Below are 113,518 nucleotides of genomic sequence, written 5' to 3'. Positions count from 1 at the left end.
GAGGTCACCTCGGCACCGGGGAAGGCGGCCACCGCCGTCTCCACGGCGTTCACGGTGTACACCGGCCGCTCGTCCGCCGAGGCGACATCCGAGGCCGCCAGCCGTGCCCGGGTCACCACCGTGGCGGGCGATCCGCCGGCCGGGGCCGCCAGCCAGTACGTCTCCGGGTCGACGCGGTCGTCGGGATAGAGCACCGCGACCCCCGTACGGGCGGCGAAGGCCGCGGCCAGCTCCGCCTCCGTCTCGGGCGCGCCGTACGCGACGGTCGCGGGCTGCACCTGTACGTCCAGGCTCATCACCACATCGCCCCGCAACCGGTGGTGCGTACAGAGGACGAACGCCTCCCAGTCGCGTGCGTCCTGGCTGTCTTCCTCGGCGCACACGTCCACCTGGCCGGGCCGCACCCTCGTCGCGTCCGCCAGCGCGGCGACGAGCTCGGACGGTTCCAGCCGTTGGCTGATCAAGAAGTTGCAGAGCATGTGCACGTTCCCCCGTCGACGACTCCGGCGGCTCGCGCGTGGCCGTCCGGGTTCCGATGTCCTGGGTCCCGGACGTACGCGACTCCAGCGAAGGGGACGCTATGCGCTCCGGGGCACTGGGTCATGGGCCCTGGGGCCCCGTACACGCGTGGGTCCGGGCCCAAACCGGGGTGCGGACCCGCGCTCGCCGTGCCGGTCCCCGCTCATCGGCCCGGCACGAGCGTGGTCTCGATTCCGCAGGCACCGTCCCCGTACAACTCCACCCAGCACTTCTCCTGCGCCTCGTTGCCGAGCCGGATGCCGAACGTCCAGGTGGGATCGAGGAAGAGCGTGTGACCGCCCTCGAAGTCCAGAGCGAGGCATCTGCACTCCGCGCCGCCGCCCGGATAGACCCGGAGCCGCGTACAGCGCCACTCGCTCCTGGCGTCACCGAAGAGCTGTTCGCCGTACGAGGCGACGATCACCTCGTCCTCGGCGTCGGCCAGTATCCCGATGTCCGCCCAACTGACGGCCGGCACCAGGGCGGAGGCCAGCCGGTCGTACTGGCCGGCGGACTCGAAACGCAGCAGACCGTCGTCCAGCCGCAGCCAAACGGCCATCGGCTGGGGCCGGAACTCCGGTACGTCGCCGTCCCGGTCGATCCAGCCGGGGACGAGCACATCGCGGACATGGTGGGTGCGAAGCGCCTCTTCGACCGCCCGCCACTGGCTGCTCATCCCGGCCCCACCCCTTCTTCGCCTGCTTTTTCGGCTGCTCTTTCTTCGGCTGCCACTTCTTCGGCTGCTTCTCCTTCGACACCTTCTGGGTGATCTCGATCGAGGTGTCGAGTCCTTCGCCGTTCTCCCGCAGGACGACCGTCACGCCCTTGCCGCGATCCGATCAGCCCCTCCGGCTCGCCCTTCTTCAACGTACCCCTGATGGCTTCTCCGATGTCTGCACGGAACCGGGGCACCGTCCCCCTTCAGCTTCTTGTACTTCGTGAAGTCGCGGCTTCGGTAGTTTGGTCCGGCACAAATCGCAGTACAAGGGCACAGGGAGGGGCGAGCATGACAACCGAGGCATACTCGGAATCCTGGCGACAGCTGATCGACCTGGCCGGTCAGGGGAGAGAGCGTGCCGCGACCGGTCGCATGTCGTTGGCGTCGGCGGGCGGTTCGGGCAGCGCGGCTTCCAGCAGCGACCTGGAGCACAGCGACGGACCGTGGACGACCGCGGCCGGCGTCGCCGAAGCCTTACGGACGAGCACCACGACCGCGAAGGGCAGGCTGACGTCCGCTCATTCGGGTGTCACGGCGGCTACCGAGGGCCTGTCGAGTGCGGGCGTACTGAAGTCGGTCCTGACCTCCTGGGAGGACCGGCTGAGCTCCGTACGGGACGAGTGCGGAACCCTTGCCCCGAAACTGCGCCGGGTCGGCAAGGACTTGGGAGAGCGGGACGCGAAGGTGAAATCCTCGCTGCGGGGAGTCGACGCGCCGAGTGATCCGAAGGAGAAGTGATCGGTGTGCTGACGTGGCAGCGATTACGCGACCTGAAGTGGTCGGAACTCCAGGACGCGGCGGACGGCTGGGGCGAGGTCAGCAACCGGGCCGACGTGGCTCGCGACCGGGTGAGCAATGAGATGACGAACCGGCTCGCGAAGTCGCAGAAGGGCGAGGCGGCGACGGCCGCACTCGGGCGGCTGAAGCGGCTCGACCAGAACTTCGACCACATCTACACGGAGTGCGGGCTGGTCCGTACGACGCTGAACAGCCTCGCCTTCGAACTGAGCGGTGCGCAATGGCGGTTGAAGGACGCCCTGGAGGACGCGGCGAACCTGAGGTTCACCGTGCACGCGGACGGATCGGTCAGTTACCCGGCCGGTGGCGAGAACATCATCGACGGCAAGGAGCTCCCCGGCGGCAGCACGAGCGGATCGCCCCTGAGCACGCCGTACGGCCCCTCGCTGGGAGCCGCCTCGGGCGCACCACCGCTGGCCAGTCCCAACCCCAACCACACCAAGGCCCAGGCCATCGCCGACCGTATCCTGCGGGCGGTCAACGAGGCCCAGGACATCGACACCCGCTTCAGCGAAACGCTTGGCAGGCTCAAGGCCGCCCCCGGTCTCACCGTCGACAAGAGGACATGGACGGACGCCGCCGCGGACGCCGCGACTGTGCGGGGCGCGGCGGACGACTACTTGAAGAAGGACATCCCCGACGACAAGTCCCCGGCGGAGCGCAAGGCCTGGTGGACGTCCCTCACGCAGGAGCAGCGTGAGGAGTATCTAGCGGTGTACCCGAATGAGATCGGCAACTTGGACGGCATCCCCTCCGAGGTGCGCGACACGGCCAACAGGGACAACTTGCAGCTGCTGATCGGCAAGCTGGAGGGGCAGGACGGGGAGAAGGCGCAGGCCCAGCTGGCGGGGCTGAAGTCGATCGACAAGCAGTTACGGGCGGAGCCGGAACCAGGGGTGCCACGCATGTACCTACTGGGCATCGGCGACGAGGGACTAGGGCGCGCCATCGTTTCCTTCGGCAATCCGGATGCGTCGAGGAATGTGTCCGCCTATGTTCCGGGACTCGGGACGTCATTGAACGAGGCGTTCGCGCGCAACGATGTGCAGCGAGCTCGCGATACTGCCAAGGGCGCGATGCGATACGACAAGTCCAGCGCGGCAATCGTATGGCTCGGATATGACGCACCGCAGCTGCCCGCCGAGAGACTGATCGACAATGCGGGCGTGATGTTCGAACGAGATGGCAAGGTCGGGGCCGTCGCGTACAACGAGTTCATGGCTGGCATCTCGGCCACGAACCAGAACCCTGACCCGCATGTGACCGCCATCGGCCATTCGTACGGCTCGTTCACCGTGGGACAAGCAGCGCAGCGGGACGGTGGCATCCCGGGAGCCGATGACATCATCCTGGTCGGCAGCCCCGGCACCGGCGCGGATTCCGCCGAGGACCTTGGGGTCGGCAAGGGCCATGTGTACGTCGGCGCTGCTGACAACGACCCGGTGACCATGCTGCCGAGTGAGGACGAGGCGAGTGCTCTTGGCGCCGGTGTGGCGGGCGGCGCCTCCGTCGGAGCCTCGCTGGGGCTCGTAGGGGGCCCGATCGGCGGCGCAGTCGGTGGCGTGGCGGGCGGTGTCGTCGGTGGCATTGCCGGATACGTGTCGTCGGAGGACGAGAGTCAGCTCTGGTTCGGTACGGATCCGGCCCACGAGGATTTCGGCGCGAAGCGCTTCCAGGTGGCCGACGGCCCCCGTCCCCTCATGGACAGGGAAGGGCTCACGCCTGCCCACTCGGACTACTTCAACCCGGATAAAGACGCAGAGTCGGCTCGCAACATTGCCAAGATCGTCGCTGGCCGAGGCAACAATATTTCGACCGAGGAGCCCCGATGAAGCTGCTTCGTATTGTTCTCGTCGCGGCGCTCGCGATCGGTATGGCCGGATGCTCCAGTCCGGATACATCAGGAGCGCAGGGGAAGGAAAAAGACGTGGTCAGCAAGATCAGTCTGCAGGAAGCAGCCGAGAAAGCCGACGCGATCATGCTGGACACCATGACTTCGGTGCGTCCAACGTTGAACTGGGTGCACGACGCGTCCACGGCGAGTGGGTGTGGCGACTACACCATCGACGGCAAGGAGACGGGGGCTGTCACACGGCGTGCCGCAGTGATGACCATTGTTGCGGAGGCCAGACGCGGGAGTCTGCTCGGCGTGGTGGAACGGCACTGGAAGGAGCAGGGCTACACAATCACCAGCGTGGACAGCGACAAGGAGTTCCCGGCCATCGACGCCAGGACTGCGGAGAACTTCCAGGTGAGTGTCGCGGTGGGTGACAAGGGCCAGTTCTTCTTCGACGTCGTCACCCCATGCTTCATCGATTCAGAAGTCGCCTCGCCCAAGACGAAGGCCAACGGGACTCCTTTCGAAGGGGCGGATGTCCCTTATCCCTCCGTCCACTCCGACTTCTGGTCGGCGAATACTCCGCCCCCGTCCCCCTCCCCCTGAAGCAGCATGGACGGGCGATGCGCGCGGGCCCGGGACCCACAGCCAGGTCCCGGGCCCCAACCCGACGAAGGCCGGTTCAGAGGCGCGTCCCACGTCCGTCGAGGCGCCGACACGGCAGTACCGCCCACGACTTGACCCCTCGCTGCGGCGGCTCCGCCTCCGTCGTACCCCACTCGCCCCCGCAGTCGCCGACGCACGCGGCGAGCAACCAGAGCGCGTCCCGGCGGCGTGCCGCGCAGAGGCTCACGTCGTCGGGGTCGGTGTGGCGCGGATGCTCGTCCCAGAGGACGAGGCGGACGGCGCCCGCGCGGTGGCGGAGGGAGAGGTAGAGCTCCCGGCCCGGCGTCAGTTTGACCGCCGTGCCGATCAGTTCCGTGGCGGCGAGTACGGCCAGGTCCGCGTACGGCGCGAGCCCGTGCACGGAGAGGGCGGACCGGATCGTCGTACGCGCGGTGGCCGCGCAATGCGGTTCACCGGGAAGGGTGAAGCTGTAGGCCAGGCCCTCGGGGCGGGGCGGCCGGTTGCGGCGGCGGCCGGCGAGGCCCGCGTTGGCGAGGACGGGTTGGGCCAGCGGGCAGTGCGTGGCGCGCGTGAGCGGCATGGTTGTCTCCCTCGGACGGGTGAGTCGGGTGGTTCTCCGCGACGCGGCTGAGCGGTGGCTTGTCTCCCTGACGCGGGACCGCCCCTCCCAGGGAAGGAGCTGCGGGCAGGACCGCGTGATGCACTTCCAGCTCACCTGCGTGAGCGATGCGTTACTGACTGTAGGGCATTCGGGAGTACGTGTACTACTCTTCTGTGGATGTCGTCAGGCCGCGGTGGAACGGGTAAGCACCCCACCGGCAGACTGAGATCACTCAGGCAGGAATGACCAGGAGGGGCGGAATGCCGCCGAGGAGTTCACCTACGGAGCGTCAACGCCGGCTCGGCGCGGAGTTGCGGAAGATGCGCCTGGCGGCGGGTATGACCACGGAGTTCGCTGCCGGGCTGCTGGAGGTTCCTCGCACCAACGTGCCCAACATGGAGTCCGGCCGCTCCGGGCTCAGCGTCGAACGCGTACGTAGGCTCTCCGGCAACTACGGATGCGAGGACAAGGCCCTGGTGGACGCCCTCGCCTCGATGGCGATGGCCAGAGGCAAGGGGTGGTGGGAGGCGTACCGGGGCGCCCTGCCTCAAGGGCTCCTGGACATCGCCGAGTTGGAGTGGCATGCCACGCGCCTGAGCACGCTCCAGACAGTTCACCTGCCGGGGCTGCTGCACCTGAGCGACTACGCACGCGCCGTGTTCTCCGCCGTCCTCCCTCCGCTCCCCACGTCCGATATCGAGCTGCGCGTCGCCCACCGTCTTGAGCGCCGCCGGGTGCTCGACCGGACCGACCCGGTGCGGTACGTCGGCTACGTCCACGAAGCGGCGCTCCGTATGCAGTTCGGCGGGCGCCGGGCCACCCGCGAGCAGCTTCGGCATCTGTGCGCCATGTCCGAGCGCGAGAACATCGAACTACGCATACTGCCCGTTCAGGCCGGGGCCTTCCCGGGCGCCGGTCATGCTGTCCTCTACGCCGAGGGACCGGTGCCGCAATTGGACACCGTTCAGCTCGACTCGGCCCATGGCCCCGTATTCAGCCACGCCGAGGGCGAACTCGCGAAATACCGCGCGCATTTCGCTTGGATGGAGACGCACGCTCTGAGCACCGAACAGTCGCGTGACTTCATCCACGGGATCGCACACGAGCTCTGAGAGGTCGACATGTCGGAGATCCACTGGGAAGACGCCTTCTGTGGCGAAGGCAACAACTGCTTCCGCATAGGCACGGACGACGACGGCAACGGCTACATCTCCGTACGCGGCCAGGAGGACCACTACCTCACCGACAGCCGCGACGCCCTGCGCACTCTGATCCGCGAGATCAAGGCCGGCAAGGCCGACCACCTGCTCTGACTGCTCCGACTGCTCCGAGCGCGTACGCGCCGAGGGGGCGGGTCCGCGAACCGGTCGCGGACCCACCCCCTCGGTAAGTGAGCCGGAAGGCTACGAGCTCTCCCCGCGCGGGAAGGAGACCTCCACGCGACGGTTCTTCTTGCGGCCTTCTTCGGTGCTGTTGTCCGCGATCGGGTACTGCTCGCCGTAGCCGCGGATCTCGAAGGTGATCCCGGCGGAGGTCAGTTGCTGCTGAAGCACACCGTGCACGGCTTCGGCGCGCTGCTTGGAGAGCACGTCGCCGTGCGCGGCGGAGCCGAGGTTGTCCGTGAAGCCGAAGACCCGGACCTTCGTCGCGCTCTGCTTCTTGATCTCCTCGGCGATGGCGGCGATACGGGAGTTCGCGGCGGCCGACAGCTTGGCGCTGTCCTTGCCGAAGAGGACTTCGGCCTGGAGCGCGAACTTCACGTTCTCGTTCGTGTCCTCGCGGCGCTCCTCACCGCCCTCGGACTCGACGACCGAGATGATGTCGAGCACCTTGGCCGGCGCGAGGGTGGCACCTGCCCGGAGCTTGAGACCGGAGGACTTGCCGTCCACCTGGGGTGGTGGCGAGGTGGACTCCGTACCGGGCGGGGTACTCGGAGTCTCATCGGCACGCGCCCCCGCGGCCATGGTGAACTGCACACTGGTGAAGAGCACGGCAGCGGCGACAACCGTCACCGCCGGGCGCCTGGAGACCCTGCGCACGCGGGATGTCGTGGCACCCATCAGGAGATCTCAATCGTGGCGGTGGGCATCATCGGGAGCTGGAGGTCGACCTGTGTGGTGGAGTCAGGAGGAGCGGGGAACTGAGCGAAGATGGCGACCTTCTCATCGGGCTTGACGTTCACGACGCCCGTGGTGGTCAGTGGATAGCCGTCCGTGTCGCGCAGCACGTAGTAACGCTTCTTCTCCGCCTTGTCCACGACCGTGAAACCGGCGAAGGACCTTCCCGTGCGGGCTACTTGGGTTTCCCTGCCGTTCCAGCTGACCGGCGCGTACTCCTGCTTGGAGCCCGTGTTCGTGAGGGTGCCGTTCACGGTGAGGAAGCCGCCCTCGTCGCGCTCGGCGGAGTGGATGATGATTTCGAGCCCGTTGGCGGCGCGCATGGTCGCCAGGACCTGGCTGGTGTCCGGTGTCTCACCGCCGGCGCCGTCGTCCTTCGGAGTGCTCGTACTCGGGTTGGCGGACGCGGAGCCCTCGCCATCCTCCTTGGCACCGTCCCCCCCGCCACCGCCACAGGCCGTCAGAGAGACGGTCAGCGCGGTGGCCGCGAGGGCCACCGCCGCAGCCCTGCGCGCCTTCGCTCCGTGCCACATACTCATGAGTGCCATTCCTTTGCGTTCGCTCGCGGTCAGTCCTGGGCCAGTCGGACGGAGAATAGATCGGCCATGTCCGGGAGAAGGTCAAGATGCTCCGGATCGATGTCCCAGGGCGTGCTGCCGCCGCAGTCGAGCGTGCCCGGGGACGCCGGCTTGGCGTCGTCCGAGTCCTCCGACTCCTCCCCGTCCTCAGGCTGCTGCTCTTCCTCGGCGGGCTCGAAGCTGCACCGGGGTACGACAACCGCCGTGGCCACGGCCTCGGCGTGCTTGTCCTCGGTCTCCGAGAGGATGTTGGGGCCCATCGGCTCCTGGGTGCGGACACGGACCCGGAAACCCCACCGGCCATCGTCCAGTTGCCGGCATTCGCCCGGCAGCACATCGGCACCGTTCTGGTCGGCGAACCGGGTCGCGGCCTGGCAGCCGCCCTCTGTGCCGATCGGGTCGCCGTTGAAGACGTCATCCAGAAATTCGGGGTCCAGCAGTCCCGCCAGGAGACCGTCACGGAACAGATCACGTGACTCCTGGGCCGCCGCCAAGGCAGCGGCGTCCGCGGCTCCCTGAGCCTCATTGCGTGTCGCACCGGCCTGACCGACCGCGAAGAACGCGAGCGCGAGAAAGAGCAGGCCCGCCACCATCGTGATGTAGATGGGAGCGGCCTGCCCTGACTCGCTGGAAGTGCTACGTGTCACTCCCCGCCACCGAGGATCTCGCCGACCTTCTCGGTCAGCCCATCGGCGATGGTCGAAGCCACGTCCGTGCCGACGATGGCCGCGATGATCAGCGCCACCAGCACGATCACACCGACGTACTCGACAGCGCCCTGTCCCTTGTCGCGACGGGCCTTCATCGCCGTGACGGCCGTGTTCGCCCAGGTGCCGACGTAGACCTTGGTGGCGGTGGCGGCCTTCAGCGTGATGTTCGACATGGTGTTCTCCTCCGGTGTCGGCCGGCCGCGTACCGGCCGACTCGTACGAGTCTTTGTTGTCGTTCGCGCTGCCGGCTTCCTCCTGGCCGGTGTCGCTGGCGACATGAGAAAAGTACGCCGGGGAGGCAGCCTCCGACATGGGCCTCAGGGCCCAACCACGGACCCAATAAGGGGATTGGGCCCTGCCCTCCGCCGTCCCCTCCGCTGCCCCATCCACCGTCCGTGCGGCCCGGTGGGCGTCTGTGCGCTCAGCCATGGCCGGCCGGCCTTCCCTGGGCAATCCCATGCCAGAGGGCGATGGCCTCGCCGCGGCTGCCCGCGTTCAGCTTGGTGAAGATGCGGTTGATGTGGTTCTTGACGGTCTTCTGGCTGATGAAGCAGGCGGCGGCGATCTGCTGATTGGTCATGCCCGACGCGATCAGATCCATGATCTCCACCTCCCGCTGGCTCAGTTCGGAGTACGGCCCCTCGGGGTGCCCTGCCTGTGGCCCCCGAGAAGAATGTCCCACACCAGCTTGCGAAAGCAAAGACTCTGAAGGAGATTGTTGCGAGTTCAACTCTTGATCAACATGCCCTGGCTGGGCGTTCATTGAGGGAAAGGGCGGAACAGGGTTGGACGGTGTGCCGTATGCAGGTGCAGATGGTTGAAGCGCTGCCGCAGGGCGATACCCCGAGCCCGTGAACGCCGTGCCCAGGCCCTCCGGCAGTCCGGCCGGCCCACCGCTGGACCCGGGGCCGTTCCGTACCGTCGCCAGCAGCGCGCTGGAGGCGGAGTAGGTGAAGTGGGCCCGGCCCTGCTTGATGTCGCGTACGGCGTGGACCAGTTGGTCGGCCGTGAACTCGCCGTGGACCAGATAGCCGCCCGCGCCCAGTCTCAGCGCCTCGTGGACGATCTCGCTCTCGCGGCTGTACGTCATCATCAGAACCGGCGCCAGCCGCACCAGATGCGGCAGCGCGGAGATGCCGTCGACTCCTGGCATCCGTACGTCCAGCAGAATGACATCGGGGCGGTGCTGTACGGCCTGTTCGTACGCCTGGCGGCCGTCCGATGCCTCCGCGACGACCTCCAGGTCGTCACGTCCGGAGAGCAGGACGGTGAGTCCCGCCCGTACCACCGGGTTGTCGTCGGCGACCACGACGCGCAGGGGCGGCGCGGCCGGCATCGCATGGGGGAAGTCGGGGAGTTCTCCGGATGCCGCCGGCGGTGCGGATGTGGGGACTCCGGCTGTCTGTTCCGAGCTCAGCGGTGTGGCGTGCGAGGACGTGTGCTGCGATGCGTGGGCCTGCTGTGTCCAGTGCTGCCCGGAGCTTCTGGAGGTGTCGTCCGGCATGGCTGCGGCCTCCTCTCAAGGTGTGGGAACGGTGGCTGGTCGGTGCTGTGTGCGGGGCCTTCGCTGTCAGTTCAGTTGTGGAGCGGGGTGCGGTTGTGGGGCCGGCCGGCTGTCATGGGTGACTCGCAGTGCGGTGAGCGGCAGTTCCAGACGTACTTCCGTGCCCGTCGCGGCCCGGCCCTTGCCGATCCGGATACGGGCCCCGATGGAAGCCGCACGCTCGACCATGCCGACGAGGCCGAAGTGGCCGGCCCGCCGCAGGTCGTCGAGGGTGGTGCCCGGCGGCAGACCTTGTCCGTCGTCGTACACGCTGATGCGCAGGAGATCGCGGACGACCCCGGCCGAGACATTGACATAGGTCGGGTTCGCGTGGCGGTGCGCGTTCTCCATCGCCTCGCTCGCGATCGTCAGGGCGTGCCGGGCGACGGCGTGCGGAATGGGCGGCACGGTTACCTCACCGAGATGCCCGAAGGTCGCCTCGACGCCATGGCGGCGGGCGAAGTCCTCGGTGCGGGAGCGCAGTTCCGCCAGTACGTCGACCCCGCCGTCCAGCCCGGACTCACGCCGCAGATCGGAGAGCAGTTCCCGTGACTCGGCGGCGGCACGCCGGGCCGAGCGCGCCACCAGCTCCGCCTGATGCTTGACGGTGAGGGGGTCCATCCGGTCCGCCGAATGCGCCAGACCGTCCGCCGCCAGGGCCAGACCATGGAGCGTCTTGGCCACCGAGTCGTGCATCTCCCGGGCGAGCCGTGCCCGTTCCTCCTCGACGGCGCCGTGCACCGCGAGCCGGGCGCGGGCCTCGGTCAGGGCCTGGCTCGCGGTGCCGAAGCCCAGCATCAGACTGCGCAACGTACTGCCGATCGCCCCCGCGATCACACAGAGCCCCGGCAGGAGAAGGGCGCTGAACCCCGCCTCCGCCTCGCTGTTCACGGTGTACGCGACGGCCACGATCAGTGACTGGAGTACGGCGAACAGCGCCGCGCCGCGCCAGCCGTACACCAGCCCGGCGAGCAGCGGGGTGCACATGGTGACGTACGCGAGCGTCGAGTCCGGGGACGCCGTGATGAGCAGGAGCGCGCCGAAAAGCATGTCGGCCGCCAGCAGCACGGGATGGCGCAGCAGGAACGGCCCGAAGCGCTCCCAGTCGCGCAGCAGCACGTAGGAGAGCATGAAGGTCACGATCACGGCCGAGCCCACGAGCCAGGTGGCGAGGCCCGGCGCGGTACGGGCCAGGGCGAAGGGGGCGGCGAGCGCGATCATGGCGAGCCGGAAGCCGAACACCTGACGGCACAACGCCTGGAGAGCGTTGACCTGGATCGGGAGAGAGGGCACATGGCTCGGGGCCGCTGTGGCCGAACGCGGCACCTCATTGGTGTTTCCGCCGGTGAGCGTGAGCGTTTTCTGACCCATCGAGATCACCTCCCCTTCGGAGGAGTGCGGTCGGATGGTCGGACATGTGGATGGCGACGAGGTGACGTCCTGTCGAACTACCCGGAGAGAATGCTTCCGAAATCGACGTTGGAGCCGTAGTAGAAGCTCAGAACGATCAGGATCATGGTGGCCGGCAGCATCACCATGGTCACCACGAGCGTGCTCTTCGGTACCGCCTGAGCGGCGCTGCGCCGGGAGTTCTGGGCGTCCGCGCGGCGCATGTCATTGGCGATCTGTATCAGTGTGTCCACGATGGGAGCACCCAGTTCCTCGCCCTGCTGGAGCGCCGTGACGAACATCGACACCTGCTCCGAGGCATTGCGTTTGCGGAGTTGTTCGAAGGCTTCCCGGCGGCTGACGCCCATGTCCATCTGGCGCAGGGTGATGCTCAGTTCGTCGGCCCAGGGACCGGTGTACTTGTCGGCGACGCGCTCCAGCGCCTGGCGGAAACCGAGCCCCGCCGAGACGACCACGGCGAGGACGTCCAGGAAGTCGGGCAGCGTGCGCTCGATATCCGACTTACGCCTGCGGATGGCCGCCCAGATGATCACATCGGGCCAGGCCAGACCGTACGCCACCGCGACGAGCCCGACGACCGTCTGGCCCCGGGAGACCATCGCGAGTGCCGCCAGCACGCCCAGGGCTCCGTAGACGGCCCGGCGGGCGGCGAAGCGGTCGACGGTCATACCGCCCGGGTTGCCGGCCATGTCGAGCCGACGGCGCAGGGCTTCGACCCGCTTCGGGCCCATCATGCCGAGCACACTGGGGGCCCAGCGCATGCCGAGCCGGTCGATACCGGATCCCACGGCGGTCGTCCGCGTGGCGCCGACCTCCAGCGCGACCGCCAGGTCGCTCGGGAGCTTGGCGTCCGCACGGTACATACGGATGCCGTGGAAGACGCCGTACACGGCCAGCCCCACGGCGACCGAGAGCAGAAGTCCCATCATGTGTCCTCTCCCGCCTCAGACCTGGACCCGGGACAGTCGCCCGATCAGGAGATAGCCGACCGCGTACATGGCGAAGGCGACGCCGGTGCCGATCTGGCCCAGCGTCGAGCCGGTCATCTTGTCCAGCGCGCCCGGCGTCGTGGTGTTGATCATCAGCAGAAAGCCGAGGCCGAGCAGAGGGACCGCGAGAGCGGTGACCTTGACCTGGGACAGCATCGTCGTGACCTCACGGCGGGTCTCCTTGCGTTCCTCCAGGGTCTCGGTGAGGTTGCGCAGGGAGGTGACCACCTGGCCGCCGGCCCGGCTGGAGAGCACCAGTGTCGTGACGAGGACGACCAGTTCGCGGGACGGAAGGCGGTCGGCGAGTTCGCCGAGTGCGTCGTCCAGGCTCTGTCCGACGGCAAGCTGGTTGGCGACCCGGCGGAGTTCCTCGCCCGCCGGGTCGTCGAGTTCCTCCGCCGCCATCTCCAGGGCGGTACGCAGCGCCAGACCTGCCTGGGTCGCGTTGGCGAGCACGCGGGTCAGCTCGGGCAGCTGGCTGATGAAGGCTTCCGTGCGCTTGGTGCGCTGCCAGTTGAGGAAGGCGTTACCGCCCCAGACGCCGATCAGCGCCGCGAGCAGGCCGAAGAACGGCGCGAATATCGCGCCGATCACGAAATACAGGGCGAGCAGACCGGCGATCACATAGACGACGTACTCACCCGGCGTCAGATCGAGGCCGGTGGCGGCGATCTTGCGCTCGGTGCGCTTGCCCAGCTGGGTGCTTCGCAGTTGGCGGTCGACAGCGGCGAAACGACGGCGTCGGCCGGTCGCGTTCGCGATCTGCCCCGTATGGGACATACGTTCGACGAGCGCCTCCCGCTGGGCCTTGCCCGACGAGTAGACGTGCACGCCGATGACCGCGAGCACACAGGTGAGCAGTGTGACACCGATCGTCAGGAGCGGGAGATTATCCATGTCGTGCGGGGACCTTCTCGATGGACGGGGGAGGGCTCTGGGGCTCTGGGCTCTGGGGCTCTGGGTGGGGTCGGCGGGACGTGGGGGTGAAGCGGTGAGTGGTGTCAGGCCGCCGTCTTCCGTACGGCCAATTCCTTCTCCGACTCCGCGGTCCCGAAGGCCGGTGGTACGGATTCGCTTTTCAGATGCAGGCGTTCGGCGATCCGGCGCGGCAGCGGGTAGTACTCGAACTTCCCGTGCACCCGCCCGTCCGGCGCCATGGGCTGGGCGATGAAGCGGCAGACCGAGACGATCCGGTACTCCTCGCGGCCGTGCGAGTCCACGATGGCGATCTCGGTCACCCGGCGGGAGCCGTCGGCGTGCCGGGTGAGCTGCACGATGACATCGACGGCGCTGTTGATCTGGTCCTTGATCGCCACGAACGGGATCTCGACCTCCGACATCGATGCCAGGGTCTGGAGTCGCATCAGCGCGTCCTCCGCGCTGTTGGCGTGGACGGTGGCCAGGGAGCCGTCGTGGCCGGTCGACATGGCCTGGAGCATGTCGAGCGTCTCGCCGCCGCGGACCTCACCGACGATGATGCGGTCGGGGCGCATACGCAGGGAGTTGCGTACGAGGTCGCGGATGGTCACCTGGCCCTTGCCCTCCACGTTCGAGGGGCGGCTCTCCAGCGTGATCACATGGGACTGCTGGAGCTGGAGCTCGGCGGAGTCCTCGATGGTGACGATGCGCTCGCCGTCGGGGATGAGTCCGGAGAGGGAGTTGAGCAGCGTCGTCTTTCCCGTACCGGTGGCTCCGGAGACGATCACGTTGAACTTCGCGCGCACCAGTCCGGCCAGCAGGATCATCATCTGCTCGTCCAGCGAACCGAGGCTGATCATCTCGTGGAGGGTGAAGGCCCTCGGGAAGCGCCGGATGGTGAGGATCGGCCCGGTCAGCGAGAGCGGCGGAATGATCACGTTCACTCGCTCGCCGGACGGCAGTCGGGCGTCGACCATTGGATTCGCCTCGTCCACCCGGCGGTTGACGGTGGAGACGATGCGCTCGATGGTCTGCATCAGCTGCTCGTTGGAGGTGAACCGCATCGGCAGCTGCTCCAGCCGGCCGCCGCGCTCGACGAAGACCTGGTCCGCGCCGTTCACCATGATCTCGCTGATGGAGGCGTCTTCGAGCAGGGGCTCCAGGATGCCGAGGCCAAGGGCCTCGTCGACGACCCGGCGGATGAGCTGGGACCGCTCGACGGTCGAGAGGACCGGGCCCTCCCTGCTGATGATGTGGCTCAGGACCCGCTCAAGGCGGGCCCGGCGCTCGGCCGCGGCGAGCGCGGACATCTCGGCAAGGTCGATCTCCTCCAGGAGCTTGGCGCGGTAGACCCCGACGAGAAGACTCTCCTCGCTGTGCCCGTTCGTCGGCTCGGGGCTGTTGATGCGCGCCCGCAGGCTCATGTCCTCAACTCCCAGGTTCTGCTGGTGTGCTCGGGTGGTGCGGTGATGCGTGTGTGGGTTGGTGCGGCGGTACGTCCGTGACCGGCGTGCGGCCGGACGGCCGGGTCAGTCGAGAGGCATCGTGGCGCTCCTCCGGGCCTTGGGGAGGAGGTCTTTCATGATGGGCAGGATGACCGGGACCGTGATCTCCGCGGTCACCGTCACCTCGTCGCCGTTCACGCGCGGTTCGGGGATGTCGACCTCCAGCCACTCGCTCGTCGCGGCCTTGCCGGCCGCTTCGGCCGACATGGTGACATCGTTGTACGACTCCGCGCGGGCCGCCGCCCGTGCCGCCGTACTCGCCTGCTGTACGGCGTACCCGGCCAGCCCGAGCTGGATCGCGGCGAGGGCGACGATGAGCAGCAGCGTGATGACGCCGACGTATTCGAGGGCGACCTGTCCCCGTTCGCGCGCGTCGCGCGCTGTGCGCTTCACCATGGGTCAGCTCTCCCTCACGGCCGAGGCCCGGCCCGGAACGGTGACCGGGATGTTGAGGCCGGGGAAGAGCACCGGCACGTCGAGGTTGACCTCGGCCCTCACCAGATCCACGCCGTCGTCCTCGCAATGGATCTCCGCGGTCCAGGCCCCGGGAAGGTCCTCGGTCCCGGCTCGCTCGCAGTCCGCGTTGGCCGACTCCGGCTCCGCCACCGTGTACGCCCGCACCGCCTCGTCCGCCGCGTTGCCCGCGAGCGAGAAGGTGTAGCCGACCAGGGCGGCCTGCCAGAGCAGGATCACCGTGGCCAGGATGACCGGGACCATGCCGACGAACTCGACGGCGACCTGCCCCCGGTCGTCGCGAAGCCCCGGCCGCTCAGCGCGCGAGCGGCCGCCGCCCGGTCGGGTGGTCGGCCGCGTGGCCGGCAGGGTGGCCGGGTCCTCTTCGTATCTCTGTGATCGTCGTGCGTCTGTTCTTGGGACACTCATGCTTCAACGCTCCCCCTCCGGCTGGTGGGCTGGCCTCATCAGTCCTGCTGCCTCGATCGTCCGCGCAGGACCCCGACCGATCCGCGGTCTCCCTTGAACTTGGTGTTCTTCTCCCCGCCTTCGGACGTTTTCACCAGCCCCAGTTCCCCGGCCAGTCCCCACATCGCCTGCTTCACCGTGGACTTGGACTCCAGGTCCTGCATCCGGCCGGCGTCGACGGCGGCCTGCAGTTCCTTGAAGTTGGCCGGGATCGTGACCCGCGCGACGCGGGTGCTGGTGATCCGTTCGATCAGTGGCGGCTGGATCTCGGTATTGCGCGTGTGGCGGTTGACGACTATCACGGTCTCCTCCGCCTTGCGGATCTGGAGCCGGTCCCACAGCCGCACCATGCGCTTGGCCGCCCGGACCGACACCACATCGGGGGTCGTCAGCAGCAAGGTGGTGTCGGCCATCTCGATCGCGGCGGCGTTGGCGCTGTTCATCTGGGTGCCGCAGTCGACGACGACGACCTCGTAGCGGTTGCGGAGCGCGCTGACGATCTGCCGTACGGACCGTTCGTTGACCTCCTCGCCGCGCTCCCCCTCCCCCGGCGCCAGCAGCATCCCTATCCCGCTCGGGTGGATGTAGACGGCGTCCTGGAGCACCCGGGGAGATATGTCCTGGATGGAGGCGAGGTCCACGATCGACCGCCGGAACTGCACATCGAGGTACGAGGCGACGTCGCCTGCCTGGAGGTCGAGGTCCGCGAGCGCGGTGTTCATGCCGGACGCCCGCGCCGCCAGGGCCAGCTGGACGGCGACCGTGGTCGTACCGACGCCGCCCTTCGCGCCGCTGACCGTGATGACCGTACCGCCGGGGCCGGTGAACACGTCGGCGCCCTGGCCGAGATGGCGTCGTACCCCCACCGACCAGGCCGCCGCCGCCTGCACGCGCTGGGCCAGTTCCTCGTACGAGAGCGGCAGCCCGACCAGGCCGCGGGCGCCGGAGTCCATGGCGGCCGCGAAGAGGCCGGGGCCGGCGTCCGTGGTGACGAGGATGACCCCGACGGCCGGGAAGCGGAGGGCCACTTCCCGGATCAGTTCGAGCGCCGGTACCGGACCGATCCGTTCATGGACCAGGACCACTTCCGGCAGTTCCTCGATCGACTCGGCGGCCAGCCTGGCCAGGGTGTCGATCAGCGAGGTGGAGTCACCGACAGGTGCGGCCGGCTCGGCGTCGGGGAGCTGGCTGAGCAGCGTCGTGATGGACCGGGCGGCATCGGCGTCCCCGACGACCGGCAGGATTCTGGTGCTCATGCGTCCCTCACTTGTCCCCTTCGAGGGTGTAGGTGTTCTCGCCCGGGCGCAGCGTGGTGGGGCTGCCGTCGGCGAGGAGCGCGAGGCGTACGTGCTTTGCGAAGGACTCGGCGTACGCGACGCGCTGGGCGTCCTTCGTCTTCAGCGCGAAGGTGATCGGCACGGCCTTGGTGGCCGCGCTGCGGCTGCTGTTGCCCTCGTCGGGCTGTAGTGCGGTGAGCTTGCCGACGTCGAGGACCTTGGCGTTGGGGACGATGATCCGGGACTGGGCCTGGCCGTCCCGGTTGTCGGCGGCGAAGGTCGCGAAGATATTCACCAGGTCGCCGGGGAGGATCTTCCCGGCGACACCGGTCGACGCGTCGATCATGATGGCGATTTCCTGCTCGTCATTGGCGAGCGCGGGCCGATTGACGATCATGTCGTCCTGGAGCAGCGAGCCCTGCTTGAGCTGGGTGACGGCGATCTTTCCGTTGACGACGGCCAGATCGGTCACCGCGTTCTCGGAGAGCCAGCGCTTGGGCATGCTGATCTTCTCGAACTGGCCCTCGTTGAGCGGGGTGTACGGAGCGACGTCCGCCTTCAGCCGGTACGCGGCCACCTCGGGTCCGACCTTCGAATTCACGTCGCTTATCACGGAGAGGACACCGGCGAACGCGGCGAAGGCGCAGAGGACCGAGAGGAGAAGGAGTATGACGCCGCGGCGTTGCCGTGAATTCATGAGCGGGACAACCTCGTTCGGGTGACGTGAGTGTGAGGGCGGGATGTGTGACGGCGGGATGTGTGACGGCGGGATGTGTGACGGCGGGATGTGTGACGGCGGTATGTGTGACGGCGGTATGTATGAGGGCGAGCCGTGCGGGCGGGTTGCGAGAGCGATGTGTGAGATCTGTGCGTGAACCCGGAGCGGGGGAGTCTGCCGTGCGGATGGGGGTATCGGGAGTCGGGGGAGGACGGGGAGGAAGCAGGACCCAGGGGGCCGGAGGGACGCGAACGGAGCGCTCCCGTCGGCGCGCGGCGCCACGCCGCCGCGCTTCCGCCTAGGTGGATGTTCCGCGGTTCAGGACACCCGCGGCGCCCATTTGGTTCTCGGGCGGCGTGAGCGGCGCGGAACAGAATCCGCAGCGGTCACCTATGAGTTCGATACCGCACCAGGAACACACCTCTCTTCGTACGGAGGAGACCAACTGATAGAGAACGGAGATATCGGGCAGAAAGGCGGCGAACTCAACCATCTTGGAAGTCCCCCACCAGCGCCGTGAATCCGCCGGGAGGGCACAGTCCTGGATTCCCTGGACCTGCCACGCGGGCGCGAGGGTCTTGGTCACCCAGTCGGACTGCGACTGCCCCTTCGCGACGAGCAGTTGGGTCCCGAAGTCGGGACCCGCGAGTTCACCGGACCCGCCGATCTTGATCAGCTGGGGCGTCGGGTTGGCGAGCACCCCGAACTGGGAGCCAGGCACCCAGGACTTCGCGTGGGTCTTGAGGCTCACGGGCACCCGGTCGAGCCTGGTCACGGAGTTGAGCAGCGCTCCGGCGTAGATGTAGTGCGAGAGCAGCCGGGCCGCGGAGGCGACGATTCCGGCACTGAAGTCACAAATGGACAATTGCCGTAGCTGGCGCACGAGCACGGCCACGCCGAGCGGCGGCAGATCAAGTTTGAGAAGCGCGATCCGGTCGGTCTCCAGGACCGACCTGACGGTGTGCAGACGTCGTTCATGAGCCGCCGTGATCGACGCGGGATAGAGCGCCACGACATAGCCGTGCTGCTCCACGAGGACCTGCGTGTCGGCGAGCGCGGCGTCCAGTGGCTGGGCGTCGGGTGACTGGAGCAGCGCCGCGGTCGGCGTCTGCTGGTCCGTCGGTGGTAGCACCAGATCAGGACTGGTGACAGCAATCGCGGTCGGCACGCTGGTTCCCCGTTCGGCTCCGGCCGCCGGAGTCCCGACGGCCGCAGTTCTCTCCTGCTGGGTGCTTCTGCTTCAGCACTTTATCCACCTCGTACTGTGCAGAGAACACCTATCAGATGACGATGCCAAGGGTTCGGGCGGCAACCTCCGGCAAAGCCGGACGAAGCAGTCAGCTGTTCACTGCCGTTTCAACTAATATTTCATTTGGTCGAATTCCGCATCCAATCGCTCGGCTTTGGGCCCGAGTTGGGCCCAGGGACCCACGAACGGGCATGACTCGCGCCCGTACGCTCCCATTCCGATTCCGCGTGCGAAAGGCACTCGGTCACGGAGGGGGACGGGCCGGATGAAACGCCGGATGAGACGCCCGACGGAACGCCGGACGGGACGCCCGATGGAGCGCCGCACGGGACGCCCGACTGGACGCCGGGCGGGACAACCGACGGGCCGCCGCACGGGACGACAGCTGCCACCGGGGCACGGGCGTGACCGAGGGGCCACGGCCACCGAGTACGCGGGCGTGATCGTGGTCGTGGCGGCGGTCGTCGGGGCACTGGTCGGTACGGGAGTCGACCAGACCCTCGCCGACGGCCTGCGCTGTCTCATCACCTTCAGCGGCCCCTGCGACACGGGCGGCGGCGGGGAACGGGACCAGTCCGCGCCCAGGACCGACGCCGACTACGAGCCGCCGCTCTGCCAGATCTCCTCCGTCACCGACAAGGCGGGCGCGAAGGCGAAGGTCCTCTTCATCGAGTGGGGCGAGGAGTACGGCTTCCAGCAGACGACGTTCCGGTCCAACAAGGACCTCAACAAGGACGGCAAGGTCGACGCGAATGACCGGCAAGTCATGATGACCTTCACCGACGCCGCCTCCGTCGCCGCCAAGAAGGACTGGAAACCGGGCGCGAAAATAGGCAAGTTCGGCGCCGACAAGGTCGAACTCGGCGCCGGAATCAAGGTCACCAACGGCGACACCTGGGTCTTCGACAGCGAGGAGCAGGCCAAGTCGTTCCGTGACGACATCGAGGAACTCAAGACGTACGAGCTGGCCAACCGCAACACCAACGCGCGCGGCGGCGGCCTCGGCAACAGCATCCTCTACCTCTTCGGCAAGGGCCCGATGGCCAAGGAGGAGGAGCTGCGCGAGCGTATCGAGGAGAAGCTCGGCAACCGCCACATCAGTTACGGCAAGGTCGGCCTGGAGGCCAGTGCGGCGGGCGGGCTCAAGCTGACGGCGGGCGACGAGAAGAAGCTGAGCGCCACCCTCGGCGGCAACTTCAAGTTCTCGCCCGAGGCGACCTGGACCGACAACGACTTCAAGGGCACGAAGGCGTACACGTACAGCGCGGCCGTCGAGTACGGCGGCAAGGCCGGGTACGAGGCCGGGCCCCTCAGCGGGGACGCCTCCGCGTCCACCACGCGGACCGGCACGATCACCGTCACGCACGACAAGAAGACCGGCGAACTGCTGCGCATCGACATGACCCGCACGGTCGAGAAGGGCGCCACGAAGGACGGCGCGAAGATCGGCGGGGACAACGGCAAGGGCGGCGACGACAAGCGCGGCGGCAGCGGCGGGGCGAAGGGCACCGACGGGTCCACCGGTATCGAGGTCGTCACCAACTCGGTCGTCATCCCGCCGGGCTCGGCCGGCGACAAGCAGCGCGGGATCGCCCAGGAGTGGCTGGACGGCCACGGCGACAACGCCGCGCCCTTCACCTACATGTTCGACGACCACGCCCCGACGAAGCGCCCCGGCGCGGACGATCCGTTCGGGCGGCTGCTCTTCGACGAGGGGCTTTCCAGCCGGACGAACTACACCGGCGCGACGGAGGCCGCGGAGTACGGCTTCGAACTGAACCTGGGACTCAGCCTCGGCTTCTCGGTCTCCACCGAGAAGAAGGAGGAAACGCTCGACAAGGCGCAGTTCCTGGGGGCACCCCATGGGGACAGCCGCACCTATCTCCCGTACAGCTACTGTGCGAACTGACCCGGCCGGCGACAGGAGCACACCAGCCATGAGGACACCCGCCACAACCACCCCGACCGCCGCCCCGACCAGCCCGAACGGCCCGAGCACCGCGAACGGCCCCAGCGGCCCGAGCACCGCGACCAGTGGGAAATCGCCCCGGTGGCCGGCCGTGGCCGCCGCCTGCGCCGCCGTCGTCGCACTCGCGGCCGGGTGCGGTACGGACACGACGGCCGGCGTGGTGCCCGAGGGGTGGGGCACGCTCAAGACCTCGGCGGTCACGGTCGCACACCCACCCGCCTTCACACCGCAGAGCGCGGGTGAGCGGAGCGAGTACAACGCGGCGGCTGCGACCCTCGCGGAGGACGGCAAGGACGTCGGGATGATCACCGTCCAGCTGGACTTCACCAACGCCGACTCGGCGGAGGAAGCGGCGATCGGCGCCGAGGCGGGCATCGCCCTCGGCTCGACGCTGGGCAAGCAGCGGAAGATCGAGGTCGCCGGCCCCGAGGGCAGGACGGAGGCACGGCGCATCGACTTCGAGTTCACCGAGAAGGGCTCCCGGATCAAGGGCATGATCGTCGCGGGTCTGGACTCGGCGAAGAAGTCGTACGCGGTACGGGTCGACGCGGCCAAGGGGAGACTCGGTGACGGCGATCTCACGAAGATCATCGACTCGATCACCCTCAAGTAGGCGGCCGACATGGACATACCGGGCGGTGACTACGTCTTCTTCGGGGGCATGACCCTGCTGTTCGGCTGGCTGGCGGCCCACTACGCCCGGCGGCTGGCGGCGGTGACGCGCGCGCGCCGGGCGGGCGGCCGGGCGCCCGGCACCTGCGTACGGATCGAGAGCGAGCCGTACAACCGCTCGGACGCGCGCCGGTACGTCTTCACCTTCCGCACCACGGACGGGCGGAGCGTCGAGTTCGAGGATCTGGCGACGGGCGCGGTGCGGGTGGGTTCGCGGGTCACGGTGGCGTACGACCCGGCGGCCCCCGAGCGCACCGCGACGGTCGCCGGGCGCGGCAACTGGTCGCCGGTGGCGCAGTACGTACTGCTGGTGACAGGGTGCGGGCTCGCGGCGGCCTGCTTCGCGGCGGTGCTGGTGTTCACGGCGATCTGAAACACATCACGGCGATCACGACATGTCAGTGCGGTCCGAGACACGTTGTCGCGGTCCGAGACATGTTGTCGCGGTCGGAGACATGTTGTCGTGGTTTGGGACGCGCCGACCGGCCCGGGGCACCGCGGCTCCCGGGCCCTGGAAATCGACAGCGAAACGATCTGAGACACGGGGATTCGATGCACGGCGATCTGTTCACCCACCCGTTCGGAGGCGAGAGGCGATGACGCGGTACGACTACCCGAGGGCGCCCTCGCGCCGGGACGACGGCGGCGGAGCGCCGGTCCTCGCGATCGTGCGCGCGTGGGCGGCCGGCATCGTCATGCTGCTCATCACGGAGTACTTCCAGGCCACGCTGGTCTACGACTACCTGGCCTCGGACGAGAAGCTGGAGACGTTCCTCGGCCGCCTGCTGCTGATCCATCTGCCGAACGCCGTCTGCGTCGCCGTCGCCGCCTGGGCGGCGGGACGCGTCCATCATGAGCCGTTCCGCGACGCCACGGCGCAGCATCTGACGGCGGTCCTGACCGTGCCGGTGGCGGCGCAGGCCCTCAACCTGTCGCTCCAGTGGCGGGATCTGGCGGCCGAGGGGCTGCTGATGTCGAACGCGGTGCTGGTGGTCGGGTGTGTGACCGGTTACGCGGTGGAACGGCTTCAGGAGGACTGACGCCTGGGGCCGGCTCCGGAGGACTGACGGCTGGTGCGCCGCGCCGGAGTAATGGCACCTGGAGGGCCGGCTTCCGGGGCGCTGCCGCCACTCCTTCGTATACGAGCTGCTGCCACAGGTCTTGACAACTTGATTGGTCTGGACCAGTTTTACGCCCGACGGTGGCCACCGTTCCCCCTCTCACGTACCTCCATCCCCGAACACCAGCCGGAGGCAGCAAGTGGAACGCGCACCAGGCGGCAGAGGACGTATCAGAACGTGGTTCGGCGGGACGGTGGCCGTGCTGGCCGCCGGCGCGCTGAGCCTGACCGGGCTCACCGGCACCGCGCAGGCCGCCGACGTCAATGTGGCCAGGAACGCGGGCTTCGAGTCCGGGCTCACCAACTGGACCTGCTCCGCGGGCAGCGGGGCCACCGTCGGATCTCCCGTGCACGGAGGCGCCGCCGCGCTCCGGGCCGCCCCCGGCGGCCAGGACAACGCCAAGTGCGTCCAGGCCGTCGCCGTACAGCCCAACTCGACGTACACGCTGAGCGCCTGGGTCCAGGGCGGGTACGCGTATCTCGGGGCCGAGGGAACCGGCACCACCGATGTGTCGACCTGGACGCCTGACAGCTCCGGCTGGAAGCAGCTCACCACCACCTTCAGGACCGGCGCCTCGACCAGGTCCGTGAACGTCTACACCCACGGGTGGTACGGCCAGAGCGCCTACTACGCCGACGACGTGTCCGTCTTCGGCCCCGACGGCGGCGGGGGCGGCGACCCGGAGCCGCAGGTACCGGGCGCGCCCTCCGGGCTGGCGGTCGGGTCGGTGACCTCGTCGTCCGTGACCCTCAACTGGACCGCCGTGTCCGGCGCGACCGGCTACAACGTCTACCGCGCCGGTACGAAGGTCCAGTCGGCGAGCGGCACTTCCTCGACCGTAACGGGGCTGGCCGCGGACACCTCGTACGACTTCCAGGTGACCGCCACCAACGCGGCCGGTGAGTCCGCGAGGTCCGCGACCGTCACTGGCAGGACCGCCCAGAGCGGCGGCGGCAACCCGGGCAACCCGGCCGTACCGAAGCACGCGGTGACCGGCTACTGGCAGAACTTCAACAACGGCGCCGCCGTCCAGAAGCTCCGTGACGTGCAGTCGCAGTACGACATCATCGCCGTCTCGTTCGCCGACGCCACGACCACGCCCGGCCAGATCACCTTCAACCTCGACCCGGCCGTCGGCTACGCCTCGGTCGCCGACTTCAAGGCGGACATCGCCGCGAAGAAGGCCGCGGGCAAGTCCGTGATCATCTCGGTCGGCGGGGAGAAGGGCAGCATCTCCGTCAACAGCGACGCCTCCGCCACCGCCTTCGCCAACAGCGCCTACGCCCTGATGCAGGAGTACGGCTTCAACGGCGTCGACATCGATCTGGAGAACGGCCTCAACTCCACCTATATGACAAAGGCTCAGCGCCAGTTGTCCGCGAAGGCGGGCGCGGGCATGGTGCTGACGATGGCGCCGCAGACCATCGACATGCAGTCGACGGCCGGTGAGTACTTCAAGACCGCGCTGAACGTGAAGGACATCCTCACCGTCGTCAACATGCAGTACTACAACAGCGGTTCCATGCTCGGCTGCGACGGCAAGGTCTACTCACAGGGCTCCGTCGACTTCCTCACGGCCCTCGCCTGCATCCAGCTCGAAGGCGGACTCGACCCGTCCCAGGTCGGCATCGGCGTCCCCGCTTCCACCCGCGGTGCGGGCAGCGGTTACGTGGCGCCGTCCATCGTGAACAACGCGCTGGACTGCCTGGCCAAGGGCACCGGCTGCGGCTCGTTCAAGCCGTCCAGGACCTACCCCGGCATCCGTGGCGCCATGACCTGGTCCACCAACTGGGACGCGACGGCGGGCAACGCCTGGTCCAACGCGGTCGGCCCGCACGTCCACGGCCTCCCGTAGTCCGCCTCCCCCGTAATCCGCCTCCCGTAGTCCGTCTCCCCCGTAGTCCGTCTCCCGTAATCCGCCTCCCGCAGTCCGCAACACCACCCCGAGCCCCCCACAGGGCCGGCAGCGCCGTCGAACCCCACCCGACGGCGCTGCCGTGTGTCCGGGACCGGAGACCGACGGGGCGGCCGAGCACCCGTACACGCTCTCCGCGCGGAAGTGGCTCGACGCCATCAAGGCCGCCCGGGACAAGCCATAAGCCCCTACCAGGGAATGTCCCGCACCTGCTGCACGCACAGCACGATGAACAGCAGCCCCGCCGCCGTCAGCATCACATTGCTCAGCATGCCGTTCCGCCATTCCTTCGGCGTGCGGGACGAGTTGAGCAGCCACACCAGCGTCAGCGCCAGGAACGGCATGAAGAACGCGCCCAGCACGCCGTAGACGACCACCAGGCCGAACGGCTCGTCCAGGAAGAGGAGGGAGATCGGCGGGAAGGTCAGCCAGAGCAGATACGCGCGGAACGGTACGGAGCGTTCGCGCTCGCCGGAGGCGACCTCCTCCGTCGTCTTCCTGGCCTCGTCCGCCGCCGCCCCCACGCGGTCCTTGCGGATCCGCTCCACAAAGTCCGCGAACATCAGGCTGACTCCGTGCCAGACGCCGATGAGCGACGAGAACGACGTGGCGAAGAAGCCGATCAGGAACAGCTTGGCGGTGGTCGGGCCGAAGCGGTCCTCCAGGATCGTGCCGAGGTCGATCAGGCCGCGGTCGCCCTTGGTCAGGGCGATCTGGGAGGAGTGCAGCAGCTCGGCGCCGATGATCAGCATGGCGACGACGAAGAGGCCGGTGGTGATGTACGCGACCCGGTTGTCGAGACGCATCACCTTCATCCAGCCGGTGTTGGTCCAGCCCTTGGCGTTGACCCAGTAGCCGTACGCGGCCATGGTGATCGTGCCGCCCACCCCGCCGATCAGGCCGAGTGTGTAGAGCAGTGAGCCGTCCGGCAGGACCGGCAGCAGGCCCGCGAAGCTCGCGCCGACATCGGGGACGACGCGGATCGCGACGTACATGACGACCACGAACATCACGCCGATCAGGACCGTCATGACCCGTTCGAAGACGGCGTACTGGTTGAACCAGACGAAGACGAGCCCGATCAGGCCCGTGATGACCGCCCACGTCTTGAGCCCCGGCCCGTCGGGGAAGAGCGCGACGATCGGGAGCGCGCTGGAGGACATCGCCGTGGCGCCGTAGACGAAGCCCCAGACGACGACGTACACCGCGAAATACACGGTGGTCCAGCGGCCCAGGCTGCGCCAGCCCTCGAACAGGGTGCGGCCGGTGGCGAGATGCCAGCGGCCGGTGGCCTCGGCCAGGGAGATCTTGACGACGCAGCCGATGACCGCCGCCCACATCAGGGTGTAGCCGAACTTGCTGCCCGCGATGAGCGTGGCGACCAGATCGCCCGCGCCCACACCGGTCGCCGCGACGACGATGCCGGGGCCGATGTACGTCCAACTCGACTTGCGCGGACGGGAGACGGCCTCATTCGTGCCGGTGTCCGTGGTGTCTGCCATACGTGTCGTCGCCTCCCGCTTGTCTCCGTACGTGACCCGAGTCACCAAAGCGGGGTGACGATGATCGCGCAAGAGGGCCTGCGGTGAGGGTTCGGTGGCGGGAGTCCGGTCACGGAACACCTAGCCGCGGTAGGCCGCCGAGATCTGGCCCACCAGGACGGCGAACGGCATGTCCAGGGCGGCGTAGACGGCTCCGGCCTCGGGAGCGGCGTTGTCGGCGAGGGCTTCCACCATGAGCGTGGAGTAGTCGCTCAGGACGACGCCCGCCTGCTGCATGCGCAGCAGTCCGGCCTCGCGCTTGGTCGCGCTGAAGGTGCCGGAGGCGTCCACCGCGACGTACGCGTCGTACCCGGCCGCGAGGGCGGAGTACGCGGGCAGGGCCGCGCACACCTCCAGCGACACCCCGGCGAAGATCAGCTTCCGCCGTCCGGTCGCCTCGATGGCCCCGCGCACCCGTTCGTCGTCCCAGGCGTTCACCGTGCTCCGGTCGATGATCTCCTGTCCGGCGGGCAGCGCCTCGACCAGCTCCGGCGCGGTGGGTCCCCACATGCTGGCCGCCGCCGTGGTGGTGGTGACCAGCGGGATGTCCAGCGCGGCCGCCGCCTTCGCGAGGGCGGCCACGTTGTGCTTCAGCTCGCCGACAGGGATGTCACGTACGCCGGACAGAAGACCGACCTGGTGGTCCACCAGCACCACGGCCGCGTTCTCCCGCGTGATCGGGTCCAGGAACCTGCTGCGCTCGTTCATCTTCCGCTCCTTGAGTCAGCTCAGCCCATGAGTGAGCCCCCGAGTAATATGGTCACCAATATTGATAGTCAAAATCAGTGACTATTTCACGGTAGAGGACCCCGCCCCGAAGTGCAAGGCCGGCCGGGACGCGGTCGCCGAGGCGCGCCGGGCGACGACTAAAATCGCCGGTCAGTGGGGCGAGAAGAGGCGGATGACCGCCGGGACGGGAGAAGGCGGATGACGGAGGTCGCACAGCCGGACATCGGCGTGCTCGCCGCGCGCGTGCTGTTCTCCGTGCAGCGCGAGCTGTACGCCGGGCTCGCCGAGCAGGGCTTCGACGACATCCAGCCACGCTCCGGCGCCGTACTCGCCCACCTGAAGCGCGAAGGCATCCGCGCCAGCGAGCTGTCCCGGCTCTCCGGACAGCACAAGCAGGTCATCGGAACCCTCATCGACGACCTGGAACGCCTCGGGTACGTCGAGCGCAGGCCCGACCCCGCCGACCGGCGCGCCAAACTGATCTGCCCCGCGGCCCGCGGTCTGCTCCAGATGGAAGCCGCCTCATCCATCATGCGAGGCATCGAGGAGCGCCACGCGCGCGCACTGGGCGAGCCGGAGTACACCGCCTTCAAGAACGCGCTCGGTCAGGTCGCCGATCTCCAGCGCGACACCCACTGAGCTCACGCACGAAGCACACGCGCGGTGCTCACGCGAAGAAGCGGCCCGGCCGCGTGATGCGACCGGACCGCTACGGTCAACCAGGCCCTCGGGCCCTGGCCCGTAGGTGTTCTGTCCTGCCGACAGGACCTAGATGATCAGACTCAGCAGCGCCGCCACCACGAAGCCCGCCACCGACAGCACGGTCTCCAGGACCGTCCAGGACTTCAGCGTGTCGCGCTCCGATATGCCGAAGTACTTCGCGACCATCCAGAACCCGCCGTCGTTGACGTGCGAGGCGAAGATCGAGCCGGCCGAGATCGCCATGATGATCAGGGCGAGATAGGCCTGCGAGAGGCCCTGGCCCTCGACCAGCGGGACGACGATGCCGGCCGTGGTGACGATCGCGACCGTCGCCGAGCCCTGGGCGACCCGCAGGACGACCGAGATCAGCCAGGCCAGCAGGATGACCGGGAGGCCGACGTCGTTGAAGGTGTCGGCGAGGGCGTCCGCGATCCCGCTGCCCTTGAGGACCGCACCGAAGACACCGCCGGCGCCGACCACGAGCAGGATGTTGCCGACCGGCTTGAGCGAGGCGGTGGAGACCGTCTCCAGTGACTTGCGGGACCAGCCCCGCCTGATGCCCAGCAGGTAGTACGCGAGCAGCAGCGCGATCGTCAGCGCCACGAAGGGGTGGCCGAAGAACTCGATGACCGAGCGGCCCGTCGACGGGTCGAGGGCGATCGACGAGAAGGTCGCGAGCAGGATCAGGACCAGCGGGGTGCCGATGATCGCGAGGACCGTGCCGAGCGCGACCGGCGTCTCCCGGGGGGTGACACCCGAGGCGCGCTGCTCGGCGGCTACCGCGGCCTTGGCCTCCTCCGCCGCCTCGACCATGTCCTGCGGGACCTCGACGAAGATGCGCTTCCCGATCCAGGCGGCATAGGCCCACGCGGCGAGGACGGCCGGGACGCCGACGACGACGCCCATCAGAATGACCCAGCCGAGGTCCACCTCGAAGAGTCCGGCCGCGGCGACCGGGCCGGGGTGCGGGGGCAGGAAGGCGTGGGTCATCGATAGGCCGGCGAGCAGCGGCATCGCGTACAGCAGGATCGATTTGCCGGACCGCTTGGCGGCGGCGTACACGATCGGCGCGAGCACGAAGATGCCGACGTCGAAGAAGACCGGGATACCGAAGACGACACCGGTGACGCCCATGGCGAGCGGGGCGCGCTTCTCGCCGAAGAGATTCAGCAGCCGGGCGCTCAGCACCTCGGCGCCGCCGGACACTTCGAGGATCGCGCCGAGCATGGTGCCGAGTCCGATGATGATCGCGACATGGCCGAGGATGCCGCCCATCCCGCTTTCGATCATCGAGACGGCGGCGGACTTCTGGACCGTACCGAAGAGTTCGGTGACGGAGAGGCCCGCCGCGAGGCCGACGGCTATGGAGACGCCGAGCAGCGCCACGAAGGGCTGGAGCCTGACCTTGATGATCAGGAAGAGCAACAGGACGATGCCGAGGGCGGCGACGGTCAGCAGACCGGCGGTGCCGTCGATCAGGAGCAGCAGACCCCCTGTGTGGGGCGGGGTCTCCGGTGGTGCGTCAGCGGCGAGCAGCATGGGGAGCCTCTGGTCGTGGGCATGGGGGGATCACGGCACGACGCCCGGTCGGCGGGCGCCGTGCCGTACGGCGGCGTGGGAACGCGTAAGACGTTCAGCGGTGCGGGTTTCCGGTACGGGGACGAGGAGGACGGGCCGCGGCGACGGCTCAGCCGAGAACGGCCAGCGCGTCGATCTCGATCAACAGCCCCTTGGGCAGGCCCACATACACCGTCGTACGCGCGGCGGGCGCTTCCTTCAGACCCTGCTCACCGAAGTAGGCGTTGTAGATCTCGTTCATCTCGGCGAAGTGGTCGACGTCCGTGAGGTAGACGCGCATCATCATGACGTCGTCCCAGCTCGCGCCGCCCTCCTCCAGGATCGCCTTGACGTTGGCGAAGGTCTGGAGGGTCTGCTCGCGCAGGGTCGGGCCCGCGACGGTGGGCGGCTGACCCTCGACGGCCGGGAGGAAGCCGACCTGGCCCGCGACCTGGAGGATGTTGCCCTTGCGGACGCCGTGCGAGAACTTCGCCGGCGGGGTGGTGTGGGTCGCGGGGGTCAGCGCGGTCTTGTCGGTCATGAAGCGTCCTTGCTGGGATGGGTGTTGCCGGAATACTCCCTGCTGATCGCGTCGGCGGTACGACGCACCAGCGGGAGCAGGGTGAGAAGTTCCTCGGCGGTGACGACGACATTCGGCGCGGAGACCGACATGGCGGCGACGACCCGGCCGTCCGCACCGCGGATGGGTGCGCCGACACAGTTGATGGACTCCTCGTGGCCGCCGAGATCGGTGGCCCAGCCCTGTTCGCGTACGGTCGCCAGCTCCTTGAGGAAGGCGGCGGCGTTGGGGCTCGAACGGGGCGTGTACATGGGGTAGTCGAGGCGTTCGGCGAGCGCGCGGCGCTCGGCCTCGGGAAGGTCGGCGAGCAGCAGCTTGGCGACGGCGGCCACGGTGATCGCGACCGGTTTGCCGATCCGCGAGTACATCCGGACCGGGTAGCGGCTCTCGACCTTGTCGATGTAAAGGACCTCACCGTCCTCGTACACCGCGAGATGGACGGTGTGGCCGCACTGGCTGTTGAGCGCGACCAGATGGGAGTGGGCGATGTCGCGCATGTCGAGATTCTCGACGGCCTCCTGGGCGAGCGCGAAGAGGCGCGCGCCGAGGCGGTAGCGGTTGTCCTGCTGGCGGTAGACGAGCCCGTGTTCATGGAGCGTACGGAGCAGCCGGAGCGCGGTGGACTTGTGCACGCCGAGCCGGTCGGCGACCCGCCCGAGGTCGGCGGGGCCCTGGGCGAGCAGCGGCAGAATGCTCAGTGCCCGGTCGACGGTCTGGCTCATGGGGTACGTACCTCCTCCGTGGCCGCCGTCCAGCCGGGGCCGAGACGAAGTGTCCCCCAGGCGGCTTCGTCGAGGTCCACGAGCCGGTCGGCTTCCGCCCGTGAGGGTGGCGTGCCGAGGTCTCCGGGGACGGTGAGGGTCGCCGCGGCCATCAGATGGCCGTGCCGGAGCCGGGCGGCGGCGGGCAGACCGCGGAGGGTCGCGGAGAGGAAGCCGGCGGCGAAGGCGTCCCCGGCGCCGACGGGCGCGACGACATCGACGCGCAGGGCGGGCACGGACGTAACGGTGTCGGCGCCCCGCTCGGAGCCCGTGGCCAGACCCGTGCCTGTGCCCTGACCCGTCCCACCGGCCTCCTGGGCGGCCCCGCCCGCGACCCGTTCGTACACCGTCGCCCCCGCGCCGCCCCGCTTGACCACCAGCGTCGCCGGCTCCGGGAGCGCGGCCCGGATCGCGTCCCCGCCGTGCAGGTCCCACGCCTCGGCCGCCTCGTCCTCACCGACGAAGACCAGATCGGCGCCCCGGGCGAGGTCCAGCAGAACGCGGGCGCCCGAGCCGTCGCGCCAGAGCCCGGGCCGGTGGTTGACGTCGAAGGAGATCAGCGGGCGTCCCGGCGCGCGGCCGGTCAGCTCGCGCATCAGGGCACGGCAGTCGTCCGAGAGCGCGGCCGTGATGCCGGACACGTGCAGCACGCGCCCGGCCCACAGATCGTCGTAGGACAGCGTCCCCGGCGCCATCGCGGAGGCGGCGGAGCCCGCCCGGTAGTAGGCGACCTCGTGCGCGTCGGTGGCGCGGTCCGTCGCCGTACGGAAGTAGATGCCGGTGGGCCGGTCGGGATCGCGGCGTACGCCCGAGGTGTCGACCCCGTACGCGGCGATCGCGTCGACAAGGTGGTCGCCGAAGCCGTCGGCGCCGACCCGGCTGACCCACTTGACGGTGTGCCCGGCGGCGGCCAGCGCGCAGGCGACATTGGATTCGGCGCCGCCGATCGTACGGGCGAAGGAGGGAACGTCGGCGAGGCGGCCCGGGAGCGAGGGCAGGAAGGTGACCATGGATTCACCGAGGCAGACGACATCCACGCCGGGGTGGAGGTCCGTGTCTACGGTTCCGGTCACTCTGGGGCTCCTCGCCGCTCGACCGACCCTGGGCCGGTCACCATGACGGGTCACCATTGACCCGCTGTCGGCTCGGATGTTAGACAGCCCTCAGCGATATGCGCAATGGCCATTGCATGTAGTGCAACGAGATCGATATGGGGAGGCTCCATGGCCGCCGGCCGCCGAACGGACGAGCTGAACGGGCAGAACGAGCTGAACGAGCCCAAGGCGTCGAACGCCCTGCGCGAGTTGAGCGACGAGCGCGTCGACCACCGCTTCAAGGCCCTCCCCCCGGACGCCGACGGCCTCACCGTCGGCGCCCTCGCCGCCGAGCGCCGCTCCCTGTTCACCGGTGGCTTCACCACCCCGGTCCTCGCCCTCTCCGCCGAGTCGGTCGAGCACAACCTCGCGCTCCTGGAGACCTACTCCGAGCGCCACGGCCTCGCCTTCGCCCCGCACGGCAAGACCTCCATGGCGCCGCAGCTCTTCGCGCGCCAGCTGGAGCGCGGCGCCTGGGGCATCACCGCCGCCGTGCCCCACCAGGTCCGCGTCTACCGCGCGTTCGGCATCCAGCGGATCTTCCTCGCCAATGAAGTGGTCGACGCGGCGGCGCTGCGCTGGCTCGCCGCCGAGCTGGACCGCGACCCCGGCTTCCGCTTCGTCTGTTACGTCGACTCCGTGCGCGGCGTCGAGCTGATGGACGAGGCCCTGCGGGCCGCCGGCGCCGGCCGACCGGTGGAGGTCGTGGTCGAGCTGGGCGCCGGTGCGGGGGCGCGCACCGGCGCGCGTACGGAGGCGGAGTGCGCGGCGGTCGCGGACGCGGTGGCGGCCGTACCGACCCTGCGGCTGACCGGGGTCGCCGGTTACGAGGGCGAGGTGCCGGGGGCGGACGGCGAGAAGGTCCGCGCCTGGCTGCGCCGGCTGGTCGCGCTGGCGGCGGAGCTGGACGCGGCGGGGCGGTTCGACGGTACGGACGAGATCGTGCTCAGCGCGGGCGGCAGCGCCTGGTTCGACGCGGTCGCCGACGTCTTCGCGGAGATTCCCGCCCTCTCCCGGCCCGTGCTGAAACTGCTGCGCTCCGGCGCGTACGTCTCGCACGACGACGTCCATTACCGCCATCTCACCCCCTTCAACCGCGTCCCCGAGGAGGGCTCCCTCCAGCCCGCCTTCCGGCTCTGGGCGCAGGTCGTCTCCCGTCCGTCGGCCGGGCAGGCGTTCGTCAACGCCGGTAAGCGGGACGCGGCGTACGACCTCGATCTGCCGGTGGCGCAGGTGGTGCGGGACGGCCGCACCGGCGAGATCCGCCCGGCGACGGGGATCACGGTGACGGGCCTGTCGGACCAGCACGGCTGGCTGACCACGACACCGGAAGCCGCTCTGGAGGTCGGCGACTGGGTGGGGATGGGGCTGTCCCACCCCTGTACGTCGTTCGACAAGTGGCAGCTGATCCCGCTGGTGGAGGCGGACGGCACGGTCGTCGACCTCATCCGTACGTTCTTCTGACCTCCGACTTCCGACCTCTGAGGGGCCTTCGCACATGGATCTCGTCATTCGGGACGTACGGGTCGTCGACGGCACGGGCGGCCCTTCGTACCGCGCCGATGTCGGTATCGAGGGCGGCCGTATCGCGGCGATACGGCGCGAGGGCGAGCCGCGCCCGTCCGGTGCGCGCGTCCTCGACGCCGCCGGGCTCGCCCTCTCCCCCGGCTTCATCGACATGCACGCGCACAGCGATCTCGCGCTGCTGCGCGACCCCGACCACTCCGCGAAGGCCGCACAGGGGGTCACCCTTGAGGTGATCGGCCAGGACGGGCTGTCGTACGCGCCCGTGGACGACACGACCCTCACGCAGGTCCGGCAGGCGATCACCGGCTGGAACGGCGACGGTTCGGACATCGACTTCGACTGGCGCACGGTCGGCGGCTATCTCGACCGGCTCGACCGCGCCTTCGAGGGCCAGGGCTTCGACGGCGGGGGCATCGCCGTCAACGCCGCGTATCTGATCCCGCAGGGCACGGTCCGTATGTACGCGGTCGGCTGGGACGACCGGCCCGCGACGGACGTCGAACTCGCCCGTATGAAGCGGCTGGTGGCCGAGTCGATGGAGCAGGGCGCGGTGGGGATGTCCTCGGGGCTGACCTATACGCCCGGGATGTACGCGAACGACTCGGAACTGACCGAGCTGTGCCGGGTGGTGGCGCGGTACGACGGCTACTACTGCCCGCATCACCGCTCGTACGGCGCCGGGGCGCTCCAGGCGTACGAGGAGATGGTGGCGCTCACCCGGCGGGCGGGCTGCGCCCTCCATCTCGCCCACGCCACCATGAACTTCGGCGTGAACAAGGGCAGGGCGCCCGAACTGCTCACGCTGCTCGACGCGGCCCTGGACTCGGGCGCGGACATCTCGCTCGACACGTACCCGTACACCCCCGGGTGTACGACGCTCGTCGCGATGCTGCCCAGCTGGGCGAGCGAGGGCGGCCCCGACGCGATCCTGGAGCGGCTGCGCGACGAGGCGACCGCCGAGCGGATCCGCCACCACATGGAGGTCATCGGCGCGGACGGCTGTCATGGTGTGCCCATCGAGTGGGACACCATCGAGATCTCCGGGGTCTCCGCCGCCGGTCTCGCGGACCATGTCGGCAGGACGGTCGCGGACTCGGCGGCGCGGGCGGGCGAGACCCCGTGGACGACGGCCCGCCGGCTGCTGATCGAGGACCGGCTCGGGTCGACGATCCTCCAGCATGTGGGCCACGAGGAGAACGTCCGGCGGATCATGCGCCACCGCGTCCACACGGGCGGCAGCGACGGCATCCTCCAGGGCGCGAAGCCGCATCCGCGCGCCTACGGCACGTTCCCGCACTATCTGGGCCGGTACGCGCGGGAGTTGGGCGTCCTGACCCTGGAGGAGTGCGTGGCACACCTCACCGGGCGCCCGGCCGCCCGTCTCCGGCTCCCCGACCGAGGCCTGGTCCGCGAGGGCTACCGCGCGGACCTGGCTCTCTTCGACCCGGACACCGTCGCGGCGGGCTCCACCTTCGAGGAACCGCGCACGCCGCCGGTGGGCATCCCGTATGTGCTGATCGACGGCCGGTTCGTGATCGAGGACGGCCGCCGCACGAATGTCCTGGCGGGCCGAGCGGTACGCCGATCGGGACGGTGAGAGTCCAATTACCCTCAGGCCGAGGCCAGGCGCAGCACCAGCGCGGCGACGGCGAGCAGGAAGAGGACGGCGGCCGGCGCGATCGCGTAGTCCTTGGCCCGCAGATGCATGAGGACGGCGCCGATGAAGTAGAGGACCACGCCGATCGCGGCGGCGACGCCGAGCAGCGGCACCCAGAGCCCGACGACCAGGCCGACGGCGCCCGCCGCCTTCAGCGTGGCGAGGCGCGGCAGCCAGCTCTCGGGCACGCCGATCCCGGTCATCGAGCCGACGATCTTCTCCTGCCGGGTGAAGGTACCGACGGCGGAGCCGGTCAGGGCGACGGCGAGCAGGATGCCGACGACGGCATAGGCGATGAACACGATGACCTCTCGAAAACGTAGGCGGCGACGCCGTCCGCGAGGCGCGGACCCAGGAGGGACCGGCCGGGCGGGGCGGGCCGGGCAGGGCTGCCACCGGCCGGGATCCGACCGATTTCCTCAGTACCTTATTTTAAGTAAGCGAGTATGGCCAGACCCGTTTCGTCGTCACACCGAGTCGGAACGTGTCCTGTCCGGCGGGGGCCCGTCGGATCTCGATGGGGGGCGAAATGGTCCGGACGTGGCCAAAACCACCGAGCACCCCCGCGCGTGGCGCCGTAAGGTGGCCGCCATGCAGGTCATCCAGTCGACGAAGCTCGCCAACGTCTGTTACGAGATCCGGGGCCCGGTCCTCGATGAGGCGATGGCCCTGGAAGCAGCGGGCCACCGCATCCTCAAGCTCAACACCGGCAACCCCGCGGCCTTCGGGTTCGAGTGCCCGCCGGAGATCCTTGAGGACATGCTCCGCAACCTGTCCGGGGCACACGGCTACGGCGACGCGAAGGGGCTGCTGTCCGCGCGGCGCGCGGTGATGCAGCACTACCAGACCAAGAACATCGAGCTGGGCGTCGAGGACATCTATCTCGGCAACGGCGTCTCCGAGCTGATCCAGATGTCGATGCAGGCACTGCTGGACGACGGCGACGAAGTACTCGTACCCGCCCCGGACTATCCGCTGTGGACCGCGTCGGTCTCGCTCGCGGGCGGTACGGCCGTGCACTACCGCTGCGACGAGCAGGCCGACTGGATGCCGGACCTCGCCGACATCGAGCGGAAAATCACCGATCGGACCAAAGCGATCGTGATCATCAATCCGAACAATCCGACCGGCGCCGTGTACGGCGAGGAGATGCTCGGCGCGCTCACCGAGATCGCCCGCCGCCACAATCTGATCGTCTGCTCCGACGAGATCTACGACCGGATCCTCTACGACGGGGCCACGCACACCCCGACCGCCGCCGTCGCGCCCGATCTGCTCACCCTCACCTTCAACGGGCTCTCCAAGAACTACCGGGTGGCCGGGTTCCGCTCCGGCTGGCTGGCGGTCTGCGGGCCCAAGGCGCACGCCGCGTCGTATATCGAGGGCCTGACGATCCTGGCCAATATGCGGCTGTGCGCCAATATGCCGTCGCAGCACGCGGTGGCCACGGCGCTGAACGGCCGGCAGTCCATCCAGGATCTGGTGCTGCCGGGCGGCCGGATCCTGGAGCAGCGGAACACCGCGTACGAACTGCTCACCTCGATCCCGGGCGTGACCTGCGTGAAGCCCAAGGGCGCGCTCTATCTCTTCCCCCGGCTCGACCCCAAGGTCTACAAGATCAAGGACGACCGGCAGATGGTGCTCGATCTGCTGCGCGCCGAGAAGATCATGGTCGTGCACGGTACGGGGTTCAACTGGCCGGAGCCGGACCACTTCCGGATCGTGACGCTGCCGGCGGCGCAGGATCTGGCCGACGCGGTGACCAGGATCGGCACGTTCCTGGAGGGGTACTCCCAGCCATAGCCCGGCCGATCGTGGCACTGCCCCGGCCCGGCCGGGTCCCGGCCGATCGCGGCCCGGCCGGGGCAATGGGAAATCACCGCCCGTAGCCATAAGATCGCACTCAACTTTAGACTGAATCCAAGGTAGGATGGTCTCCTGAACACGCCAGGAGGCCTTCCTATGTACGAGCCGATCCGTACCAAGTCGGTCCACGCGCTGGCCGTCCCCGCCGACTTCCCCCGCCGCAGCCGCGAGGAAGAGCTGAACATCCAGCTCGCCGGGCATCTCTCCGCACTGCTCGCCGTCACGGACGAGCTCGGTCTCGACGAGGCCGCCGAGTCCATCGCCGGACAGATCGCCAGGCTGCGCGGGGCCCCGCCGGCCCGGCACGCGGGGCTCACCGGCGCCGGTCCGGCCGCGCTGCACCGCCGCGCGCTCGCCCACGCGGGCCGCGCCCTGGTCGTCGCCGCCTCGCGCGCCGACACCGCCGCGGCGATCCTCTCCGCCGAGCGGATGGACGCGCACACCGCCGCGCTGCATGAGCTGCACGAGCCGCTGCTCGTCGGCGCCCACTGACGGCCCCGGTCCTCGGGCCGCGGAGGCGCGCGGACCGGGCGCCACACATGACGCGGCTCGCGTCCCGATGAGCGGATGCTTCCGGTTCCGCACCGGGATGGGCCCTTCACCTCCCGTACACCCAACTCCCCCCAGAACATAGGCTTCTGGGAGCACGCTTCCCTCGTGAAACGCATCGTAGGAATCGTTCTGGCGGTGCTGCTGATCGGCGGCGTGGCAGCGGCTGTCGTGGCAGGCCGGGAATCCCAGGGAACGGGCGAGGGCACGGCAACGAAGACCGTGCGAGGTGTGATCGGTTCGGAGAAGAGCGAGTTCTTCGCCGATCCCGATGTGGTGAAGGCCCTGGCGGACAAGGGCTTCACCGTCAAGACGGAGACTTCGGGCTCCTGGGCCATGGAGGAGCTGCCCCTCACCGGCTATGACTTCGCCTTTCCGGCGTCCGAGGCCCCGGCCACGGAGCTGGACACGAAGTACAAGGTGTCCGGCAGCCCGCTGCGGCCCTTCTACTCACCGCTGGTCGTCGTCGCGCACCGCCCGGTCGCCCAGGTCCTGGCGCGCAACGGGCTGGCCGTCCTCGACGGGAAGCCGGGCGCGGAAGCGCGCGGCACGCTCAAGATGGACGCGTACCTCGACGCGGTCCGCGCGGACCGTACCTGGCAGCAGCTCAAGGGCGCCTCGGCGCACGCCGAGCTGAAGGGGACGGTCTTCATCAGCAGCACCGACCCCGAGACCTCCAACTCCGGCGCGCTCTATCTCGCCGCCGCGTCCTACGTCGCCAACGGCGGACTCGTCGCCGACGCCGCCGGAGTCGACCGTACGGCGCCGCTGCTCAAGAAGCTGATCGCGCCGCAGGGCGCCCAGCAGACCAGCTCCGACGCGCCGTTCCGTGACTTCATCAGCGGCGCGGGCAATCCGCTGGTGCTGGTGTACGAGTCGCAGGTGGCCTCGCTGCTGTTCCAGAAGCAGGACGTCGGAGACCTGGTCGTGCTCTATCCGGACACCACGGTCAACAGCGCCCACACCCTCGTCCCGCTCACCGATAACGGCCGCGCGCTCGGCGAACTGCTCACCACCGACAAGCGGCTGCGCGAGCTGGTGGTACGCCATGGCTTCCGCCCGCAGGGAGCGGCGCCCGAGTTCACCGCGGCGACCGCGGCCCACACGGCCTATCTCCAGCAGACGCTGACCGGCATCCACCAAGTGCAAGTGCCCGCCACCGAATGGCTCCAGGCGATGGCGCGACGGAGCCGGTCCTGATGCCGTCCCGGCAACAGCTCATATCCAGGGGGACCAGATGACCACAGAGAACACGGCGGGCGCGCCGAGCGAGCTGATCCTCACGCCGCCCGAGCCCGTCGCCCCGGTCCGTACGGAACAGGCGGCGGGGCTGGTACCGCTCGACGCCTCCGTACGCGACGAGATGACCCGGCGCGCCACGGACTATGTCGGCTCGCTCGCCGGACTTGACGCGCGCTCGCCCGAATTCACCACGCGCATCGGGGAGATCGCGGCCCTCGGCTCCGGTGAGATCCGCGGCGCCGCCCAGCAGTCCAACCGGATGCTGGACCGTACGATCCGCTCGCTCGCGTCCGGCGGCGGCGAGGATGCCCAGTCCCGGGTGTCGTCCTCGCTCGTCGAACTGCGCCGTACGGTCGAGGACCTGGACCCGCGCGACACCCCGGGCAAGGGCGCACGCCGGTTCCTCTCCAGGCTGCCCGGCGGCAACAAGCTGCGCGACCACGCCGCCAAGTACGCCTCCTCCCAGGCCACCTTGAACCGGATCGTCAGCTCGCTCAGGGGCGGCCAGGACGAGCTGCGGCGCGACAACGCCGCGCTGCACACCGAGCGCACCCGCCTGTGGGAGACCATGGGCAAGCTCCAGGAGTACGCGGTCCTCACCGACGCCCTCGACACCGCGATCGGGGAGCGCGTCACGGCGGTCGACGCGACCGATCCGACGCAGGCCGACGCGCTGCGCGCCGATGTCCTCTTCCCGGTCCGGCAGAAGCACCAGGACCTGCTGACCCAGCTCGCGGTGTGCGCGCAGGGGTATCTGGCGATGGATGTCGTACGGCGCAACAACGAGGAGCTGATCAAGGGCGTCGACCGGGCCGCGACCACCACGGTCTCGGCGCTGCGGATCGCCGTGATGCTGGCCTCGGCCCTGGACAACCAGCGCAAGGTGACCGAGCAGGTGAACGTCCTGCGCTCGACCACCGAGGACCTGATCCGGGGCAACGCCGAGATGCTGGCCACCCAGAGCGGTGAGATCCAGCGCATCGCGGCGGACCCGGCGGTCGGGGCGGAGACGCTGCGGTCGGCGTTCCAGCAGATCTACCGGACGCTGGACGCGATCGACACGTACAAGATCCAGGCGACGGAGTCGATGGCGTCGACCGTGGAGTCGCTGACGGCGGAGCTCCAGATCGCGAGCACGCATCTGGAGCGGACCCGTTCCGCGGGCGCCCTGGAAGGCGGCCTTCAGTGACGGGAAAGCGGCCTTCGGGCAGACGACGGCTGAGACTGACGGGCGCGCTGATCGCGGCGCTGCTCACCGCCACCGCCTGCTCGACGGGCAGCGGATCCGACGGCGGGTCGAAGGACCCCGAGAACGGCGCCGACACCGCCTACCACCCGGGCACCCTGCGGGTGCTCGCCTCCAGCGAACTCGCCGATATGCGGGGCGTGCTGGACGAGGCGGAGCGGAAGACCGGGGTGAAGGTACGCCCCACCTGGACCGGCACGCTGGACGCCGCCGAACTCATCGCGTCCGGCAGGGCCGACGGCAAGTACGACGCGGTGTGGCTGTCGTCCAACGACTATCTGCGGCTGCACCCGGACACGGCCGAGCGCCTGACCAACGAGACATCCATCATGTCCTCCCCCGTCGCCCTCGGTGTCAAGGCGGCCACCGTCGCCCGGCTCGGCTGGCAGCCGGCCGAGGTCACCTGGTCACAGGTGCACCAGGCGGTGCTGGCCGGGAAGCTGACGTACGGGATGACCGACCCCGTACGCTCCAACTCCGGTTTCTCCGCGCTGATCTCGGTCGCCTCCGGGCTGTCGGGCGCGCAGTCGGCGCTGACGGACGCGGATGTGCGCCGGGCGACGCCCAAGCTGAAGGAGTTCTTCACCGGGCAGAAGCTGACCTCCGGTTCCTCCGGCTGGCTGGCGACCGCGTACACCCGGAGCGGCAGTGTGGACGCGCTGGTCAACTACGAGTCGGTGCTGCTCTCCATGAACCGCGACAGCCACACCGGACTCACCGTGATCCGCCCGAAGGACGGGGTGGTGACCGCCGACTATCCGCTGACACTGCTGACTTCGGCGCCCGCCGAGGCGCGGGAGTCCGGCCAGGCGCTCACCTCGTATCTGCGCGGCCCTCAGGCGCAGCGGGCACTGACCGAGGAGACGTTCCGGCGCCCGGTCGTCCCGTCGGTGAAGCCCGCGGCGGGCCTTGACACCGAGAAGCGGCGGGAACTGCCCTTCCCCGGCTCGCGCTCGGTCGCGGACGGGCTGCTCGACTCGTACGAGAACCAGCTGCGCCGGCCCTCGCGCACCGTGTACGTACTGGACACCTCGGGCTCGATGAGGGGCGAGCGGCTGTCCCGGCTGAAGGCGGCGCTGGCCGGGCTCACGGGCACGGACGACTCCGCGACCGGGGAGCGCTTCCGGGACCGGGAGGAGGTGACGCTGATGCCGTTCGGCTCGTCGGTGAAGCGGGTCCGTACGCATACGGTGGACCCGCGCGACCCGGCCGCCGCGCTGAACGGGATCCGTACGGACGCCGGGGCGCTGACCGCGTCCGGCGAGACGGCCATCTACAGCAGCCTGCGGGAGGCGTACGCGCGGCTGGGCACGGGCCGGGCCGACGCCTTCACCTCGATCGTGCTGATGACGGACGGCGAGAACACCACCGGGAGCGGCCCCGGCGACTTCGACGCCTTCTACGCGAAGCTGCCGGCCGCCCAGCGGGCCACGCCCGTCTTCCCGATCCTCTTCGGCGACTCGGACCGCGCGGAGCTGACGCATATCGCCGAACTGACCGGCGGGCGGCTGTTCGACGCGACGAGCGGATCGCTCGACGGGGCCTTCGAGGAGATCCGTGGCTACCAATAGATTCCTCGGCTACCTGGAGTCCCGCAAGAACCTCACGGGCAGCGCGGCGGGGCTGGCGGGACTGGCCCTCACCTTCACCGGACTCGCGGGCGCGTACTGGCCGGTGGTGGTCGCGGGACTGTACGGCGCCGGCGCGCTGATCGCCCCGCCCGAGCGCCCGGAGGCACCGCCCTTCACCGATCCGTCGGAGCAACTGGACGAGCTGCGCGGTGACTTCGATCAGCTCATGACCTATCTGGGCGAGGTGGACCTGTCCCCGGCGGCGGCCGGCCGGCTGACCGAGCTGACCGAGACGCTGGGGGCCCTGCTGGAACCCGGCTGGGTCACGGACGCCCTGGCCCTGGACCCGGAGGCGGTCCACACCCTGTCGAGGGCGGTCCGCCAGGACATCCCGGAGTCGGTGGACACCTTCGTACGCACCCGCTGGTGGACCCGCCTCCAGCCGGGCACCGAGCCGCCGGAACGCCATCTGGAGCGCCAGTTGACGGTGCTGTACGACGAGGCGCACGCACTGGCGACGGCGCTGCGCGAGGCGGAGGCCCGCAGGCAGGAGACGCATACGCGGTACCTGGAGGAGCGGGGCAAGCACTGACCGGGGCAAGCACGTGCCCGCGGCACAACACCGCCACGAGGCCGCCAGTGGCTCGGCCAGGACTTGGATCGGCTCAGCCGCCGACATGAGTGACGGGGCGCTCCCCGGATCGGGAGCGCCCCGTCACTCATGACCTTTCAGGCGGACCGGTGGCGCGGTCTACGAGGACGCCTCGCGGCGGATCTCGTAGCCGTACCCCTCGTCGGCGTCCGTGTCGAAGTACGCCTTCGGGCGCTCCCCCGTCTCCTCGACCCGCAGAAGCGTGGACTCGGAGTCGTCCGAGAAGGAGCCCGCGGCGTCGAAGCGCAGCGCGATGGTGCCGCTGCGCTCGTCGCCGCCGTCGAGGTTCCACCGCCCCCGCCCGGAGAGCTTGCCGTTCCCGGGCGGGGGGTCGATGAAGCCGAACTCGATGGCGTTCCGAGGGATACCCGACATCGCGAAGCCGCCGTCGTCGCCGAACTCGACCCGGCCGCCATCGGCGCCCTTCCAGACTCCGGCGACCCGCGCCGCGTCCAGCTCCGCCGACGTGCCCCCGCCGCGGCTCTCCAGGATGAACAGGCCGCCGAGGAGCAGTACGAGGACAGCCGCGGCTGTCGCGCACCCACGAAGTACCTTCACGCCCTGCCTACTTGTAGATCGTTTCTCGCCACTTGATCTCAACCCGGCATCCGGCGACGGGTGCCGGTACGAGCGTACGGGCGCCGGCACGGATGCCGACGCCGGCGGCCGTCAGCCCAGGCGCTGGACCAGGGCGTGGTACTCGTCCCACAGCTCCTTGGGCGCGTGGTCGCCGAAGGTGTTGAGGTGCTCGGGGACGAGCGCCGCCTCCTCGCGCCAGACCTCCTTGTCGACCGAGAGCAGCAGGTCCAGCTCGGAGTCCGACAGCGCCAGGCCCTCGGTGTCCAGGGCCTCCTTGGTCGGCAGGATGCCGATCGGGGTCTCGACGCCCTCGGCCCTGCCTTCCAGACGCTCCACGATCCACTTCAGAACGCGGCTGTTCTCACCGAATCCGGGCCAGACGAACGTGCCCGCGTCGTCCTTGCGGAACCAGTTCACGTAGTAGATCTTCGGCAGCTTCGACTCGCGTCCTTCCCGGGCCGCGTCGCTGCCGACCTTGACCCAATGGCCCATGTAGTCCCCCATGTTGTAGCCGCAGAACGGCAGCATGGCGAACGGGTCGCGGCGCAGCTCGCCGACCTTGCCCTCGGCGGCCGCCGTCTTCTCGGAGGCGACGTTGGCTCCGAGGAAGACGCCGTGCTGCCAGTCGAAGGACTCGGTGACCAGCGGTACGGCGGAGGCGCGGCGGCCACCGAAGAGGATGGCCGAGATCGGGACCCCCTTGGGGTCCTCCCACTCGGGCGCGATGATCGGGCACTGCCCGGCCGGGACGGTGAAACGGGCGTTGGGGTGGGCGGCGGGCGTGGTGGACTCCGGTGTCCAGTCGTTGCCCTTCCAGTCGGTGAGATGGGCGGGCGGTTCCTCCGTCATGCCCTCCCACCAGATGTCGCCGTCGTCGGTGAGCGCCACGTTGGTGAAGACGGAGTTGCCCCACATGGTCTTCATGGCGTTGGCGTTGGTGTGCTCGCCGGTGCCTGGCGCGACTCCGAAGAAGCCCGCCTCGGGGTTGATCGCGTAGAGCCGGCCGTCCTCGCCGAACCGCATCCAGGCGATGTCGTCGCCGATGGTCTCCACGGTCCAGCCGGAGATGGTGGGCTCCAGCATGGCGAGGTTGGTCTTGCCGCACGCGGAGGGGAAGGCCGCGGCGACATACTTCGACTCGCCCTGCGGGGGCGTGAGCTTGAGGATCAGCATGTGCTCGGCGAGCCAGCCCTCGTCACGCGCCATGACGGAAGCGATACGCAGCGCGTAACACTTCTTGCCCAGCAGGGCGTTGCCGCCGTAGCCGGAGCCGTACGACCAGATCTCGCGGGACTCGGGGAAGTGCGAGATGTACTTGGTGGAGTTGCACGGCCACGGTACGTCGGCCTCGCCCTCGGCGAGCGGCGCGCCCAGCGTATGGACCGCCTTCACGAAGAAGCCGTCGGAGCCCAGTTCGTCGAGGACCGGCTGTCCCATGCGGGTCATGGTGCGCATGGAGGCCGCGACATACGCGGAGTCGGTGATCTCGACGCCGATCGCGGACAGCGGTGAGCCCAGGGGGCCCATGCAGAACGGCACGACGTACATCGTCCGGCCGCGCATAGAGCCGCGGAATACGCCCTCGTCCCCCGTGAAGATCTCCCGCATCTCCGCCGGCGCCTTCCAGTGGTTGGTCGGGCCCGCGTCCTCCTCCTTCTCGGAGCAGATGAAGGTGCGGTCCTCGACGCGCGCCACGTCGGAGGGGTCCGAGGCGGCGTAGTAGGAGTTCGGCCGCTTGATCGGGTCGAGTTTCGTGAAGGTGCCCTTGGCGACAAGCTCCCCGCACAGGCGCTCGTACTCGCTCTCGGACCCGTCGCACCAGACCACCCTGTCCGGCTGCGTGATTGCTGCTATCTCGTCGACCCAGGAGATCAGCTCCTGGTGGTTGGTGGGGACGGTGGTGGGAGCCGCGATGTCGCGCGCCACGATTGCTCCTTGGTGAGGGTTTTTGAGGTTGTGCCCCTTGGGGGCCGCGACCCGGACGCTTCGTAGCCGCTCATCCGGTGCCGACCGCACTCATTTGATCATCCGACTCATTCGCCCATATGTCCAGAGGGCCTCACACGTGAGCATCACCACTCGTGTGGCACGCTCACGTCATCTCGACGGCACATACATGGCACCCGGCATCTTCCGTACCAGGTCGTAACTTACGGCCCCGTAGGTAGCATGAAGTCATGACTAACGCCGCTCCCGATCCGCTCGACAACCTCTCGAACCTCTCGCGGACAGCCCCCCCGCGTTCGGAAGGGGGGCCGGTCGAGATCCAGCTGCCGAGCCCGGTCAAACCGAAGCTGCGCGGCTGGCTGCACGCGGGGATGTTCCCCGCCGTGCTGATCGCGGGGCCGGCCCTGATCGTCCTGACGGACTCGACCCGGGCGCGTATCGCGTGCGGAATCTACGTACTCACAGCGTGCCTGCTCTTCGGCGTGAGCGCGATATATCACCGGGGCGACTGGGGACCGCGCGGCGAGGCCGTCCTGCGCCGGCTCGATCACGCCAATATCTTCCTGATCATCGCGGGCACCTACACCCCGCTGACCGTGCTGCTGCTGCCCGACTCGACCGGCCGGACCCTGCTGTGGGCGGTGTGGGCCGCCGCCGCCGCGGGCATCGCCTTCCGGGTCTTCTGGGTCGGCGCGCCGCGCTGGCTCTACACCCCGTGCTACATCGCGATGGGCTGGGCCGCCGTCTTCTTCCTGCCCGACTTCATGCGGGCCGGCGGGATCGCCGTGCTCGTGCTCGTGGTCGTCGGCGGGCTGCTCTACAGCGCGGGCGGCGTGATCTACGGGCTCAAGCGCCCCAACCCGTCACCGCGGTGGTTCGGCTTCCACGAGGTGTTCCACTCCTTCACCCTCGCCGCGTTCGTCACGCACTTCGTCGGCATCTCGCTCGTGGCGTACCAGCACTCCTGACGCTCACGGCCCCCGGTCGTACAGGGACCCCGGTCCGCACGGGAGTCCCGGTCCGCACAGGGATCCCGGTCCGTACGGGAATCCCGGTCCGCACACGGACCCCGGTCCGCGCATGGTCCCGGCGCCGGGGGATGCCCGACAATGAGAAGCATGGCCGCCATCTCTCACACCCCCCTCACACCGCAGCAGCCCCAGCTCGGTCTGCGTGAACGCAAGAAGCTCAAGACCAGGACCGCGATCCGCAGGGCCGCCTACGGGCTGATCGCGGACCAGGGGTACGAGGCGACGACCATCGAGCAGATCGCGGAGGCGTCGGAGGTCTCCCCGTCCACCGTCTTCCGCTACTTCCCGACCAAGGAGGACATCGTCCTCACCGACGAGTACGACCCGGTCATGGCGTCCGTACTGCGCTCCCGGCCGGCCTGTGAACCCCCGCTCGAATCCATCCGCTTCCTCTTCGACCAGACTCTTCAGTCGATGCTGACCAGCGACTACGACGAGGCGATACAGCGCACGAAGCTGATGGTCGAAGTCCCGGCCGTCCGCGCCCGGATGACCGAGACCATGTCGGTGTCGGCGAAGCTGCTCGGCGACGTACTCGCGGAGCGCACCGGCCGCGCCCCCGACGACCTGGAGCTGCGGATCTTCATCGCGGCCATGCTGAGCGTGGTGCGCGAGGTCACTCTCTACTGGGGCGAGCGCGGCAACCAGGACGATCTGCGCGTCCTGGTCCACCGCGCTCTGGACACCGTCGCCGACGGTCTGCGCCTCTGAGCCCTCTTAACTCCTGAACTCCTGAACCCCTTGCGGCCCTGAACCCCTTGCGGCCCTGAGGCGTTGGCGATCGCGGGTTTGGCACGGCCTCGACCTCCCTCTTAGCCTGGCGTCATGCGGACAGACACGGGGGCGGTCGGCGGGACGAGTACGGAGGCAGGCGCGGGAGTGCCCCACGCGCGCGCTCCCCGGGACGCAGCCCGCCCCCGGGCGATGGTCCTGGACGAGGTGTGGCGCGAGCTGGACGGCGTCGGTCCGCTCAGCGGCCCCCAGGGCGGTCCGCTCAGCCGTACGGTGAAGCTCCTCCTCGATCCGCTGGTGATCCGCCCCGTCCTCCATCCGCAGTGCGCGGGCCCGTTGGTGACGGCCGAGGGCGCGGCGCTGCTCGCCGCGCTGATCCACGCCTCCGCCGACGCGCTGCGTGCCACGGCCGCCTGGTTCACCCTGCTCAAGCAGGTGCGCCGGGGACTGCGGATCACCGAGGGCAACCCTCAGGACCTGTACTTCCAGCTCTGTTTCGAACTGGCCGCCACCCAGGGCCCGCCCGCCCAGGCGACCGGCGGACGGACCGCCGAGAAGGCGCTGCGCGAGACGCACGGTTCGGCCCAGGGGCGTACGACGCGGGCGCTCAGGGAGTATCTGACCGACCCGGCGCACACCAGCGCGCTGACCGCCGCACTCGAAGCGGCGTGGGCGGCCGGGACCATGGAACCCGCGCCCGGCGTACGCCCCGACGAGGGCCGGGAGGGCGGCACCCCGGCGGAGATACGGACCGTACTCGACGCCTGCCCCGCCGGACGGGCGGCCGGTACGCGGGACCCCAGCGGGGGCCTGCCGGGCGCGGGCGGCGGGGCGGCGTTGGCGCGGCTGGTCACGAACCGCGCGGGTACGGCGGCGGGCCGGGCCCTGCGGGACGGCCGGGCTCTGCGGGACGGCCAGGCCCTGCGGGACGCGCTGCCGGAGCCCGCGCCCCGGGCCAGGGAACTGGGCCTGACCAGACACCCGGTGCCGGTCAGACCCGGGCTCGGCGGCGGCTCGGCCTCCACGTCGGCCCTGGGGCTGCCGTTCGACCGCACGGTCCATGAGCGGGTCTTCACCGTGCTCCAGACATCGCACGACCGCGCCGGGCTCGCGCCCGTACCCGAGTTGGTCCGCCGGGAGATCGTTCGCAGCTGCGCCCCCTGGGCACTGACCGACGAGTCGCTGCGTGTCGCCGCCACTGTGGGGGTCCAACTCGCCATGGAATTGCGCCCGTTGGGCGGGGAGCCGGGAGCGGGCGGCGGGACCCGCGCTCACCGGGTGATCAACAGCCGCTGGCGCCGCGAGGCATACGTCCTCCAGGCCCGCCGGCTCGCCGTGAACCTTGGCGACGACCCGGCCGACCCCGGCGACCCCGGCGACCCCGGCGAGGTCGGCGAGGTCGCCGAGGTCGCCGAGGTCGCCGAGCCGCTGGCGCGGATCGCGCGGGAGCTGCGTACTCCGTGGCGTGCGTATCTGCGGCGGCTGTGGGTACGGCTGCACGGACGCGATGCACGGGACGCCCCGATGACCGGCGTCGAGGAACTGTGGAACGTACTCGACGGGGTGGCCCGTTCGGTGATCCTGGACCACCGCGACCGGGTCAGACACGCACTCAGCGCCGCCGCCCCCGCCGCCGCCGAGGGGACAGCCCGATGACCGCCGTCGTACGGATCGGACACGCCGAGGACGGGCTGCTGCGCGTCATCACACCGCCGCCCGGTGCCGTGGGCGCCGCGCCGAGCGTGCTGGATCCCGCACCGGGGGTGGATGTGGCCGTGCTGGAGGTGGCGGGCGGGCTGCTGACCTGGAGCGTGCTCGCGCTGGATGCCCTGCCCGGAGCCGTACTCGACGATGTCGATCTGGCCCAGGAATGGGTCTGGGCCGTCTACGGCGAACAGGTCGCGCTGGCCCTGGCCGCCGGTACGGTCACGGAACCGGCACCCGAGCGGCCCGAGCCGGTCGAGATGCCCGAGCCGGTCGAGGTGCCGGCGCTGCCCGCGCTGCCCGCGCTCGTGGTGAGCGCCCGCCAACTGGCCTTCGCGCACTGGGCGGCGCGGTGGTGGCCCGCCTCGGTGATCGATGACATCCCGCCGCTGGACGAGCGGCTGCTCGACCGGGAGATCGGCGATCTGACCGAGGACTGCGATCCGCTCTTCGCCGGCGTGGAGACCGCCGACTCGCTCCTCCCACCGCACGCCCCGGACGCCGACTCCCCCGCAGCCGAGGTACCGCCGCGCGCGACCGACTACGCGCTCGCCGCCGGTTCTACGGCCGGGACGGCCGGGACAGCCGGGACAGCCGGGACAGCGGACGGTCTCACGCTGGTGCGCGGCACGGGCGGTTCCGACTGGCGCCGCTGTCCGCCGGGGCTGGTCGACGCCTCCGAACGAGCCGTCTCCTGGGAGGTCGTACGGGCCGCCGCGCGCACCACGGTCCACGTCTCCGTCGTGGCCGCGCCCGGACCGGTCACCGCTCCCCGCGAGTTGACGCCGCGCGCGACCGTCAGCGGCGCGGCCGTCAGCAGCGCGGCCGATCCCCTCGATCTGGCGCTGCGGCGGGTGGACGACACCTGGCTGGGGGACGCGCCGTTCGACACCGTGGGGACCGGAGGCCCGGCCCCGGGCGGCGCGGGTCTGGCCGTCGACATCTACCTCCCGGGGTTCGGTACGTCCCGGACGCGCGCCCACGACAACGACGGGGCCGAGGCGGCTGCCGAAGTCCGGGCCCGGGTGAGGGCGCTCGTCCGGTCACGGCTGGCCAGGGCCAGTGCCGCGGATGACGGCGGGGACGGGGACAGCGGCTCCGGGCCGCTGCTCCGCACGGAGATCGCGGCGGCGACCGCCGAGACAGACTTCTGATGACGACCACCGACCCCGGCTCCCTTTCCGACGAGCCCGATGACCCGGACGGCCCGGACGGCCCGGACGGCCCGGAAGCCGAGGAGCTTGCCCGGATCGCCACCCTCATCGACGCGGGCAACGACGCCTTCCTCCAAGGCGAGTTCCTTGCCGCGCACGCCTTGTTCGACCAGGCCGTCGACGCGGCGACGCCGTTCGACCGGGCCCTCTATGTCCGTACGAGCGCCCTGGTCAACCGGGCGAGCGCGGCCGACCGGCTGGGCGATCACCCGGCGGCGATCGACTCGTACCGCAAGGCGCTCGGCCTGGGCGACCGGCTGACGGAAGCTGTCACGGATGACCCGCAGGGCACGGCGGTCGTCCTGGTGCTCCGGGCCGGCGTACTGGTCAATCTGGCCCAGGCCCTCCAGAACACCGGGGACTTCGACGCGGCGCGGACCTCGCTGGAGCGGGCCCGCGCGCTGCTGAGCCCGGTCCGGCCGGAGGACGGAACCGCCGCGGACACCGCCGAGCTGCTTGTCGGCTGTCTGGTCTCGCTCACCGCCCTCACCATCCAGTCCGAGCGGTGGGCCAGGGCTCACGAGCTGGCGACCGAGTCCCTGGAGGTGGTGACGCGGCATCACCCCGAGCTCTCCGGGCGGCCGTTGCTGAATCTGGCCACCATCCACGAGGCCACCGGACGGCCGGACCTCGCCGAGGACTTCGCGCACCAGGCGGTCGCCGCGTTCCTGGCGTCGGACACCCCGGCCGGAGTCGCCGAGGCACGGCAGAGTCTCGCCCAGACGTATCTGCGCTCCGGCCGCCTCGACGAGGCGGAGGAACTGCTCACGGAGGGCCAGGAGTACTTCGAACGGACCGGCATGGGCGCCCAGTGCGCCCTCGGCCTCGATCTGCTCGGGCTGCTTGCCGTGCTGCGCGGGGACCCGGTCCTGGCGGACGAGCTGTACGTGCGGAGCGTGGCGCGGTTCGAGGAGTCCGGGGCGGTGGTCTCCGCCGCCGAGGTACGCGTACGGCTGGCGGCCGGACTGCACGCCGAGGGCCGCTACGAGGAGAGCGAGGCGCACATCCAGGCCGCTCAGTGCGTATTCGCCGCGGGTGGGCTCGGACTGCGCCGCGCCCAGGCGGACTTCTTCCACGCCACGCTCCTGGAGGACCGATGGGCCAACGGGTCGGGCACTCCCCCCGACTCCGCGCTGCTCGGCCGGGCCATCGGGCTGGCCGTACCGGCGGCGCTCGCCATCGACGCGGTGCGGTTCACCCTGGCGAGCGGGCAGCAGCGCGAGCGGTGGAATCGCGAGTTCGCGGCGCCCGCCATGCGACTGGCGTTCCGGCTCGCCGCCAGGGCCGGCGCCGCCGAGCTGGTGAACGAGCTGATCGAGTCGCAGTGCGCCGGGACTCCGCTGATGGACGGCTCACCTGACGCGGGCGCGGCCGACGACCGGGCGGGCGGCCTCCCGTATCCCCCGCTCGCGCCCCCGCGCTTCCTGGGCCCCTCGGCCTTCCCCGGCCCGCCGGCACCCGACGGGCAGCCCGACCTCCGGCAGCCCAGCCCCCGGCAGCCCGACCCCCGGCAGCCCGACCCCGGGCAACCCGACCCCGGGCAGCCCGGCCCCGGGCCGCCCGGCCCCGCGGACACCTTCCGGCTCGGCACCGCCCTCGCCGGGGTCGCCGCGAGCGCCGGTCTGCGGGCCTCACCGCCGCCCCGGCTGGCGCTGAACCCGACAGGGCCGGTGGCGCTCGATCCGTACATCAGCCATGCCGAGGCCCGCTACGGCGGCCGGATCCGTGACCCCCGGGTGGTGCCGACATGGTGACGACACCGCACGTCGGGGACCGCCTTCCCACGGACCGCCCGACGGCCCTCATACGAATGGCGGACGCCGGGGATCTCTATATCTCCTGGCGGTGGACCCACGATCTGTCCGCGACGGGCATCGGACTGGTGCCTGCCGCCCAACTCGCCTCGGCGCTCACGGCGTTGGCGGACGCCCTGCCGGGCAAGGCGCTGGGGCCCGCGCTGACGACCGGTGCCCTCGCCTCGTACGAGAGCGAACTCGCCCTCGCCGAGACGCTGTCGCGCACTCTCCTGCCGTACGGACTCGCCAAGCAGCTGTACGAGCTGTACCAGCGGGGGGTACGCCCCCATCTGCGCGTCCAGCCGTCGCCGCGCGTGGCACAGGTCCCGTGGGAGCTGCTGGCGCCCGACCCCGGGGTCCGGCTGGTGGAGATCGCGGACATCAGCCTGCTGGCGCCGGTGAGCATCGTGCACGCCCCCGCCCGCCCGGCCGGATCCTGGGCGGCCACCCGGCAGCTGCCGGTCGTGGGCGTCCTCGACCCGCGGGTGCCGGGGTTCCGCGCGGACTCCGCCCTGGGCTCGGTGCTTGGACGGATACGGGCGGACGCGCCGGTCGCGCGGATGGTCGGCCGGTACGCGGCCGAGGGCCGCTGGTGGCCCGCCGTGGATGATCCGGTCGAGGCGTTCCGCCGTACCGACCTGGACCGGGACCGGCTGGGCGCCGCGTTGCGCGCGGGCGCGTCACGGCTGCTGTACGTCGGCCATGTGACCGCGGCGCCGCCCGCCTCGGGGCAGAGCGAGACCGCCCAGCTGCATCTGGCCTGTACGGCGGAGACGGCCGGCTTCGCCGATCCCGTACGGGCCCATCGCCCGCTGTCCGCGAAGGACCTGCTGCTGGGAACCCATGGCCTCGCCGACGATCCGGAGGCGGGCGGGACACGCTGGCCGATCCCCGGCCGGGTCGCGCTCATCGCCTGCGAGAGCGGGGGCGATCTGCGCTTCGGTGAGGCGCTCGGCCTGGCCACCGCGATGATCCACGGCGGCGCCGAGACCGTCACCGCCGGCCGCTGGACGCTCCCCACCGATCTGGCCTTCCACCGCCTCGCGGACGCCGATCCGTCGGCGCGCCCCCTCCAGGACGCGGTCTGCGCGATCGACGCCGCGCACGAGCGGGAGGACGCGGTCCTCGCCCATGGCGACTGGCAGCGGGAGCGGCTGGCCGCCTGGCGGGAACTGCGTACGGTCGAGCACTCCCCCGTCCTGTGGGGCGCGTTCGCCACGATCAGCACCGTCTGACGGCCGGAGGTTCACGTCCCCCCGGACCCTCGGAGCCCCCTCCGCGCCCTGAGCCCCCTGAGCCCCCTCCGTACCCCGAGCCCCCTCCGCTCCCTGAGCCCGCTCAGCCTCCTCAGCGGAAGCGGGGCGTGAGCGTCAGACGCGCCGTGATCGTCTTCGGGCGCTGGTACTCGTGCAGAGCCAGAGTGCTGAGGTCCGTGCCGTGGCCCGACGAGCCCCGGCCGCCGTGCGGCAGCTCCGCCGTCTGGACGAGATGGCAGTTGAGCCACGCCTCGCCCGCGTTCAGCCGGCCGGCGAGATCGAGCCCCGCCGCCACGTCCCGGGTCCATACGCTGGCGGCAAGCGCCTGCGGCACCCCGTTCGCCAGCGCCACCGCCTCCTCCACGCTCTCCGCCGCCTGCACCGTCAGCAGCGGGCCGAACACCTCGTCCACCACCGCCGGATCGTCGTCCGGCAGATCCGCGAGCACACACGTGGGCCGCCAGAAGCCGTCCTCCTCGCCGGTGCCGGGCGCGCTCTCGCCCGTCGCCATCACCACCGCCGTCGAGGAGGCCATGAGCAGGTCGTAACGCCCCATCTGGTCCGGGTTGTTGAGCGGACCGAAGTCCCGGCCCGCCCGGCGTTCCCCCATCGCGTCGGCGAGCAGGGACACGGCCGACTCGTAGTTCTCGCGGAGCGTGATCACCCGCGCCGGGACGGCGCAGCTCTGGCCCGCGTTGTACGTGGTCGCGAGCGCCAGCTCCGTCCAGGTGTCCTCGGGGGCGTCCGGCAGGACGACGACCGGGCTGTTGCCACCCAGCTCCAGGCTGACGCGCCGGGTGCCCGCGCGCGCCGCCACATCGGCCCCGGCCTCCGCGCTCCCGGTGAAGGCGACCATGTCGACCGCGCTCGCCACGAGCAGCCGTCCGGTCTCCCGGTCGCCGGGCAGGGTCTGGAGGACCGCCTCGCCCAGTGCCTCCCCGGCGTGCTCGGCGAGCAGCAGCAGTGAGTCGGGGGTGGTCTCGGCGGGCTTGACGACGACGGTGTTCCCGGCGGCGAGCGCGGGCGCGCAGCGCCACGTGGCCATCATCAGCGGGTAGTTCCAGGGGACGACGACCCCGGCCACGCCGAGCGGTTCCCAGCGGACCCAGCTCTCGTGCCCGGCGACGAAGCCTCCGGCGGCCGGGGCGGGCTGGGTGCGCGCCGCCCAGGCGTAGAAGCGGAAGAGGTCCGCCGCGTTCGCCACCTCGCCGGCCGCCTCGTGCGCCGGTTTGCCGGTGCCCGCGCGCTCCCGGGCGGCGTACTCGTCGGCGTGTTCCTCGATCAGCCCGGCGAGCCGGTCGAGCGCCCGGGACCGCTCCCTCGGGGTGCGCGCCCGCCAGCCGTCGAAGGCGCGGCGGGCCGCGCGGACCGCGGCGGTGACCCGCGGGCCGCGCGCGACGGGCGAGCTGCCGCGTATCCGTCCGGTACGGGGGTCGATGAGCGGCACGGTGGCGTCCGGCGTCTCGGGCGGCGAGGTGTACGGCTCGGGATTCCGCCCGGCGTTCGGCTCGGTGTTCAAGGGGGCCTCCATCAGCTGACGTCGTAGGCGCGCAGCCATAGTTCGAGGGTGAGCACGAGCCATAGTTTGCCGCCCTGTCTGGGCAGCAGCGTGCCCTCCCGCCGCATCCACGAGCGCACCGTGTCCGGCCGGAACAGTCCTCGGGCGCGCGCCTCGCGGCCCAGCAGCAGATCGCCCGCCAGCTCCCGCAGGGGCCCGCCGAGCCACTGCTGCACCGGCACCCGCATACCGCTCTTCGGCCGGTCCACGACCGTGTCGGGCAGCAGGTCCCGTACGGCCTCCTTCAGCACCCACTTCTCGACCGCCCCGTTCAGCTTCCACCGGGGCGGCGTGGCGAAGGCGTGGTCCACCACCCGGCGGTCGAACAGCGGGGCGCGGCCCTGGGTCCCCTGGGAGGCGGTGAGCCGTTCGACCTTGGTGAGGATGTGGTGGGCGCCCTTGGTGCGCAGATTGCAGTGCAGCAGCTGGTTGAGCAGATGGTCCATCCTGCCGTCCCGGGCCGCGGGCCGCAGATACGGGGCGACGAACCGCTCCGGCCCCGGCATGCCGCCGAGGGCGTCCAGCGCGTCGGCGGTGAGCAGTTCGGGCAGGTCGGTGAAGCATTTGCGGTACGAGCGCAGATACGCCGTCTCGCGCGCGTCCTCGGCGTCGCCGCCCGCCACCTCGCCGCGGTGCATCTCGTACACCAGCATGGGCAGGTTCTTCGGCCCGCCGAACACCGGGTCGCCGCCCTCCCCGTTGAGCACGACCCGGAGCCCGTCGCCCGCCACGGCCTCGGCGAGCATCAGATTGGGCACGGTCAGCGGATCGCCCACCGGGCTGTCGAGCAGCGCGGCGGCCTCCGCGAGCCGCGCGGCCACCGCGTCGCCCGACACGGTGAGCACCCGGTGGCGGGTGTGGCAGTGCTGGGCGACCAGGCCCGAGTAGCCCAGCTCATTGGGGAGTTCGTCGCCGAAGCTGATGGAGTACGTGTGCACGGGATGGGCGTGCAGCTTGGCGGCGAGCGCGGTCACCAGCGAGCTGTCGACCCCGCCGGAGAGCAGCACGCCCACGGCTTCCGCCTCGGGCAGCCGCGTTGCCGTGGCCTCCTCCAGCAGCTCGCGCAGACGCAGCGCGTAGCTCTCGGGCGGCGCGCCGTCGTCCTCGATCAGCTCCCGGGGCTCCCAATAGTGCTCTTCGGTGACGGCCCCGTCGGCCGCGAGCCGCAGACAGCGCCCGGGGAGCACTTCGCGTACGCCGCGCAGCAGCGTCTCGTCGCCGGGGAGGTAGGCGAAGGTCAGGAAGGAGCGTACGGCGGCCAGTTCGAGACCGGTGCCGAGCGCGGGCCAGCGGCGCAGGGCGCGCAGCGAGGTGGACGCGGCCCAGCAGTCGTCGGCGCGTGCGTAGAACAGCGTGCGGGCGCCCATATGGTCGCGGATCAGGACCAGTTCCGCTTCCGCGTGGTCGTGCACGGCGAGCGCGAACATGCCTTCGGCCGCCCGTATCCCGGCCGCCCCGAGCCGTACCCAGCAGCGCAGCAGCAGTTCACCGTCCGGGCAGCCGGGCGGCGCGTGGTCGCCGGCGCCCGCGAGCGCGGCGAACAGTTCGGGCCGGTTGTGGAGGGTGACCTCACCGACGGCGGTACGGCCGTACGCGGTGAACGGGCCGGTGGCGTGGCCCGGTTCGTCCTGGATCAGCGCCGCGCCCGGCGCACCGGCGCCCACGGCGGCGCCCATCGCCGCGAGATGTCCCGCCGCCTGTCCGGGTGTCGCCGCCAGGCAGGCACAGAAGCGCGCCACGGTCGCCCCTCCTTTCGATTCCGCTCGATGTACGAACTCCCTCGGCCCGTCCGGGGACCGTCCGACCGGGCCCTCCGACCGGCCGGACTATCCGAAGTCGTCGTCGCTCCAGCCGCCGTCGTCGTCGGAGTTCCATCCGTCGCTGGAGTCCCAGTCACCGCCGTCACCGCCGCCGCCCGCGTCCGCGCCACCGGAGGAGTTCGGGGCAGCCGCCTGCTGTTGCTGCTGCTGCCGCAGTTCTTCCTCCTCTTCGGGGGTCAGCTCCTCCGGAGGGAGCTGGGCGGCCGTGATGGCGAGGCCGGCCAGCCCGAGCCCGCCAAGCAGCACGCCCATCCGCCCGCCGAACGAGGTCCTGTTGACGAGCACGGTCTCGCCGCCGTCCCAGATCGTCCGGCCGTAGCCGATGTCCCGGCCGTAGGTCACCCTGCCGTCGGAGTACCGGCGCTTGATGATGCGCCCGCCGAGCTGTTCGTCGGTGCCGGAAGCGCCCTGGTTGTCGTGCCAGCGCACGCGCGTGCCGCCTTCGCGCCGCCGCCACTCCTCACGTCCGTCCTCGTAGCGGCGGTGGACGCTGCTGTCGGCTAGCAGCTCATCCCTGTACGGGGTCTCGCGTGGCCGGTTTATCACCTTTAGTCCTCGTATCCCCTGGTCGGTTCGTCGGCCATGTCATGAATCCCGCCGTACGCAGCTCACGCAGCCCGGTCCAGACCGAGTGGCTGGGCGTCCTCGGTCCGCGTACGAGCCGCAGGACGGTACGCAGCAGCCGGGCCGGCGGGACGGACTCCACCTCGGCGAAGCGCCCTTCGGCGAGCCAGTCCCGCTCGCGGGGTTCGAGCGCGGCGGGCAGCGTCAGCGGGCCGGCTCCCGGCGCCGGGCCGCGCGGTGAGATCAGATGGAGCGCGGTGGCGTGCCGAGGCACGAGGCCCATCGAGGAGACCCGTACGCCGGGGAGCGCGTCGCGCACCCGCGCGGTGAGCGCGATGCCTTCCGTGCTCGCGTCGTGCAGTACATGCGCGGTGGCGCCGTCCACCCTGCCGAGCCCGGTCACCAGCCGGGGGTCCAGGGGCAGGTCCTCGGCGGCGAACACCGGGCAGGCGGCCTCCAGATGCACATCGTTGGCGAGGAGCATCCGGGCCACCTGGCGGCTCTGGCAGACGAGGAGTCGGGGCAGTCCGTAGTCGTAGAGATCGGGCTCGGCGGGCTCGGCGGGCTCGGAGGGCTCGCGCGGCGCACGGGCCGGGGCCGGGGCGGAGGCCGGCGCCAGCAGTCCCGGCACCGCGCCGTGCCGCCGTAGCGCCTCCTCGAACCGCTCGTACCGTACGGGCGGCGCGGGCGTCAGCGGGAGCCTGCGCGGGACCAGACGCGACGGGCGCAGGACGCGGCACATCTCGTAGTACAACTGGAGCTCCGTGAACCGGATCCGGCCCGGCGCGCCCGCGCGTTCGACGGCGGTGGCGAGGGCGCGGTCGAGCAGCCGGTCGCCGATGCCCACGGCGACGCGTGGGGTCACCGGCCGGCCTCGCCGGGCCAGGTGAGGAACCCGACGGCCTCCGCCTCGCGGCGCTCGGGCTCCGTACGGGTGGCGGCGGCGAGGCGTTCGACGGTCTTGCTGACGGCCGCGAGGAGCTTGGCGGGCCGTATCGCGACGAGGGAGACGGTCCAGCCCTTGGCCAGCCAGTCCAGCTCGGCCTTGGTGAGCGTCCCGCTCTCGCCCAGCCACTCGATGAGGTCCTTCGCCGGCTTGTAGCCGCGCCGCGCCGGCGCGCCCGGCGTCCGCATGACGGCGCGCGGCGGCAGCCCCGCGTCGATGACCGTGCGGCCGGGCAGCGCCTCACGCGTCCGTATGACCAGCCGGCAGCCGGGCGCGCTCGCGTCGTGCAGGACGACGACGGGCATCTCCTCCGGCAGCCGGTCGGCATGGGCGGTGACGGCGACTCCGTACCGCTCGGGTATCCCGTTGGCGACCAGGAAGGCGGCGATGGCCCCGTCCGGGCAGAGCAGCGCGATGCGCGCCCCCTCCGGCAGATAGACCTTGCGGTACGGGAAGTCGTCCACGACCCCGGGCGGGAGCGAACCGTACACGTTCTTCCAGTCGGTCGCCATCATGCCGCGGAAGCCGCTGAGCGGATGCCTCGCCTGCTCCCTCTTCTGTTCCTTCCCGCCGAATATCAGGGCGGCGGACAGGCCGAGGACGGCGATGAGGACAAGGACGGAGCCGGCGATGGCGAATCCGCCCATGTCCTCGGCGCTCAGTCCGACGATGATCATGACGATGCCCACCAGCAGCGGGACCCAGAGACATCCCAGGGCCTCCACGACCGGGCTCTCGCCCTTGACAGGCCCCGTCCTGGGCAGCGCGGGGGACCCGAGCTGGTCGACGGAGATCTTCAGCCGGCCGCCGTCGGTGAGCTTCACGAGCAGGCGGCGGACCCTTAGGTCGCTCATCCTCAGCGAATTGGTCTTGGGGTCCAGGGCGAAGCGCCGTTTGCAGTGGGAGCAGGTGCGGTTGGGCCGCTCCTTGAGGAGCAGGTTCTGGTCGCAGAACGGGCAGATCATCGCGGGCCCTCCAGTACGGACGCGGCGCGCCGGAGCCCGGCGGCAAGACGCTCCCGCACGGTGGTGGCGCCGATGCCCCTGACGCGCTGGATACGTTCGATGTCGCGCAGCGCGGCGGCCAGCAGCCCGTAGTCGGTGCCCACGCGGGTGACCGTACCGAGCGTGCCCCGGCCGTGCCGTACGCCGTCGTCGCTCGCGTCGTCCACGGCGCGGCGCTCGGCCTCGTCGGCGGTGATCGCGTAGTCCTCGTGGTCGATACCGAAACCGGTGTTGGCGGCGAGGATGTTCAACGGTGTCGAGCCGCGGTTGGCGAAGGAGTGGGGCATCATCTCGGGGATCCGGATCATGGCCCCGGGGAACAGCCGGATCTCGGTGACCCGGCCGCGCGGCGCGTCGTAGAGACCGCAGGCGGCGTGGCCGAGGCTGAGCACGATGTGCTCGCCGCCGTGCGCGTGCGGGGTGAACGCGCTGCGCGGGCCGACGACCCCGAGCTTGAACGTGGCGTTGGACGGGCGCTCGGGCGAGGTCCGCGCGTCACCGACGAGGTAGTGGGCGAACTGCCCGTCGTCGATGAAGCGCAGGAACTCCTCGCTCGGGCCCAGCTCGCGCGCCCCGTCGCGGTCGGCGAACAACACACTGCCCTCGGGCTTGAGATGGAACAGCTCCACGCCGTGCGGCAGGTCTCGCGACAGCCGTTCCATACCCCGCAGTCCGGGTGTGCCTGAACGGGATTCCACGTCGGACATCAACGCCCCCCTCGCGTTGTCGACCACGATCGCATCGTAGGACCGCGACCGGGAACACCTTGGACAAATGATATTGCTGAGCACTGACATCGCGATGAAGTGACGGCGATGAAGTGACGGGGGTCCGCGTCCGCGGTGGCGGCTGTCGTCGGGGGGCTCAGCGCCGTCTCACGTCCCCCTTCCCGCATGCCACTCCGTCCCCGTCCGGGTCCAGCCGGAGCGGGTCGTCCCCGCCGTTCACCTTCAGCCGCCCGTAGTCGTTGGCCGCGAGCCAGTCGCAGCGCGCCTTCGTCGTCGCCGCGTTCGTCGCTGCCGCCTCAGCCGCTGCCCCCTTAGTCGTTGCCTTCGCCGTCGCCGCCTTCGTCGCCGCCTTAGCGCTCTCCGTCACCGTCTCCGGGAAGACCGTCGGTACGCAGACGTTCGCCGAGCCGTAGTGCCGGTCGCACCCCGCGACCTGGGGGCTCACCGGCGCCGAGGTCCGCTTCTTCCGCGGCTTCTCGGGGCTCTTCGCGAGCTCCCCCGCGAAGTCGTGGACGTGCGCCGACTCCGCCGCCTTGTCGGCGAGTGCCGGCGGGCCGCCCAGACGCACCCACTCGGCCACCGAGGGAACGCCGTTGGCGTCGACCGCGAAGAGCATGTACCAGCCGGGAGGCGCCAGATTCGGGTTGCTCGTGACATTGAGGTCGACGTTGTTCCCGTCCACCGAGAGCGGCAGATCCACGAACCGCTGGTTGGGGTCGGAGGAGTGGGTGACCGCGGCCGGCCGGATCAGTTCCGCCTTGGCGATCGGCCGGTCGACCGTGATCCGCTGCGTGTCCCCGTACAGCCACTGGTTGTCGATCAGTGAGGTGATCCGCGGGCGCGGCCCCTTGAGCAGATACGGCGGGGTGTACAGCGACACCTGGTGGTTCCAGGAGCCATTGCCCGGGTTGTCGCCGGTCGTCATCACCCGGCCGTCCGGCAGCAGGAACGCCGAGGAGTGGTAGCCGCGCGCCTCCGGGTCCACCGCGACCGGGTCGAAGGTGTCCGTCACCGGGTCGAACAGCGAGGACTCGTAGACGGGGTTGGCGCGGTTGTGCAGCGCGCCGCCCGTCTCCAGGACCTTGCCGTCGGGCAGCAGCACGGCGGAGCCGTACATCTTGCCCTGCGCCCCGGTCTGCGGCTGGGGTCCGTTGCCGAGGTCGACGGTGCCCTGCGGCAGCAACGGGCCGGGGGTGTACCGGGGGTTGGGCTCCTTGAGGTCGATCAGATCCGTCAGCCGGTTCGCCTCCGGGTTGGAGTCGATATTGCCGCCGCCGATCGTCAGCACCCGCTGGTCCTGCGCGGGCGGCAGCAGCACGCTCGCCGACTGGTCGCGCTCGTCCTTGTTCTGGAGACCCGCGATCTCGGTCACCGTGTTGGCGTCGTAGTCGTAGACCGACGAGCCGGTGCCTGGCGTGCCGTTGCCGAAGACATGGCTGCCGGAGTAGAAGAGCCGTCCGTCCTGCATCAGGATCATCGACGGGTACAGGCCCCAGTACGACCAGGTCTGGTTGACCTGCCCCATCGGCAGCCACTTGTCCCGCGCCGCCGACCAGCGCTCGGCGGTCACCGAACCACTGGAGTCCTCGCGCAGCCCGCCGAAGGACATCACATCGCCATTGCCCATGATCGTGGCCGACGGGTACCAGTGCCCGTCGTTCATGTCGTTGGTCCTGGTGTACGTCTCGGTGGCGGGGTCGAAGACGTACGAGTCCTTGAAGCCCTGGTAGCCGACCGTGCCGTCGGCCGACGGATAGCCCTTGTTGCCGCTCATCACCAGCACCCGGCCGTCGGAGAGCTGGACATGACCGGAGCAGAACATGTCGTCGGGGGTGGGGACCGTACGGTACGAGCCGTCCGCCGGGTCGTACACCGCGGAGGTGAACGTACCGGCCTCGAACATCTCCGGGTCGTTGCCGGAGCCGGCGATCAGCAGCACCTTGCCGTTGTGCAGCACCACCGAGTGCATCGAACGGACCGGGTTCTGTGTCGGCAGGACCTGCCAGCGGCCGTTGGCGCACTCGTCGGCGGTCCCGGTGCACTCCGGTTCGACGGGCGGCGGGGCGACCTCCTCCATCACATAGTCATCGGTGGTCACACTGCCCGTGCCGTACACCGATACGCCCCAGGTGATCCGGTCGGTGCCGGGCGGAATGACGGGCGTACGGACCTCGGCCCGCTGGTAACCGGCGCTCAGGTCCAGGGTTTTGAGGTCGGTCCAGTACTGCCAGCCGGCCGTGGCGTCATGGCGGAAGAGCGTGATCGCGGCGTCGGGGGTCGTCGACTTGTACCAGAGGGACAGGTCGTACTGCCGCTCGGGCACCACCGCGGGCGCGCACTCCGGGGACTCCGTGATCAGCGCCTTGCGGTCGCCTTCGGTCCGGCGGGTCAGCGCGACCTTCAGCGCCGCCGCGCCGGAGTGGGCGTCGGTGACGGTGTCGAAGGAGAAGTCGTTGTCGCCCCAGCCGGACCGCTCCCAGCAGTACGGCATGACGTCCGCGCCCGGTGTGCCCGGTGCGCCCGGTGTGCCTGGTGTGCCCGGTATCTCGAACCCGGGGTTCTTGACGAGGTTCGCCCCCGCCGCCGCCGGCTGCTGGGTGGCGAACAGCAGGCCGCCGGTCAGCGCGAGGAGGGCGAGGAACGCGGTACGGCGCGACGTACGGAACCGGCGGGGCGAGCCGTACGGAAGGACCGGTCTCATCGGCGCACGCTCCCCTCGTGACCCTCGGCCACCGCCGCGCCACTCGTCGAACGGGCCTGAGCGTGCCGGCCCGACCGCTCCCGCTTCGGCAGATACACCAGTGCCTCCGTCCCCACGAACCGCACCACGAACGTCGCCAGCAGCGCGCACGCGGTCGCCGTCAGCACCCCCATCCCGAACTGCCCGACGAACAGCGCGATCAGCGGGATTCGGAGCAGCAGATCGGCGTTGGCGAGCAGCGCGAACCGGCCCACCCGGTCCGCCCAGTGCCGGTGCGCCCGCCGCTCGCGGAAGAGCAGCACCTCGATCAGGAGGAAGTTCCACAGCACACCGAACTGGTTGGCCACCACCTCGGCCGGCAGATAGTGCACCCCGGCCGCCGTCAGCCCGTGCAGCGCGAGCAGGTTCGGTACGAAGCCGGTGAGCCCGATCAGTCCGAAGGCGATCATCCGGGCGATCGGCGCGGCCGTCCGCAGCTCCACGAGATGGCGCAGGAAGCGCAGCCCCTCCTTCGCCGTCGACTTCGACTCGCCCGCGAACCGGTCGCGGAAGACGAACGGCACCTCGGCCGGCTGCTCGGGCCGGCAGCGTACGGCCAGCTCCAGCAGGATCTTGTAGCCGAGCGGACGCAGCGCCTCCGAGGTGACGGCGGAGCGCCGGATCGCGAAGAATCCGCTCATCGGGTCACTGATCCCGCGCAGCCTGGCCGGGAAGATCCCCTTGGTCAGCCAGGTCGCCGCGCGGGAGACGGCGACGCGGTAGCCACCGGCGAGACCGGCGCGGCTGCCGCCGTCGATATAGCGGCTGGCGACGACGAGATCGGCGGAGGTCCGTTCGCCGGCGGCGACCAGGTCGGGGACGAGCGCGGGCGGATGCTGGAGGTCGGCGTCCATGACGACGACCCAGTCGGACCCGGCGGCCCTGAGCCCTTCGACGACCGCCCCGCCGAGACCGCCCTCGGGCCTCTCGCGGTGGATCACGTTCACGGGGAACGGGCAGTCCTGCGCGGCCGACGCGATCACCGAGGGGGTGTCGTCGGTCGAGTCGTCGACGAAAAGCACCTCGCAGGGCAGCCTGGCAGGTACGGCGTCGGTGAGCTGCCGCAGCAACTCCCGTATGTTTCCCGACTCGTTGAAGGTCGGGATGATGACGGTGACGGCGCCGGGCTCGGCGACGACGGTCGCTTCCAGCTCCGGTTCACCGCGCTCTCCGGCACCGATGGGGGGAAGAATGCTCATCGCTCGTCGCCTCCCGCGATCCGGTCGCCATCCGCGGTCCCGGCGCCCGGCACGATCCGCCGGATCTCGATCCGGTCCTCACCGTCCCCGAAGACGGCGACGGCGGTCGAGTGCTCCAGCGCGTCCCGCACCTTGGGCAGATCGCGCGCGTCGCGCCGTACGGTCGGGGACGCGACCACATAGTCCAGATCACGCCAGCCGCCGGGCATGGTCTTCGTGACGGCCGGGTCGAGGTCGGCCTTGTAGAACCAGATCGCGCCGAGCCCCGGTTCGTACCCGGCGTGCACCAGGTCGAGCCAGAGCGCGTCATCGACGAGCACCCGGGCCCGGGAGGGGTCGGGCACCTCCGTCGCCATCCACGAAGCCGCCTGCCGGTAGGGGGCGTTGGCGTCGGCGGTCAGCGCGGTGCGATCGCCCTCGTACCACCGGGGTACGACGACGACGAGCGCGGTGGTGGCGAGTGCCGCCAGGGCGGTCCGGCGGACGGTCGTGAGCGCCCGGCCCTCGCGCGGGCCGCGCCGTCTGCGCAGGATCGCGTGGGTGACGGACGCGGCGCCGCCGGCCAGCACCAGCGCCAGGAACGGCAGCCCCTGGATCACATACATCGCGGGCAGATAGCCGGACGGGCGCAGGGCGACCAGGGTGAGGATCACCACGGCCAGCGCGGGCCCCGCGAGCGCCCGCGCGGTGACCGACCAGCGCAGGGTGACCATCAGCAGGACGGCGCCCGCGATCCCGCCGAGCGGCAGTACCCGGTCGTAGTACAGCCAGGACTGGAGCACCCCGTACGAACCGCTGCCCGGGTCGAGCACGAAGCCGGATCCGGGCCTGCTCATCTGGTACGTGATGCCGTCCCAGAGCGAGACATGGCCGTCGCCCGGCAGCAGCTCCCCCTTGAGCAGGGCCATCAGCGGATAGCAGAGCCCGACCAGCGCGCAGGCGGTGATCGCGCCGGTCACCGCGAACTTGCGGGTGTCGCGATGGCTGTGCCGCCACAGCGTCACCAGCAGCGCGGGCAGGATGACCAGCATGGTCTCCTTCGTGAGCACCCCGACGGCGGCGGCGAGTCCGGCCGCGAAGTGGTGCCAGAGATGCCGGCTGGGCGAGGCCGCGAGACAGAACGCGAGCAGCATCCACATCACGGCGATGTTGTCGAGGAAGATCTCCCGCTGGAGCACCACGGCGAGCGGGGAGAGCCCGAACAGGACCATCGCCAGCCCGGCGGCCCAGCGCGGCAGCCAGAGCCGCCGGGCCAGTACATAGAGGAAGACCGCGCTCGCCGCGCTGACCAGCAGCATCGCGAAGCGCATCGGGGCGACCGTCATCGTCTCGGGCGAGAAGAGCGAGGGCAGCCAGGTCAGAAAGGCGAGCTGCATCCAGCCGAGCGGCGGATGGTCGTACCAGTACGTGTAGTGGGCGAGGCCCTTGCCCTCCTGGACGGCCCAGGCCTGAGCGAGATAGGTGCCCTCGTCGTCGCTGAGCGTCGGATAGTGCTGGATGTTCCAGCCCTGGACCAGCAGGATCGCGACCAGGAGCCCCCCGCACAGGAGCAGATCGGCGCGGGAGCGCCGGAAGCGTATGACCGGGCGGACGGTGAGGTGCCGGTTGTCGCGGCGCCGCCGCCGGGGCTCGCGGGCACGCTCCGGCGGCGCGGGGACGGTGGTCTGCTGATCCGTCGTCACCGCGGGGAGGGTGGAGGTCACGCGTGGACGTCCTCTCGGATGAGATGCGCGCCGACATGACTGGTCAGCTCCCAGTCGCCGTGGCCCCGCTGCTCGCGCCAGACGGCGCGGATGGCCGCGCCCGCGAGGAGCACCTGGTAGAAGGGGCCGCCGACGATGAGCTTCAGATAGTGCGTGAGCCGGACCCGCAGTCCGTACTGCTTGCCGAAGTCATGGAGTCCGACGACCTCGAAGACGAAGGTCACCATGGCGGTGACCAGCGGCAGGAACGTCACGAACGCGACCGTCACCGGGACGTCGAGGAGGAGCGCGATCCCCACGTTGAGCGGGATGATCAGGCCGGTGAACGCCTGGAGGAACGGTGTCATCAGCGTGTAGCGGGCGAGCATCCGCTGTCCGCGCGTGGGCAGTTGGCGCCAGTCCTTCTTGCGGTACACCTGGAGGAAGCCCTGATTCCAGCGGGTGCGCTGTTTGAGCAGGGACATGAGCGAGCCCGGGGTCTCCTCGCGGGTCACCATGTCGGAGTCGTACGCGACGACGACCTTCTTGCCGACGCTGGAGAGCCGTACGCCCAGATCGCAGTCCTCGGCCAGGCAGTTCTGGTCCCAGCCGCCCGCCTCGCGCAGGACGTCGGTGCGTACGAAGACGGTGTTGCCGCCGAGCGGGATGAAGCCCTTCTGGGCGTGCAGATGGAGCCTGCTGCGGAACCAGAAGAAGTACTCCAGGCAGTTGCGCAGGCTGTACCAGCTGGAGTGGAAGTTGATCAGCTGGACGCCGCCCTGGACGACATCGGCGCCGGTGGTGCGGAAGGCGTGGTCGACATGGGTCAGCAGCTCCGGGTGGACCTGGTCCTCGGCGTCGAAGACCCCCACGACCTCGCCGGTGCAGTGCGGCAGCGCGGTGTTGAGCGCCTTGGGCTTGTTCTTCGCCTCATGGGTGTCGACGACGACCCTGACCCGGTGCGGGTCGCGGGCGGCGGCCCGCTCGGCGACCGCCGCGGTCTCCGGGTCGTCGTGCCCGACGATGACGATGATCTCGAACCTGGTGTGGCTGGACTCCAGCAGCCGCTCGACGGTGTGCTCCAGCACGGCCTGTTCGTGACGGGCCGGCAGGAGCAGCGAGAACGAGCCCTCGCGACCGCCGTCGGGCCGGTCGAATCTGGTCGCGGCCAGCGTTTCCGGCGTACGCCAGGCATGCATCTGCCACCAGAGCGTGAACGCGGCCATCCAGAACAGCGCCAGTGAAATGGCAGCGATGAATACGGACGTGAACACATGGCCCCCCTCGGCCAGGGCCGGCCGCGGCAGGCCCCCCTGGCCGTCGGCTGACCCGTACATCCCCCTCGTACGCACAGTCCCCCCGTGCATACCTGTTGTGACTCTTGTGGAGACAATAAGGGGGACCTGTGACAGTCGGAGGACCGATTGGGTGAATACTGCGTTTCAGGCCGATTCACCACGCGTCGGAAATCAGCCATACGTTACTCGAAAACGCCCAACTCTCCCTTTAGTGCGCTTACTTCCGTCACCGGCGCTGCGCAGACGAACCGCCGGCAGACATAGGCGGCGGCCTCCCCGCCGACCAGCGGACGGTCCGTCAGCAGCGGGAACTCATCACTTCCGGCCACTCCCGCCGCGACGACCGCGCCCGGCGCGGTGCCCAGCAGCGCCGTACGGTGCAGCGCGCTCAGCTCCGGCCCGGCCCCACGCGCCGCCCCGGCCACTCCCTCCGCCGCTTCCTCCGCCGCTTCCCCCGGCGTCTCCACGACCGCGACCTCGCGCGGACCGTCGAGCAGCGCCTCGGCCACCGCGAGCCCCCAGCCGATGAAGCGCGGCGCCCTCGGCCCCAGCGCCTTGACCACCCCCAACGCCCCCTCGGCGGCGGTGCGATGGGCCTCGGATCCGGTGTGCGCGGCATACGAGAGGAGCGCCCCGGCGGCGGCCGTCCAGCCGGACGGCGTGGCGTTGTCCGTGGGGTCCTGCGGGCGCCTGATCAACTGTTCGGCGTCGTTCGCCGTGTCGTACAGCGTGCCGCCCTCGGCCACGAACTGGTCGAGCACAATGTCCAGCAAGAACCCGGCGAATTCCAGCCAAGATCCCTCGCCGGTGACCCCGGCGAGCGTCAGGAAACCCTCGGCGACATCGCCGTAGTCCTCCAGAACCCCCGCGTTCGCGCCGGTACGGCCGTCCTTCGACGTACGGGCGAGCCGCGCCGCGTCGTCCAGATGCACCCGCACCAGCAGATCGGCGGCCTCGGTGGCGCGCTCCACCAGATCCGGCCGGTCGAAGTAGGCGCCGGTCTCGGCCAGGGCGGCGATCGCGAGCCCGTTCCAGGCGGCCACGACCTTGTCGTCCCGGCCCGGCCTCGGCCGCCCGTCGCGCGCCGCGAGCAGCCGCCGCCGTACGGAGGAGACCCGCTCGGCGTCCGCCACCCCGCCGTCCAGGGGCAGTTGCAGCACGGACGCGCCCTCCTCGAAGGTGCCCTCCTCGGTCACCCCGAAATACCGCGCGGCGAACGCGGCGTCGGACTCCCCCAGCACCTCGCGCAGCTGGTCCGGCGTCCACACATAGAAGGCGCCCTCGACATGCGCGCCGCTGCCGTCGTCGCTGTCCGCGTCCAGCGCGGACGCGAACCCGCCCTCGGCCGTGCGCAGTTCACGCACCATGAAGTCGGCCGTCTCCAGCGCCACCCGCCGGGCCAGATCGGAACCGGTGGCCCGCCACAGATGCGCGTACACCCGGCACAGCAGGGCGTTGTCATACAACATCTTCTCGAAGTGGGGCACCGTCCACTCCCGGTCCACCGAGTACCGGGCGAACCCGCCGCCCAGCTGGTCGTAGATCCCGCCCCTGGCCATCGCCTCACATGTGTCGGCCGCCATCTGGAGCGCCCCCTCCGCGCCGGTACGGGCGTAATGGCGCAGCAGGAACTCCACCGCCATCGACGCCGGGAACTTGGGCGCCCCGCCGAACCCGCCCCGCACCGCGTCGTACTCCCGCGTCAGCCCCAGCAGCGCCTGCGCCAGCTCCTCCTCACCGGGCACCCCGTCCCCCCGGTACGCGAGCGACCGCCCGGCCAGCTCCCCCACGATCCGCGCCGCCACCTCCGCGACCTCCCCGCGCCGGTCCTTCCACGCGGCACTGACCCCCTCCAGGACCTGCGGGAAGGACGCCATGCCGTGGCGGGGCGCGGGCGGGAAGTACGTACCGAAGTAGAACGGCTCCCCGTCCGCCGTCAGAAACACCGTCATGGGCCACCCGCCCTGCCCGGTGGCCGCCTGCACCGCCTCCATATACACGGCGTCCACATCAGGCCGCTCCTCGCGGTCGACCTTGACGCTGACGAAGTGGGCGTTCATGTACCGGGCGGTCGTCGGGTCCTCGAAGCTCTCGCCCGCCATCACATGGCACCAGTGACAGCTGCTGTACCCGACGCTCAGCAGCACCGGCACATCCCGCCGCCGCGCCTCCTCGAACGCCGCGGGCGACCAGGGCCACCAGTCGACCGGGTTGTCGGCGTGCTGGAGGAGGTAGGGGGAGGTCTCATGGGCCAGTCGGTTCGCCATGCGCCCCATCTTCGCGCACCCCATGGGCGGCGCGTTCAAGCGCGGCGGCGCTGCCCGTCCGATCACCCAGGGTGCCCCGCCGCCGACGAGGTCGTCGCGCGGGACGGTGGGGGCGGCCGAGTGCCGCGAGGTCGCGGGCGGAGATGGCACAGACGTGGGGCCCGGCTCCGCCATCGCGCACGGCTCAGGCGATCGCCGCGATATCCCCGTCGTCGAAATAAATAGCCTGATGCAGGCGCCCGCCCAAGGCGACAGCGAATCGGGCGAGGACGTCCTGGCCGGAAATGTTTCCCCGCTCGATCTGCGACACACGCCCCTTGGTGATGCCCATGCGGTCGGCTACTTCCTGCTGGGTCAGCCCTCGGGCCCGCCGCAGCTCCGCCAGACGGCGGCCCGTCATCTCCGCGAGAAGCTCCTCCTTTCCCGCTCGCACAGCCTCCTCACCTCCGGCACGGGCAACATGCTCAGCACGGATGTCCTGCCAGCGTGTGTAGCCGTTCACGATCGTCCTCCTTCCTGCTGGGCTCGTTCCTTCACATAGATCTCATAGCGCTCTTCGGCCAGCGGAATCGCTTCCTGGTACCACTCGTTCCATCGCCCTGCTTTGTCCCCTGCCACCAGCAGGATGCTGCAGCGCCACGGATCGAAGGCGAACAAGATACGCACCGTGCCGGGACGCAATTCCTTCAGGTTCGCCATCGACGAGCCATGAATGGTGTCGACCAGCGGGCGCCCAAGCCCCGGACCCCCCTCCGCCAAGGCATCCAGCGCCTGCACCACTCGGGCATGTGCCAGGCCATCGAGGCTTTCGATCCAGTCGCGTACCTCGTCGACCAGGAAGATCTCCCACTCGCCGTCCATACACCGAGTATAGCGAACGCTATACTTTCCGGTTGGCTCACCCTGGCCGGAACCACTGACTCCACCAATTCACAGGCACCAGCGGCAGCTGACGCACTCGGCGCTCAGCATGGGCCAGTCGGTTCGCCATGCGCCCCATCCTGCCCCAGCGGGGCCGATGCCCCTCCCGGCGGCGGTCGCGTGTCCGGGCCCGCCGCCCGGATCCGGGCCCGCCGCCGGGAAGCGGGGCGGGGAGCGGCGGGCGAGGGCGGCGAGCGGCGGAAGACACACGCGGCCGCGGACTCCCCTCGCGCTCGCGCCGCGCGCGCAGGACAATGTCGTTTCTCACCCATGCTCTCGGAGGGGGACGCAGATGCGGGAAAGCCACCGGGCCGAAGCCGAAGGGCTGTTGGTACGTGCCGTGGAGGAAGAGGTACGGCGCTCCGGCGGGCGGACCGAAGGGAACACCCTGCTGGCGCGCGGGCGCGGCGCCCTGGACGCCATCGCGGCGGGTGCGGACGAGGAGTACGCCGCGTATGTGCGCGCGCTGGACGCGGAGCGGGCCGAGCGGCCGGCGCTCTCGGAGCGCTTCAGCCGGCAGTCCCTCGGAACGCCCGTACTGGTCACGTCCGTCGCCGCGGTCGCCGCCGTCGGCGCGGATGTCGCGCTGGGCACCGCCACGGGCATCGCGCTCGGCGCCGGGGCCGTCGTCGCGGTCGCCGGAGCGGCGACCACCGTCGCCAAGGTGACCGCCTCGCACTGGCCGGCCGCGCACCGCAGGGCCGGGGCGGCGGGCCAGCCCGGCGGCACCGAACAGTTGCGGCTCCAGTGGCTGACGGCGCTGGAGGTACGGGGCATCCGCCCGTTCCTCGACCAGCAGCGGGTCCTGACCTCCGCGACCCGGCGCACCACCAAGAAGGCCACCGTCGTCCCGCAGTTGCGCGGCGGCGACCGCAGCGCCGCCGCCCGCCGGCGCAGTGTGCTTGAGCAGTCCTTCGGCCATCTGCCCCAGCCGGACGGGCCGTTCGCCGGCCGGCGCGCGGCGATGGCACAGATCGCGCAGTGGGTGCACGCGGCCCGCGTGTCGACGGAGACTAAGCCGACGGTCGTGGTGCTGTACGGCGCCCCCGGCTCCGGCCGTACGGAACTGGCCGTACGGGCCGCGTACCAGCTCAAGGACCAGTTCAGGGGCGCGTGCGTGGTCGACCTGCGCGGCGGCGGCTCCTTCGAGGCGCCCCTGTCGACCCGCGACGCGCTGCTGCATCTGCTCAACCGGCTCGGCGCGCCGCGCGAACAGCTGCTGTTCCGTGAGGGGTCCTCCCCGGAGCAGCAGGTACGGCGGCTGAGCGAGCTGTACCACCAGCATCTGACGGGCCTTCCGGTGACGGTCGTCCTGGACGACGCCTCCGATCCCGAACAGGTACGGACGCTCGTGCCCGAACGGTCCGACAGCCTGGTGCTGGTGACGGCGCGCGAACGGCTCGATCTGCCGGACGACGTACCGGCCTGGGTGCACCAGCTGCCCGTCGAGCCGCTGGACACGGCGGGCGCGGAAGAGCTGCTGCGGGCCGTGGCCGAACCGTCCGCCGCGTCGGCGGAGGGACCGTACGACGCTCAATCCACCGACCGGGTGGGCGAGTTGTGCGGCGGTCTGCCGCTCGCCCTGCGGATCGCCGGGTCCTCGCTCGGGGAGCGCACGGCCCATCAGCTGGCCACCGACCTCGACGCGTACGGCCCGGTCGAACCGGCCGAACGGGCCCTGTGGGTGCGCTACACCGACCAGAGCGACCAGGCCCGCCGGCTGCTGCGCCGCCTCGCGCTGGCCGGCCGCGCCTCTCTGGGCGCGGCAGCGGCGGCGGCGCTGCTGGCGACGGACGAGCAGGAGGCGGGCCGGCTGCTGGCCGAGCTGTCCCGGGCCGGTCTGATCGACCATGTGCGGGCCAGCCGCTACCGGCTGCACGATGTCGTCAGGATCTTCGCGCACTCACGGCTGCGGGACGAGGAGGGCGCCGAGGACCGTACGGCCGCCCAGGAGCGGCTGATCCGGAACTACGGCGAGCTGGCCGACTCCGTGATCCGGCTGGTCGACGGCAAGACCTCCACCCGCGCCGACCTCTTCAAGACCGCGGCGGGCGGGCACGGCTTCTCCTCGCTGGAGTCCGCGCTGCGCTGGCTGGACGACGAGTCCAGCTTCATCACGGCCGCGCTGCGGCACGCCGAGGGGGTCGACCAGCAGGCCGTACTGAACCTGCTGGGCGCGCTCTGCGACTACTGCCTGCTGCGTGGTGACCTCTACCGGCTGGGCGAGATCAACGAGCTGACCCAGGCGGTGGGCCAGGGGCTGCTGCTCCGCTCGGTCCAGTGGCGTACGGGCATCGCGGCCCGCCAGCTCGGCGAGCTCGACAAGGCGCGCACCACCCTGACCACCGTCGTCGGTCTCTACCGCGAGGCGGACCACGACGCGGGCGCCGCCCGCGCGCTGTGCTCACTGGGCATCACCCTGCACCACCAGGGCAATCTGACCGAGGCGTCGGCGAAGCTGCGCGAAGCGCTCGCGCTCCAGTCCTCGGAGCCGCTGGCCGGGGACCGGGGCTGGACGCTGCACGCCCTGGCGGCCGTCGAGCGCGACCGCGGCTCGCTGGCCGAGGCGCGCACGCTGCTCTCCCGCGCGCTCGTACTGCACCGCGAGAACGAGTCCCTGCACGGCGAGGCGTGGACACACTTCCAGCTGGGCCAGTTGTATCTGCGGCTGGGCGAGGTGGCGCGGGCGGAGGCTGAGCTGCGCGCCGCGCTCGATCTGTACGGCAGGACCCGCGACGGCCGCGGCGAGGCCTGGGCGATGACCCAGCTCGCCCGTACCCGTCTGATGGACGGCGACCCGGCCCCGGCGGTCGGCGACCTGCGCGAAGCCCTCGCCCGCCACCGCGACAACGAGGACGCGCGCGGCGAGGCGTGGACGCTCTACTACCTGGGCCAGGCGCTGGAGGAGACCGGCGACCGCGACCAGGCGGTACGGGAACTGGAGCGGGCGCGCACGATGTTCTCCCGGATGCGCGACGTGTACGGGCTGGCCTGCGCCCGGCACCACTCCGGCCGGGTCACCCGCGACCAGCGCGCCGCCCAGACCGGCAACCTCCGCAACTCCGGCTTCGCCCGCCAGCTGCTGACCGACGCCCGCGCGGACTTCCGCCGCATCGGCGTCGCCCACGGCGAGGCCTGGACCTGTCTGGAGCTGGCCATCATCGACGCCGGCAACAACCGCCCCGGTCAGGCGCTCCAGCTCTGCGACGAGGCGGCGGCGCTCTTCGCCTCGTACGACGACCACCGCGGCGCCGACTGGTCCCGCTTCCTGCGCTGCACGCTGCTGCCGTACGCCTCGGCGGGCGGTATCGAGGTGGGCTCGGTCGTCGCCGAACAGGAGCTCGCGGACCTGTCCACCGCCGGCCACGCGTTCCGCGACGGCAAGCTCGCGGAATCCGTGGCGACGCTCGGGGTCATGCTGGGCCGGGGCGTACGGCTGGAGGACGGCTGGCAGGCGTGGCAACTGGGGATGGTGCCGAACCGTCACGCGCGCGAGGTGATGGGCGTACCGGTGACGGCGGCCCCATAGCCGTCGCAACCGTGATCATCACGCCCCGTGATCATCACGCCCCGTGATCATCACGCCCCGGGCATCACACCCGGCCCCATGACACCGGTGGGTGTCATGGGGCGGGGCGCCACGCGGACCGTGGTGGCCGCGCTACTCGCCCTGCGAGGCGGCGGACGTCGGCTCGCTCTTCGCGGACTGCGCCGCGGACGCGGCGGGCGCCTGCGCCGGAGGCTCCTCGAAGTTGACCATGTCCATGTGGCGGTTCATCGACTTCATCAGCAGCCACACGCCTCCCGCCATCAACGCGAACACGATGAACCCGAGTACACCGGGCGTCACCTTGTTCTCGTCGAGCTCCTTGGCGAGAGGAGCCGCGAACGCCATTGCCTGAGTCGCATACATATCAGCCATTGTCGCGGATGCCCGCGAACAGGTCGCTCTCGGGGAGGGAGGTATCGACGAGCGACTTCGCGAGCTCGTACTCCTCCGTCGGCCAGACCTCCCGCTGGATGTCCATCGGGATACGGAACCAGCCGCCGTCGGGGTCGATCTGGGTGGCGTGCGCGATCAGCGCCTTGTCCCGGATCTCGAAGAAGTCGGCACACGGAACATGCGTGGTCAGCGTCCGCTCCTCGCGCTCGAACTCCTTCCAGCGCTCCAGCCACTCGCCGTACGGCGACTCAAGTCCCCGGGCGAGCAGCGCCTCGTGCAGCGCGACCGTACGCGGCCGGTTGAAGCCCTGGTTGTAGTAGAGCTTCTCCGGCTGCCAGACGGGACCGAAGTCGTCCTCCGGGTACTTCTCCTTGTCCGCCGCGGCCTCGAACGCCACCATCGAGATCTTGTGGGTCATGATGTGGTCCGGGTGCGGATACCCGCCGTTCTCGTCGTACGTGGTGATGACCTGCGGCCGGAACGACCGGATCAGGCGTACGAGACGGCCCGCCGCCTCGTCCACGTCCTCCAGCGCGAAGCAGCCCTCGGGCAGCGGCGGCAGCGGATCGCCCTCGGGCAGACCGGAGTCGACGTACCCCAGCCACTCCTGCTTGACGCCAAGGATCTCGCGCGCCTCGTCCATCTCCTTCTTGCGTACTTCGTGGATGTGCTCCTCGATATAGGCGTCACCCTGGAGCTTGGGGTTGAGGATGGAGCCGCGCTCGCCTCCCGTGCAGGTCACGACCAGCACGTCCACCCCCTCGGACACGTACTTGGCCATGGTGGCCGCGCCCTTGCTCGACTCGTCGTCGGGGTGGGCGTGAACGGCCATCAGTCGCAGCTGCTCAGTCAAGACTCGATCCTCAGTGATGTGTCGCTTGGGACGGCTTCTATAGTGACGGATATCGGGGGGCGGAAATTCCGGGTTGCCCGACTCCGAAGGGAACGATCATGGCCGTGGTGCGCGAGGAGCCTCTCCGGGACCGCTACGGCCGCTCGGCGGACCAGCGCGCGGACCGCGGACTGAAGATCGTCGGCGCCGTGCTCGGCGTCGCGCTGATCGGTCTGATCGGCTGGTTCGGCTATCACTACGTGGTCGACCGGAGTGTGTCCGGCGAGCTCATCAAGTTCAAGCGGGTTTCCACCACCGAGGTCGAGGCACATCTGGAGGTCCGCAAGGACCGGGACGCCACCGGCAGCTGTACGTTGCGCTCCCTCGCGGAGAGCGGCGCGGAGGTCGGCCGGCTGGACGTGCGCTTCGACGCGGGCGAGACGCGGATCGACCGGGTCGTCACGGTGCGTACGACGGGCAGCGCGACCAGTACCGAGCTGCTGGGCTGTACGTCGGACTAGGCCGTCGTTCGCACGCGGGTCCCGGCGGGTCCCGGCGGCACAAGCGCGGGGACCCGCCGCCATGGCCCCCAATGCCAGGCGCTGACCTGCGCTGATGTAATTCTGATGGCATTCGTCCTCCCCCTTGCGCCACGAAATTGTTAGGCTCGTGGTTTCGCCCACCCGAGAAGGCAACATCCTTCTGGGTAGGGCGTTGCTTTGTATTCCCGGTACCTACGAGGAGCACCTGTGACCCAGACCAGTGAGAACGTCACCTGGCTCACCCAGGAGGCGTACAACCAGCTGAAGGCCGAGCTGGAGTACCTGTCTGGTCCCGCGCGCACGGAGATCTCTACGAAGATCGCGGCGGCCCGTGAGGAGGGCGATCTGCGGGAGAACGGCGGGTACCACGCGGCCAAGGAGGAGCAGGGCAAGCAGGAGCTCCGAGTGCGCCAGCTGACCCAGCTCCTGCAGAACGCGAAGGTCGGCGAGGCCCCGGCGGACGACGGGATCGTCGAGCCCGGCATGGTCGTGACGATCGCCTTCGACGGAGATCCGGACGACACCCTGGACTTCCTGCTGGCCTCGCGTGAGTACGCCAGCTCGGACATCGAGACCTACTCGCCGCAGTCCCCGCTGGGCAGCGGTGTGAACGGCAAGAAGGTCGGCGAGAACGCGGAGTACGAACTGCCCAACGGCAGGACCGCCTCCGTGAAGATCCTCAACGCCAAGCCCTACCAGGGCTGAGCCCAACGAGGGCTGAGCCCGACCGCGGCTGAGCCGACCACGGCTGAGCCCACCCACGGCTGAGCGCCACGAGGCCGCCGCTTGCCGGACCACGCGGTCCGGCAAGCGGATCCGTCAGCCCAGGATCGTGTAGCCCGCCTCCCGCAGCGCCGCCGCCACCTCCGTGCAGTGCGCGGGTCCCTTGGTCTCCAGATGCACTTCCACGTCCGCCTCCGTCAGCCCGAGCCGCGGATCGGTCCGTACATGGCTCACATCGAGCACATTGGCGTCGGCCACGGACAGCACCCCGAGCATCGTCGCCAGCGCGCCCGGCCGGTCCGTCACCCGCAGCCGCAGGCTCAGATAGCGGCCGGCCGCCGCCATGCCGTGGCGCAGGATCCGCTGCATCAGTACGGGGTCGACGTTGCCGCCCGAGAGCACCGCGACCACCGGGCCGTGGAAGGCGCCGGGGTCGCTGAGGAGCGCGGCCACCGGGCTCGCCCCGGCCGGTTCCACCACCAGCTTCGCCCGCTCAAGGCAGAGCAGCAGGGCGCTGGACAGCTCGTCCTCGGAGACCGTACGCACCTCGTCGACCAGTTCCTGGATCAGCTGGAACGGGATGTCACCGGGGCGGCCCACCTTGATGCCGTCCGCCATGGTGTGCGGTGAGTCGACCACCATCGGGCGGCCGGCGGCGAGCGAGGGCGGATACGAGGCGGCGCCCGCCGCCTGGACGCCGATCACCCGGACGTCGGGGCGCAGTGATTTCACCGCCAGGGCGATGCCCGCGGCCAGCCCGCCGCCGCCGATCCCGACGATGATCGTCCGTACCTCGGGGCACTGCTCCAGGATCTCCAGGCCGACCGTGCCCTGTCCGGCGATGATGTCCGGGTGGTCGAAGGGGTGGATGAAGACCGCTCCGGTGGTTCTGGCGTACTCCTGGGCCGCGGCCAGTGTCTCGTCCACGACCTGTCCGTGCAGCCGTACCTCCGCTCCGTAGTCGCGGGTCGCCGCGACCTTCGGCAGGGGCGCTCCGACCGGCATGAACACCGTCGACCGGACGCCGAGGAGGGTGGAGGCGAGCGCGACGCCCTGGGCGTGGTTGCCCGCGCTGGCCGCGACGACGCCCGCCGCGCGTTCCTCCGGGGAGAGGCCGGCGATCCGTACGTACGCGCCGCGCAGCTTGAAGGAGCCGGTCCGCTGAAGGTTCTCGCACTTGAGGAGGACCGGTGCGCCGACGAGCTGCGTGAGGTACCTGCTCCCCTCCATCGCGGTCGTCCGCGCCACGCCGGACAGCATCTTCTGGGCCCCTCGGATGTCGTCGAGGATCAGGGGGTGCGAGGGGTGATGCGCGGGGCGAGGCACCGGGCGGGACGTACCGAAGCTCATGACTGCCAGTCTCGCAGCTCACGGGCCGGGGGGTCGTCGGCGTCCACTGGGCGGTCTTTGGACCGGGCTCCGGACCGGATACAGGTACGGCGTCGGGTTTACGCAGGGAAGGTACGGTCCGAGCCGTCGCCGCGTACTCTGTCCCCCACCAACCGACCCCCGCACAAGAGAGCCCCAGCCATGCCCCCCATTCAGGACATGACTTCCGCTGCGTCGGTCTCCAGGGAGACGGCCTCCGAACCCTCGGACGACGCCGGCCTCCTCGATGCCCTCCAGCACCAGGTGGCCGTCTTCGCCCGGCGGGCCGAACAGACCCGGCTCGGCGGTGTGGGCCAGGTCCGCAACTCGATGGACCGTGCCGCGTATCTGCTGCTCAACCGGCTCGACCGGGAGGGCCCGATGGGCGTCAAGGCGCTGGCCGCCGGGATGGGCATCGACTCCTCGACCGTCACCCGGCAGGTCGCGCCGCTGGTCGACACCGGGCTGGTCAAGCGGACCTCGCATCCGGAGGACGGCCGCGCGGTCGTGCTCGAACTGTCGGCGCGCGGACTGGCCCGACTCGAAGAGGTCCGCTCGTCGCGGCGCGAGCTGATGGCGCAGGTCACGGGCGGCTGGACGGAGGAGGAGCGGAACTCCTTCACGACCCTGCTCACCCGGTTCAACGGCGCGCTGTCCGCGCGGGCGGCGGGACTGCCCTCCGGCGAGGGCGGTACGGGTGGCGGCGCCGGTGCGGAAGGTACGGGTGCTGAGGGCTGTACGGATGAGCCGGCCGCGGTGACGCCCTCTTGACCCTGGGCGCCTGACTGGCCTCATATGAGGTCGTGCGAGAGCGGCGGGCTGCCCTGGATCGCCGCCGCGCCCGGGAGTTCGAGACGTTCGCGGCGGGCGCGGCCGGCCGGCTGCTGCATGGGGCCGTACTGCTCACCGGCGAGCCGTCCGACGCCGCCCCGCGGGCCCAGCGCCTGCTGATCGCCGCGCTGTCCCGTACGTACGCGGAGTGGGACCGGCTCAGCGGTGACGACGGCGAGGATCCGTACGACCGTGCCCGCCGGGAGCTGGTGCTGCGCTTCGCCCGCGAGGCCGCCTGGCGCGATCCGGCCCGGCGCGGCCGTCGGGCGGGCGGCGTGCTCGGGGGGCTCGGCCCGCAGGAACGTGTCGTACTGGTGCTGCGCCTGTACGAGGGGCTGGCCGAGGAGCAGACCGCAGCGCTGATCGGTCTCCCCGTGGAGCGGGTCCGCGTGGTCTGCGCACGGGCGGTCGCGGCGATGCGGGAGCCGGCGCGGCGGCGCCGTACGAGGTCGGGCCCGTCCGGGCTCCGGGAGGCGGGCCCATGAGGGGCGCCGACCGGAAGCGGGCCGAGGTGCTGCGGATGATGCTGGAGCCGGTACGTCCCGACGTACCCGCCGAACTCGTCCGCCGCGCCACCGAACGCGGCGCCCGGCTGCTGCGCAGGCGCCGGGCCGCGCGGCGGGTGCTCTGGACGCTGCTGATCGTGGCGCTGGTCGTGTTCGGCGTCTGGGCGTCGGCGGCGCATCCGTGGTCGGTGCCGCCGGCGGAGACGACACCGCCGCTGGAGGACTGGTGAAGCACCCCCAGCGGCGGTGAGCGGTGAGCTTGAGCGGTGAGCGTTTCGGACGCTTCGGCGGTCGGCTTGACCGCCGAACGGTGAAGTGAGCGCTCAGCCCAGCGCCTGCTGGAGATCGGCCAGCAGATCGTCGCCGGACTCGATCCCCACGGAGAGCCTGACCAGGTCGGAGGGCACCTCCAGCGCCGAGCCCGCCGCCGAGGCGTGCGTCATCCGGCCGGGGTGCTCGATCAGGGACTCGACGCCGCCAAGAGACTCGCCGAGCGTGAACAGCTTCGCGCGGTCGCAGACCGCGACCGCCGCCGCCTCGCCGTCCTTGACCTGGAAGGAGATCATCCCGCCGAACGCCTTCATCTGCTTGGCGGCGATCTCGTGCCCCGGGTGCTCGGGCAGCCCCGGGTAGAGGACCTTGGAGACGCGGGGGTGCGTGGTGAGCATCTCGGTGATGCGCGCGGCGTTCTCGCTGTGCCGGTCCATCCGTACGGCGAGGGTCTTGATGCCGCGCAGCACCAGCCAGGCGTCGAAGGGGCCGGCGACGGCTCCCATCGCGTTCTGGTGGAAGGCCAGTTCGTCGGCCAGCTCCGCGTCATCGACGATCAGAGCGCCGCCGACGACGTCGGAGTGCCCGCCCATGTACTTCGTCGTCGAGTGGACGACGACGTCGGCGCCCAGCGCCAGCGGCTGCTGGAGGTAGGGGCTGGCGAAGGTGTTGTCGACGACGAGCCTCACCCCGGCCGAGCGCGCGATTCCGGCGAGTTGGGCGATGTCGGTGATGTTGAGGAGCGGGTTCGAGGGCGTCTCGACCCAGATCGCCTTCGTACGCGGGGTGAGCGCGGCCTGTACCGCCGCCGGGTCCGAGGTGTCCACGACCGAGAAGTCCACGCCCCAGCGGGAGACGACCTTCGCGAAGAGCCGGAACGTGCCGCCGTAGGCGTCGTTGGGGATCACCACGTGGTCGCCGGGCGCCAGCAGCGTACGCAGCAGGCAGTCCTCGGCGGCGAGCCCGGACGCGAAGGCCAGCCCGCGCCGGCCGCCTTCCAGGGCCGCGAGGTTCTCCTCCAGCGCGGTACGGGTCGGGTTGGCGCTGCGGCTGTACTCGTAGCCGCCGCGCAGGCCGCCGACGCCGTCCTGCTTATAGGTGGACACCTGGTAGATCGGCGGGACGACGGCGCCGGTGAGGGGGTCCGCGGTGTTGCCCGCGTGGATGGCGCGGGTCTCGAAGTGGTGCTGCTCGCTGGTGTGCTGGTGGCTCATGGGTCCCGAGCGTAGCGCCGGACGGCCACGCCACGGGCACGGCGCGGAACGCGGCGCGGGGGCGACCGGGGGCACGCCGGGGGCGGGCGGGTTCGGTCGCCGCGGCATCCGGGACAATGGGGCCATGGAGATTCTCTGGTTCCTGATCGCGATGGGTCTGCTGGCCGCGGTCATCGTTCCGTTCCTGCGGCGCGGCAGGGGCGGTATCCGCCAGGTCGCCCCGGGATCGCCCGATGCCGCCGACCCGGCCGCGTACGGCTTCGTACGGCAGGAGGCGCTGGACGTCCGGCTGCCGGGTCCCGACCAGGACCTCCTCGACGTACTCGACGTCGTACAGCGCACCCAGGACTGGCGCGCAGCCGCGCAGCTGCTCGCGGGCACCCCCAAGGAGGGCGAGGTGCGCTGGCAGCGCGTGCAGGCGTTCGCCGGGGCGGCCTCGCTGGAGCTCCAGGCGGCGTCGGCGGGTGCGCCCGCGAAGGCGGGGCCACAGGCACAGGCGCCGGTACAGGCACCGGTACAAGAAGGACAGCGCCCGGCGGGCGGAGCGTGGCTGCGGGCCTGGCGTGCGGAGTCGCCGAAGGACGCGGGCGGGGCGGCGGTGCACGCGGAGTTCCTGGTGCAGCAGGCGTGGCGGTCCTCGGCCGCCGGGACCGATGAGTTCCGGATCATCCTGGAGGAGGCCCGTACGGTGTGCGGCGAGGCGGCCCTGCTGGCGCCGGGTGACCCCGTGCCGTACATCATCGAACTGGCCGTGGCCCGTGGACTCGGCTACCCACCCGAGCAGTTCGACCAGCTGTGGGCGAAGGTGATCGACCGCGCTCCCACGCACATGGGGGCGCATCTGGCGGCGCTGCACTACTGGTGCGAGAAGTGGCACGGCTCCCGGGAGGAGGCCGACCGGTTCTCGACCACGGCCGCGGCGCGCGCGCCGCGGGGCTCGCTGCTGGCGGCGCTGCCGCTGTTCGCGGTGTACGAGCACCTTCCCGAGGTCAATCTGGTGCAGGGCTTCTATCGGAGCGCGGTGGTCACGAAGGCTGTGGAGGGAGCGCTCTTCGCGGTCCACGCGGCCCGGCAGGACGACCCGATGCTCCCGCACGTACGGCATCTGCTGATCCTCTTCCTCGTACGGTCCGAGCGCTGGGCGGAGGCGATGAACCAGCTGGTCCGGGTGGACGGCCATGTCGGGGCGCTGCCCTGGACGCACGACGGCGACCCGGCGGCGGAGTACACGGTGTACCGGGCGCTGGCGGTGGCGGGATACGAGGCGAACGGCGGCAGCCCGGCGACGCTGCCGCACTGAGCCACGGGCTCCGGGCCGGTCACCGTCACCTTCACGGCCACGGCCACCTTCACGGCAACGGCCACCGTCACGGCAACGGCCACCGTCACGGCCACGGCCACCGTCACGGAATGTCCGGGCCCCCTCGTACGTTCCTCTGAACAGGACCCCACACTTGAGGAGAGCCATGTTCCTGCGCCGCACACCCGAGCTCCCCACCCCCGAGCAGGCCCTCCGCGGCCGCCCGGAGCCTACGTTCGCGGTCCCCTCCCGCCACACGGTCCTCGGCAATCCGCTGCTGGGCCCGTACCCGGAGGGCGTGGAGATCGCCGACTTCGGCCTGGGCTGTTTCTGGGGCGCGGAGCGCACGTTCTGGCAGAAGGAAGGCGTCTGGACCACCCTGGTCGGCTACCAGGGCGGCTCCACGCCGAACCCCACCTACGAAGAGGTCTGCTCCGGCCTGACGGGCCACACCGAAGCGGTCCGCGTCGTCTACGACCCCAAGGTCGTCTCGTACGCCGACCTGCTGAAGCTCTTCTGGGAGTCCCACAACCCGACCCAGGGCTTCCGCCAGGGCAATGACGTCGGCACGCAGTACCGCTCGGCGGTCTATACACACACCCCGGCCCAGGCCGAAGCGGCGGAATCCTCCCGCGCGGCCTACCAGAAGGTCCTGACGGGCAACGGCTACGGCACGATCACCACGGAAATCCTCCCGGCGGAAGGCCGCACCTTCTACCCGGCGGAGGCCGAACACCAGCAGTACCTGGACAAGAACCCGGCGGGCTACTGCGGCCTCGGCGGCACGGGCGTCTCCTGCCCGATCGGCGTGGCCTCCGCCTGACGACCCGCCCGGCCCTCAGCCCGGTCCTGTCGCCCGGCCCACCGGACCGGGCAACAGGGCCGGGCTGCGCTGTCGGTTGAACTGCCCGACCGGCATCGCGAAGGCCGGTGGCCGAGCCCGGGGGTACGCGCGCGCCGGGGGTACGCGCGCGCCACCGGGATCGCGATCCGGCCACAAAGTCCGCAACCTCACGGTGCCCCAACTCGCAAGCTGACTAAAATGATCAGCGGGCTCAAAAGATCCTCCCGGCACAGACCAGCCGGGGGGGCGCAGCCCCGCTGCCACGTGTGGAGGTTCCGGTCACCTCGCAGTCGGCGAGTGCCACCGGCGGAGCCGTCCCGGCAGCAACCAAACGGCCGACAAGGGGGAGCAATGTCGTTCGAGCAAGAATGGGCTCAGCTCAAGAGCGCCGCAACCGAGCGACATTCGACGCAAATGCGCCTCAATCAACTCCCCGCCGAGGGAGGAGCCTCCACGCCGGACCTGGCCACGAGTCCCGCGAAGAAGAAGGCCGCGGCCAACACGATCGAAAATCACCTTGAGCCGGGAACCAAGTCGGCGGCGAACGCGGCCGATGAGCCCATCAAGACCGCGGTCGGCGAATTCAAGGGCTGGGACACCGGAGCCGGCTTGAAGAAGGCTCACGAACACTGGGACAGTCAGGTCAAGCGATTGATGGGCCGGCTGAGCTCTGAGAAGACGGGACTGCGGAACGCATCGGCGACGCTCATCGGCAACGATATTTCAATAGAGCAGAGTTTCGGTTCACCGCAGTCCAAGATCGCGGATCTCTGAGGAGAGCGATGCCAAGCTATTACGAGATCATGCAGATCAACCTCTCCACCCTCATCGACGCGGCAGATGGGTGGAAGGCAATGGCGGATAAATTCAAAAAACTTGAGGACGTGTACGAGAAGGAAGTGCAGGGCGTCGCTTCCGGAAATTCATGGACCGGCGAGAGCGCACTGTCCGCTTCTGCGAAATTCCGCATGACGCGCAATGAGTTCGACTCGGCACAGAAGGAAGCGCGCGCGATGGAATCGCTGCTGCGCGACGCTCACGGCCAGTTCACTGAACTCAAGGGAAGAGTGAAATCCGCCGTCACGGAAGCAACCGGCGCCGGCATGAAGGTATCCGACCAAGGAATCGCGAGCTACGACTTCAGCAAGGTCGACGCGGCTACCGCGAACAGCGTGCGCCATGATCCGGACCTTCGCGATATCGAGAACTCCTACACCAAGAAAATCATGGACGCGGTAAAGTCCATCGCCGATTATGATCTCGATGTCAAAGCTGCCCTGCTGAACGCTTCCGGCGCCGACGGGACCTCACCCTTCGGCTTCAATTCCAAGCCCGTCAACGACGTCGAGGCAATCGAAGCCCTCGCACTCACAGACAAGATCAACTCAGGCAATGCCTCGGCGAAGGAACTGGAGCGCTACAACGATCTGCTGCGCCAGAATTCCGACGAAAAGCACTTCAGCGAGGCATATCTGAACAGCCTGGGCGCAAAAGATACTCTGCTGCTTGCGGACAGGATGAACCTGGCAGCAAATGAAAGAGACATCTCGGCAAGCGACAAGAAGCTCTTCAACTCGATCAACGCGGGTCTTGCCGATACTGTCGCTTCCGGCACCAAGGATCCCGGCAGCTACGCCTACAGGCCTTTCATGAACGGGCTGAAGGCCGCGGGCGACGACGATCTCGACGGCGGCGCCTCGCCGACGTCCGGGTATCGAGTACTGGTCACGTTGATGTCGAACGGCGAGGGATACGGGAAGGAATTCCTCAACGAAGTCGGCGACGACATGATAAAGGCCGAGAAGTCGCAGCCGAACGCGTCGGTGAACTTCTATGACCCGTCCCGGCCGAATCTTGTCGCCGATCCACTCGATGGCCTGCTGAACATCATGAGCAAGCAACCCGATGCGTCAACCTATTTCCTTGATCCTGAGGCGCAAGGAAATAAGAACGACCATCTGGAGTACTTGCTGACGAAGCGCGAGTGGCCGGACAGCGCCATATCGGCCCCCGGCACCGCCCCCATCGACATGGGAAATCCTTACCAGGCCGCGGGCCTGGGAGCCGCCATAGAGGCAGCGTCCACCGGCCACGAACCGGGCGGACCTCCCGGCGAACCCGGTCCGCACTCCGAGGGCCAGGCGCGGGTCATGCACAACGCCATCAGGCTCCTGGACGACGAGATGGGCGGAGACGAATTCCCCAAGGATCTGGAGAATCTGCGCCAGCCGATGGCCAGGGCTCTCACCGACTACGTCGCCGACACCCATATCATCCTCGGCGGGCAGGAATCCGCCTACGGCGGCAGCTCCGGCAATGACGGCATCAACGGATCGGGAGACAAGTCACACCTCGCCGTGGGACAGGGGAGCCTCATACGCATCATGCGAGGCATCGCGGATGATGCCCCTTCCTATTCTCTGCTGTACGAAACAGAGCGAGCTTACTCGGCACAACAGCTCGCTGAAGCGCCCGCCTTCCATGGCGATAAGAACCACGGATCGAGCGCTGACTGGGATCACCGTGGACGAGAAATTGGCGTGGCGATGGGCGCCTTCAATGGAATTGGCGCCGATGTGTACAAGGATAAAATGGACGATCGAGTGGAGTGGGCCGAAGACACCTCCACATATTCGTCCATCGGGGCAAACGGCCTCATTGGCGAGATCCCCTTCGTGGGTACCGCTGGAGGTGCACTGATCGACTCCGTTGCATACGACTGGACCAAGGATGTTGTCAATACAGCCGAGGATCAGGGAAAAAAGGATTCCAGTGGGAACTTCTCCAAGGGCGTGGACGGAACAAATGCACTATTCGACGGGTGGCGAGAAAAGGAAAAATTCCCGGAGAACCACGGTGCTTTCGTCTCAGCAAAAGACAACGCAGGCGACGGTTACGATGCCGGTCGAGGCGCAGCCCGGGCGCACCTGCAATTCCCCTAGAATCCGCAACTCCCTGAACGTGTCTGCCGCCATCGCCGCATTCGCACTGGCAGCAACCTCCTGCACCACGGAAGCCCCCGATCCTCCGGTCAGCCATTCATGCAGCGACCCCGCCGAAAAAAAGCTCGTACAGCAACTGCTCAAAACGAGCGAATACAAAACCACCATTCGCAACACAGACTCCGACGTGTCGGAGAAAATGATGGATGAGTTGCGGCAGTGGAAACCCGGCGGCACAGAGTACACGACTCAGGTTTGCTCATACTCCCCGAAAATTCGTAGGACCAGCGGAGGCAATACCCTGCGCGTTGAATTCTATTGGACCTCCCGCAGCAACCCAAGCAAGTGGGGCCGCACCTCCCGCAGCTACTATAATTTCAATGGCATAACTGGAGAGTCCAATGAAACTCTCGCCAAGCTCCGCGTACAGTGCTCCCTGAAAGGCGAACTGGACGGTCCGTCAAAGCAGACGCTGCTCGGCGCAAGGGTCTCGAACACCGCATACGCAGGACCCGAGGTGAATCAGCAAGCGAGGGACCAGCAGATCCTCTTCCTCTACCTGATGACCCGGAAGGCCACCGAAGCCCTCGGCTGCGAGAACAATCCGCTGAAAGCGGACCCGATCGTCAAGGCTTACACCACCCCCGAGGAAGCAGCACAAGCCGGCAGTTAAGAACTCAGCTGGTGCGCGCCGGGCCACTCCGTACGCCAAGACCGGCGCAGCGCACTTGAGCCCATGTGCGTCTCGATGGACCAGGCGGAGTTCTCAGGCACCACCCTGTACGCCGGGCGACTGCATCACGCGGCGCACGGGCTGATTCATGTCCTCGGCTATCAAAACACCGCGGCCAATCTCACCGTCGGGCCCAACGCCATGCTGCTGCATCTCCCCTCGCGGCGGATGTCCCGGGAAAACTTCATCACGGCGGGGCGCAGTCCGGATGTCCTCAGCCGGATGATTGACGCCGTACGGCCGGTTCCCGCCACTGAGTGGGGTGGGACCACGTGGATGGGGTGGGACTCCGGGCAACGGGTCGAGGTGAATGGACGATCGAGTGGAGTGGGCCGAAGACACCTCCACATATTCGTCCATCGGGGCTAACGGCCTCATTGGCGAGATCCGGTTCGTGGGTACCGCTGGAGGTGCACTGATCGACTCCGTTGCAAACGACTGGACCAAGGATGTTGTCAATACAGCCGAGGATCAGGGAAAAAAGGATTCCAGTAGGAACCTTTCCGAGGGCATGGACGGCACCAATAAGCTGTTCGACAAGTGGGGCGAAAAGAATGGCATTCTGGAAACTGGCGCTTGGGACACAGCGAAGGATCATGCAAGTGAAGGCCACGATACCGGGCGAAACGCAGCCCGGGGCCACCGATCACACCCCTAAAGCCCTCAACCCCCTGAAGGCATCTGCCGCAGTCGCCGCAATTGTACTGGCAGCAGCCTCCTGCACCACAGAAAGCCCCGCTCCAGCAGCCAGTAATTCATGCGAACACGCCCCAGCTTCGACCGAAGCCAAGCTCGTGAGTCAACTACTCGGCACAGATGAATACAAGACCGGATACAGGGACGACTCCGGGCTGTCGGAGAAATTGACGGATGAGCTGCGACAGTGGAAGCCCGGCGGAACGGAGTATACGACTGACGTATGCCGATTCTCCCCGAAAGTCCCTAGGACCAGCGGAGGCAATACCCTGCGCGTTGAATTCTATTGGACCTCCCGCAGCAACCCAAGCAAGTGGGGCCGCACCTCCGGCAGCTACTATAATTTCAATGGCATAACTGGAGAGTCCGATGAAACTCTCGGCAAGCTTCGCGTGCCGTGCTCCCTGCCGGGCGAATTGAACGGCCTGTCAAAGCAGACGCTGCTCGGAGCAGATGTCTCGAACACCGCATACGAAGGACCCGAGGTGAATCAGCAAGCGAGGGACCAGCAGATCCTCTTCCTCTACCTGATGACCCGGAAGGCCACCGAAGCCCTCGGCTGCGAGAACAATCCGCTGAAAGCGGACCCGATCGTCAAGGCTTACACCACCCCCGAGAAAGCAGCACAAGCCGGCAGTTGAGAACTCAGCCGGTGCGCGCCGGACCACTCCGCACGCCGAGACCGGCGCAGCGCACGAGGTGTCCCCGGCAGCGGTCATGCCCACTTCACTTCGGCTCACCGCTGCCGATAACTTGAGCCCATGTGCGTCTCGATGGACCAGGCGGAGTTCTCAGGCACCACCCTGTACGCCGGGCGGCTGCATCACGCGGCGCACGGGCTGATTCATGTCCTCGGGTATCAGAACACCGCGGCCAATCTCGCCGTCGGGCCCAACGCCATGCTGCTGCATCTCCCCTCGCGGCGGATGTCCCGGGAAAACTTCATCTCGGCGGGGCGCAGTCCGGATGTCCTCAGTCGGATGGTTGACGCCGTACGGCCGGTTCCCGCCGCTGAGCGGGGTGGGACCGCGTGGATGGGGTGGGACTCCGGGCAACGGGTCGAGGTGTTCGACCACGACATCTATACCGTGCTCCTCGCCAGCGACCCGACGCTCCTCGAATCCGCCCTGATACAGGTGCCGTTACGCAGACGGCCGCGCCTGAATCCGCTCCTGCTTGAGTTCTACGCCGCCCACTACCCCGGCCACTCCCTCGCCGTGTGCTGCTTCGACAACGCCGAGGCGGAGCGGGCGAAGCCGCTGCTGATGTGGTACCGGCCGACGGCCCCCGACCGGCTGACCCTGCCCGCGCTGGACTGCCATACCGGCGAGCCGCCCGACCTCAACGCCGATGTGCCCGTGGACCATTGGGTGCTGCTCGGCACCGATGAGGCGCCGGAGGGGTGGGGGGAAGCCGTCGACTATCCGCCCGGGATGCGCCACCAGCTGCGGCAGTATCTGCCGGACACCGTCATGGGGTCCTATTTCGGCGGCTGTTCCCTCCCCAACGGGGACTTCGCCATCACCCACGACGATCTGCTCGCGGGTGACCTGGACCGCATACACCGGGTCCGTCCCCGCGTCTGAGTCCCCGCAACTGAGACCCCGTATCTGAGTCCCCGAGGGGGCATCGCACGTGCCGGCCTGGGGAAGGGCTCAGGGCATGGTCCTCTCCGTCGCTCATCTCAGTGATCCGCACGTCACCACCGGAGTGCTCGGCGCGGAACCGGCCGCCGGGTTGCGGCAGGCGCTCAGCAGGGTGCTGGCGCTGGACCCTCGGCCGGACTGTGTCGTCGTCACCGGGGATCTGGTCGAGCGGGGGCTGCCGGAGGAGTACGCCGTCCTGCGCGAGGTCATCGACGGATTCCCCCTGCCGCTGCATCTGGTGACGGGTAATCACGACAACCCCGAGGTGATGGTGGCCTCCGTCGGACTCGGCAGCGGCAGCGGCAGCGGCGACGGTGGCGGCAGCGAGACCGGCGGTCGCGCGTACTACGTCGTGGAGCACCCCCGTCTCACCGTCGTCGCCCTCGACTCCCACATCGCCGGATCCCCGGCCGGCCGGCTCGGCGAGCAGCAGCTCGCCTGGCTGGACGGCGTACTGGCGCGGCGGCCCGAGGACGTACCCGCGTTCGTCTGTCTCCACCATCCTCCGGTCGATGTCGGCATCCCGTTCCTCGACGGGATGCGGCTGCTCGACGGTGCCGCGCTCGGCGAGGTGGTGGCACGGCATCCGCGCGTGGTGCGGGTGGCGGCCGGTCATGTGCACCGGGTGGTCTCCTCGGCGTTCGCCGGGACGACGGTGGCGGTCGCGCCGAGTACGTACCGGCAGAGCGAGTTGTGCATGCGCGCCGACCGCATGATCGGGTATCTGCCCGAGCCGACCGCGTTCCTGCTCCATCTGGAGACGGCGACGGGCTGGGTCACCCATACGGTCCCCGTCAGCCATGCCGCCGCGCTGATCGGCGGGTACTGACGGCCGGCGGTCACCCCTCATGAGGACCGGCGGTCACGCCTCATGAGGACCGGCGATCACCCCTCGTGAGGACCTGCGACCACCCCCCGCCGGAATGTGACGCAGGGCACACCGGATGGAAAACCTCACGCCGGACCCGTACGTCTAGCCGGTGTGGGATCCAGCGGGAAGACACCAGCGGAGCTTGACGAGGAGCGACTCGTCAGGCTCGTCGCCAAGGGCGACCGCGCCGCGTTCGAGGAGCTTTACCGGCGTACGGCGCCATGGCTGGCGGTGCGGTTGCGTCGGCGGTGCGCCGATGAGCAGATCGTCGCCGAGGTCATGCAGGAGACATATCTGGCGGTATGGCGCGCCGCGAGCGCGTTCGCGGGGGCCGCGGTCGGCGGCACCGCCGTCGGATGGCTGTGGACGATCGCCGCGCGCCGGCTCGTCGACGCCTTCCGTCGGCGCGCGCACCAGGCCCGGCTGCCCGCGGCCGTGACCGCCGACGCCACCAGGCCGGCCGTCGCGCCCGCCGCCGAGGACGAGGCGCTGGCGGCGGCGGTCGACGGGGAGGTCGGTGACGCGCTGCGACGGCTCGCGCCCGAACTGCGCGACGTACTGCGGGCCATGGTGCTCGACGGGATGTCCGTACGGGAGACCTCCGTACTGCTCGGGGTGCCGGAAGGAACCGTCAAGACCCGCGCCCGGCGGGCACGGAGAGCGATGCGGGAGGCGCTGTCATGAGCGTGGAGGACCAGGTGGAACACCCGTCGGACCGGCTCATCGGCCGGTACGCGCGAGGCGACACGGAGGATACGGAAGAGTCGGAAGATACGGACAGGGAAGCCGGACAGAGGGGCACCGGAAGCGGAAGCGGCATCGCGCACGACGAGGTGTGGGCGCTCGAAGCCCATCTGGAGTCCTGCGCGAGGTGCCGCGCGCGCCTCGCCGCGGCCACCCGCCGCGCCACCCCGGCCGTGACCGCTCTCGTCGACGGCGTCTGGGCCGAGCTGACGCCACAGCTCCCGGCGATCGCGCCGATGCCGCGGCGCCGCCGGTGGGCCCTGCCGCTCGTGTCCTGGGCCTCACCGGTGATGGTGCCGTGGCTGTGCATGACCGTCCTCGTCACGCTGATCGCCGTGCTCCTCGACAGTCTGAGCGGCCAGGGCGTCTCCTTCGTGCTGCTGCTCGCCCCCGTACTACCCGTGTTCGGTGTCGCCGCCTCATGGTCGCGCGGCCTCGATCCGGCGTACGAACTCATCGCGGGCACCCCGCGCGCCGGACTCCAACTGGTGCTCCGGCGCACGACATCCGTACTCGTCGTGGTGATCTCCGCGCTGCTGGTGGCCGGTTGGGTGACCGGCGCCGGTGTCGCGCCGTGGCTCCTGCCCTGTCTGGCATTCACCACCGGCGCGCTGGCGCTCGGCGGACTGATCGGGGTGAGACGGGCCGCGATCGGGCTGGTGGCGGTCTGGGCGGCGGTGATCGTGGCGCCGACGGCGGCCATGAGCCGTACGCCCGTCGCCCTCCAGGCCGACGCCCTGCCCGTATGGGGCGCTGTCTTCGCGCTCGGGGTGGTCGTCGTGATCGCCCGCAGAGGCGCGTACTCCCTCCTCGGCGTCCACCGCTGAGACCGCCGGCCACACACACGCTTTCTCTTTCACCTCTCTCTTTCATCCCTCTCTTCCACCTCTCTCCTTCACCTCCCTCTTTCACCTCTCCACCCACCCGAAAGGGCCTTTCTCATGACCGAAGTGGTGACGACATGACGCGCGGTGTGACCGCCGCCGAAGTGGCGCCAAGGACCTACGCCTGGGAGATCCGGGCCGAAGGACTGCGGGTACGGGCCGGCGGCCGCAAGATGGCCGTCAACGGTCTCGATCTGGACCTCGGTACCGGAGTCCACGGTCTGCTCGGGCCCAACGGCGCCGGCAAGACCACCCTCATCCGCGCTCTCGCCACCGTGCTGCGGCCCGCCGACGGCACCCTCGAACTGCTGGGCACCCCCGCCGAGGCGCAGGCCGGACGGCGCGAGCTGCGCCGCCGTATCGGTTATCTGCCGCAGGAGTTCGGGTACTACCGGCGCTTCACCGTCCGCGAGTTCGTCGAGTACATGGCGTGGCTGAAGGAGATGCCCCGCGAGGAGATCCCCGGCGCGGTCCAGCGTGCCGTCGAGCGCGTGGGCCTCGCGGACCGCGCCGACGACCGGATGAAGACCCTCTCGGGCGGCATGGTGCGACGCGCGGGGATCGCGCAGGCGATCGTCAACGACCCGCGGATCCTGCTGCTCGACGAGCCCACGGCCGGGCTCGACCCGGCGCAGCGGCTGCGCTTCCGCGAGCTGCTGCATCAACTCGGCACGGACAGCTGTGTGGTCGTCTCCACGCATCTGGTCGAGGATGTCGCGGCGGCCTGTACGGACGTCGTCCTCATCGCGGACGGCGCGCTGGTGTTCCGGGGCACCCCGGAACAGCTCGCAGACGCGGGCGGCACCGAGCACCCCGGCGACAGCCCCATCGAGCGTGGTTACGCGGCGCTGCTCATGCGCTCCGAGCCGGGAAGAGGCACGTGGTGAGCCCGGAAACCCCCGCGCGGCCGGTACGCGCACCTCGAAAGGGCCGGATCCTGCGCATCGAACTCCGGCGCTCGGCCGCCCCGTTGGCCGGCTTCCTGCTCCTGCTCGTCGCGTTCGCGTTCCTCCAGCTGGTCGGCGGACCGTGGTGGGAGGGCGCCGAGAACTGGACGGAGCAGTGGACCTCCACCGCTTGGTGGCAGCGGTTCACGATGGTGCTCCTGTGGCCCCTGGCGGTGACCGCCGGAGCGGTGCAGGGGATACGGGACCGGCGCTCCGGTACGTCCGAACTCCTCTCGACCACACCGCGCCCGGGGTGGCACCGCGCCACTACGATCGCGGGCGCGCTCGCGCTCACGCTGACCGCCGCCTATGTGCTGGTGTTCCTCTACGGCGGGGTGCGGGTGCTCGTCAACGACGGTTACGTCCACCTCGGCTGGCTGCCGGTCCTGGCGGTCGGGGCACTGGCGCTGGTCGCGGGCGCCCTGCTGGGCATGGGGGTCGCCAGGGCCGTACCGTCCGCGCTCACTCCACCGCTGCTCGCGCTGGGAACCCTGACGGCGGTGCTGGCCGTGCACGAGACGGTCACCCCCGGCATGGTGCCGAACCGGATCGTGCTCCTGTCCCCCGCGCTCTCCCAGGTCTACAGCACGTTCCTGACCGTCACCTGGCGCGTCCACGCCGGACAGACCGTCTGGCTGCTCGGACTGGCGGCGACCGGGTTCCTCCTGCTCGTGGCCGGGAGGCCGCGCGCCCGGCTGCTCGGGCTGCTGCCCGTAGTGCTGGGCGCGGCCGTCGCGGTGCCGCTCCTGCCGGCCGACTCCGCGCGCAACTACGCGCTCGACAAGGCGGCGACGGCGCTGGTGTGCGAGGGCCGCGTCTGTGTGACGAAGCTGCACGAACCCCGGCTGGCCGCGCTCAAGGGGCCCGGCGAGGAGGCCCTGCGACTGCTGGGACGGCTGCCCGACGCGCCGTCGGCGGTGCGCGAGAGCGTCGATCCGTGGCCCAGGGAGAAGGACGGGGGGACGAAGGCGCCCCGTCGCGGTGACGTCGTACCCGTCGACTTCGATGCCCAGGCCCTCGACGGCGCGACGAAGGACGCGTACACCCGCGCCCTGCTTGCGGGCGCCGGTACGGCGCCCTGTCTCGACACGGACATGAGCGACGCGACCGATGAGCAGGTGCGGGCGTACGACGAGACCAAGGCCGTACGCGAGGTGGCCGCGCGGACCGTGGCCGCCGCCTGGTTCACCGGTGATCTGAAGCCCTTGCGCGGTACCACCCAGCTGCTCGCCGACGCCGACGCCGATGCCGACGCACTGGCAGGGACCGCCTGGGACGCGCTGCGCGCCCTGCCCCCGGACGTACAGCGCGAGCGGATGACGGCCCTGCGGACGACCGCGCTCTCCTGCGACGGTGACCTGCTGGACGTACTGAAGGACGGCGGTCCACGGTGAGACGGCGGCAGCAGGAACGAAGGGCGGCGGCCCCCACCCGCCGTCCGTCCGCTCACCGTCCGTCCACCCACCGTCCGCACACCCACCGGCCCTCCACCCGCTGGCTGATGCTGTACGCGCGCTCCCGCCAAGTCCCCGCGTCGCTCGCCGCCGCGCTGCTCGCCACCGTCGCCACCTGGTCGCTCACCCGGGGCGCCGGGTCCGGCGATCCGAGGACTCAGGTCCTGCTGCTGACCTCCGTGGTGGCGGCGGCCACGGTCGGCCTGAGCGGGCAGGACCGCGCGCTCGACCGTACGGCGGCGATCCGCTGGGCACCCCGGCGCGCGGCACATGTGCTGCTCATCGGGGTGCTCGCCGGGGCGGTGCTGCTCGCCCTCCTGGCCGCCGGTGACGAGCCGGTGCGGGCCGGAACTCTCCTGCGGAACAGCGCCGGTTCGGCGGGGCTCGCCGCGATCGGGGCGGCGCTGTGGGGCGGCCGGTACGCCTGGGCCCTGCCCTTCGGCTGGTGCGCGGTGGCGCTGTTCCTGCCGCCCACGGGCGGGGTGGCGGCCCAGGTCGCGACCTGGCTGTTCCAGCCGTCGGGTACGACCGCCGCGGCCGGGACGGCGGTCGCTCTCGCCGCGGGCGGCGGGCTGCTCTACGCGCTGGCCGGGCCCCGGCGCTGACCGGCCCTATACCGCGGCGGCGCCCCACCGGACGTACAACTCTGCGAACCTGACAGCATCGTTCACCCGCCCGACACCTGCCCGATGATCCAATGCCACTGGGCGGTACCGGCAGAGGTGAGTGGATATGCCCGATCCACCGCGGGCGCCCGGAGGGACCGCGGGCCGGCGCGACACCATCTGGAGACCGTATGACCGACTCAGCCCGTACGCAGCACCGGCCTGACGGCCACCGTCCCGCACGGGCCGGCAGGCGCCCCGGCGGCGCGGCGCGCGGTCTCGCCGCCGGACTGGCGGCGGGCGCTCTCGCGTTGGGCGGTGTCGTCGCGACCGGTTCCCCCGTCGGCGCGGCCTCCGCGGGTACGACAGGCACAGCGGGAGCGGGAGCCAAGAGCGCCGCTCTCAAGGCCAAGGCCGGCGACCTCCTCGAAGTCTCGCTCGACCAACTGCGCCCCACCCAGCCCTCCGTGGGGTTCGACCAGATCTATTACAAGCTCGGCCGCTACAGCAGCCCCAAGGACGAGCGGAACGGCGACTTCAACAAGCGGTTCGACGACTGGTGCGAGACCAATGGCCAGGAGGAGGCGGCGACGGTGTCGCCCGGCGCCAAGCTCTCCGACCCGTCCAGCTTCACCTGCACCGTCCCGGTCGGCCAGGAGACGGACGAGACGCGCGCCGCGATGAAGACGGTCGTCATCGGCCCCGGCGGCGAGCTGTATCTCACCGACGGACACCACTCCCTGACGTCCTTCCTCGAAACGCCCGACGGCGGCCCGAAGACGCGTATCCGGCTGCGCGTCGCCGACAATCTGAGCGGCCTGTCGCCCGACGCCTTCTGGCGGACCATGCGGGAGAAGAAGTGGGTCTGGCTGCGCGACGCGAACAACAAACCCATCACCACTGACCAGCTCCCCCAGCGCCTCGGCCTGGCCCACTTCCAGGACGACCGCTACCGCAGCCTCGTCTACTTCACGCGCGACATCGGCTACCAGGCTCCCGCGGAGACGGCGGAGTACCTGGAGTTCCTGTGGGGCACCTGGCTGCGCGACCGCGTGGACCTCGACTCGTACGACGTCAACTCCCCCGCCTCCTATCTGACCGCCGTCCGCGCCGCCTCCGAGGCCATGTCCGGCACGGCCGGTGACACCGTCATCGCCGACGGCCGCACCGCCGACGAGCTGGGCCGGATGCCGGAGTGGAACGCCGGGAAGAAGCCGACCGGCGGTGAGTTCGGCAAGCTGAGCGCCCCGATCTCCGACGACAAGCCCGGCAAGCTCGCGTACGCGCTGGACTTCCGCGCCCTGGTTCCGGCCGCGCCCACCTGCACGAAGACGCTGACCGGCAAGCACACCGGCCCGCTGGTCGTCTCCTCGGGCGTCGTCTGCCTGAACGGCACGCGGCAGACCGGACCTGTCGTGGTCACCGGGGGCGCGAGCCTGGTCGCGAAGGGCGCGGACATCACCGGGCCCGTCCAGGCGGTCGGCGCCGACACCGTGCAGATCTGCGGCACCTCGCTGACCGGTCCCCTCTCCGTGGTCAACACCAAGCAGCGGCTGACCCTGTCGGGCCCCGGCTGCACCCCGAACACCCTGAACGGACCGGTCCAGCTGGTCGGCAACCGCTGACCGCACCCGAGGCGACGGGTGGGGCGGGCCGGCCCCACCCGTCGGTCAGAGCTTCGCCTGAAAGACCCCGGCGGGCCGCTCCCGCCGATAGCCGAGCGCCTCGTTCATCGCCAGCATCGACACGTTGTCGTCGGCGACGGTGGTACGGATCTCCCGTACGCCCGGGTGCAGTTCGCGCAGCCGCCCCAGCAGATGCCGCTTGACGGCGCGGCCCAGGCCCCGGCCCCGGTGGGTGGGGACGACCACCGTGTCGTACTGGAGCGCGCGGGTGTCCGACGGGTCGGTCAGGACGACCTCGGTGTAGGCGACGACGGCGTCGTCCCGCTCGGTGTCCAGGACGGCCGAGGTGAGGACGATCCCGCCGCGCCGCTCGATCAGCCGGGCCGCGGTCCGTACCCGTTCCACGTCCCAGCTCGGTGTGTGTTCGTCCAGCTGTCTGCTGGGCCCCGACACGTCGCGTCTCGCGCCGTGGGCGCGGGCGAACGCCTCGGCCGTCCCGTCGGGCACGACGCCCGACCAGCCCGCGAAGCGCAGCCCCTCGGGCAGGGCGGGCCGCGGAATCTCCTCAAGCGCCTGTGCGACGCGCTGCACGTACCAGCCGAGGCGCAGCACATTGGTGAAGCCGAGGCTGTCGACGAACGCCTCGCCCGCGCCGCCGAGTTCCAGAACGGTCGAGACCGAGGAGCGTCCCCGGGCGGCGAGTTCGGCGCGTATCGCCGTCCAGAGCGTCGCCCCGATGCCGCGCCGCCGGGCGTCGGGGCGTACCACCAGGGCGTCCAGGAAGGCTGTGTGCCGGTTGGCCTCGTCGGTGAACAGCAGCAGCGAGGCGACGCCCTCGTACGTGCCGTCCTCCCCCGCCACCACGAGGTGCACGTTCCGCCCGCTCACCGGCGGAATCCGCAGCTTTCCCTCCGTCTCGGTCCTGCTCGGCTCGGGCGCGGAGGCCGGCAGATCACGGACATGGGCCGCGCTGATCACCGCGTGCCAGGCGTCGGTCTCGGCGTCCGAGGGCGGGCTTCCCAGTGTGATCAGCATGGGTCGAACCTACGCGTACGTGGGTGGTGACGCCCCCGACTTTCGGAGACATCCGGGCGGAACCGGGCCGTACGTCAACGCTCGTACGGCGGCGGGACCGGGCCGTACGTCAACGCCCGTACGGCCCGGCGCGTGCGCCACTCGCGGTGTCAGGCCGCGGCGTTCTCGGTGATCGTGACCCGTCCCTTGCGGATCGTGGCGAGCCGTGGAGCGCGACGGGCGATCGAGCTGTCGTGAGTGACCATGATGAAGGTCAGGCCGTGCTCTTTCCAGAGGCCCTCCAGCAGTTCCATGATCTCGTCACGCATCGACTCGTCGAGATTTCCCGTGGGTTCATCGGCGAGCAGCACCTTCGGCCGCTTGACGAGCGCGCGGGCGATCGCGACGCGCTGCTGCTGGCCGCCGGAGAGCTCGCCGGGCACATGGCCGAGCCGTTCGCCGAGGCCGACGGAGCCCAGCGCCTCCGCCGCGCGTTCGCGCCGGGCCGCGCCCTTGAGGCCGAGCGGCACCAGCGCCGTCTCGACGTTCTCCTGCGCGGTCAGCGTGGGGATGAGGTTGAAGCTCTGGAAGACGAAGCCGATGCTCTCCGCCCGTACCTTGGTGAGCCTGGCCTCCGGCAGCTTGGCCAGATCCACCCCGTCGAATTCGACGCTGCCCTGCGTCGGCCGGTCGAGGCCGCCGAGCATCTGGAGGAGCGTGGACTTTCCCCCGCCGGTCGGGCCCTGGATGACGAGCCGGCCGCCGTCCTCGATGGTCAGATCGACGCCGGCGAGCGCGTCGACGGTCTTCTTGCCGCGCGAGTAGCGCTTGGTGACGCCTCTGAGCTGGTACACGGTTCAACTCCTGCTGTGCGAAATCCTGCTGTTCGAAATCCTGCTGTTCGAAATCCTGTGGACGGGGGGAACGGGACTACTCGACGCGGCGCAGGGCGTCCGCGGGCCGCAGCCGGGAGGCCCGCCAGCCGCCGAAGCCGCCGGCGATCAGACCGCCGGCGACGGCCAGCCCCACGGCGATGCCGATGGTGGAGACGGAGACGGGCGCGGTCAGGGCGATGTCGAGGGCCTTGGACGCGGTCTGGCGCCCGGGGCCGCCGCCGCCCATGGGACCGCCGCCGCCGAGGCCGCCGCCCCCGCCCGTGGAGCCGAGTTGCGCCGTGAGGGTCGGGCTGATGGCGGTGACGAGATAGGCGCCGCCGAGACCGAGGGCGATCCCGAGCACACCGCCGAGCAGCCCGTTGACCAGCGCCTCGCCGACCACCTGGCGAGTGACCCGGCCGCTCTTCCAGCCGAGCGCCTTGAGCGTGCCGAACTCCCGTACCCGGCGGCTGACGGCCGAGGAGGTGAGCAGACCCGCCACCAGGAAGGCCGCGATCAGCACGGCGATGGAGAGCCACTTTCCGACCGTCGTGGCGAGGTCGGAGGCGGTGGACAGGGAACCGGACACGGTGCCGGCGAGATCGGCGGAGGTGGTGACCGTCGTGTCCGGGATGTTCTTCTGGATGGCGGACTTGACGCTGTCGATCTGCTGCGAGTCGGCGGCCTTGACGTAGACCGTGGTGACCTTGTCCTTGGAGTCGGCCAGGGTCTGGGCCTTCTTCAGCGGGACGTAGAGGTTGGCGGCGGAGTCCCCGCTGTCGGCGGTGGCGACCCCGACGATGGAGAACTTCGTACCGGAGATGGTGACGGTCTTGCCGACCGCGAGACTCTTCTCCTTGGCGTACGCGCTGTCCACGACCGCGACCGCCGCGTCCGTCTCGGTGCTGTTGAACGTACGGCCCGTGGTGATCTTGGAGGAGGTCAGCGGGCCGAGCGCGGGCGCGGCCACATCGGTGCCGAACACGGAGTACGAGTTGACGTCGAACGCGGCGCCACCGCCCCGGACCTCACCGCCGCCCGTACCGCCCTGGCCGGTCCGGCCGCCGCCGCCCTGCGGCGGGGTGATCTCGCCGCGCTTGAACTCCCCGTCGACCTTGAGCACGGTCAGGCTGAGCCCGCCGACGGCCTCGGCGACCCCGCTCTGGCCGCCGACCTCGGTGACGGTCGAGGAGGCCAGGGTCTGGAGACCCTGCACCATCACCCGGTCACTGCTCTGCTGTTCGGTGTCGGTGTCGTCCTTGGCGTCGAACTCGAAGCGCCTGCGGTTGGTGTCGCCCTCGCCGGGCGGGGCCGCGGCCTTGGTGACGGTCATATCGGTGCCGAGGCCGTAGAGCGATTGCAGGACCTTGTCCTGGGCCTGGCTCATGCCCGAGGAGACGGAGCTGACGACGATCACCAGCGCGATGCCCAGGGCGAGCCCCGAGGCGACGACGAGCGCCGCCTTTCTGCGACGGCGCAGCTCGCGCCTGAGGTAGGTGAAGAACATGGGCGTGAAGCTAGGTGCCCGGTGTGATGGGGAGTTAAGGGCCGGGTGAGAGCGGGATGAGAACGTGAACGGCGGCGGCACCTGGAGGAGGTGCCGCCGCCGTTCACGTACGGACTCGGACCGGCCGGGCGAGTCGGGTCAATCGGACCAGGTCAGGCGGCCGAACCGGCCTGCCACTCGGCCCAGTTCATGTTCCAGCCGTTGAGGCCGTTGTCCGGCGCGATGACCTTGTCGGCGGAGTTCTTGACGACGACCACGTCACCGAGGAGCGAGTTGTCGTAGAACCAGGCGGCCGGCTGGTTGGGGTCGCCGGCGCCCTTCACGTCCTTCAGGCCCACACAGCCGTGGCTCGTGTTGACGTTGCCGAACGCGTTTCCGCCCCAGTAGCTGCCGTGGATGAAGGTCCCCGACGTGGAGAGCCGCATGGCGTGCGGGACGTCCTTGATGTCGTACTCGCCCTTGCCGTCGTCGTCCGTGAAGCCGACCGTGGCACCGTTCATCCGGGTCTCCTTGAACTTCTCGGAGATCACCATCTGGCCGTTGTAGGTCGTGTTCTCCGGCGAACCGGCGGAGATCGGGATGGTCTTGAGCGTCTTGCCGTCCCGTACGACGGTCATCGTCTTGCTCTTGACGTCGACCGTGCTGACCTGGCTGCGGCCGATCTGGAAGGTGACGGTCTTCTGCTGGACGCCGAAGACGCCGTCCGAGCCCTCGACCCCGTCCAGGTTCAGCTTGAGGGTGACCGTGGAGCCGCCCGTCCAGTACTGCTCGGGACGGAAGTCGAGGCGCTGCTGGTTGAACCAGTGGCCGACGACCTGCTGGCCGCTGCTCGATGTGACGGTGATGCCGTCCTGGACGGCCTTCTTGTCGGTGATCGCCTTGTCGAAGTTGATCGAGACCGGCATACCGACACCGACCGTGGAGCCGTCCTCGGGGGTGAAGTTCCCGATGAAGCTGTTGCTCGGCGAGACGGTGGTGAAGGAGGAGTTCTCATGGGCGTCGCGGCCCTTGGCGTCCTTCGCCGTCGCGGTGATCTTGTACGCGGTGGAGCGCTCCAGCTGCGCGTCGGGCTTCCAGCTCTTGGCATCGGCGGCCATGGTGCCCTTGACGGCGGTGCCGTCCGCGGTGGTCATGGTCACGCTGGTGAGGGTGCCCTTGGTGACGGTGACCTTGGCGTCGTTGTTGATACCCACATTCGTCGCGCCGTTCTTGGGCGCGATGGCTATCTGGGCCTGCGAGGTCTCCTTGGCGGCCACCTCGTCGGCCTTGGCCTGAGCCGACGCCGAGCTCTCGCCGGCAGGCTTGTCCGCTCCCTGGCTACAGGCCGAAAGCACCAGTACGCCGCCGAGCACCGCGGACGCGGCCACGATGACCTTGCGCCGCTTGCTGTCCCTCATCACACGCTTCTCCATCATCGCCGCTTACCCTGCCGATAACACTTAAGAACACCTGTACCGGTTCGTCCGGTTCCACATCGCCCGAAGATGTGGTGAACACCACTCGCCCCGCGGAAACACGGAAGCCCCGGCCCGTCGGCTGCGGCGGACCGGGGCTTACCAGAGTGACATGCCTCCGCGCTACATCCGACCAGCTCCGACCTCGCCCTCGACCCCGGCTCCTTCCGCGTCTTCCTCGTCGTCCTCGTCGTCCTCGTCGAGGCCCCACTCCACCGCGTCGGGGTCGTAGTCGATCAGTTCGCTGGTCCACGAGGCCTGGGCCAGCTCGATCCCCGGGACCTCCTTGACCAGGTCGAAGGGTTCGACCAGATACGCGAGGGCCTCCGCCTCGTCTTCCCGGACCGCGGACCGGGCATGCGCCCGCTCGTCGTCCGGCATGGACTCATCCGCGCCGATTCGGGCGAGGGCGGCGGCGCTCAGTCGCTCGGGGTCATCGACCTCCAGCACCAATTCCACCTGTACCCGAACATACCGTGATGTCTCAGAATCGCTCATACGACGGAGGGTAAGCTCCCGACCCCACGACTTTCCCGCGACCCGCTGCTGTCACTAACATCACCGCACCCAGCCAATTCGGCGTTGTCACAAGGGGGATCGATCACGTGTCCGTCGCGCGCCGACCGCTCCTGACCGCTACCGCCGCCGCAACCCTGCTCTGCGCCCTGTGGTTCGTGCCCTCGGCGAAGGCCACCGCGGAGCAGGGCGGTCCGCGGGAGCGGTCGGCGGTATCCGCCCGGAGCCTCACCACCGAGGCATCCGAGCACCTGACCCTCGCCGACACGGGAGGCGTGGACACCACGCCGTATCTGATCGGCGGAAGCCTCTGTCTCGGGATCGGCGCGGGGTTCGTCGCGTACTCCGCACGCAGAGGAGCCCGCGTGCCGCTCTGAGACGCGTACGTACGGAGGGGCCCGCCCGTCCGGGCAGCCCCTCCATCTCTCGGACCGTCTCAGGCCAGCGGCCCGGTCACCGGCTCCACCGCGGCGACCAGCCCGCCCCCACGCACGAACGCGTCGGCCCCGGCGAGATCGGGCGCGAGGAAGCGGTCGGGTCCGGGCCCCTGAACGCCCGCGGCGCGCAGGCCGTCGATGGCCGCCTGAGAGGCGGGCGCGGGCGTCAGGCCCGTACGCAGCTCGATCGCGCGCGTCGCCGCGTACAGCTCCACGGCGATCACACGGGCCAGGTTGTCGACGGCGGTACGGAGCTTGCGCGCGGCCGACCAGCCCATGGAGACATGGTCCTCCTGCATCGCGGACGAGGGGATCGAGTCGACCGAGGCCGGCACCGCGAGCCGCTTCATCTCACTGACCAGGGCGGCCTGGGTGTACTGGGCGATCATCAGCCCCGAGTCGACGCCCGCGTCGTCGGCGAGGAAGGGCGGCAGACCGTGCGAGCGGTTCTTGTCCAGCAGCCGGTCCGTACGGCGCTCGGCGATGGAACCGAGGTCGGCGGCGGCGATCGCCAGGAAGTCCAGTACATACGCCACCGGGGCGCCGTGGAAGTTGCCGTTCGACTCCACCCGGCCGTCCGGCAGCACCACGGGGTTGTCGACCGCCGCCGCCAGCTCACGATCGGCCACGACGCCCGCGTACGCCAGCGTGTCCCGGCCCGCGCCCGCGACCTGCGGGGCGCAGCGCACGGAGTAGGCGTCCTGGACCCGCGGAGCCTCGTCCTGCTGGAAGTGCCCGGTCAGCCCGGACCCGGCGAGCACCCGCAGCATATTGGCGGCGCTGTCGCCCTGGCCCGGGTGCGGGCGGATGGCATGCAGCTCGGGGGCGAGGACCTTGGCGGTACCGAGCAGGGCCTCCAGGCTCAGCGCGGCGGTGATGTCGGCGGAGGTGTAGAGGCGCTTCAGATCGGCGATCGCCATGATCAGCATGCCGAGCATGCCGTCGGTCCCGTTGAGCAGGGCGAGCCCTTCCTTCTCCCGCAGCTCCACCGGCTCGATCCCGTGCGCGGCGAGCAGTTCGCCCGCGGGGCGTACGACGCCGTCGGGGCCCTCCGCTTCGCCCTCGCCCATCAGGGTCAGCGCGCAGTGGGAGAGCGGCGCGAGGTCCCCGGAGCAGCCGAGCGAGCCGAACTCGTGCACCACGGGCGTGATCCCCGCGTTCAGCACATCGGCCATGGTCCGCGCCACGCTCGGGCGCACGCCGGTGCGCCCGGAGGCCACGGTCTTGAGCCGCAGGAACATCAGCGCCCGTACGACATCCCGTTCGACGCGCGGGCCCATCCCGGCGGCGTGCGACCGCACGATGTTGCGCTGGAGCCGGCCCCGGAGATCCTGGCTGATCCACCGGGTGGCGAGCGCCCCGAACCCGGTGGAGACCCCGTACACCGGCTCGGGCTTGGCGGCCAGCGCGTCCACGACCTCCCGAGCGGCGGCAAGCGCGCCAAGGGCCTCGGCGGAGAGCTCGACCCGGGCGTGGCCCCGGGCCACGGCGACGACATCCTCGGCGGTCGTCCCGGACGTCCCCAACACGACTGTGTGCATATCCATATTCAGGAGCGTACGGACTGAATCGCAGGGTGTCACTAGGCGGGTGCGCCGTCCGGCGGGGGTGCGCCTGCCGGCGGGGGTGCGGGTGCGGTGCGGGTTGCGGTCGCGTCGTCGTCGGCCGGGGGCCGGGGCCTGCGGAGGTGCGTGTCCGGACTGCTTTCCTCACCGCGCTTCGCGCGTGCTGCGACGCTTTACGTCCGGACACGCACCTCCTCCGACCCCGGCCCCCTCCCCCCGGCGGTCCCGGCCATTCGCCGCCCTGGCTGAGGGTTGGGGGGTTGGGTGCGGGCCGGTGGCCCCGGCCATTCGCCGTCCGGGCGTGGGTGAGTGGGCCGGGTGCGGGACGGCGCCGCCCGCCACTCGCCGTCCCGGCGGGGGTGAGTGGGCCGGGTGCGGGACGGCGCCGCCGCCTCCCCCTCCCGCCCTCGCGCACGGGCGCCTCGTCGGTGACGGGCGGTGAAGGGGGGCGCGCAGGGGTCGTGTCCGGTACGTAGAGCGTGATTTGTGGCGCGCGACCGCCCGCGTCTAAACGTCCGGCAGCTGCGCGCCGTAAATCATGCAGTCCCGGGCGCGAGCCCCGGAGCGCACCCCGGCAACAACCCGCACCCGCACCACCGGCCCGAGCCAAAACGCACCCGAGCAACGCCCCCCCCCCCCCGCCGGAGGCGCACCCCGCCGGACGGCGCACCCCGGCGCCGGCTACACCGACCCCGGCGGCGCGTCCCGGAAGCGCCGCCTCTCCCCCCGCGCCGGCGCCGGCGCGTCCGCCAGACGCAGCACCGCCCCGTCCCGCCCCGCCACCACCGGCCCGCCCGCCCGCGCCGCCTTCGCCCGGTACTGCGCCGCGTCCGCCAGCCGGAACAGCCGTCGCGCCGACGGCACCTCCCCGATCGGGTCCCCCGTCGACGCGATCCCGCACGCCACGCCCTCCCCCAGTTCCAGCCCGGCCGCCCGCTCGCACAGCTCGGACGCCACCGCCAGCACCTCGTCCGATGTCGGCCCCACCGTCAGCAGACAGAACTCGTCCCCGCCCAGTCGTGCCACCAGCGCACCGGGAAGCCGCGCGCCGCATACGGACAGCAGCGTGGCGAACCGTTCCAGCAGACGGTCACCGGCCGCGTGCCCCTGGGTGTCGTTGACCTTCTTGAGGCCGTTGAGATCGCAGACGACCAGGCTGACGACGGCCCCCTCCTCCTGGTAGCGCCCGATCGCCTCGTCGAGCCGTACGTCGACCGCGCGCCGGTTGGCGAGGCCGGTCAGCGGGTCGGTGAAGGCGAGCCTGCGGACCTCTTCGAGCCGTTCCGTCTGGGCGATCCCGGCCGCCACCACCGACGCGATGACGGTCGCGAAATCCGCGTCGGCCGCGTCGAACAGCGGCGCTTCCGGGGGCCTGGCCACGTACAGCTCGCCCCAGGCGCGCCCGTGCAGCACGATCGGCGCGACGACACAGCAGCCACGGCCCCGCCTGCGCAGCGCGGCCACGCGCTGGTGGTTGTAGCCGGGCCCGCCCGGAACGCCCGGGGCCGGCACGACCGCCGGCCCCGCCGCGGTCTCGACCCATGCCTGAGGCCCGCCGCCCCCCGCCCACCGCTCATGCAGGAACTCCACGATCTCGGGAAACTCATGCACGGGGTACGTCTCGTCCTTGGGGAACTCCTCCTCCCCGTCGACCCGCGCCCCGGTGTTCACCAGCACCTTGAGATGCCCGAGTTCCCGCTCCCATGACGACAGCGCCGCGAAGCTCCCCCCAAGGGCCTCCAGCGCGCCGTGCGCGGCGGCCCGCCAGGACTCCCTCGTCGTAGGAGCCGCCGCCATCGCCTGAGACAGTTCCACTATGGCGCGCAGTCGCCCATCCACTCCCATCGTCCCAGCTTAAGACGGTTTGAGGGGATTTGATCATCTGGAGCGATGGGTGATCGTTGCGCGTTCACCCACAGGGCGCGTTCACTCTCCGGGCCACCGCGGCTCCCGCTTCTCATTGAAGGCGGCGACCCCTTCCGCCCGGTCCCCGGAGAACGCGACGGACCGCCACGCGGCGTCCTCGACCTCAAGCCCCGCCCGCAGATCGAGCCCGTGCCCGAGCCGCAGCGCGCGCTTGGCGGCGCGCAGGCCGACGGGCGAGTTGGCGGCGATACGGCCGGCCAGGGCCAGGGCCTCGTCCCGGTCGGCGCCCTCGTCCACCAGCTGGTCGATCAGTCCCAGCGCCGCCGCCTCGGCCGCGGCCACCCGCCGTGCGGTGAAGACCAGTTCAGCGGCGCGCGCGGTGCCGACCCGGCGCGGCAGCAGCTGCGTACCACCACCGCCGGGAATCACCCCGACCGACACCTCGGGCAGCCCCACGACCGCCGTGGAGTCGGCGACGATCAGATCGCAGGCGAGCGCCAGCTCGAAGCCACCGCCCAGCGCGTAGCCGTGCACCGCGGCGATGGTCGGCATCGGCAGTTCCAGTACGCCGGTGTACGCGGCCCGCGCGGTCGGCCGCTGGCGCACGAGCTCGGCGTCGCTGAGGGAGTTGCGCTCCTTGAGGTCCGCGCCGACGCAGAAGGCCCGCGTGTGGGTGGAGGTCAGCACCGTGACCCGTACGCCCCGGTCGGCGCCGAGCTCGGCGCACGCGGCCCCGAGGGACCTGGCCAGCTCGGTGGAGACGGCGTTCATGGCCTTGGGCCGGTCCAGGACCAGTTCCGCGACATGCCCATGCCGCCGTACGACGACGAACTCCCCGAACCTCTGCTCAGCCTCAGCCATGACCGCACCCTCCCGGTTAACGACGGTTCACCTTCACCGGGGCCGATCCTAGGGGGCGACTTCCGCCCCGGACAGGACTAGGTGTTCCGCCGCCCCATCAGCCAGGGCTCCACCACACCCAGCCCCCGCACCGGCCGCTGCCACATCGGCTGGAGCCCGAAGCGGTACGAGGGCAGCGCCGCGCCCTCCTTCTCGGCCTTCGCCGCGATCTCAGCCGCCTGCGCCTCGGAGGCCGGGGCGTCGCCCGTGCGGATCAGCTCCTCCGCGAACGCGCCGTCGACCAGGACCGTGTCCTTCGGCGCTATCGACGTCAGCCTGCTCGCGAGGTTCACCGTCGTACCGAAGACATCGCCCATCCGCGTCGTGACCGTCCCGAACGCGATCCCGACGCGCAGCGCCGGCATCGACTCGTCATGGGTCATGGTCTCTATCAGGCGCAGCGCTATCTCCGCGGCCGTTCCCGCGTCGTCCGCCGCGAACAGGACCTCGTCGCCGAGGGTCTTGATCAGCCGGCCGCCGTGCGCGGCGACGAGGTCGGCGGCGGTCGTCTCGAACGCCTCGACCAGCTCGCCCAGTTCCTCCTCCTCCAGCCGCCGGGTCAGCCGGGTGAACCCGACGAGGTCGGCGAAGCCGACGGCGAGCCGGCGGTCGACCATCTCGTCGTCGTCCGCGGCCTGGACGACACGGCCCGTGGCGGCGGCGAGCTGGCGCCGCCACACGTATACGAGGAATTCCTCCAGCTCGGGCAGGAGAAGTTCCACCAGGGGGTAGGTGACTTCGGTACGGGTCATGCCGGGCTCGGGCGGCTCGGTCAGACCCTCCAGGAAGGAATCGATCTGCCACTCCGCCAGCCGGGCGGTGGTCTGGCCGGTCGAGCGGGCGACCTGGATCGCCATCGGCTCGCTGAGCAGCCCCGCCTCCACCAGACCGGCGAGCCGCCGCAGGGCCAGTACGTCCGCTTCCGTGAGCGCCTTGGCCTGGCCGATGTCGGCGAAGCCCATGGCGCGCCAGAAGCGGGAGGCGAGGTCCATCGAGACCCCGGCGGTACGGGCGGCCTGGAAGGCGGTGTAGCGGCGGTCCGCGCCGAGGATCAGCTGTTCGAGGCGGATGGCCAGCGGGTCGTCGGACGGCTCGGCCGTGTGGTCGACGACATGGTGGGGGGTGGGGTGTGCCGAAGACTCCGACGGCGGCTGCGCTTCCTCGCCGGAAGTCGAATCGTCGACGGTCACCAGCCGCCTCCTGCCCGTTCCCTGCGCACTGCCCTGCCGATCTGTCGTGGACCGCCTCAACGATACGGCAGATGTGCGCTGGCTCACGTATCGCGGGGGCACCCGGATCGGGGCGCGACGGTCCGGTCACGGGCCGTCGCCGGTGGCCGCTTCGGGCCCGGCCCGGCGACGGCGCCATGTGCGCCTTGCATATGCCCATGGCGGAGGACGGGCTCCGGACCCGCCGACCGGACAGGATCTAGGCGACGGGCCGCAGGTGGACGATGTCGCCCGCGCCGACCGGATGCCGGGCGCCGTCCTCCGTCGCGACCACCAGCCGTCCGTCACCGTCCACGGCCACCGCCTCGCCCACCAGCTCCCGGTCGCCCGGCAGGACCGCCCGTACCGTGCGGCCCAGCGTCGCGCACCCCGCCGCGTACGCCTCCTGGAGCCGGCAGGCGCCCGGGTCGCCGTCCGCCTCGCGCCACTCCCCGTACCACCGCTCCAGGGACCGCAGGACCCCGCGCAGCAGGGTGTCGCGGTCGAGGGACACCGCGTTCGCCAGGGCCAGCGAGCCGGCCGCCGGTACGGGCAGTTCCGCCGTGTGCAGCGAGACGTTCACGCCGACGCCCACCACGACCGCGTCGTTCCCCGCCCGCTCCGCGAGGATCCCGCCGGCCTTCCGCTCCTCGCCGTCCACGGTCACCAGCAGGTCATTGGGCCATTTGAGTGCCGTGTCCACGCCCGCGGCCCGCGCCAGCCCGGTCGCGACGGCCACTCCGGTCAGCAGCGGCAGCCAGCCGTAGCGGTGGACGGGGACGCCGGGGCCCGGTCTGAGCAGTACGGAGAAGAAGAGCCCGGAGCGCGCGGGCGCCGACCACCGCCGGTCCAGCCGGCCGCGTCCCGCCGTCTGCTCCTCGGCGATCAGTACGGTGCCCTCCGGCGCTCCCGGCGTGCCGTCCGCCCCCGGCATGGCCCGCGCGGCCAGATCGGAGTTGGTGGATCCGGTGGCGGCGACCACGTCGAGCGAGCGCCAGAGCCCGTCGGGCCGGATCAGTCCGCGGCGCAGCGCGCGCTCGTTCAGCGGGGGGCGTTCGAGGTCGGACCAGCGGCTCTCGGGTGCATGGGGATCCGTCATGCAAGCCACCCTAGGTGTGTCCAACACCGCACTGCCGAACGGTATCCGCGCCGATACCCTACGGATCAGTAGCACCCGCAACACCCGCATCCGTGACCCCGCAGGGAGCCGCATCCCGATGTCCGAGCCGGAAAACGCCCGAGGAATCCCCCACGGAACCGCCGCCCACACCACCGCGGGCAAGATCGCGGATCTTCAGCGGCGTATCGAGGAAGCCACGAACGCGGGTTCCGCGCGCGCGGTGGAGAAGCAGCACGCCAAGGGCAAGCTGACGGCCCGCGAGCGGGTGGACCTGCTGCTCGACGAGGGGTCCTTCGTCGAGCTGGACGAGTTCGCCCGGCACCGCTCCACCAATTTCGGCATCGAGAAGAACCGCCCGTACGGGGACGGGGTCGTCACCGGCTACGGCACGGTCGACGGCCGTCCGGTCTGTGTCTACTCGCAGGACTTCACGATCTTCGGCGGCTCGCTCGGCGAGGTCTACGGCGAGAAGATCGTGAAGGTCATGGACTTCGCGCTGAAGACCGGCTGTCCGATCATCGGCATCAACGACGGCGGCGGCGCGCGGATCCAGGAAGGGGTGGTCGCCCTCGGTCTCTTCGCCGAGATCTTCCGCCGCAATGTGCACGCCTCGGGTGTCGTACCGCAGATCAGCCTGATCGTCGGCCCCTGCGCGGGCGGCGCGGTCTACTCGCCCGCGATCACCGACTTCACGGTGATGGTCGACCAGACCTCGCACATGTTCATCACGGGTCCCGATGTCATCAAGACGGTGACCGGCGAGGACGTGGGCTTCGAGGAGCTGGGCGGCGCGCGTACGCACAACACCACCTCCGGCGTCGCGCACCACATGGCGGGCGACGAGAAGGACGCCATCGAGTACGTCAAGTCCCTGCTGTCGTACCTCCCCTCGAACAATCTGTCCGAGCCGCCCGCCTTCCCCGAGGAGGCGGAGCCGGCGACGACGGACGAGGACCGCGAGCTGGACACGCTGATCCCGGACTCCGCGAACCAGCCGTACGACATGCACGCGGCCATCGAGCACGTACTGGACGACGCCGAATTCCTGGAGACCCAGGCGCTGTTCGCGCCGAACATCATCACCGGCTTCGGCCGGGTCGAGGGCTTCCCGGTCGGGATCGTCGCGAACCAGCCGATGCAGTTCGCGGGCTGTCTGGACATCAACGCCTCCGAGAAGGCCGCGCGGTTCGTCCGTACGTGCGACGCCTTCAATGTCCCGGTGCTGACCTTCGTGGACGTCCCGGGGTTCCTGCCGGGGGTCGACCAGGAGTACGGCGGCATCATCCGGCGCGGCGCCAAGCTGATCTACGCGTACGCCGAGGCCACGGTCCCGCTGATCACGGTGATCACCCGCAAGGCGTTCGGCGGCGCGTACGACGTCATGGGCTCCAAGCATCTGGGCGCCGACCTCAATGTCGCCTGGCCGACCGCGCAGATCGCGGTGATGGGCGCGCAGGGCGCGGTGAACATCCTGCACCGCCGTACGATCGCGGCGGCCGGTGACGCGACGGCGCAGGAGGAGACGCGCGCCGAACTGATCCAGGAGTACGAGGACACGCTGCTCAATCCGTATGTGGCGGCCGAGCGCGGCTATGTCGACGCGGTCATCATGCCGTCCCAGACCCGGGCGCATATCGTCAAGGGCCTGCGTCAACTGCGGACGAAGCGGGAAAGCCTGCCTCCGAAGAAGCACGGCAACATCCCCCTCTAGGACTTCGGGAAGGGCGCCGACAGTGATCAAGGTTGTACGAGGAAACCCGACCCGGGAGGAGCTGGCCGCCGCACTCGCGGTGGTCCAGGCGCGCGCGGCGGCGGTGGCGGACTCGCCGTCGGGCGCGGCCGAGCCCCCCGCCGAGTGGTCCGCCCCGACCCGGATCGCCCGCCGCCGGCTCCCCCAGCCGGGGCCACGGGCCTGGGCGCGTACGTACTGGCCCGGGTAGGTCCGGCGGCGCGAGGATAGTACGCGGGCACCGCCGCGGCTGAGTACACGTACTCAGGCGTTCCTGTCCCGGCGGCCGGAGTATCGGTCTCATGCTGTGGTCCGACCCGGAGAACGAGCCGCCAAGAGAGATGCGCGACGCGCAGCTCATGCTGCGCCGCGCCGGTGTGCTGCTCGCCCTGGCGGTGGTGCTGGCGATGGTCGTGCTCGGCCTCCACTGACCACCACCCGCTGATCACCACCCGCGGACCTCCCCCGTACCGGCCGGACACCGCGACCTACGATGGCCCGCATGACCGATCAGCGCCGCCGGCTCGTTCTCGCCTCCGCCTCCCCCGCCCGTCTCGGACTGCTCCGGCAGGCCGGGCTCGCCCCCGAGGTGATCGTCAGCGGCGTCGACGAGGACGCCCTCACCGCCCCGACCCCCGCCGAACTGGCGCTCGTTCTCGCCGAGGCCAAGGCCACCGCCGTGGCCGCGCTCCCCGCGACGGCCGGCGCTCTGGTCATCGGCTGCGACTCCGTCCTCGAACTCGACGGCGAGGCGTTCGGCAAGCCCGCCGACGCCGAGGAGGCCACCGCCCGCTGGAAGTCGATGCGCGGACGTGACGGAATCCTGCGGACCGGCCACTGCGTGATCGATACGACGACCGGCCGCCGCGCCGCCGAGACCGCCTCGACCACCGTCCGCTTCGGCAACCCGACGGACGCCGAGATCGCCGCGTACGTCGCCTCCGGCGAACCCCTCCACGTCGCGGGCGCCTTCACCCTGGACGGCCGCTCCGCGCCCTTCGTCGACGGGATCGACGGCAACCACGGCAATGTCATCGGCCTGTCGCTGCCCCTGCTGCGCCGGCTGCTCGGCGAGCACGGCGTGACGATCACCGACCTGTGGGCCTGAACCGGCCCCGTACCCAGGACACTCGCGCTCAGGCGGGCGCCGGCCCCTCGGCCGGTCCCTCGTCCGCGCTCACCCGCTCGGGCTCGTACGTCACCAGCACGAGCACCAGCAGCCCCAGCACGACCATCATGAACGCGAAGGCGCTCCACCCCACCAGGCCCACCGTCACCGCGCCGAGCACCCCGTGCACCACCGCGCAGGCGATGAGCGCGATCCTGCCGAAGCGGCCCGGGGCGCGGTCCCTGAGGGCCGTACGCAGCAGAATCGCCGCGACGAGTACGAGACAGGCGCCGAAGACCCCGCCCATCACCCACGTACCGAGAGACATGGCGGACGGATCGAGTCCGGCCAGGGACATCCGCTGATTGTCGACAACCGTCGCCAGCACACCGTTGACGAACACGATGCCGACCGCCTCAAGCAGCAGCACGATCGCGGCCACCCAGGCCACCGGTCTGCGCGCCACGACGCCACCCTCTTCCCCTGTTACCGGTAGTACGCACGACATCGCGCACGCTACTAACCGGTAAACCTCCGGACAAGGGCCCGGACGAGGGCAGAGAATCATTCGGCCATTCGTAGGGACTCCACAAAGATTCGCGATCCGCCGAGGGGTACTCGGACAGAGAGGTGGACCACATCCGAGCGCTACTGTGCGACGGGGAATCCCGGCGTACCGTGGTGCCACAAGGGATTTCGCCTCCTGAGTCAGCCTCGGACCACGCTCTGTGTGGGCAAGGTCACCATTGGGGACGGATCCTTGGGGCGTGTCGGCAGTCCCTAAACTCAGCTTGTTTTCAAGGAGGGAGCCATCGTGCGCAAGGTGCTCATCGCCAACCGTGGCGAAATCGCTGTCCGCGTTGCCCGTGCCTGCCGGGATGCCGGGATCCAGAGCGTAGCCGTCTACGCGGACCCGGACCGGGACGCCCTGCACGTCCGCGCGGCCGACGAGGCATTCGCCCTGGGCGGTGACACCCCGGCAGCCAGTTATCTGGACATGGCCAAGGTGCTCCAGGCGGCCAAGGACTCCGGCGCGGACGCGATCCACCCGGGCTACGGATTCCTGTCGGAGAACGCCGAATTCGCCCAGGCCGTACTGGACGCCGGGCTGACCTGGATCGGCCCGCCGCCACAGGCCATCCGGGACCTCGGCGACAAGGTCGCCGCCCGCCATATCGCCCAGCGCGCCGGCGCCCCCCTGGTCGCCGGCACCCCCGACCCGGTCTCCGGCGCGGCCGAGGTCGTCGCGTTCGCCGAGGAGAACGGCCTGCCGATCGCCATCAAGGCCGCCTTCGGCGGCGGCGGACGCGGCCTCAAGGTCGCCCGTACGCTCGAAGAGATCCCGGAACTGTACGACTCGGCCGTCCGCGAGGCCGTCGCCGCCTTCGGCCGCGGCGAGTGCTTCGTAGAGCGCTACCTCGACAAGCCCCGCCACGTCGAGACCCAGTGCCTGGCCGACTCCCACGGCAATGTCGTCGTCGTCTCCACCCGCGACTGCTCCCTCCAGCGCCGCCACCAGAAGCTCGTCGAGGAAGCCCCCGCCCCCTTCCTCTCCGACGCCCAGAACGCCGAGCTGTACGCCGCGTCCAAGGCGATCCTCAAGGAGGCCGGCTACGTCGGCGCGGGCACCGTCGAGTTCCTTGTCGGCACCGACGGCACGATCTCCTTCCTGGAGGTCAACACCCGCCTCCAGGTCGAGCACCCGGTCACCGAAGAGGTCACCGGCATCGACCTGGTCCGCGAGATGTTCCGCATCGCCGACGGCGAAGCCCTCGGCTACGACGACCCGGCCGTGCGCGGGCACTCCTTCGAGTTCCGTATCAACGGCGAGGACCCGGGCCGCGGCTTCCTGCCCGCCCCCGGCACCGTCACCACCTTCGCCCCGCCCACCGGCCCCGGCGTCCGCCTCGACGCGGGTGTCGAATCCGGCTCCGTCATCGGCCCGGCCTGGGACTCCCTGCTCGCCAAGCTGATCGTCACCGGCGCCACCCGCGAACAGGCCCTCCAGCGCGCCTCCCGCGCCCTCAACGAGTTCACGGTCGAGGGCATGGCCACGGCGATCCCCTTCCACCGCAAGGTCGTCACCGACCCCGCCTTCACCTCCGACCCGTTCACCGTCCACACCCGCTGGATGGAGACCGAGTTCACCAACGACATCCCGCCCTTCGCGGCCCCCGCCGACGCCGAGACCGACGACGAGCCCGGCCGCGAGACCGTCGTCGTCGAGGTCGGCGGCAAGCGCCTCGAAGTCTCCCTGCCCACCAGCCTGGGCATGACGCTGGCCCGCACCGGCCTCGCCGCCGGCGCCAAGCCCAAGCGCCGCGCCGCCAAGAAGTCGGCCTCCGCGGCTTCCGGCGACACCCTGGCCTCCCCGATGCAGGGCACCATCGTGAAGGTCGCCGTCGAAGAGGGCCAGGAGGTCAAGGAAGGCGACCTCGTCGTCGTCCTCGAAGCCATGAAGATGGAGCAGCCCCTCAACGCGCACCGCTCAGGCACCGTCAAGGGCCTCGCCGCCGAAGTCGGCGCGGCCCTCACCTCCGGCGCCATCATCTGCGAAATCAAGGACTGACCCACACCGAGGCCCCGTCACATCGGGCGGGGCCTCCGCGTGTGCGGTGGCATCCTTGACGCCACGGGTGGAGACAGAGAGGACCCCCAATGGCGAGCGGTACGGCACACGCGCTGCCCCGACCGATGCGCGCCGACGCGCGCCGCAACTACGAGCGGCTGCTCACGGAGGCCCGCCGCAGCTTCGCGGAACACGGCACGGACGCCTCCCTGGAGGACATCGCGCGCCACGCGGGCGTCGGCATCGGCACGCTCTACCGGCACTTCCCGAACCGCCACGCGCTGATGAACGCGGTCTTCCAGGAAGCGCTCGCCTCCCTCGTCGAGCGCTCCCGCGAACTCGCCGGGGCGGAGCAGCCGTGCGGCGCGCTGGTCGAATGGCTGGGTACGCTCATCACTCATGCGGGTGAGTACCGCGGGCTCTCGCAGGCGCTCATGTCGGCTTCCCACGACAAGAGTTCGGCGCTGTCGCAGTGCAGTGTGCCGATGCGCGAGGCGGGCGGGCGCCTCCTGATACGGGCGCAGCGGGCCGGCCATGTCCGGCCGGAGGTCTCGATCGACGATCTGATGCAGCTCACGAACGCGATCGCCTTGGCGGCGGAACAATCCCCGTCCGACCCGCACTTGGCGGACCGCCTCCTGAAATTGACGCTCACGGGCCTGCGCCCCTGAGGGGCTGCCGCCGGCGCTCGCGCCCGGGATCGCGCACCACAAATCACGCTTTAGTGTCCCGGACACGCCCACCTTCACCACCCGTCACCACATAGGCGGCCGGGGCCGACTCTATCTCTGGTTAGAGGAGCTGATCATCCCAGAGCCCGAGGACCACGCGATCCCGCGCTCATAGGCTCGATCACATCAGGGAACGCACCGAGTCGTTCCGTTCCTAATCCGGGGAGAATTCTCATGTCCAAGCGCGTCATCGTTCCGTCGCTTATTGGTGCAGTCGCTCTCGGCGGTATCGCCACGGCCGGCCCGTCCGCCAAGCCGACAGTGGAGAACGGCGCGGCCCGCTACCTCGCCCCGACCACCGGCGCCGCGGGCTCGGTCACCTTCACCGCGATGGTGACCGATGACTCGGGAATCCGGAGCCTCAAGGTCCTGGCCTGGCCGAAGAGTTCGGACCTCAAGCCGACCGCCCAGGACATGGAGTCCGTCG

The 113,518-nt window shown here is 70.2% G+C and carries 107 protein-coding genes (1 of these 107 cut by a window edge); 53 read left to right on the top strand and 54 right to left on the bottom strand.

The window, feature by feature from the left end; genetic code table 11:
* Together ACFRMN_RS18315 and ACFRMN_RS18310 are read right to left on the bottom strand one after the other, a co-directional pair.
* A protein-coding gene (locus ACFRMN_RS18315; RefSeq protein WP_383020400.1) for a hypothetical protein crosses the window boundary here: on the bottom strand, positions 1 to 479 show its 5' portion. The gene continues 70 nt to the left of window position 1, outside the view; the window shows 479 of its 549 coding nt (coding positions 1-479); its start codon is at positions 477 to 479; the stop codon falls past the left edge of the window.
* A 203-nt stretch (positions 480 to 682) separates the two neighbouring features.
* Positions 683 to 1,195 carry a hypothetical protein gene (locus tag ACFRMN_RS18310; RefSeq protein ID WP_383020397.1) on the bottom strand — a complete coding sequence of 171 codons (513 nt, stop codon included), beginning with the start codon at positions 1,193 to 1,195 and terminating at the stop codon, positions 683 to 685.
* Positions 1,196 to 1,525: 330 nt separating this feature from the next.
* Between ACFRMN_RS18310 and ACFRMN_RS18305 the strand changes: the two genes are divergently transcribed.
* The 3 genes from ACFRMN_RS18305 to ACFRMN_RS18295 are packed head-to-tail and all read left to right on the top strand — an operon-like array spanning position 1,526 to position 4,478.
* Entirely contained in the window at positions 1,526 to 1,975 is a 450-nt protein-coding gene (locus tag ACFRMN_RS18305; RefSeq protein ID WP_383020394.1) for a hypothetical protein, read from the top strand.
* The gene (locus ACFRMN_RS18300) at positions 1,972 to 3,867 is read left to right on the top strand and encodes an alpha/beta hydrolase (protein ID WP_383020392.1); all 1,896 of its coding nucleotides are present in this window, start codon (positions 1,972 to 1,974) and stop codon (positions 3,865 to 3,867) included. Before ACFRMN_RS18305 ends, ACFRMN_RS18300 begins: the two co-directional genes overlap by 4 nt.
* Positions 3,864 to 4,478: a hypothetical protein gene (locus ACFRMN_RS18295; protein WP_383020389.1), complete on the top strand. Its 615-nt coding sequence runs from the start codon at positions 3,864 to 3,866 to the stop codon at positions 4,476 to 4,478. Before ACFRMN_RS18300 ends, ACFRMN_RS18295 begins: the two co-directional genes overlap by 4 nt.
* A 76-nt stretch (positions 4,479 to 4,554) precedes the next feature.
* Here the strand turns inward: ACFRMN_RS18295 and ACFRMN_RS18290 are convergent, their stop codons facing one another.
* The gene (locus tag ACFRMN_RS18290) at positions 4,555 to 5,079 is read right to left on the bottom strand and encodes an ATP-binding protein (protein WP_383020387.1); all 525 of its coding nucleotides are present in this window, start codon (positions 5,077 to 5,079) and stop codon (positions 4,555 to 4,557) included.
* 281 nt (positions 5,080 to 5,360) lie between these two features.
* On the opposite strand from ACFRMN_RS18290, the gene ACFRMN_RS18285 reads away from it, so the two are divergent.
* The gene (locus ACFRMN_RS18285; protein WP_383020384.1) at positions 5,361 to 6,212 is read left to right on the top strand and encodes a Scr1 family TA system antitoxin-like transcriptional regulator; all 852 of its coding nucleotides are present in this window, start codon (positions 5,361 to 5,363) and stop codon (positions 6,210 to 6,212) included.
* 9 nt (positions 6,213 to 6,221) lie between these two features.
* Entirely contained in the window at positions 6,222 to 6,413 is a 192-nt protein-coding gene (locus ACFRMN_RS18280) for a hypothetical protein (RefSeq protein WP_383020381.1), read from the top strand.
* A gap of 90 nt (positions 6,414 to 6,503) precedes the next feature.
* Here the strand turns inward: ACFRMN_RS18280 and ACFRMN_RS18275 are convergent, their stop codons facing one another.
* The 14 genes from ACFRMN_RS18275 to ACFRMN_RS18210 all read right to left on the bottom strand — a co-directional run bounded on the left by ACFRMN_RS18275 (position 6,504) and on the right by ACFRMN_RS18210 (position 18,954).
* Positions 6,504 to 7,160, bottom strand: a complete 657-nt coding sequence (locus ACFRMN_RS18275; protein WP_383020378.1) for an OmpA family protein — start codon at positions 7,158 to 7,160, stop codon at positions 6,504 to 6,506.
* Positions 7,160 to 7,756, bottom strand: a complete 597-nt coding sequence (locus ACFRMN_RS18270; RefSeq protein ID WP_383020376.1) for a hypothetical protein — start codon at positions 7,754 to 7,756, stop codon at positions 7,160 to 7,162. Before ACFRMN_RS18270 ends, ACFRMN_RS18275 begins: the two co-directional genes overlap by 1 nt.
* 29 nt (positions 7,757 to 7,785) lie before the next feature.
* Complete coding sequence (locus ACFRMN_RS18265) at positions 7,786 to 8,442, bottom strand: pilus assembly protein TadG-related protein (RefSeq protein WP_383020373.1); 657 nt, start codon at positions 8,440 to 8,442, stop codon at positions 7,786 to 7,788.
* Entirely contained in the window at positions 8,439 to 8,678 is a 240-nt protein-coding gene (locus tag ACFRMN_RS18260) for a hypothetical protein (protein ID WP_249948079.1), read from the bottom strand. Before ACFRMN_RS18260 ends, ACFRMN_RS18265 begins: the two co-directional genes overlap by 4 nt.
* A gap of 248 nt (positions 8,679 to 8,926) precedes the next feature.
* Positions 8,927 to 10,009: a response regulator gene (locus ACFRMN_RS18255; RefSeq protein WP_383020370.1), complete on the bottom strand. Its 1,083-nt coding sequence runs from the start codon at positions 10,007 to 10,009 to the stop codon at positions 8,927 to 8,929.
* A gap of 66 nt (positions 10,010 to 10,075) precedes the next feature.
* The gene (locus tag ACFRMN_RS18250) at positions 10,076 to 11,419 is read right to left on the bottom strand and encodes a sensor histidine kinase (protein ID WP_383020368.1); all 1,344 of its coding nucleotides are present in this window, start codon (positions 11,417 to 11,419) and stop codon (positions 10,076 to 10,078) included.
* A 77-nt stretch (positions 11,420 to 11,496) separates the two neighbouring features.
* On the bottom strand, positions 11,497 to 12,384 hold the full coding sequence (locus tag ACFRMN_RS18245; protein WP_383020595.1) for a DUF5936 domain-containing protein: 888 nt from the start codon (positions 12,382 to 12,384) through the stop codon (positions 11,497 to 11,499).
* An 18-nt stretch (positions 12,385 to 12,402) separates the two neighbouring features.
* Complete coding sequence (locus ACFRMN_RS18240; RefSeq protein ID WP_383020365.1) at positions 12,403 to 13,344, bottom strand: type II secretion system F family protein; 942 nt, start codon at positions 13,342 to 13,344, stop codon at positions 12,403 to 12,405.
* A gap of 104 nt (positions 13,345 to 13,448) precedes the next feature.
* Positions 13,449 to 14,789, bottom strand: coding sequence for a CpaF family protein (locus tag ACFRMN_RS18235; protein WP_383020363.1), 1,341 nt, complete (start codon positions 14,787 to 14,789; stop codon positions 13,449 to 13,451).
* A 105-nt stretch (positions 14,790 to 14,894) separates the two neighbouring features.
* Entirely contained in the window at positions 14,895 to 15,266 is a 372-nt protein-coding gene (locus tag ACFRMN_RS18230) for a TadE/TadG family type IV pilus assembly protein (protein ID WP_383020360.1), read from the bottom strand.
* Positions 15,267 to 15,269: 3 nt separating this feature from the next.
* Positions 15,270 to 15,752 (bottom strand): TadE/TadG family type IV pilus assembly protein, encoded by a 483-nt coding sequence (locus tag ACFRMN_RS18225; protein WP_383020357.1) that lies wholly within the window; start codon positions 15,750 to 15,752, stop codon positions 15,270 to 15,272.
* A gap of 38 nt (positions 15,753 to 15,790) precedes the next feature.
* Positions 15,791 to 17,047, bottom strand: coding sequence for a CpaE family protein (locus ACFRMN_RS18220; RefSeq protein ID WP_383020355.1), 1,257 nt, complete (start codon positions 17,045 to 17,047; stop codon positions 15,791 to 15,793).
* Positions 17,048 to 17,054: 7 nt separating this feature from the next.
* Entirely contained in the window at positions 17,055 to 17,765 is a 711-nt protein-coding gene (cpaB, locus tag ACFRMN_RS18215) for a Flp pilus assembly protein CpaB (protein WP_383020352.1), read from the bottom strand.
* A gap of 319 nt (positions 17,766 to 18,084) precedes the next feature.
* Positions 18,085 to 18,954 (bottom strand): hypothetical protein, encoded by an 870-nt coding sequence (locus tag ACFRMN_RS18210; RefSeq protein ID WP_383020349.1) that lies wholly within the window; start codon positions 18,952 to 18,954, stop codon positions 18,085 to 18,087.
* Positions 18,955 to 19,474: 520 nt separating this feature from the next.
* On the opposite strand from ACFRMN_RS18210, the gene ACFRMN_RS18205 reads away from it, so the two are divergent.
* The 5 genes from ACFRMN_RS18205 to ACFRMN_RS18185 all read left to right on the top strand — a co-directional run bounded on the left by ACFRMN_RS18205 (position 19,475) and on the right by ACFRMN_RS18185 (position 24,652).
* On the top strand, positions 19,475 to 20,944 hold the full coding sequence (locus ACFRMN_RS18205; RefSeq protein ID WP_383020346.1) for a hypothetical protein: 1,470 nt from the start codon (positions 19,475 to 19,477) through the stop codon (positions 20,942 to 20,944).
* A gap of 28 nt (positions 20,945 to 20,972) precedes the next feature.
* Positions 20,973 to 21,617, top strand: a complete 645-nt coding sequence (locus ACFRMN_RS18200; protein ID WP_383020344.1) for a hypothetical protein — start codon at positions 20,973 to 20,975, stop codon at positions 21,615 to 21,617.
* 9 nt (positions 21,618 to 21,626) lie between these two features.
* Complete coding sequence (locus ACFRMN_RS18195) at positions 21,627 to 22,049, top strand: DUF3592 domain-containing protein (RefSeq protein ID WP_383020341.1); 423 nt, start codon at positions 21,627 to 21,629, stop codon at positions 22,047 to 22,049.
* A 223-nt stretch (positions 22,050 to 22,272) separates the two neighbouring features.
* Entirely contained in the window at positions 22,273 to 22,716 is a 444-nt protein-coding gene (locus ACFRMN_RS18190) for a hypothetical protein (RefSeq protein WP_383020339.1), read from the top strand.
* A gap of 220 nt (positions 22,717 to 22,936) precedes the next feature.
* Positions 22,937 to 24,652, top strand: a complete 1,716-nt coding sequence (locus ACFRMN_RS18185; RefSeq protein ID WP_383020336.1) for a chitinase — start codon at positions 22,937 to 22,939, stop codon at positions 24,650 to 24,652.
* 248 nt (positions 24,653 to 24,900) lie between these two features.
* Here the strand turns inward: ACFRMN_RS18185 and ACFRMN_RS18180 are convergent, their stop codons facing one another.
* The gene (locus ACFRMN_RS18180; RefSeq protein ID WP_383020334.1) at positions 24,901 to 26,214 is read right to left on the bottom strand and encodes an Nramp family divalent metal transporter; all 1,314 of its coding nucleotides are present in this window, start codon (positions 26,212 to 26,214) and stop codon (positions 24,901 to 24,903) included.
* 120 nt (positions 26,215 to 26,334) lie between these two features.
* Entirely contained in the window at positions 26,335 to 26,961 is a 627-nt protein-coding gene (locus ACFRMN_RS18175; RefSeq protein WP_383020332.1) for an isochorismatase family protein, read from the bottom strand.
* A 219-nt stretch (positions 26,962 to 27,180) separates the two neighbouring features.
* Between ACFRMN_RS18175 and ACFRMN_RS18170 the strand changes: the two genes are divergently transcribed.
* Positions 27,181 to 27,621: a MarR family winged helix-turn-helix transcriptional regulator gene (locus ACFRMN_RS18170; protein ID WP_383020329.1), complete on the top strand. Its 441-nt coding sequence runs from the start codon at positions 27,181 to 27,183 to the stop codon at positions 27,619 to 27,621.
* Between the two features lie 129 nt (positions 27,622 to 27,750).
* On the opposite strand, the gene ACFRMN_RS18165 is transcribed toward ACFRMN_RS18170, so the two are convergent.
* The 4 genes from ACFRMN_RS18165 to ACFRMN_RS18150 form a co-directional block, all read right to left on the bottom strand.
* Positions 27,751 to 29,223 carry a GntP family permease gene (locus ACFRMN_RS18165; RefSeq protein WP_383020326.1) on the bottom strand — a complete coding sequence of 491 codons (1,473 nt, stop codon included), beginning with the start codon at positions 29,221 to 29,223 and terminating at the stop codon, positions 27,751 to 27,753.
* 148 nt (positions 29,224 to 29,371) lie between these two features.
* Positions 29,372 to 29,782, bottom strand: a complete 411-nt coding sequence (locus ACFRMN_RS18160) for a RidA family protein (protein ID WP_383020324.1) — start codon at positions 29,780 to 29,782, stop codon at positions 29,372 to 29,374.
* Complete coding sequence (locus tag ACFRMN_RS18155) at positions 29,779 to 30,543, bottom strand: IclR family transcriptional regulator (protein ID WP_383020322.1); 765 nt, start codon at positions 30,541 to 30,543, stop codon at positions 29,779 to 29,781. Before ACFRMN_RS18155 ends, ACFRMN_RS18160 begins: the two co-directional genes overlap by 4 nt.
* Positions 30,540 to 31,712, bottom strand: a complete 1,173-nt coding sequence (locus ACFRMN_RS18150) for a sugar kinase (protein WP_383020319.1) — start codon at positions 31,710 to 31,712, stop codon at positions 30,540 to 30,542. The genes ACFRMN_RS18155 and ACFRMN_RS18150 overlap by 4 nt, the downstream gene beginning before the upstream one ends.
* Positions 31,713 to 31,805: 93 nt before the next feature.
* Between ACFRMN_RS18150 and ACFRMN_RS18145 the strand changes: the two genes are divergently transcribed.
* Positions 31,806 to 33,140 (top strand): alanine racemase, encoded by a 1,335-nt coding sequence (locus ACFRMN_RS18145; RefSeq protein WP_383020317.1) that lies wholly within the window; start codon positions 31,806 to 31,808, stop codon positions 33,138 to 33,140.
* Positions 33,141 to 33,174: 34 nt separating this feature from the next.
* Positions 33,175 to 34,800 (top strand): amidohydrolase family protein, encoded by a 1,626-nt coding sequence (locus tag ACFRMN_RS18140; protein WP_383020314.1) that lies wholly within the window; start codon positions 33,175 to 33,177, stop codon positions 34,798 to 34,800.
* 14 nt (positions 34,801 to 34,814) lie between these two features.
* Here the strand turns inward: ACFRMN_RS18140 and ACFRMN_RS18135 are convergent, their stop codons facing one another.
* Positions 34,815 to 35,162, bottom strand: a complete 348-nt coding sequence (locus ACFRMN_RS18135) for a DoxX family protein (RefSeq protein WP_383020312.1) — start codon at positions 35,160 to 35,162, stop codon at positions 34,815 to 34,817.
* 289 nt (positions 35,163 to 35,451) lie between these two features.
* Between ACFRMN_RS18135 and ACFRMN_RS18130 the strand changes: the two genes are divergently transcribed.
* From ACFRMN_RS18130 to ACFRMN_RS18105, 6 genes are all read left to right on the top strand, one after another.
* Positions 35,452 to 36,663 carry a pyridoxal phosphate-dependent aminotransferase gene (locus ACFRMN_RS18130; RefSeq protein WP_383020592.1) on the top strand — a complete coding sequence of 404 codons (1,212 nt, stop codon included), beginning with the start codon at positions 35,452 to 35,454 and terminating at the stop codon, positions 36,661 to 36,663.
* A gap of 159 nt (positions 36,664 to 36,822) precedes the next feature.
* Positions 36,823 to 37,218 carry a hypothetical protein gene (locus ACFRMN_RS18125; protein WP_383020310.1) on the top strand — a complete coding sequence of 132 codons (396 nt, stop codon included), beginning with the start codon at positions 36,823 to 36,825 and terminating at the stop codon, positions 37,216 to 37,218.
* Positions 37,219 to 37,356: 138 nt separating this feature from the next.
* The gene (locus tag ACFRMN_RS18120; RefSeq protein ID WP_383020590.1) at positions 37,357 to 38,475 is read left to right on the top strand and encodes a hypothetical protein; all 1,119 of its coding nucleotides are present in this window, start codon (positions 37,357 to 37,359) and stop codon (positions 38,473 to 38,475) included.
* A gap of 37 nt (positions 38,476 to 38,512) precedes the next feature.
* Positions 38,513 to 39,706, top strand: coding sequence for a toxic anion resistance protein (locus ACFRMN_RS18115; protein ID WP_383020308.1), 1,194 nt, complete (start codon positions 38,513 to 38,515; stop codon positions 39,704 to 39,706).
* On the top strand, positions 39,703 to 41,334 hold the full coding sequence (locus tag ACFRMN_RS18110) for a substrate-binding domain-containing protein (protein WP_383020305.1): 1,632 nt from the start codon (positions 39,703 to 39,705) through the stop codon (positions 41,332 to 41,334). The genes ACFRMN_RS18115 and ACFRMN_RS18110 overlap by 4 nt, the downstream gene beginning before the upstream one ends.
* The gene (locus ACFRMN_RS18105) at positions 41,321 to 41,926 is read left to right on the top strand and encodes a hypothetical protein (RefSeq protein ID WP_383020303.1); all 606 of its coding nucleotides are present in this window, start codon (positions 41,321 to 41,323) and stop codon (positions 41,924 to 41,926) included. Before ACFRMN_RS18110 ends, ACFRMN_RS18105 begins: the two co-directional genes overlap by 14 nt.
* Positions 41,927 to 42,085: 159 nt before the next feature.
* On the opposite strand, the gene ACFRMN_RS18100 is transcribed toward ACFRMN_RS18105, so the two are convergent.
* On the bottom strand, positions 42,086 to 42,544 hold the full coding sequence (locus tag ACFRMN_RS18100) for a hypothetical protein (RefSeq protein ID WP_383020301.1): 459 nt from the start codon (positions 42,542 to 42,544) through the stop codon (positions 42,086 to 42,088).
* Between the two features lie 111 nt (positions 42,545 to 42,655).
* Complete coding sequence (locus tag ACFRMN_RS18095; protein WP_383020299.1) at positions 42,656 to 44,491, bottom strand: phosphoenolpyruvate carboxykinase (GTP); 1,836 nt, start codon at positions 44,489 to 44,491, stop codon at positions 42,656 to 42,658.
* A gap of 251 nt (positions 44,492 to 44,742) precedes the next feature.
* Between ACFRMN_RS18095 and ACFRMN_RS18090 the strand changes: the two genes are divergently transcribed.
* The 6 genes from ACFRMN_RS18090 to ACFRMN_RS18065 all read left to right on the top strand — a co-directional run bounded on the left by ACFRMN_RS18090 (position 44,743) and on the right by ACFRMN_RS18065 (position 52,224).
* Complete coding sequence (locus tag ACFRMN_RS18090) at positions 44,743 to 45,480, top strand: hemolysin III family protein (protein WP_383020296.1); 738 nt, start codon at positions 44,743 to 44,745, stop codon at positions 45,478 to 45,480.
* 150 nt (positions 45,481 to 45,630) lie between these two features.
* Positions 45,631 to 46,254 carry a TetR/AcrR family transcriptional regulator gene (locus tag ACFRMN_RS18085; RefSeq protein WP_383020294.1) on the top strand — a complete coding sequence of 208 codons (624 nt, stop codon included), beginning with the start codon at positions 45,631 to 45,633 and terminating at the stop codon, positions 46,252 to 46,254.
* Positions 46,255 to 46,368: 114 nt separating this feature from the next.
* The gene (locus tag ACFRMN_RS18080) at positions 46,369 to 47,931 is read left to right on the top strand and encodes a hypothetical protein (protein WP_383020291.1); all 1,563 of its coding nucleotides are present in this window, start codon (positions 46,369 to 46,371) and stop codon (positions 47,929 to 47,931) included.
* Complete coding sequence (locus ACFRMN_RS18075) at positions 47,928 to 49,133, top strand: hypothetical protein (RefSeq protein ID WP_383020288.1); 1,206 nt, start codon at positions 47,928 to 47,930, stop codon at positions 49,131 to 49,133. The genes ACFRMN_RS18080 and ACFRMN_RS18075 overlap by 4 nt, the downstream gene beginning before the upstream one ends.
* Positions 49,133 to 50,947, top strand: coding sequence for a tetratricopeptide repeat protein (locus ACFRMN_RS18070; protein ID WP_383020286.1), 1,815 nt, complete (start codon positions 49,133 to 49,135; stop codon positions 50,945 to 50,947). The genes ACFRMN_RS18075 and ACFRMN_RS18070 overlap by 1 nt, the downstream gene beginning before the upstream one ends.
* Before the next feature lie 56 nt (positions 50,948 to 51,003).
* On the top strand, positions 51,004 to 52,224 hold the full coding sequence (locus ACFRMN_RS18065) for a CHAT domain-containing protein (RefSeq protein ID WP_383020283.1): 1,221 nt from the start codon (positions 51,004 to 51,006) through the stop codon (positions 52,222 to 52,224).
* A 112-nt stretch (positions 52,225 to 52,336) separates the two neighbouring features.
* Here ACFRMN_RS18065 and ACFRMN_RS18060 read toward each other — a convergent pair whose 3' ends face one another.
* The 13 genes from ACFRMN_RS18060 to ACFRMN_RS18000 all read right to left on the bottom strand — a co-directional run bounded on the left by ACFRMN_RS18060 (position 52,337) and on the right by ACFRMN_RS18000 (position 68,912).
* Entirely contained in the window at positions 52,337 to 53,764 is a 1,428-nt protein-coding gene (locus ACFRMN_RS18060) for an aldehyde dehydrogenase family protein (RefSeq protein WP_383020280.1), read from the bottom strand.
* Positions 53,765 to 53,775: 11 nt separating this feature from the next.
* Entirely contained in the window at positions 53,776 to 55,542 is a 1,767-nt protein-coding gene (locus ACFRMN_RS18055; RefSeq protein WP_383020278.1) for an asparagine synthetase B family protein, read from the bottom strand.
* An 87-nt stretch (positions 55,543 to 55,629) separates the two neighbouring features.
* Positions 55,630 to 56,169 carry a hypothetical protein gene (locus ACFRMN_RS18050; protein ID WP_383020275.1) on the bottom strand — a complete coding sequence of 180 codons (540 nt, stop codon included), beginning with the start codon at positions 56,167 to 56,169 and terminating at the stop codon, positions 55,630 to 55,632.
* Entirely contained in the window at positions 56,132 to 57,052 is a 921-nt protein-coding gene (locus ACFRMN_RS18045; RefSeq protein ID WP_383020273.1) for a hypothetical protein, read from the bottom strand. Before ACFRMN_RS18045 ends, ACFRMN_RS18050 begins: the two co-directional genes overlap by 38 nt.
* A complete protein-coding gene (locus ACFRMN_RS18040; protein ID WP_383020270.1) occupies positions 57,049 to 58,098 on the bottom strand; it encodes a hypothetical protein in 1,050 nt (349 codons plus the stop codon). The genes ACFRMN_RS18045 and ACFRMN_RS18040 overlap by 4 nt, the downstream gene beginning before the upstream one ends.
* The gene (locus tag ACFRMN_RS18035; protein WP_383020268.1) at positions 58,095 to 58,844 is read right to left on the bottom strand and encodes a cupin domain-containing protein; all 750 of its coding nucleotides are present in this window, start codon (positions 58,842 to 58,844) and stop codon (positions 58,095 to 58,097) included. Before ACFRMN_RS18035 ends, ACFRMN_RS18040 begins: the two co-directional genes overlap by 4 nt.
* Before the next feature lie 157 nt (positions 58,845 to 59,001).
* A complete protein-coding gene (locus ACFRMN_RS18030; protein ID WP_383020266.1) occupies positions 59,002 to 61,566 on the bottom strand; it encodes a galactose oxidase-like domain-containing protein in 2,565 nt (854 codons plus the stop codon).
* The gene (locus ACFRMN_RS18025) at positions 61,563 to 62,804 is read right to left on the bottom strand and encodes a glycosyltransferase (protein ID WP_383020264.1); all 1,242 of its coding nucleotides are present in this window, start codon (positions 62,802 to 62,804) and stop codon (positions 61,563 to 61,565) included. Before ACFRMN_RS18025 ends, ACFRMN_RS18030 begins: the two co-directional genes overlap by 4 nt.
* Entirely contained in the window at positions 62,801 to 64,507 is a 1,707-nt protein-coding gene (locus tag ACFRMN_RS18020) for an ArnT family glycosyltransferase (protein WP_383020262.1), read from the bottom strand. The genes ACFRMN_RS18025 and ACFRMN_RS18020 overlap by 4 nt, the downstream gene beginning before the upstream one ends.
* Positions 64,504 to 65,760: a glycosyltransferase gene (locus ACFRMN_RS18015; RefSeq protein WP_383020259.1), complete on the bottom strand. Its 1,257-nt coding sequence runs from the start codon at positions 65,758 to 65,760 to the stop codon at positions 64,504 to 64,506. The genes ACFRMN_RS18020 and ACFRMN_RS18015 overlap by 4 nt, the downstream gene beginning before the upstream one ends.
* 206 nt (positions 65,761 to 65,966) lie before the next feature.
* A complete protein-coding gene (locus ACFRMN_RS18010; protein ID WP_383020256.1) occupies positions 65,967 to 68,051 on the bottom strand; it encodes a thioredoxin domain-containing protein in 2,085 nt (694 codons plus the stop codon).
* A 184-nt stretch (positions 68,052 to 68,235) separates the two neighbouring features.
* Positions 68,236 to 68,553 (bottom strand): helix-turn-helix domain-containing protein, encoded by a 318-nt coding sequence (locus ACFRMN_RS18005; protein WP_383020254.1) that lies wholly within the window; start codon positions 68,551 to 68,553, stop codon positions 68,236 to 68,238.
* Positions 68,550 to 68,912 (bottom strand): type II toxin-antitoxin system RelE/ParE family toxin, encoded by a 363-nt coding sequence (locus ACFRMN_RS18000; protein ID WP_383020251.1) that lies wholly within the window; start codon positions 68,910 to 68,912, stop codon positions 68,550 to 68,552. The genes ACFRMN_RS18005 and ACFRMN_RS18000 overlap by 4 nt, the downstream gene beginning before the upstream one ends.
* A 352-nt stretch (positions 68,913 to 69,264) precedes the next feature.
* Between ACFRMN_RS18000 and ACFRMN_RS17995 the strand changes: the two genes are divergently transcribed.
* Positions 69,265 to 72,501 carry a tetratricopeptide repeat protein gene (locus ACFRMN_RS17995; RefSeq protein ID WP_383020248.1) on the top strand — a complete coding sequence of 1,079 codons (3,237 nt, stop codon included), beginning with the start codon at positions 69,265 to 69,267 and terminating at the stop codon, positions 72,499 to 72,501.
* Positions 72,502 to 72,633: 132 nt separating this feature from the next.
* Here ACFRMN_RS17995 and ACFRMN_RS17990 read toward each other — a convergent pair whose 3' ends face one another.
* Positions 72,634 to 72,885 carry a hypothetical protein gene (locus ACFRMN_RS17990; RefSeq protein ID WP_383020246.1) on the bottom strand — a complete coding sequence of 84 codons (252 nt, stop codon included), beginning with the start codon at positions 72,883 to 72,885 and terminating at the stop codon, positions 72,634 to 72,636.
* A gap of 1 nt (position 72,886) precedes the next feature.
* Positions 72,887 to 73,768, bottom strand: coding sequence for a mycothiol conjugate amidase Mca (gene mca, locus ACFRMN_RS17985; protein ID WP_383020243.1), 882 nt, complete (start codon positions 73,766 to 73,768; stop codon positions 72,887 to 72,889).
* A gap of 98 nt (positions 73,769 to 73,866) precedes the next feature.
* Here mca and ACFRMN_RS17980 point away from each other — a divergent pair, with 98 nt between their 5' ends.
* On the top strand, positions 73,867 to 74,268 hold the full coding sequence (locus ACFRMN_RS17980; protein WP_383020241.1) for a DUF4307 domain-containing protein: 402 nt from the start codon (positions 73,867 to 73,869) through the stop codon (positions 74,266 to 74,268).
* Positions 74,269 to 74,496: 228 nt separating this feature from the next.
* The gene (gene greA, locus ACFRMN_RS17975; protein WP_365747062.1) at positions 74,497 to 74,994 is read left to right on the top strand and encodes a transcription elongation factor GreA; all 498 of its coding nucleotides are present in this window, start codon (positions 74,497 to 74,499) and stop codon (positions 74,992 to 74,994) included.
* Positions 74,995 to 75,108: 114 nt separating this feature from the next.
* On the opposite strand, the gene ilvA is transcribed toward greA, so the two are convergent.
* The gene (gene ilvA / locus ACFRMN_RS17970; protein ID WP_383020239.1) at positions 75,109 to 76,362 is read right to left on the bottom strand and encodes a threonine ammonia-lyase; all 1,254 of its coding nucleotides are present in this window, start codon (positions 76,360 to 76,362) and stop codon (positions 75,109 to 75,111) included.
* A gap of 180 nt (positions 76,363 to 76,542) precedes the next feature.
* On the opposite strand from ilvA, the gene ACFRMN_RS17965 reads away from it, so the two are divergent.
* The 3 genes from ACFRMN_RS17965 to ACFRMN_RS17955 are packed head-to-tail and all read left to right on the top strand — an operon-like array spanning position 76,543 to position 77,947.
* Positions 76,543 to 77,151, top strand: coding sequence for a MarR family winged helix-turn-helix transcriptional regulator (locus ACFRMN_RS17965; RefSeq protein ID WP_383020236.1), 609 nt, complete (start codon positions 76,543 to 76,545; stop codon positions 77,149 to 77,151).
* Between the two features lie 32 nt (positions 77,152 to 77,183).
* A complete protein-coding gene (locus ACFRMN_RS17960) occupies positions 77,184 to 77,696 on the top strand; it encodes a sigma factor-like helix-turn-helix DNA-binding protein (RefSeq protein ID WP_383020233.1) in 513 nt (170 codons plus the stop codon).
* Entirely contained in the window at positions 77,693 to 77,947 is a 255-nt protein-coding gene (locus ACFRMN_RS17955; RefSeq protein WP_383020230.1) for a hypothetical protein, read from the top strand. Before ACFRMN_RS17960 ends, ACFRMN_RS17955 begins: the two co-directional genes overlap by 4 nt.
* A gap of 93 nt (positions 77,948 to 78,040) precedes the next feature.
* Here ACFRMN_RS17955 and ACFRMN_RS17950 read toward each other — a convergent pair whose 3' ends face one another.
* Positions 78,041 to 79,201: a cystathionine gamma-synthase gene (locus tag ACFRMN_RS17950; RefSeq protein WP_383020227.1), complete on the bottom strand. Its 1,161-nt coding sequence runs from the start codon at positions 79,199 to 79,201 to the stop codon at positions 78,041 to 78,043.
* A gap of 124 nt (positions 79,202 to 79,325) precedes the next feature.
* On the opposite strand from ACFRMN_RS17950, the gene ACFRMN_RS17945 reads away from it, so the two are divergent.
* From ACFRMN_RS17945 to ACFRMN_RS17880, 14 genes are all read left to right on the top strand, one after another.
* Positions 79,326 to 80,501, top strand: a complete 1,176-nt coding sequence (locus tag ACFRMN_RS17945; RefSeq protein WP_383020225.1) for a hypothetical protein — start codon at positions 79,326 to 79,328, stop codon at positions 80,499 to 80,501.
* Positions 80,502 to 80,667: 166 nt separating this feature from the next.
* Entirely contained in the window at positions 80,668 to 81,324 is a 657-nt protein-coding gene (msrA, locus tag ACFRMN_RS17940; protein ID WP_383020222.1) for a peptide-methionine (S)-S-oxide reductase MsrA, read from the top strand.
* Between the two features lie 372 nt (positions 81,325 to 81,696).
* Positions 81,697 to 82,119, top strand: coding sequence for a hypothetical protein (locus ACFRMN_RS17935; protein WP_383020220.1), 423 nt, complete (start codon positions 81,697 to 81,699; stop codon positions 82,117 to 82,119).
* Positions 82,120 to 82,127: 8 nt separating this feature from the next.
* A complete protein-coding gene (locus ACFRMN_RS17930; protein WP_383020217.1) occupies positions 82,128 to 84,287 on the top strand; it encodes a hypothetical protein in 2,160 nt (719 codons plus the stop codon).
* A gap of 19 nt (positions 84,288 to 84,306) precedes the next feature.
* On the top strand, positions 84,307 to 84,960 hold the full coding sequence (locus ACFRMN_RS17925) for a hypothetical protein (RefSeq protein WP_383020213.1): 654 nt from the start codon (positions 84,307 to 84,309) through the stop codon (positions 84,958 to 84,960).
* A 662-nt stretch (positions 84,961 to 85,622) separates the two neighbouring features.
* Complete coding sequence (locus ACFRMN_RS17920; protein ID WP_383020210.1) at positions 85,623 to 86,357, top strand: hypothetical protein; 735 nt, start codon at positions 85,623 to 85,625, stop codon at positions 86,355 to 86,357.
* A gap of 120 nt (positions 86,358 to 86,477) precedes the next feature.
* The gene (locus ACFRMN_RS17915; RefSeq protein ID WP_383020207.1) at positions 86,478 to 87,302 is read left to right on the top strand and encodes a hypothetical protein; all 825 of its coding nucleotides are present in this window, start codon (positions 86,478 to 86,480) and stop codon (positions 87,300 to 87,302) included.
* Between the two features lie 76 nt (positions 87,303 to 87,378).
* Complete coding sequence (locus ACFRMN_RS17910; RefSeq protein WP_383020587.1) at positions 87,379 to 88,191, top strand: phosphodiesterase; 813 nt, start codon at positions 87,379 to 87,381, stop codon at positions 88,189 to 88,191.
* Positions 88,192 to 88,344: 153 nt separating this feature from the next.
* Positions 88,345 to 88,917 (top strand): RNA polymerase sigma factor, encoded by a 573-nt coding sequence (locus ACFRMN_RS17905; protein WP_383020205.1) that lies wholly within the window; start codon positions 88,345 to 88,347, stop codon positions 88,915 to 88,917.
* The gene (locus tag ACFRMN_RS17900) at positions 88,914 to 89,804 is read left to right on the top strand and encodes a zf-HC2 domain-containing protein (RefSeq protein WP_383020201.1); all 891 of its coding nucleotides are present in this window, start codon (positions 88,914 to 88,916) and stop codon (positions 89,802 to 89,804) included. The genes ACFRMN_RS17905 and ACFRMN_RS17900 overlap by 4 nt, the downstream gene beginning before the upstream one ends.
* 134 nt (positions 89,805 to 89,938) lie before the next feature.
* A complete protein-coding gene (locus tag ACFRMN_RS17895) occupies positions 89,939 to 90,748 on the top strand; it encodes an ABC transporter ATP-binding protein (protein ID WP_383020198.1) in 810 nt (269 codons plus the stop codon).
* Positions 90,745 to 92,202 carry a hypothetical protein gene (locus ACFRMN_RS17890; protein WP_383020195.1) on the top strand — a complete coding sequence of 486 codons (1,458 nt, stop codon included), beginning with the start codon at positions 90,745 to 90,747 and terminating at the stop codon, positions 92,200 to 92,202. The genes ACFRMN_RS17895 and ACFRMN_RS17890 overlap by 4 nt, the downstream gene beginning before the upstream one ends.
* Before the next feature lie 107 nt (positions 92,203 to 92,309).
* The gene (locus tag ACFRMN_RS17885) at positions 92,310 to 92,867 is read left to right on the top strand and encodes a hypothetical protein (RefSeq protein WP_383020584.1); all 558 of its coding nucleotides are present in this window, start codon (positions 92,310 to 92,312) and stop codon (positions 92,865 to 92,867) included.
* Positions 92,868 to 93,058: 191 nt separating this feature from the next.
* Positions 93,059 to 94,492 carry a ParB/Srx family N-terminal domain-containing protein gene (locus ACFRMN_RS17880; protein WP_383020193.1) on the top strand — a complete coding sequence of 478 codons (1,434 nt, stop codon included), beginning with the start codon at positions 93,059 to 93,061 and terminating at the stop codon, positions 94,490 to 94,492.
* A gap of 45 nt (positions 94,493 to 94,537) precedes the next feature.
* Here the strand turns inward: ACFRMN_RS17880 and ACFRMN_RS17875 are convergent, their stop codons facing one another.
* The 5 genes from ACFRMN_RS17875 to ACFRMN_RS17855 all read right to left on the bottom strand — a co-directional run bounded on the left by ACFRMN_RS17875 (position 94,538) and on the right by ACFRMN_RS17855 (position 99,840).
* The gene (locus ACFRMN_RS17875; RefSeq protein ID WP_383020190.1) at positions 94,538 to 95,527 is read right to left on the bottom strand and encodes a GNAT family N-acetyltransferase; all 990 of its coding nucleotides are present in this window, start codon (positions 95,525 to 95,527) and stop codon (positions 94,538 to 94,540) included.
* Between the two features lie 149 nt (positions 95,528 to 95,676).
* The gene (locus tag ACFRMN_RS17870; RefSeq protein WP_351394618.1) at positions 95,677 to 96,360 is read right to left on the bottom strand and encodes an ABC transporter ATP-binding protein; all 684 of its coding nucleotides are present in this window, start codon (positions 96,358 to 96,360) and stop codon (positions 95,677 to 95,679) included.
* 76 nt (positions 96,361 to 96,436) lie between these two features.
* Positions 96,437 to 97,888, bottom strand: a complete 1,452-nt coding sequence (locus ACFRMN_RS17865; protein ID WP_383020187.1) for an ABC transporter permease — start codon at positions 97,886 to 97,888, stop codon at positions 96,437 to 96,439.
* Between the two features lie 152 nt (positions 97,889 to 98,040).
* A complete protein-coding gene (locus ACFRMN_RS17860; protein WP_383020582.1) occupies positions 98,041 to 99,300 on the bottom strand; it encodes an Ig-like domain-containing protein in 1,260 nt (419 codons plus the stop codon).
* A gap of 165 nt (positions 99,301 to 99,465) precedes the next feature.
* The gene (locus tag ACFRMN_RS17855) at positions 99,466 to 99,840 is read right to left on the bottom strand and encodes a hypothetical protein (RefSeq protein WP_383020184.1); all 375 of its coding nucleotides are present in this window, start codon (positions 99,838 to 99,840) and stop codon (positions 99,466 to 99,468) included.
* Between the two features lie 107 nt (positions 99,841 to 99,947).
* On the opposite strand from ACFRMN_RS17855, the gene ACFRMN_RS17850 reads away from it, so the two are divergent.
* Positions 99,948 to 100,235 (top strand): hypothetical protein, encoded by a 288-nt coding sequence (locus ACFRMN_RS17850; protein WP_383020181.1) that lies wholly within the window; start codon positions 99,948 to 99,950, stop codon positions 100,233 to 100,235.
* Between the two features lie 59 nt (positions 100,236 to 100,294).
* Here the strand turns inward: ACFRMN_RS17850 and hutH are convergent, their stop codons facing one another.
* From hutH to ACFRMN_RS17825, 5 genes are all read right to left on the bottom strand, one after another.
* Positions 100,295 to 101,842, bottom strand: coding sequence for a histidine ammonia-lyase (hutH, locus tag ACFRMN_RS17845; RefSeq protein WP_383020179.1), 1,548 nt, complete (start codon positions 101,840 to 101,842; stop codon positions 100,295 to 100,297).
* A gap of 699 nt (positions 101,843 to 102,541) precedes the next feature.
* Positions 102,542 to 103,705: a diguanylate cyclase domain-containing protein gene (locus tag ACFRMN_RS17840; protein WP_383020175.1), complete on the bottom strand. Its 1,164-nt coding sequence runs from the start codon at positions 103,703 to 103,705 to the stop codon at positions 102,542 to 102,544.
* Positions 103,706 to 103,786: 81 nt separating this feature from the next.
* Positions 103,787 to 104,587, bottom strand: a complete 801-nt coding sequence (locus tag ACFRMN_RS17835) for an enoyl-CoA hydratase/isomerase family protein (RefSeq protein WP_383020172.1) — start codon at positions 104,585 to 104,587, stop codon at positions 103,787 to 103,789.
* A gap of 77 nt (positions 104,588 to 104,664) precedes the next feature.
* A complete protein-coding gene (locus ACFRMN_RS17830; RefSeq protein WP_383020170.1) occupies positions 104,665 to 105,816 on the bottom strand; it encodes an adenylate/guanylate cyclase domain-containing protein in 1,152 nt (383 codons plus the stop codon).
* Between the two features lie 238 nt (positions 105,817 to 106,054).
* On the bottom strand, positions 106,055 to 106,933 hold the full coding sequence (locus ACFRMN_RS17825; RefSeq protein WP_383020167.1) for a biotin--[acetyl-CoA-carboxylase] ligase: 879 nt from the start codon (positions 106,931 to 106,933) through the stop codon (positions 106,055 to 106,057).
* Positions 106,934 to 107,051: 118 nt separating this feature from the next.
* Between ACFRMN_RS17825 and ACFRMN_RS17820 the strand changes: the two genes are divergently transcribed.
* From ACFRMN_RS17820 to ACFRMN_RS17805, 4 genes are all read left to right on the top strand, one after another.
* Complete coding sequence (locus tag ACFRMN_RS17820; protein WP_383020165.1) at positions 107,052 to 108,665, top strand: acyl-CoA carboxylase subunit beta; 1,614 nt, start codon at positions 107,052 to 107,054, stop codon at positions 108,663 to 108,665.
* Positions 108,666 to 108,687: 22 nt separating this feature from the next.
* Positions 108,688 to 108,894, top strand: coding sequence for an acyl-CoA carboxylase epsilon subunit (locus ACFRMN_RS17815; RefSeq protein ID WP_383020162.1), 207 nt, complete (start codon positions 108,688 to 108,690; stop codon positions 108,892 to 108,894).
* Positions 108,895 to 108,985: 91 nt separating this feature from the next.
* The gene (gene mmpB, locus ACFRMN_RS17810; protein WP_383020159.1) at positions 108,986 to 109,114 is read left to right on the top strand and encodes a morphogenic membrane protein MmpB; all 129 of its coding nucleotides are present in this window, start codon (positions 108,986 to 108,988) and stop codon (positions 109,112 to 109,114) included.
* 62 nt (positions 109,115 to 109,176) lie between these two features.
* Entirely contained in the window at positions 109,177 to 109,791 is a 615-nt protein-coding gene (locus tag ACFRMN_RS17805) for a nucleoside triphosphate pyrophosphatase (protein ID WP_383020156.1), read from the top strand.
* Between the two features lie 28 nt (positions 109,792 to 109,819).
* On the opposite strand, the gene ACFRMN_RS17800 is transcribed toward ACFRMN_RS17805, so the two are convergent.
* The gene (locus tag ACFRMN_RS17800) at positions 109,820 to 110,299 is read right to left on the bottom strand and encodes a hypothetical protein (RefSeq protein ID WP_383020154.1); all 480 of its coding nucleotides are present in this window, start codon (positions 110,297 to 110,299) and stop codon (positions 109,820 to 109,822) included.
* 306 nt (positions 110,300 to 110,605) lie between these two features.
* On the opposite strand from ACFRMN_RS17800, the gene ACFRMN_RS17795 reads away from it, so the two are divergent.
* The 3 genes from ACFRMN_RS17795 to ACFRMN_RS17785 all read left to right on the top strand — a co-directional run.
* The gene (locus ACFRMN_RS17795; protein WP_383020151.1) at positions 110,606 to 112,360 is read left to right on the top strand and encodes an acetyl/propionyl/methylcrotonyl-CoA carboxylase subunit alpha; all 1,755 of its coding nucleotides are present in this window, start codon (positions 110,606 to 110,608) and stop codon (positions 112,358 to 112,360) included.
* 89 nt (positions 112,361 to 112,449) lie between these two features.
* A complete protein-coding gene (locus ACFRMN_RS17790; RefSeq protein ID WP_383020148.1) occupies positions 112,450 to 113,031 on the top strand; it encodes a TetR/AcrR family transcriptional regulator in 582 nt (193 codons plus the stop codon).
* 234 nt (positions 113,032 to 113,265) lie between these two features.
* Positions 113,266 to 113,518: DUF5707 domain-containing protein (locus ACFRMN_RS17785; protein ID WP_383020146.1), on the top strand; the 253-nt coding region annotated here is incomplete at its 3' end.

Source organism: Streptomyces sp. NPDC056835 (genome assembly GCF_042789485.1).
GTDB lineage: Bacteria > Actinomycetota > Actinomycetes > Streptomycetales > Streptomycetaceae > Streptomyces.
The sequence above is the reverse complement of the archived record's forward strand: the minus strand, read 5'-3'. Positions and strand labels throughout refer to the sequence as shown.

Bases quoted from the DNA above. Each gene is read 5' to 3' on its own strand.
- ACFRMN_RS18155 (WP_383020322.1), bottom strand. From the start codon at position 30,543: ATGAGCCAGACCGTCGACCGGGCACTGAGCATTCTGCCGCTGCTCGCC.
- ACFRMN_RS17885 (WP_383020584.1), top strand. From the start codon at position 92,310: ATGCTGTACGCGCGCTCCCGCCAAGTCCCCGCGTCGCTCGCCGCCGCG.
- ACFRMN_RS18125 (WP_383020310.1), top strand. From the start codon at position 36,823: ATGTACGAGCCGATCCGTACCAAGTCGGTCCACGCGCTGGCCGTCCCC.
- ACFRMN_RS18140 (WP_383020314.1), top strand. From the start codon at position 33,175: ATGGATCTCGTCATTCGGGACGTACGGGTCGTCGACGGCACGGGCGGC.
- ACFRMN_RS18280 (WP_383020381.1), top strand. From the start codon at position 6,222: ATGTCGGAGATCCACTGGGAAGACGCCTTCTGTGGCGAAGGCAACAAC.
- ACFRMN_RS18170 (WP_383020329.1), top strand. From the start codon at position 27,181: ATGACGGAGGTCGCACAGCCGGACATCGGCGTGCTCGCCGCGCGCGTG.
- ACFRMN_RS18240 (WP_383020365.1), bottom strand. From the start codon at position 13,344: ATGGATAATCTCCCGCTCCTGACGATCGGTGTCACACTGCTCACCTGT.
- ACFRMN_RS17805 (WP_383020156.1), top strand. From the start codon at position 109,177: ATGGCCCGCATGACCGATCAGCGCCGCCGGCTCGTTCTCGCCTCCGCC.
- ACFRMN_RS17900 (WP_383020201.1), top strand. From the start codon at position 88,914: ATGAGCGTGGAGGACCAGGTGGAACACCCGTCGGACCGGCTCATCGGC.
- ACFRMN_RS18285 (WP_383020384.1), top strand. From the start codon at position 5,361: ATGCCGCCGAGGAGTTCACCTACGGAGCGTCAACGCCGGCTCGGCGCG.
- ACFRMN_RS18090 (WP_383020296.1), top strand. From the start codon at position 44,743: ATGACTAACGCCGCTCCCGATCCGCTCGACAACCTCTCGAACCTCTCG.
- ACFRMN_RS18190 (WP_383020339.1), top strand. From the start codon at position 22,273: ATGACGCGGTACGACTACCCGAGGGCGCCCTCGCGCCGGGACGACGGC.
- ACFRMN_RS17995 (WP_383020248.1), top strand. From the start codon at position 69,265: ATGCGGGAAAGCCACCGGGCCGAAGCCGAAGGGCTGTTGGTACGTGCC.
- ACFRMN_RS18295 (WP_383020389.1), top strand. From the start codon at position 3,864: ATGAAGCTGCTTCGTATTGTTCTCGTCGCGGCGCTCGCGATCGGTATG.
- ACFRMN_RS17990 (WP_383020246.1), bottom strand. From the start codon at position 72,885: ATGTATGCGACTCAGGCAATGGCGTTCGCGGCTCCTCTCGCCAAGGAG.
- ACFRMN_RS18220 (WP_383020355.1), bottom strand. From the start codon at position 17,047: ATGAGCACCAGAATCCTGCCGGTCGTCGGGGACGCCGATGCCGCCCGG.
- ACFRMN_RS18010 (WP_383020256.1), bottom strand. From the start codon at position 68,051: ATGGCGAACCGACTGGCCCATGAGACCTCCCCCTACCTCCTCCAGCAC.
- ACFRMN_RS18310 (WP_383020397.1), bottom strand. From the start codon at position 1,195: ATGAGCAGCCAGTGGCGGGCGGTCGAAGAGGCGCTTCGCACCCACCAT.
- ACFRMN_RS17950 (WP_383020227.1), bottom strand. From the start codon at position 79,201: ATGAGCCACCAGCACACCAGCGAGCAGCACCACTTCGAGACCCGCGCC.
- ACFRMN_RS17825 (WP_383020167.1), bottom strand. From the start codon at position 106,933: ATGACGGATCCCCATGCACCCGAGAGCCGCTGGTCCGACCTCGAACGC.
- ACFRMN_RS18180 (WP_383020334.1), bottom strand. From the start codon at position 26,214: ATGGCAGACACCACGGACACCGGCACGAATGAGGCCGTCTCCCGTCCG.
- ACFRMN_RS17915 (WP_383020207.1), top strand. From the start codon at position 86,478: ATGTGCGTCTCGATGGACCAGGCGGAGTTCTCAGGCACCACCCTGTAC.
- ACFRMN_RS18080 (WP_383020291.1), top strand. From the start codon at position 46,369: ATGCGGACAGACACGGGGGCGGTCGGCGGGACGAGTACGGAGGCAGGC.
- ACFRMN_RS18065 (WP_383020283.1), top strand. From the start codon at position 51,004: ATGGCGGACGCCGGGGATCTCTATATCTCCTGGCGGTGGACCCACGAT.
- ACFRMN_RS17895 (WP_383020198.1), top strand. From the start codon at position 89,939: ATGACGCGCGGTGTGACCGCCGCCGAAGTGGCGCCAAGGACCTACGCC.
- ACFRMN_RS18245 (WP_383020595.1), bottom strand. From the start codon at position 12,384: ATGGGACTTCTGCTCTCGGTCGCCGTGGGGCTGGCCGTGTACGGCGTC.
- ACFRMN_RS17935 (WP_383020220.1), top strand. From the start codon at position 81,697: ATGTCGTTCGAGCAAGAATGGGCTCAGCTCAAGAGCGCCGCAACCGAG.
- ACFRMN_RS18260 (WP_249948079.1), bottom strand. From the start codon at position 8,678: ATGTCGAACATCACGCTGAAGGCCGCCACCGCCACCAAGGTCTACGTC.
- ACFRMN_RS18200 (WP_383020344.1), top strand. From the start codon at position 20,973: ATGAGGACACCCGCCACAACCACCCCGACCGCCGCCCCGACCAGCCCG.
- ACFRMN_RS18115 (WP_383020308.1), top strand. From the start codon at position 38,513: ATGACCACAGAGAACACGGCGGGCGCGCCGAGCGAGCTGATCCTCACG.
- ACFRMN_RS17980 (WP_383020241.1), top strand. From the start codon at position 73,867: ATGGCCGTGGTGCGCGAGGAGCCTCTCCGGGACCGCTACGGCCGCTCG.
- ACFRMN_RS18270 (WP_383020376.1), bottom strand. From the start codon at position 7,756: ATGAGTATGTGGCACGGAGCGAAGGCGCGCAGGGCTGCGGCGGTGGCC.
- ACFRMN_RS18145 (WP_383020317.1), top strand. From the start codon at position 31,806: ATGGCCGCCGGCCGCCGAACGGACGAGCTGAACGGGCAGAACGAGCTG.
- ACFRMN_RS17875 (WP_383020190.1), bottom strand. From the start codon at position 95,527: ATGCTGATCACACTGGGAAGCCCGCCCTCGGACGCCGAGACCGACGCC.
- ACFRMN_RS18230 (WP_383020360.1), bottom strand. From the start codon at position 15,266: ATGGTGAAGCGCACAGCGCGCGACGCGCGCGAACGGGGACAGGTCGCC.
- ACFRMN_RS17800 (WP_383020154.1), bottom strand. From the start codon at position 110,299: ATGTCGTGCGTACTACCGGTAACAGGGGAAGAGGGTGGCGTCGTGGCG.
- ACFRMN_RS18175 (WP_383020332.1), bottom strand. From the start codon at position 26,961: ATGAACGAGCGCAGCAGGTTCCTGGACCCGATCACGCGGGAGAACGCG.
- ACFRMN_RS17840 (WP_383020175.1), bottom strand. From the start codon at position 103,705: ATGGGAGTGGATGGGCGACTGCGCGCCATAGTGGAACTGTCTCAGGCG.
- ACFRMN_RS18195 (WP_383020341.1), top strand. From the start codon at position 21,627: ATGGACATACCGGGCGGTGACTACGTCTTCTTCGGGGGCATGACCCTG.
- ACFRMN_RS17880 (WP_383020193.1), top strand. From the start codon at position 93,059: ATGACCGACTCAGCCCGTACGCAGCACCGGCCTGACGGCCACCGTCCC.
- ACFRMN_RS18255 (WP_383020370.1), bottom strand. From the start codon at position 10,009: ATGCCGGACGACACCTCCAGAAGCTCCGGGCAGCACTGGACACAGCAG.
- ACFRMN_RS17910 (WP_383020587.1), top strand. From the start codon at position 87,379: ATGGTCCTCTCCGTCGCTCATCTCAGTGATCCGCACGTCACCACCGGA.
- ACFRMN_RS17820 (WP_383020165.1), top strand. From the start codon at position 107,052: ATGTCCGAGCCGGAAAACGCCCGAGGAATCCCCCACGGAACCGCCGCC.
- ACFRMN_RS18305 (WP_383020394.1), top strand. From the start codon at position 1,526: ATGACAACCGAGGCATACTCGGAATCCTGGCGACAGCTGATCGACCTG.
- msrA (WP_383020222.1), top strand. From the start codon at position 80,668: ATGTTCCTGCGCCGCACACCCGAGCTCCCCACCCCCGAGCAGGCCCTC.
- cpaB (WP_383020352.1), bottom strand. From the start codon at position 17,765: ATGAATTCACGGCAACGCCGCGGCGTCATACTCCTTCTCCTCTCGGTC.
- ACFRMN_RS17790 (WP_383020148.1), top strand. From the start codon at position 112,450: ATGGCGAGCGGTACGGCACACGCGCTGCCCCGACCGATGCGCGCCGAC.
- ACFRMN_RS18075 (WP_383020288.1), top strand. From the start codon at position 47,928: ATGACCGCCGTCGTACGGATCGGACACGCCGAGGACGGGCTGCTGCGC.
- ACFRMN_RS18000 (WP_383020251.1), bottom strand. From the start codon at position 68,912: ATGGACGGCGAGTGGGAGATCTTCCTGGTCGACGAGGTACGCGACTGG.
- hutH (WP_383020179.1), bottom strand. From the start codon at position 101,842: ATGGATATGCACACAGTCGTGTTGGGGACGTCCGGGACGACCGCCGAG.
- ACFRMN_RS18275 (WP_383020378.1), bottom strand. From the start codon at position 7,160: ATGGGTGCCACGACATCCCGCGTGCGCAGGGTCTCCAGGCGCCCGGCG.
- ACFRMN_RS18130 (WP_383020592.1), top strand. From the start codon at position 35,452: ATGCAGGTCATCCAGTCGACGAAGCTCGCCAACGTCTGTTACGAGATC.
- ACFRMN_RS17860 (WP_383020582.1), bottom strand. From the start codon at position 99,300: ATGGAGAAGCGTGTGATGAGGGACAGCAAGCGGCGCAAGGTCATCGTG.
- ACFRMN_RS18250 (WP_383020368.1), bottom strand. From the start codon at position 11,419: ATGGGTCAGAAAACGCTCACGCTCACCGGCGGAAACACCAATGAGGTG.
- ACFRMN_RS18150 (WP_383020319.1), bottom strand. From the start codon at position 31,712: ATGGTGACCCGTCATGGTGACCGGCCCAGGGTCGGTCGAGCGGCGAGG.
- mmpB (WP_383020159.1), top strand. From the start codon at position 108,986: ATGCTGTGGTCCGACCCGGAGAACGAGCCGCCAAGAGAGATGCGCGAC.
- ACFRMN_RS17965 (WP_383020236.1), top strand. From the start codon at position 76,543: ATGCCCCCCATTCAGGACATGACTTCCGCTGCGTCGGTCTCCAGGGAG.
- ACFRMN_RS18040 (WP_383020270.1), bottom strand. From the start codon at position 58,098: ATGATCTGCCCGTTCTGCGACCAGAACCTGCTCCTCAAGGAGCGGCCC.
- ACFRMN_RS17855 (WP_383020184.1), bottom strand. From the start codon at position 99,840: ATGAGCGATTCTGAGACATCACGGTATGTTCGGGTACAGGTGGAATTG.
- ilvA (WP_383020239.1), bottom strand. From the start codon at position 76,362: ATGAGCTTCGGTACGTCCCGCCCGGTGCCTCGCCCCGCGCATCACCCC.
- ACFRMN_RS17955 (WP_383020230.1), top strand. From the start codon at position 77,693: ATGAGGGGCGCCGACCGGAAGCGGGCCGAGGTGCTGCGGATGATGCTG.
- ACFRMN_RS18085 (WP_383020294.1), top strand. From the start codon at position 45,631: ATGGCCGCCATCTCTCACACCCCCCTCACACCGCAGCAGCCCCAGCTC.
- ACFRMN_RS18160 (WP_383020324.1), bottom strand. From the start codon at position 29,782: ATGACCGACAAGACCGCGCTGACCCCCGCGACCCACACCACCCCGCCG.
- ACFRMN_RS17865 (WP_383020187.1), bottom strand. From the start codon at position 97,888: ATGTTCTTCACCTACCTCAGGCGCGAGCTGCGCCGTCGCAGAAAGGCG.
- ACFRMN_RS18035 (WP_383020268.1), bottom strand. From the start codon at position 58,844: ATGTCCGACGTGGAATCCCGTTCAGGCACACCCGGACTGCGGGGTATG.
- ACFRMN_RS17930 (WP_383020217.1), top strand. From the start codon at position 82,128: ATGCCAAGCTATTACGAGATCATGCAGATCAACCTCTCCACCCTCATC.
- ACFRMN_RS17835 (WP_383020172.1), bottom strand. From the start codon at position 104,587: ATGGCTGAGGCTGAGCAGAGGTTCGGGGAGTTCGTCGTCGTACGGCGG.
- ACFRMN_RS18165 (WP_383020326.1), bottom strand. From the start codon at position 29,223: ATGCTGCTCGCCGCTGACGCACCACCGGAGACCCCGCCCCACACAGGG.
- ACFRMN_RS18290 (WP_383020387.1), bottom strand. From the start codon at position 5,079: ATGCCGCTCACGCGCGCCACGCACTGCCCGCTGGCCCAACCCGTCCTC.
- ACFRMN_RS18030 (WP_383020266.1), bottom strand. From the start codon at position 61,566: ATGAGACCGGTCCTTCCGTACGGCTCGCCCCGCCGGTTCCGTACGTCG.
- ACFRMN_RS18070 (WP_383020286.1), top strand. From the start codon at position 49,133: ATGACGACCACCGACCCCGGCTCCCTTTCCGACGAGCCCGATGACCCG.
- ACFRMN_RS17945 (WP_383020225.1), top strand. From the start codon at position 79,326: ATGGAGATTCTCTGGTTCCTGATCGCGATGGGTCTGCTGGCCGCGGTC.
- ACFRMN_RS18025 (WP_383020264.1), bottom strand. From the start codon at position 62,804: ATGAGCATTCTTCCCCCCATCGGTGCCGGAGAGCGCGGTGAACCGGAG.
- ACFRMN_RS18225 (WP_383020357.1), bottom strand. From the start codon at position 15,752: ATGAGTGTCCCAAGAACAGACGCACGACGATCACAGAGATACGAAGAG.
- ACFRMN_RS18235 (WP_383020363.1), bottom strand. From the start codon at position 14,789: ATGAGCCTGCGGGCGCGCATCAACAGCCCCGAGCCGACGAACGGGCAC.